General features: G+C 41.2%; 91 protein-coding genes, 6 tRNA genes, 2 rRNA genes, 1 pseudogene, 1 riboswitch and 2 other annotated features (2 of these 103 only partly in view). Of the genes and pseudogenes, 17 read left to right on the forward strand and 83 right to left on the reverse strand.

Going from position 1 to position 102,428, the window contains the following annotated elements; all coding sequences use genetic code 11:
• On the reverse strand, positions 1 to 112 hold the start of the coding sequence (locus OZX63_RS06000) for an acyltransferase domain-containing protein (protein ID WP_277142367.1). 797 nt of this gene lie to the left of the window's left edge; only the first 112 of its 909 coding nucleotides appear in the window; the start codon lies at positions 110 to 112; the stop codon falls past the left edge of the window.
• Between the two features lie 295 nt (positions 113 to 407).
• Between OZX63_RS06000 and OZX63_RS06005 the strand changes: the two genes are divergently transcribed.
• The gene (locus tag OZX63_RS06005) at positions 408 to 2,174 is read left to right on the forward strand and encodes an oligopeptide ABC transporter substrate-binding protein (protein ID WP_277142370.1); all 1,767 of its coding nucleotides are present in this window, start codon (positions 408 to 410) and stop codon (positions 2,172 to 2,174) included.
• Positions 2,175 to 2,255: 81 nt separating this feature from the next.
• Here the strand turns inward: OZX63_RS06005 and OZX63_RS06010 are convergent, their stop codons facing one another.
• Positions 2,256 to 3,218, reverse strand: coding sequence for a D-2-hydroxyacid dehydrogenase (locus OZX63_RS06010; RefSeq protein WP_277142372.1), 963 nt, complete (start codon positions 3,216 to 3,218; stop codon positions 2,256 to 2,258).
• Between the two features lie 983 nt (positions 3,219 to 4,201).
• Between OZX63_RS06010 and OZX63_RS06015 the strand changes: the two genes are divergently transcribed.
• The gene (locus OZX63_RS06015; RefSeq protein WP_277142374.1) at positions 4,202 to 4,570 is read left to right on the forward strand and encodes an arsenate reductase family protein; all 369 of its coding nucleotides are present in this window, start codon (positions 4,202 to 4,204) and stop codon (positions 4,568 to 4,570) included.
• 73 nt (positions 4,571 to 4,643) lie between these two features.
• Positions 4,644 to 7,043 (forward strand): Xaa-Pro dipeptidyl-peptidase, encoded by a 2,400-nt coding sequence (locus OZX63_RS06020; RefSeq protein ID WP_277142376.1) that lies wholly within the window; start codon positions 4,644 to 4,646, stop codon positions 7,041 to 7,043.
• Between the two features lie 44 nt (positions 7,044 to 7,087).
• On the opposite strand, the gene treC is transcribed toward OZX63_RS06020, so the two are convergent.
• Entirely contained in the window at positions 7,088 to 8,755 is a 1,668-nt protein-coding gene (treC, locus tag OZX63_RS06025) for an alpha,alpha-phosphotrehalase (protein ID WP_277142378.1), read from the reverse strand.
• A gap of 11 nt (positions 8,756 to 8,766) precedes the next feature.
• Positions 8,767 to 9,492 (reverse strand): trehalose operon repressor, encoded by a 726-nt coding sequence (gene treR, locus OZX63_RS06030; protein ID WP_277145105.1) that lies wholly within the window; start codon positions 9,490 to 9,492, stop codon positions 8,767 to 8,769.
• A gap of 185 nt (positions 9,493 to 9,677) precedes the next feature.
• On the opposite strand from treR, the gene OZX63_RS06035 reads away from it, so the two are divergent.
• A complete protein-coding gene (locus tag OZX63_RS06035) occupies positions 9,678 to 11,609 on the forward strand; it encodes a PTS glucose transporter subunit IIABC (protein ID WP_277142379.1) in 1,932 nt (643 codons plus the stop codon).
• 106 nt (positions 11,610 to 11,715) lie between these two features.
• On the opposite strand, the gene carB is transcribed toward OZX63_RS06035, so the two are convergent.
• The 7 genes from carB to OZX63_RS06070 form a co-directional block, all read right to left on the reverse strand.
• The gene (gene carB / locus OZX63_RS06040; protein ID WP_277142382.1) at positions 11,716 to 14,898 is read right to left on the reverse strand and encodes a carbamoyl-phosphate synthase large subunit; all 3,183 of its coding nucleotides are present in this window, start codon (positions 14,896 to 14,898) and stop codon (positions 11,716 to 11,718) included.
• Positions 14,891 to 15,976 (reverse strand): glutamine-hydrolyzing carbamoyl-phosphate synthase small subunit, encoded by a 1,086-nt coding sequence (gene carA, locus OZX63_RS06045; protein WP_277142384.1) that lies wholly within the window; start codon positions 15,974 to 15,976, stop codon positions 14,891 to 14,893. The genes carB and carA overlap by 8 nt, the downstream gene beginning before the upstream one ends.
• Positions 15,973 to 17,250 carry a dihydroorotase gene (locus OZX63_RS06050; RefSeq protein WP_277142386.1) on the reverse strand — a complete coding sequence of 426 codons (1,278 nt, stop codon included), beginning with the start codon at positions 17,248 to 17,250 and terminating at the stop codon, positions 15,973 to 15,975. Before OZX63_RS06050 ends, carA begins: the two co-directional genes overlap by 4 nt.
• Positions 17,250 to 18,206 (reverse strand): aspartate carbamoyltransferase catalytic subunit, encoded by a 957-nt coding sequence (locus OZX63_RS06055; RefSeq protein ID WP_277142388.1) that lies wholly within the window; start codon positions 18,204 to 18,206, stop codon positions 17,250 to 17,252. The genes OZX63_RS06050 and OZX63_RS06055 overlap by 1 nt, the downstream gene beginning before the upstream one ends.
• 160 nt (positions 18,207 to 18,366) lie before the next feature.
• The gene (gene pyrR, locus OZX63_RS06060; RefSeq protein WP_277142390.1) at positions 18,367 to 18,912 is read right to left on the reverse strand and encodes a bifunctional pyr operon transcriptional regulator/uracil phosphoribosyltransferase PyrR; all 546 of its coding nucleotides are present in this window, start codon (positions 18,910 to 18,912) and stop codon (positions 18,367 to 18,369) included.
• Between the two features lie 145 nt (positions 18,913 to 19,057).
• Entirely contained in the window at positions 19,058 to 19,981 is a 924-nt protein-coding gene (locus tag OZX63_RS06065; protein ID WP_277142391.1) for a dihydroorotate dehydrogenase, read from the reverse strand.
• Positions 19,982 to 20,088: 107 nt separating this feature from the next.
• Entirely contained in the window at positions 20,089 to 20,946 is an 858-nt protein-coding gene (locus OZX63_RS06070; protein ID WP_277142393.1) for a MetQ/NlpA family ABC transporter substrate-binding protein, read from the reverse strand.
• 251 nt (positions 20,947 to 21,197) lie between these two features.
• Between OZX63_RS06070 and pyrF the strand changes: the two genes are divergently transcribed.
• Together pyrF and pyrE are read left to right on the forward strand one after the other, a co-directional pair.
• Positions 21,198 to 21,905 (forward strand): orotidine-5'-phosphate decarboxylase, encoded by a 708-nt coding sequence (gene pyrF / locus OZX63_RS06075; protein ID WP_277142395.1) that lies wholly within the window; start codon positions 21,198 to 21,200, stop codon positions 21,903 to 21,905.
• A 1-nt stretch (position 21,906) separates the two neighbouring features.
• Positions 21,907 to 22,542, forward strand: a complete 636-nt coding sequence (pyrE, locus tag OZX63_RS06080) for an orotate phosphoribosyltransferase (RefSeq protein ID WP_277142397.1) — start codon at positions 21,907 to 21,909, stop codon at positions 22,540 to 22,542.
• Positions 22,543 to 22,615: 73 nt separating this feature from the next.
• Here the strand turns inward: pyrE and yjeM are convergent, their stop codons facing one another.
• The 11 genes from yjeM to OZX63_RS06135 all read right to left on the reverse strand — a co-directional run bounded on the left by yjeM (position 22,616) and on the right by OZX63_RS06135 (position 33,577).
• On the reverse strand, positions 22,616 to 24,112 hold the full coding sequence (yjeM, locus tag OZX63_RS06085; protein ID WP_277142399.1) for a glutamate/gamma-aminobutyrate family transporter YjeM: 1,497 nt from the start codon (positions 24,110 to 24,112) through the stop codon (positions 22,616 to 22,618).
• A gap of 153 nt (positions 24,113 to 24,265) precedes the next feature.
• Complete coding sequence (locus OZX63_RS06090) at positions 24,266 to 25,441, reverse strand: MFS transporter (RefSeq protein WP_277142401.1); 1,176 nt, start codon at positions 25,439 to 25,441, stop codon at positions 24,266 to 24,268.
• A gap of 149 nt (positions 25,442 to 25,590) precedes the next feature.
• The gene (gene glnA, locus OZX63_RS06095; RefSeq protein WP_277142403.1) at positions 25,591 to 26,928 is read right to left on the reverse strand and encodes a type I glutamate--ammonia ligase; all 1,338 of its coding nucleotides are present in this window, start codon (positions 26,926 to 26,928) and stop codon (positions 25,591 to 25,593) included.
• Between the two features lie 163 nt (positions 26,929 to 27,091).
• Positions 27,092 to 28,339, reverse strand: coding sequence for a methionine gamma-lyase family protein (locus OZX63_RS06100; RefSeq protein WP_277142406.1), 1,248 nt, complete (start codon positions 28,337 to 28,339; stop codon positions 27,092 to 27,094).
• The gene (gene miaA, locus OZX63_RS06105) at positions 28,332 to 29,252 is read right to left on the reverse strand and encodes a tRNA (adenosine(37)-N6)-dimethylallyltransferase MiaA (RefSeq protein ID WP_277142408.1); all 921 of its coding nucleotides are present in this window, start codon (positions 29,250 to 29,252) and stop codon (positions 28,332 to 28,334) included. The genes OZX63_RS06100 and miaA overlap by 8 nt, the downstream gene beginning before the upstream one ends.
• A 70-nt stretch (positions 29,253 to 29,322) precedes the next feature.
• Entirely contained in the window at positions 29,323 to 29,727 is a 405-nt protein-coding gene (locus tag OZX63_RS06110; protein WP_277142410.1) for a rhodanese-like domain-containing protein, read from the reverse strand.
• A 55-nt stretch (positions 29,728 to 29,782) separates the two neighbouring features.
• Complete coding sequence (locus OZX63_RS06115; RefSeq protein ID WP_277133494.1) at positions 29,783 to 30,001, reverse strand: YqgQ family protein; 219 nt, start codon at positions 29,999 to 30,001, stop codon at positions 29,783 to 29,785.
• Positions 30,001 to 30,678 (reverse strand): rhomboid family intramembrane serine protease, encoded by a 678-nt coding sequence (locus OZX63_RS06120; RefSeq protein ID WP_277142412.1) that lies wholly within the window; start codon positions 30,676 to 30,678, stop codon positions 30,001 to 30,003. Before OZX63_RS06120 ends, OZX63_RS06115 begins: the two co-directional genes overlap by 1 nt.
• A gap of 18 nt (positions 30,679 to 30,696) precedes the next feature.
• The gene (locus OZX63_RS06125) at positions 30,697 to 31,260 is read right to left on the reverse strand and encodes a 5-formyltetrahydrofolate cyclo-ligase (protein ID WP_277142414.1); all 564 of its coding nucleotides are present in this window, start codon (positions 31,258 to 31,260) and stop codon (positions 30,697 to 30,699) included.
• 55 nt (positions 31,261 to 31,315) lie between these two features.
• Entirely contained in the window at positions 31,316 to 31,465 is a 150-nt protein-coding gene (gene rpmG, locus OZX63_RS06130) for a 50S ribosomal protein L33 (RefSeq protein ID WP_172999151.1), read from the reverse strand.
• Positions 31,466 to 31,549: 84 nt separating this feature from the next.
• Positions 31,550 to 33,577 (reverse strand): penicillin-binding protein 2, encoded by a 2,028-nt coding sequence (locus OZX63_RS06135; protein WP_277145106.1) that lies wholly within the window; start codon positions 33,575 to 33,577, stop codon positions 31,550 to 31,552.
• A 293-nt stretch (positions 33,578 to 33,870) separates the two neighbouring features.
• Here OZX63_RS06135 and OZX63_RS06140 point away from each other — a divergent pair, with 293 nt between their 5' ends.
• Entirely contained in the window at positions 33,871 to 34,782 is a 912-nt protein-coding gene (locus OZX63_RS06140; RefSeq protein ID WP_277142416.1) for a BadF/BadG/BcrA/BcrD ATPase family protein, read from the forward strand.
• Positions 34,783 to 34,840: 58 nt separating this feature from the next.
• Here the strand turns inward: OZX63_RS06140 and greA are convergent, their stop codons facing one another.
• The 5 genes from greA to OZX63_RS06165 form a co-directional block, all read right to left on the reverse strand.
• On the reverse strand, positions 34,841 to 35,317 hold the full coding sequence (gene greA / locus OZX63_RS06145) for a transcription elongation factor GreA (RefSeq protein ID WP_277142417.1): 477 nt from the start codon (positions 35,315 to 35,317) through the stop codon (positions 34,841 to 34,843).
• A gap of 73 nt (positions 35,318 to 35,390) precedes the next feature.
• Positions 35,391 to 37,808, reverse strand: a complete 2,418-nt coding sequence (gene pheT / locus OZX63_RS06150) for a phenylalanine--tRNA ligase subunit beta (RefSeq protein WP_277142419.1) — start codon at positions 37,806 to 37,808, stop codon at positions 35,391 to 35,393.
• On the reverse strand, positions 37,808 to 38,857 hold the full coding sequence (pheS, locus tag OZX63_RS06155; RefSeq protein WP_277142421.1) for a phenylalanine--tRNA ligase subunit alpha: 1,050 nt from the start codon (positions 38,855 to 38,857) through the stop codon (positions 37,808 to 37,810). Before pheS ends, pheT begins: the two co-directional genes overlap by 1 nt.
• Positions 38,858 to 38,892: 35 nt before the next feature.
• Positions 38,893 to 39,098: a binding site (T-box leader), on the reverse strand.
• A gap of 48 nt (positions 39,099 to 39,146) precedes the next feature.
• Entirely contained in the window at positions 39,147 to 39,497 is a 351-nt protein-coding gene (locus tag OZX63_RS06160; RefSeq protein ID WP_277142423.1) for a helix-turn-helix domain-containing protein, read from the reverse strand.
• 84 nt (positions 39,498 to 39,581) lie between these two features.
• On the reverse strand, positions 39,582 to 40,349 hold the full coding sequence (locus OZX63_RS06165; RefSeq protein ID WP_277142425.1) for an RNA methyltransferase: 768 nt from the start codon (positions 40,347 to 40,349) through the stop codon (positions 39,582 to 39,584).
• Between the two features lie 94 nt (positions 40,350 to 40,443).
• On the opposite strand from OZX63_RS06165, the gene OZX63_RS06170 reads away from it, so the two are divergent.
• A complete protein-coding gene (locus tag OZX63_RS06170; protein ID WP_277142427.1) occupies positions 40,444 to 40,776 on the forward strand; it encodes an acylphosphatase in 333 nt (110 codons plus the stop codon).
• 33 nt (positions 40,777 to 40,809) lie between these two features.
• The gene (gene yidC / locus OZX63_RS06175) at positions 40,810 to 41,778 is read left to right on the forward strand and encodes a membrane protein insertase YidC (protein ID WP_277142429.1); all 969 of its coding nucleotides are present in this window, start codon (positions 40,810 to 40,812) and stop codon (positions 41,776 to 41,778) included.
• A gap of 61 nt (positions 41,779 to 41,839) precedes the next feature.
• On the opposite strand, the gene OZX63_RS06180 is transcribed toward yidC, so the two are convergent.
• From OZX63_RS06180 to OZX63_RS06330, 31 genes are all read right to left on the reverse strand, one after another.
• Positions 41,840 to 43,273 carry an aryl-sulfate sulfotransferase gene (locus OZX63_RS06180; protein WP_277142431.1) on the reverse strand — a complete coding sequence of 478 codons (1,434 nt, stop codon included), beginning with the start codon at positions 43,271 to 43,273 and terminating at the stop codon, positions 41,840 to 41,842.
• 13 nt (positions 43,274 to 43,286) lie between these two features.
• Positions 43,287 to 44,684 carry an APC family permease gene (locus OZX63_RS06185; RefSeq protein WP_277142433.1) on the reverse strand — a complete coding sequence of 466 codons (1,398 nt, stop codon included), beginning with the start codon at positions 44,682 to 44,684 and terminating at the stop codon, positions 43,287 to 43,289.
• A 361-nt stretch (positions 44,685 to 45,045) separates the two neighbouring features.
• Complete coding sequence (locus OZX63_RS06190) at positions 45,046 to 46,617, reverse strand: HAMP domain-containing histidine kinase (protein ID WP_277142436.1); 1,572 nt, start codon at positions 46,615 to 46,617, stop codon at positions 45,046 to 45,048.
• Positions 46,595 to 47,308 (reverse strand): response regulator transcription factor, encoded by a 714-nt coding sequence (locus OZX63_RS06195; protein WP_277133465.1) that lies wholly within the window; start codon positions 47,306 to 47,308, stop codon positions 46,595 to 46,597. Before OZX63_RS06195 ends, OZX63_RS06190 begins: the two co-directional genes overlap by 23 nt.
• Before the next feature lie 155 nt (positions 47,309 to 47,463).
• Positions 47,464 to 48,024, reverse strand: coding sequence for a DUF177 domain-containing protein (locus OZX63_RS06200; protein ID WP_277142438.1), 561 nt, complete (start codon positions 48,022 to 48,024; stop codon positions 47,464 to 47,466).
• 2 nt (positions 48,025 to 48,026) lie between these two features.
• Entirely contained in the window at positions 48,027 to 49,181 is a 1,155-nt protein-coding gene (locus tag OZX63_RS06205; protein ID WP_277142439.1) for a nucleotidyltransferase, read from the reverse strand.
• Between the two features lie 6 nt (positions 49,182 to 49,187).
• The gene (gene rsfS / locus OZX63_RS06210) at positions 49,188 to 49,535 is read right to left on the reverse strand and encodes a ribosome silencing factor (RefSeq protein WP_277142441.1); all 348 of its coding nucleotides are present in this window, start codon (positions 49,533 to 49,535) and stop codon (positions 49,188 to 49,190) included.
• Between the two features lie 10 nt (positions 49,536 to 49,545).
• Positions 49,546 to 50,145, reverse strand: a complete 600-nt coding sequence (gene yqeK, locus OZX63_RS06215; protein WP_277142443.1) for a bis(5'-nucleosyl)-tetraphosphatase (symmetrical) YqeK — start codon at positions 50,143 to 50,145, stop codon at positions 49,546 to 49,548.
• Positions 50,138 to 50,776, reverse strand: a complete 639-nt coding sequence (locus OZX63_RS06220) for a nicotinate-nucleotide adenylyltransferase (RefSeq protein WP_277142445.1) — start codon at positions 50,774 to 50,776, stop codon at positions 50,138 to 50,140. Before OZX63_RS06220 ends, yqeK begins: the two co-directional genes overlap by 8 nt.
• Before the next feature lie 9 nt (positions 50,777 to 50,785).
• Positions 50,786 to 51,898, reverse strand: a complete 1,113-nt coding sequence (yqeH, locus tag OZX63_RS06225) for a ribosome biogenesis GTPase YqeH (protein WP_277142446.1) — start codon at positions 51,896 to 51,898, stop codon at positions 50,786 to 50,788.
• Positions 51,891 to 52,415: a YqeG family HAD IIIA-type phosphatase gene (locus OZX63_RS06230; protein WP_277142448.1), complete on the reverse strand. Its 525-nt coding sequence runs from the start codon at positions 52,413 to 52,415 to the stop codon at positions 51,891 to 51,893. The genes yqeH and OZX63_RS06230 overlap by 8 nt, the downstream gene beginning before the upstream one ends.
• A gap of 105 nt (positions 52,416 to 52,520) precedes the next feature.
• Positions 52,521 to 52,877, reverse strand: a complete 357-nt coding sequence (rplT, locus tag OZX63_RS06235; RefSeq protein WP_277131488.1) for a 50S ribosomal protein L20 — start codon at positions 52,875 to 52,877, stop codon at positions 52,521 to 52,523.
• Between the two features lie 44 nt (positions 52,878 to 52,921).
• Complete coding sequence (gene rpmI, locus OZX63_RS06240) at positions 52,922 to 53,122, reverse strand: 50S ribosomal protein L35 (RefSeq protein ID WP_122018520.1); 201 nt, start codon at positions 53,120 to 53,122, stop codon at positions 52,922 to 52,924.
• Between the two features lie 28 nt (positions 53,123 to 53,150).
• On the reverse strand, positions 53,151 to 53,675 hold the full coding sequence (gene infC, locus OZX63_RS06245) for a translation initiation factor IF-3 (RefSeq protein WP_277133715.1): 525 nt from the start codon (positions 53,673 to 53,675) through the stop codon (positions 53,151 to 53,153).
• Positions 53,676 to 53,697: 22 nt separating this feature from the next.
• Positions 53,698 to 53,808, reverse strand: a sequence feature (ribosomal protein L20 leader region).
• 194 nt (positions 53,809 to 54,002) lie between these two features.
• Entirely contained in the window at positions 54,003 to 54,656 is a 654-nt protein-coding gene (locus tag OZX63_RS06250; RefSeq protein WP_277142450.1) for an amino acid ABC transporter permease, read from the reverse strand.
• Positions 54,657 to 54,670: 14 nt separating this feature from the next.
• Positions 54,671 to 55,309 carry an amino acid ABC transporter permease gene (locus tag OZX63_RS06255; RefSeq protein WP_277142452.1) on the reverse strand — a complete coding sequence of 213 codons (639 nt, stop codon included), beginning with the start codon at positions 55,307 to 55,309 and terminating at the stop codon, positions 54,671 to 54,673.
• Complete coding sequence (locus OZX63_RS06260) at positions 55,306 to 56,121, reverse strand: transporter substrate-binding domain-containing protein (RefSeq protein WP_277145107.1); 816 nt, start codon at positions 56,119 to 56,121, stop codon at positions 55,306 to 55,308. The genes OZX63_RS06255 and OZX63_RS06260 overlap by 4 nt, the downstream gene beginning before the upstream one ends.
• Positions 56,122 to 56,133: 12 nt before the next feature.
• Positions 56,134 to 56,871, reverse strand: coding sequence for an amino acid ABC transporter ATP-binding protein (locus tag OZX63_RS06265; RefSeq protein WP_277142454.1), 738 nt, complete (start codon positions 56,869 to 56,871; stop codon positions 56,134 to 56,136).
• A 175-nt stretch (positions 56,872 to 57,046) separates the two neighbouring features.
• A complete protein-coding gene (gene thrS / locus OZX63_RS06270) occupies positions 57,047 to 58,981 on the reverse strand; it encodes a threonine--tRNA ligase (protein ID WP_277142456.1) in 1,935 nt (644 codons plus the stop codon).
• A 295-nt stretch (positions 58,982 to 59,276) separates the two neighbouring features.
• On the reverse strand, positions 59,277 to 60,179 hold the full coding sequence (gene dnaI, locus OZX63_RS06275; RefSeq protein ID WP_277142458.1) for a primosomal protein DnaI: 903 nt from the start codon (positions 60,177 to 60,179) through the stop codon (positions 59,277 to 59,279).
• A gap of 8 nt (positions 60,180 to 60,187) precedes the next feature.
• Positions 60,188 to 61,537 carry a DnaD domain protein gene (locus OZX63_RS06280; RefSeq protein WP_277142460.1) on the reverse strand — a complete coding sequence of 450 codons (1,350 nt, stop codon included), beginning with the start codon at positions 61,535 to 61,537 and terminating at the stop codon, positions 60,188 to 60,190.
• On the reverse strand, positions 61,530 to 62,009 hold the full coding sequence (nrdR, locus tag OZX63_RS06285; RefSeq protein ID WP_277142462.1) for a transcriptional regulator NrdR: 480 nt from the start codon (positions 62,007 to 62,009) through the stop codon (positions 61,530 to 61,532). The genes OZX63_RS06280 and nrdR overlap by 8 nt, the downstream gene beginning before the upstream one ends.
• The gene (gene coaE / locus OZX63_RS06290) at positions 61,996 to 62,610 is read right to left on the reverse strand and encodes a dephospho-CoA kinase (protein WP_277142464.1); all 615 of its coding nucleotides are present in this window, start codon (positions 62,608 to 62,610) and stop codon (positions 61,996 to 61,998) included. Before coaE ends, nrdR begins: the two co-directional genes overlap by 14 nt.
• On the reverse strand, positions 62,607 to 63,437 hold the full coding sequence (gene mutM, locus OZX63_RS06295; RefSeq protein ID WP_277142466.1) for a bifunctional DNA-formamidopyrimidine glycosylase/DNA-(apurinic or apyrimidinic site) lyase: 831 nt from the start codon (positions 63,435 to 63,437) through the stop codon (positions 62,607 to 62,609). The genes coaE and mutM overlap by 4 nt, the downstream gene beginning before the upstream one ends.
• Before the next feature lie 12 nt (positions 63,438 to 63,449).
• The gene (gene polA, locus OZX63_RS06300; protein ID WP_277142468.1) at positions 63,450 to 66,119 is read right to left on the reverse strand and encodes a DNA polymerase I; all 2,670 of its coding nucleotides are present in this window, start codon (positions 66,117 to 66,119) and stop codon (positions 63,450 to 63,452) included.
• A gap of 131 nt (positions 66,120 to 66,250) precedes the next feature.
• The gene (murC, locus tag OZX63_RS06305) at positions 66,251 to 67,567 is read right to left on the reverse strand and encodes a UDP-N-acetylmuramate--L-alanine ligase (RefSeq protein ID WP_277142469.1); all 1,317 of its coding nucleotides are present in this window, start codon (positions 67,565 to 67,567) and stop codon (positions 66,251 to 66,253) included.
• Positions 67,568 to 67,702: 135 nt separating this feature from the next.
• On the reverse strand, positions 67,703 to 68,350 hold the full coding sequence (gene ytpR, locus OZX63_RS06310; RefSeq protein WP_277142471.1) for a YtpR family tRNA-binding protein: 648 nt from the start codon (positions 68,348 to 68,350) through the stop codon (positions 67,703 to 67,705).
• A gap of 16 nt (positions 68,351 to 68,366) precedes the next feature.
• Positions 68,367 to 68,687, reverse strand: coding sequence for a thioredoxin family protein (locus OZX63_RS06315; protein WP_277142473.1), 321 nt, complete (start codon positions 68,685 to 68,687; stop codon positions 68,367 to 68,369).
• Positions 68,688 to 68,722: 35 nt separating this feature from the next.
• Positions 68,723 to 69,382 (reverse strand): tRNA (guanosine(46)-N7)-methyltransferase TrmB, encoded by a 660-nt coding sequence (gene trmB / locus OZX63_RS06320; protein ID WP_277142474.1) that lies wholly within the window; start codon positions 69,380 to 69,382, stop codon positions 68,723 to 68,725.
• A gap of 3 nt (positions 69,383 to 69,385) precedes the next feature.
• On the reverse strand, positions 69,386 to 70,585 hold the full coding sequence (locus tag OZX63_RS06325) for an ABC transporter permease (protein ID WP_277142476.1): 1,200 nt from the start codon (positions 70,583 to 70,585) through the stop codon (positions 69,386 to 69,388).
• Positions 70,578 to 71,318 (reverse strand): ABC transporter ATP-binding protein, encoded by a 741-nt coding sequence (locus OZX63_RS06330; protein ID WP_277142478.1) that lies wholly within the window; start codon positions 71,316 to 71,318, stop codon positions 70,578 to 70,580. The genes OZX63_RS06325 and OZX63_RS06330 overlap by 8 nt, the downstream gene beginning before the upstream one ends.
• A 91-nt stretch (positions 71,319 to 71,409) precedes the next feature.
• Here OZX63_RS06330 and OZX63_RS06335 point away from each other — a divergent pair, with 91 nt between their 5' ends.
• The 3 genes from OZX63_RS06335 (at position 71,410) to OZX63_RS06345 (ending at position 73,192) form a co-directional block, all read left to right on the forward strand.
• On the forward strand, positions 71,410 to 71,841 hold the full coding sequence (locus OZX63_RS06335) for an HIT family protein (RefSeq protein WP_277142480.1): 432 nt from the start codon (positions 71,410 to 71,412) through the stop codon (positions 71,839 to 71,841).
• A 10-nt stretch (positions 71,842 to 71,851) separates the two neighbouring features.
• Positions 71,852 to 72,184, forward strand: a complete 333-nt coding sequence (locus tag OZX63_RS06340) for a hypothetical protein (protein WP_277142481.1) — start codon at positions 71,852 to 71,854, stop codon at positions 72,182 to 72,184.
• Between the two features lie 114 nt (positions 72,185 to 72,298).
• Positions 72,299 to 73,192, forward strand: a complete 894-nt coding sequence (locus OZX63_RS06345) for a peptidylprolyl isomerase PrsA (protein WP_277142483.1) — start codon at positions 72,299 to 72,301, stop codon at positions 73,190 to 73,192.
• 50 nt (positions 73,193 to 73,242) lie between these two features.
• Here OZX63_RS06345 and OZX63_RS06350 read toward each other — a convergent pair whose 3' ends face one another.
• From OZX63_RS06350 to OZX63_RS06370, 5 genes are read right to left on the reverse strand one after another with little or no spacing between them, the layout of a single operon-like run.
• Positions 73,243 to 74,220 (reverse strand): HD domain-containing protein, encoded by a 978-nt coding sequence (locus tag OZX63_RS06350; protein WP_277142485.1) that lies wholly within the window; start codon positions 74,218 to 74,220, stop codon positions 73,243 to 73,245.
• Entirely contained in the window at positions 74,213 to 76,711 is a 2,499-nt protein-coding gene (locus tag OZX63_RS06355) for an AAA family ATPase (RefSeq protein ID WP_277142487.1), read from the reverse strand. The genes OZX63_RS06350 and OZX63_RS06355 overlap by 8 nt, the downstream gene beginning before the upstream one ends.
• Positions 76,698 to 77,909, reverse strand: coding sequence for a DNA repair exonuclease (locus OZX63_RS06360; protein ID WP_277142489.1), 1,212 nt, complete (start codon positions 77,907 to 77,909; stop codon positions 76,698 to 76,700). The genes OZX63_RS06355 and OZX63_RS06360 overlap by 14 nt, the downstream gene beginning before the upstream one ends.
• An 8-nt stretch (positions 77,910 to 77,917) precedes the next feature.
• Positions 77,918 to 78,268, reverse strand: a complete 351-nt coding sequence (locus OZX63_RS06365) for a YlbF family regulator (protein ID WP_277142491.1) — start codon at positions 78,266 to 78,268, stop codon at positions 77,918 to 77,920.
• 18 nt (positions 78,269 to 78,286) lie between these two features.
• Positions 78,287 to 80,344 carry a PBP1A family penicillin-binding protein gene (locus tag OZX63_RS06370; protein WP_277142494.1) on the reverse strand — a complete coding sequence of 686 codons (2,058 nt, stop codon included), beginning with the start codon at positions 80,342 to 80,344 and terminating at the stop codon, positions 78,287 to 78,289.
• 86 nt (positions 80,345 to 80,430) lie between these two features.
• On the opposite strand from OZX63_RS06370, the gene OZX63_RS06375 reads away from it, so the two are divergent.
• Complete coding sequence (locus tag OZX63_RS06375; protein ID WP_277142496.1) at positions 80,431 to 81,288, forward strand: RluA family pseudouridine synthase; 858 nt, start codon at positions 80,431 to 80,433, stop codon at positions 81,286 to 81,288.
• 50 nt (positions 81,289 to 81,338) lie between these two features.
• Here the strand turns inward: OZX63_RS06375 and OZX63_RS06380 are convergent, their stop codons facing one another.
• The 8 genes from OZX63_RS06380 to OZX63_RS06415 all read right to left on the reverse strand — a co-directional run bounded on the left by OZX63_RS06380 (position 81,339) and on the right by OZX63_RS06415 (position 89,845).
• Entirely contained in the window at positions 81,339 to 82,094 is a 756-nt protein-coding gene (locus OZX63_RS06380) for a MerR family transcriptional regulator (protein ID WP_277142498.1), read from the reverse strand.
• A gap of 66 nt (positions 82,095 to 82,160) precedes the next feature.
• Positions 82,161 to 82,706, reverse strand: a complete 546-nt coding sequence (locus tag OZX63_RS06385; RefSeq protein ID WP_277142499.1) for a histidine phosphatase family protein — start codon at positions 82,704 to 82,706, stop codon at positions 82,161 to 82,163.
• A complete protein-coding gene (locus OZX63_RS06390) occupies positions 82,703 to 83,893 on the reverse strand; it encodes an MFS transporter (protein ID WP_277142501.1) in 1,191 nt (396 codons plus the stop codon). Before OZX63_RS06390 ends, OZX63_RS06385 begins: the two co-directional genes overlap by 4 nt.
• A 142-nt stretch (positions 83,894 to 84,035) precedes the next feature.
• Positions 84,036 to 84,950: a class II fructose-1,6-bisphosphate aldolase gene (fba, locus tag OZX63_RS06395; protein ID WP_277142504.1), complete on the reverse strand. Its 915-nt coding sequence runs from the start codon at positions 84,948 to 84,950 to the stop codon at positions 84,036 to 84,038.
• 107 nt (positions 84,951 to 85,057) lie between these two features.
• Positions 85,058 to 86,743, reverse strand: a complete 1,686-nt coding sequence (gene argS / locus OZX63_RS06400; protein WP_277142506.1) for an arginine--tRNA ligase — start codon at positions 86,741 to 86,743, stop codon at positions 85,058 to 85,060.
• A 258-nt stretch (positions 86,744 to 87,001) separates the two neighbouring features.
• Positions 87,002 to 87,646, reverse strand: a complete 645-nt coding sequence (locus OZX63_RS06405) for a L,D-transpeptidase (protein ID WP_277142508.1) — start codon at positions 87,644 to 87,646, stop codon at positions 87,002 to 87,004.
• Positions 87,647 to 87,709: 63 nt separating this feature from the next.
• Positions 87,710 to 88,552, reverse strand: coding sequence for an NAD(P)H-hydrate dehydratase (locus OZX63_RS06410; protein ID WP_277142510.1), 843 nt, complete (start codon positions 88,550 to 88,552; stop codon positions 87,710 to 87,712).
• A 3-nt stretch (positions 88,553 to 88,555) separates the two neighbouring features.
• The gene (locus tag OZX63_RS06415) at positions 88,556 to 89,845 is read right to left on the reverse strand and encodes a serine hydrolase (RefSeq protein ID WP_277142512.1); all 1,290 of its coding nucleotides are present in this window, start codon (positions 89,843 to 89,845) and stop codon (positions 88,556 to 88,558) included.
• A 100-nt stretch (positions 89,846 to 89,945) separates the two neighbouring features.
• Here OZX63_RS06415 and OZX63_RS06420 point away from each other — a divergent pair.
• A tRNA-Leu gene (locus OZX63_RS06420) sits at positions 89,946 to 90,029 on the forward strand.
• 67 nt (positions 90,030 to 90,096) lie between these two features.
• On the forward strand, positions 90,097 to 90,318 hold the full coding sequence (locus OZX63_RS06425; protein WP_277142514.1) for a PspC domain-containing protein: 222 nt from the start codon (positions 90,097 to 90,099) through the stop codon (positions 90,316 to 90,318).
• A 121-nt stretch (positions 90,319 to 90,439) separates the two neighbouring features.
• Here OZX63_RS06425 and OZX63_RS06430 read toward each other — a convergent pair whose 3' ends face one another.
• Together OZX63_RS06430 and leuS are read right to left on the reverse strand one after the other, a co-directional pair.
• Positions 90,440 to 92,083 (reverse strand): polysaccharide biosynthesis protein, encoded by a 1,644-nt coding sequence (locus tag OZX63_RS06430; RefSeq protein ID WP_277142516.1) that lies wholly within the window; start codon positions 92,081 to 92,083, stop codon positions 90,440 to 90,442.
• Between the two features lie 97 nt (positions 92,084 to 92,180).
• Complete coding sequence (gene leuS / locus OZX63_RS06435; RefSeq protein WP_277142519.1) at positions 92,181 to 94,595, reverse strand: leucine--tRNA ligase; 2,415 nt, start codon at positions 94,593 to 94,595, stop codon at positions 92,181 to 92,183.
• A 286-nt stretch (positions 94,596 to 94,881) separates the two neighbouring features.
• Here leuS and OZX63_RS06440 point away from each other — a divergent pair, with 286 nt between their 5' ends.
• On the forward strand, positions 94,882 to 95,520 hold the full coding sequence (locus OZX63_RS06440; RefSeq protein ID WP_277142520.1) for a phosphatase PAP2 family protein: 639 nt from the start codon (positions 94,882 to 94,884) through the stop codon (positions 95,518 to 95,520).
• A gap of 36 nt (positions 95,521 to 95,556) precedes the next feature.
• Here OZX63_RS06440 and OZX63_RS06445 read toward each other — a convergent pair whose 3' ends face one another.
• The 6 genes from OZX63_RS06445 to OZX63_RS06470 all read right to left on the reverse strand — a co-directional run bounded on the left by OZX63_RS06445 (position 95,557) and on the right by OZX63_RS06470 (position 99,520).
• Positions 95,557 to 96,213, reverse strand: coding sequence for a PAS domain-containing protein (locus OZX63_RS06445; protein ID WP_277142522.1), 657 nt, complete (start codon positions 96,211 to 96,213; stop codon positions 95,557 to 95,559).
• 126 nt (positions 96,214 to 96,339) lie between these two features.
• On the reverse strand, positions 96,340 to 97,791 hold the full coding sequence (locus OZX63_RS06450; protein ID WP_277142524.1) for an MDR family MFS transporter: 1,452 nt from the start codon (positions 97,789 to 97,791) through the stop codon (positions 96,340 to 96,342).
• 18 nt (positions 97,792 to 97,809) lie between these two features.
• On the reverse strand, positions 97,810 to 99,009 hold the full coding sequence (metK, locus tag OZX63_RS06455; protein ID WP_277142526.1) for a methionine adenosyltransferase: 1,200 nt from the start codon (positions 99,007 to 99,009) through the stop codon (positions 97,810 to 97,812).
• A riboswitch (SMK box riboswitch) is annotated at positions 99,007 to 99,094 on the reverse strand. (Overlaps the previous gene by 3 nt.)
• 67 nt (positions 99,095 to 99,161) lie before the next feature.
• Positions 99,162 to 99,234: transfer RNA gene (locus OZX63_RS06460), tRNA-Val, on the reverse strand.
• A 4-nt stretch (positions 99,235 to 99,238) separates the two neighbouring features.
• Positions 99,239 to 99,310, reverse strand: a tRNA-Glu gene (locus tag OZX63_RS06465).
• A 137-nt stretch (positions 99,311 to 99,447) separates the two neighbouring features.
• Positions 99,448 to 99,520, reverse strand: a tRNA-Val gene (locus tag OZX63_RS06470).
• A gap of 165 nt (positions 99,521 to 99,685) precedes the next feature.
• Between OZX63_RS06470 and OZX63_RS06475 the strand changes: the two are divergent.
• Positions 99,686 to 100,313 (forward strand): annotated as a pseudogene (locus OZX63_RS06475) (sugar O-acetyltransferase).
• Between the two features lie 281 nt (positions 100,314 to 100,594).
• Here the strand turns inward: OZX63_RS06475 and OZX63_RS06480 are convergent.
• The 4 genes from OZX63_RS06480 to OZX63_RS06495 all read right to left on the reverse strand — a co-directional run.
• Positions 100,595 to 100,686 (reverse strand) — tRNA-Ser (locus tag OZX63_RS06480).
• A 6-nt stretch (positions 100,687 to 100,692) separates the two neighbouring features.
• Positions 100,693 to 100,765, reverse strand: a tRNA-Asn gene (locus OZX63_RS06485).
• A gap of 11 nt (positions 100,766 to 100,776) precedes the next feature.
• Positions 100,777 to 100,893 (reverse strand): 5S ribosomal RNA (rrf, locus tag OZX63_RS06490).
• Positions 100,894 to 100,974: 81 nt separating this feature from the next.
• A 23S ribosomal RNA gene (locus OZX63_RS06495) occupies positions 100,975 to 102,428 on the reverse strand (it continues 1,456 nt past the right edge of the window).

A 102,428-nucleotide genomic window follows, 5' to 3' on the forward strand; every position in this document is an offset into this window, starting at 1 on the left:
CTAATTTTAGCCCCAACAATTGCTCAACGTGCTCTTTTAATTCAGGAGTGACGTGAGCCAGCATCCCAGCAAATTGACTACCCTGTCCTGGAAACAACCATAATGCCCGCAAAAGACCATCTTCTTTCTTTTATCAAATTACCTAAGCCAATTTTAAACTTTATTTTTAACAGAAAAAAGGGTTTTATCGCTTGCGATAGGTTAACTAGTTTACAATTAATTTTGCTTTTAGTATTAATATTTTAATATATTATGATTGCCATTAATCTTAATTTCATAAGTATACCAGCACTGGTTTAATTATTAAGAATCCATAAATATTAAAAATATTTAGCAATTATTAATTTAATATGCTAAAATTTATAACAAATTTATTAAAACTAAATTAAATATAGAGGAGCAAAACTATGCGAAAATTTAAAACATTAAGTTCCCTTGGAATTATAACCACAGCCGCACTCGTTTTGACTGCTTGTGGTAAGAGCAGTGACACCGCAAATGAAAGTAAATCAGTTAGTAAATTACCGGAATCTACCCCAGTTAAAGCCACTAAACAAGGCGGTACTTTGAAGTTAGCATTAGAAACTGACACCCCGTTTTCTGGTATTTTTTCTAATGAATTATCAACCAGTGATATTGATTCCGAGGTTGCCAGCCCCGGTGCAGAAACACTCTTTGATACCGATAATCATTACCGAATTACCGACAAAGGCCCAGCCACTTTAAAACTTAACCGCAAGAATAACACGGTTACGATTACAGTGAAAAAAGGCGTTAAATGGTCGGATGGTAAGCAAGTAACGGCCAAGGACTTGGAATATCCTTACGAAATTATTGCTAATAAGACTTCCAAATCTGAGCGTTATAACAAGAATTTGGAAAACATCTTGGGCTTGAAGGATTATCATGATGGCAAGGCCAGCAGCATTTCTGGGATTGAAATGCCTAATGGCGAGAACGGCCGAACCATTATCATTCATTTCTATGAATTAAAGCCCGGTATGTACAACAGTGGTAACCGCTACTTCTGGGAAACAGCCGAGCCTTACCATTACTTAAAGAATGTTCCGTTTAGCAAATTGGTATCTTCTGACCAAATTAGAAAAAAGCCCCTGTTCTTTGGTCCCTTCAAGGCTGCCAAAGTTACTCGCGGGCAATCAGTTACATGGACGCCTAATAAGTATTATTGGCGTGGTAAACCAAAGTTAAATAAAATCATTCTTCAAGTTGTTACCCCTAATTCAGCAACGCAGGCGATTAAGAGCCACAAGTTCGACGTCGCCGACATTATTCCAACGCAATGGATGCAAGTTAAAGATACCAAGAACGTCAACTTTATTGCGCAAATCCCGCTGGCTTACCATTATATTGGTTTCAAAGTCGGTAAATGGGACGCCAAGCAGAATAAGAACGTCATGAACAAAAACGCCAAAATGAATAACAAAGCGCTGCGGCAAGCCATCGGCTACGCAATGAATGTTGACCAGGTCGATAAGCATTACACTCATGGGATTAAGTTCCGCGTGCCAACGCTAATTCCGGCACAATACGGTGATTATTCGGACCAGACAAATCCGGGCTTTAACTTTAATTTGAAAAAGGCCAACAATATTTTAGATAAGGCGGGCTTCAAGAAAAAGGGCAAGTGGCGCACACAACCAAATGGTAAGCCGCTAACTATCACCTTCGCCGCAATGAGTGGTGATACCAACCAAGAGCCAATTGTTCAAAATTATTTGCAGCAATGGCACAAGATTGGTTTGAATGTTAAGTTGGCTGGTGGTCGCTTGACTGAATTTAATTCATTCTATGATAAAATTCAAAACGATGATCCGACAATTGACATGTATATGGCTGGCTGGGGACTGCCAAGTGAGCCTTCGCCGCAATCGTATTATAGTGAAACTTCAATCTTAAATTACATGCGTTATGTAACTCCTGAAAATAATAAGTTATTACGCGAAATCGATTCTCCTAAAGCATTTAACCACAAATACCGGGTACAAAAATTCCACGAATGGCAAAAGTACATGGCTGCCCAAGCTTGGGCAATTCCAATTGATAATGCCTATACAATTACTGCCGTTAACTCCGACATTACTGGCTATTCAAAAGAGCCAGCACAATCAAACAACAATCACCCACTTTGGTATAAAGTTGGTTTTGTTAAATAGTCATTTTTAAACCAAACTACTCCTTAATTTTGCATGAAAAAAGGTCAACTCTTCAAATCCGAAAAGTTGGCCTTTTGTCTTTTATTCAATAACGTTTAATTTTTCACCGTTTAGATATGCACGCAAGTTGGCAAACACAATTTGTAAAAGTCGGTCGCGTGTCTCCCGTGGAGCCCATGCAATATGTGGCGTAATGTAGCAATTCTTGGCTGTCAGCAACGGACTATCTGCCGGAATCGGTTCAGCTTGAGCAACATCGACACCAGCTGCAGCAACTTGACCATCATTCAAAGCAGCAGCAAGGTCGGCTTCATTGATTAAACCGCCGCGAGCCGTATTAATAATGACAACACCAGGCTTCATTTTTTTAATTGAAGCTGCACAAATCATATCGGTTGTTTCTGGAGTTTGCGGCACGTGCAGCGTGATAATATCCGCTTGCTTGTACAGCTCGTCAAGACTCACCTGCTTAACCCAAGGGCCAGGAACATCTTTAGGACGATGATTATAGAAAATAATGTTCATTCTAAAAGCATGAGCAATCTCAGCAACTCGTTTAGCAATGGCACCAAAGCCGACTAAACCAATCGTCTTGCCTTGCAGTTCAGATAATGGCTTAGCCCAGAAGGTGAAGTCGGGATTGCTCGTCCACTTACCTTCATGAACTAGCTTGTTATGCAAACCAACTTGATTATAAATTTCTAGCAGCAAGGCAAAGGTAAATTGGGCCACGGCATCTGAGCCATAACTTGGGACGTTGGTTACCGTGACACCAGCGTTTTTGGCTGCATCAAGGTCAATCACATTGTAGCCCGTGGCCGTCACGCCAATATATTTCAAGTTTGGCGCTGCATTAATCACATGCTCATTAAGTGGCGTCTTATTGGTTAACACGATTTCAGCGTCACCAATTCGCTTTAAAATTTCGGCATCATCATCAATCGGAGTCCGATCATAAAATTGACAATCGCCAAAATCCTTAAGTGGTGTCCAGTCAAGATCGCCAGGGTTCAAAGCATAACTATCCAAATTTACAATTTTCATGCTGTTTCCTCATTTCTATCCGTAAAGAGTTTTAATCAAGACTATTATAGCAATTAATTAGCCAAATTATTATTCAGTTGCTTGTTTTTAACACAATACTTAAATAGTTAAAATATTGGCGGCACTTTTATTTAAATTCTGCTAAAACTGCTTTGAAATTTAAAATAAGAAAACTTATAATTGTATTTCTTTATATTCATTTTTTAGATATAATATTTATTACAGAACAGCTAAAGCTGGTGGCTATTTCTTTCAAAAGAGGTGGTGCTTATGGTGTATTTACACCTAGCGCAAAATCCTAATGAAAGGAGGTTAGCCCTATACCTTTATGGGTATTGCACTTTTTATCTTGCGTTTAGCAATTATCTTTACAGTGGTAAGCTACTTGTTATCTTCTTTAACGAATGCGACAAAGTCCTTAACTACCTGGATTATTGCTTTAGCAAGATTGTTTCTTGTAATCAAACTATTTTTTACGAGAAACAAAAAGTAATCACTTTAGCTTGGGAGAGCTAGTGATTACTCCATAATTACTACTTGCCACCACTTTAGCTAGTGGCTTCTGTAAGGAGTTCTATCGTAAGTAGAACTCCGTTTCTTTTGTTATTGTAGCACACATATTTTGAGAATAAAACAAAAAGTAATCACTTTAGCTTTGGCGAGTTAATGATTACTTTGTAAACATATTCTTTGCCACCACTTTAGCTAGTGACTTCTGTAAGGAGTTCTATTCCAAGTAGAACTCCTTTTCTCTTGTTATTGTAACATATGTATTTTGATATTAGTATATATTTTTTAGGTATACTATAATCTGTTATTGTCATATTTTTCGCTTGTAGCTATCTATAAAGAATAGCATCTATCGACTTTAAGACATAATATTCTTAATACAAATTCTTTTTTAAAAATAATTGCTAACTCTACAGCCTTTCATCACTTATTGCTATAATTAATTATGATTACTATAAAAAGAAGGTACAAAAATGATTAAGTTTTATGGTTATAAACGTTGTTCAACCTCGCGCAGTGCCGAAAAGTGGCTGCATGAGCATGATGTTGACGTCGACTTTCAAGATTTAGTAGAGCAGCCACCTAAAAAAGAAGACCTAGTTAACTGGATGACCGCCCATCAGGACCGCGGATTGCGTTACTTCTTCAACACTCACGGCATGGACTACCGCAAACTGCACTTAAAGGACCAATTACCAGACATGACAATTGATAAAGCAGCCGAAATGATGTCCAAGAACGGCAAACTAATCAAACGGCCACTTGTTGTTGATGGCGACAAGCTAACCTGCGGCTTCAACGAAGATGTTTACAAAGATACTTGGCTATCAAAGCGAGCTTAATGCTCGTTTTTATTTTGCCTATTTTCTATGCCTGCAATAACCTTTATAATAGGAAATAAAAAAGGAGCACAGTATGAAATACAATCAATATGCATATGTCGAAACCGACTTTAAAACGCAAGTGCAAGAATTACTTAACATTCAATTTTTACCAAAAAATTATCAAGAACTAACTTTTAGCGGGTTACTAGCAGAATTGGTCGAAAACGCGCTGGCGGAGGTTAATCCTACCGCAGATTTTGCAAGACAAGCTAAGCTGAGTGAATTTGCCGTTTCAGAAACACAAACCTTGGCCGACTTTTTAACAGCAAATCCAGAAAGCATCACACTAGATCAATTTTATAACATTGCCTTGCAGCTTTTGGGCTACCACGTTCACTACGATTATCAGCTGGCTGACCCACTCGGCTTTATGACCAAGCAGGCCCTACCGATAGTTTCTAACATTAACAACAAGGATGAGCTAATTCATGCTTTTTACCGGTTGTTAAACACCCGCGCTAAAAACGGTCAACTATTAATTGATGTCATGGCTGGTAAAGGTTACTTTCACGAAAAACTCCTTGGTGACCCTGAGAGTATATTTATCTTATTTAACGGCAAAAGCTTGCCAGTATTTGATACCAGCAATGTTATTCGCGAAGTTGTCTATGTGGAAAGCGACCTCGATACTGATAGCGATGGTCAATCGGACTTATTACAAACGACTATTTTTCGCCCAGTGGAAAGCGAAATGATGAAGGTCCCAGCACTTTATACTGCTAGCCCTTACTTTGGCGGCGTTATTGATAACGTTAAACGCAATCACAGTGTCGATGAGAATTTGAGTGATGCAACTGAATGGACTAATCCGCAATATGAACCTACAGCTCGAGTAAAAGCCAAAAAGTCTGGCTCTGAAAATCATGCGGCAATGGAAGAAGCTGTCGGCAAATCATCTTACACATTTAACGAGTACATGCTTGCCCGCGGCTTCGCCAGTGTCTTTGCCGGCGGCATCGGAACTCGCGGCTCTGACGGCTTGCGCATTACAGGTTCTCCTGAAGAAACCGAAAGTGCCAAGGAAATTATCGAGTGGCTGCACGGCGATCGTATTGCTTATACTGATCGCAATCGAACTCATCAAGTTAAGGCTTCATGGTGCAACGGCAATATCGGCATGACCGGTCGCTCCTACTTGGGCACCCTGCAAATCGCCGTTGCCACAACTGGAGTTAAGGGGCTAAAAACCGTTGTTTCTGAAGCCGCTATCTCCTCATGGTACGACTATTACCGTGAACACGGCTTAGTGATCGCCCCCGAGGCCTGCCAAGGTGAAGACATGGACCTGCTTGCCGAGACCTGTCAGTCTAATCTTTGGGACGCAGGTTCTTATTTGAAGATCAAGCCGAAGTATGATGCCATGCAACAGCGGCTTTTAACTAAAGAAGACCGCACAACAGGACAGTATTCGGACTTTTGGGAAGCACGCAACTATCGCCACCATACAGACAATATTAAATGCTCTTGGATCAGTGTTCACGGGCTCAATGATTGGAATGTTAAGCCGAAGAATGCTTACAAAATTTGGCAAAAAATCAAAAACTTGCCGCTGCCAATTAAGCCGCACTTGTTCCTACATCAAGGGCCGCATTACAACATGAATAACCTGGTTTCAATTGACTTTACCGACCTGATGAACCTCTGGCTTGTTCATGAGTTGCTCGAAGTTGATAATGGTGCTGAAAAGCAGTGGCCAACCGTCATGATTCAAGATAATTTAGAAGCTGACATTTGGCATCAAGAAGCTGATTGGAGTGATGAGTTAGGTCAAGAAATGACTTATTACCCAACTGATGATGGTGAGCTGCAAAAAGATGGCAATGGCAAAAAGCAACTAGCATTTGTTGATGTTGGCGGGCAAAAATTTAAACAAGCCCATATTTCTGAGAGTGACTGGCAATATCAATTTATCTGCGGCAAAGAGCCGTGGGCATCATCAAGCCTGCGCTTTACCACCGATGAATTTATTCATCCCGTGACGATTGTGGGTCGACCCGAAGTTACAGTTCATGTTTCTTCCAGTTTGAACAAGGGTCAACTCTCAGTTGCCCTAGTTGAGTTAGGTGATCGCAAGCGCCTGACAGCCACGCCTAAATTCCTAATGCCTGGCGGACAAGAACTCGGCTATCGCTTTGGCACTGATACCCTGCAAGAGTTCATGCCGGACAAGCTAACCCATGCTAAATTAATTACCAAAGCACACATGAACTTGCAGAATTACGCTGATATGAAAAAGCCTGCTGCGATTGAAGCTGGACAGTTTTATGACCTGACCTTTAAATTGCAGCCAACTTATTATCGGCTTCCTGTCGGCAGTCGCCTGTGCCTAATCATCTATTCCACTGACCAAGGCATGACTAAGCGCCCACTTGAAGAAGCAACTTATACAGTTGATCTGGCAAAGACAGCAATTAAATTTAGTCAAAAATAATCAAAAAATCGTTAGAACTTAATAGTTCCAACGATTTTTTAATTTTAAGCAACAATTTTTATTGCCAGTGCTTCATATGGTCTTAGATGCAAAGAGTGATTAATTTCAACTTCATCTTCTTGATAATTACTAATTAAAACCTGGTAAGTCCGATTGCAGTACTCCTCTGGCACACTGACCACATGCTCTTGACCATAAAAATTATTAAAGACTAATATTTTTGGTGAATCATCATCCAAATAGCGTTCATAGGCCAGCACACTCTGATCAGATTTCAAGAACATTTTAATATGGCCATCTGAAATTAAATCTTCATGCTTACGTAACTTAATCAGCTGTTGATAATAATTGAAGATTTCACCCTTCGTCAGTTCTTTTTTGACATTAATCTGCGCCTGATTTTTCGGCATTAGCCACGGCTTGACCTTACTAAAGCCAGCATATTTTTGATTATCCCAGTGCATTGGCGTACGCGAATTATCGCGAGATTTGGCATGGACAATGGCGAAGGCCTCTTGATCTGACATGCCTTGCTTTTTCAAATTATTAAAGGCATTTTTGCTTTCAATATCAACATAACTATTGATTGAAGAATAATCAGGATCGGTCATTCCGATTTCTTCCCCCATATAAATGTACGGCGTGCCCCGCATCAGATGAATTGCAGTAGCCAGCATCTCGGCAGACTTTGCCCTGTACTTTCCGGGGTCGCCAAATCGGCTCAAGGCCATTGGTTGATCATGATTATTCCAAAACAGAGCATTCCAGCCGCCACCTTGATCCATCTCTTCCTGCCATTGAGTTAACAAACTTTTCAGTTTCATAAAATCAAACGGCATCTTGGTCCACTTTTCACCATTTTTGTAATCAACCTTTAAGTGATGAAAGTTAAACACCATTGATAATTCATGCTCACTAGGCTTGGAATACGCAATCGAATTTTTAATGGTTGTTGAAGACATTTCGCCAACTGTAATGCTATCAGGATCCTTGCCAAAACTGGCCGCATTCATTTCTTTTAAATACTTATGAACTACTGGCGTATCAGTGTAGAGACTCTTTTCTTCTACAGGGTCAGTTGAATCAACTAACTTAGCTGCCTTTCCAGTAACATTGATTACGTCAAACCTGAAGCCCTTTACTCCCTTAGAACGCCAAAAGTTGATTACCTTGTAGACTTCCTGTCTTACTTCAGGATTGTGCCAATCAAGGTCAGCCTGGCTTGGATCATAGAGATGTAAATAATAATAATCGCTATCGCCGAACTTAGCCCAAGCAGGACCGCCGAATTTACTCTGCCAATTGGTCGGCAAACTGCCATCTTTTTTAGCTTTACGTAAATAGAAAAACTTCTGGTACTTTTCATCGCCTGCCAGAGCCTTTTGAAACCAGATATTGCTAGTCGAACAATGATTAAAGACCATGTCCAGCATCACATCAACATTAATTTCTTTTAGCTTAGCAACCAGCTCATCAAAGTCCGCCATCGTGCCAAAGAGCGGGTCGATCTGATAATAATTCGCAATATCATAGCCATTATCGCGCTGCGGCGAAACAAAAAAGGGATTAAACCAGACCATATCAACATTTAACTTTTTGATATAAGGAATTTTTTGAATGATTCCACGAATATCGCCAACACCATCACCATTAGCATCATAGAAAGATTTGGGATAAATCTGATAGATTATCTTTTTACCTAAATTAACCATATAATTTCTCCTTAAAATCTAATTCTTTGTCTGCGCGCAAAATCAACAAATTTAAATTTACTTGGATCATGATAAGACAGTGTCAACTGGAACAAGGTTGCATCACTCAAATAATTATGACTAGCAACCAGTACAGCGGTTTTGTCCTTCAAGCTTAGCTTTCTTTGCAATTCATCGTCGACCTTCTCAACCGTAATTGCCTTGGTCGCATACGAAACTTCCAACCCTTTTTCATTTTCTAGGTAGTTATAAATTGAGGTCTGAGCCGCATCTAGTGGCAACTCGTTAATCGGTGGTGAAAAGAGAAAATCACAATCAAGAATTTCTGCATTGCCATTAATTTTTCGTAATCGCTCAACATAAAACCCAGTTTGTTGCTTTTCATTAGGAAACTTTTTCTTAAAAAGTTCAGGTAAAGTATGCATCTTCTCTAAAGTTAAAACCTCAGTTTGTGCATCCATGCCTAAAGACTTACTTAATTCCGCAAAACTCGAAATACCAGAAATTGGAAAAGAATACTGCTCCAAATTCAAAACAAGAGATCCCTTACCACGTATCTTTTGAATTAAGCCTAACGAATTTAACCCCTGCAATGCCTTACGCACCGTCTCTCTCGAGGTCCCGTATAACTTAGTTAACTCACTTTCGCTTGGTAAAAAAGAATTAGCTTTAAATTGCTCGTGTTTAATTTTGGCTGCAATATCTTGCGCAATAATATCTGATTTCGACTGCATTATGGTTTTCCTTTCACTTAATCAGATTAATTATATCTGCTTATGTACATACAAGTAAATAAACTTTGCGAGTTTTGTTACAAATATTATTAAATATTCTATTGCATCTTGTCTAGACAAGTATGATAATAATCATAAATCATTTATTAATAAATGCAAATTTATTTAGTTAGAAAGAAGGAAAACTAATGGCAATTAACAAAGAAACTGCTCTATTAGCTCCTGCAAACGGAAAAGTTGTCGCTCTCAGCAGCATTGATGATCCTGTTTTTAGCAAAGGAACAATGGGACAGGGATTTGGTTTAATACCAACTGATGGTGAAGTTGTTGCACCAGTTTCCGGAAAGGTTGTGACGGTTGCAGAAACCAAGCATGCAATTGGTTTCAAAACTCCTGATGGCCTTGAAGTGCTGGTTCACATGGGGATTGACACTGTAACGCTTAAGGGCCAGCCATTTACAATTAATATTCAAAATGGTACTGAAGTTAAAGCTGGACAAGTAATTGCCCAAATGGATCTTAAAGCCATTAAAACTGCCAAGTTAGACCCGACAATCATTACAGTTATTACCAATACAAATGATGCAATTGATGGGCTAGATATTACGGAAGGTGACACATCTAGTGGCGCTAAAGTAGCAACAGCTTACCTTAAAAGTGACACTCAACCCGCATCTAATAAAAAGCTATCGTATGATGAACTAGCTACTTTCATTATAAAAAATGTCGGCGGTCCAGAGAATATTAACAACGTCATTCACTGTATTACTCGGTTACGGTTCTATCTTAAAGATGAAGCTCAAGCTAATGATGATGTGCTTAAAAATCAACGCGGCATTCTTGACGTCATGCACGCATCCGGTCAATATCAAGTCGTTATCGGCGATGGCGTTGCCAACCTCTACGATGCCTTAGTCAAGCAGTTACCAGAATTAGATGATTCAGCTGCACCGACAGCTACGCAAAATGATGGTAAAAATCCGTTCTCTCGGGCAATCAATAACCTAATCGGCTTTATTACGGGCTCAATGAGTCCTGTCATTGGAGTTATTGCCGCATCTGGTATTATCAAAGGGATTCTTGCACTGCTAACACTGCCACAACTTGGTTCTCTACTTAACGTTAACAGCGTGCCTTACATTACCATCAGTGCAATGGCCGATTCAGCCTTTTACTTCCTACCAATCTGGGTTGGTTTTAGTGCTGCCAAACGGCTGGGCAGTGATCCGATTATCGCCGCGGTAATCGGTGGTGTGATCACGATGCCGCAATTAGTCACTTGGGGCAAAGCAGGAAAGGTCATGTTCAATCTTGCGGGATTAAACTTCCAATTTTTGAATTATACCTACTCCATCTTCCCGATGATTTTGGCCGCATGGCTAGCTTACAAGTTGGAAAAATGGCTTAAAAAAGTCCTACCAACTTATTTGCAAATGATTTTCGTGCCTTTAATCACTGTCCTAATTGTTGCCACAATTACCTTGGTTATCACCGGTCCAATCATTCAAGGAATTGCCAATGGGATTGCTGTCTTCATTAACTGGTTGGTTTCTGTATCCGGCTGGTTCGGCGGCTTCATTATTGGCGGCTTTTACCAAGTGCTTGTTATCTTTGGCTTCCACTGGGGTGTTGTGCCGCTGGTTGCCCAACAAATTGCAAGTACTGGCCAAAGTGCGATTAACGCAATTATCTGTTCAACCATGATTTCTCAAGGTGCTGCAGTTTTGGCAGTTGCGATTAAATCGAAGAAGGCTGACATCAAGGAATTGGGTTTTGCAGCAATGATTAGTGCCTTCTGTGGTGTTACTGAACCTGCTATTTACGGTATTAACCTTAGATATAAGAAGGTCTTCATCTCTGGTTCAATTGGTGCCGCATTTGGTGGTCTAGTTACCGGATTAATGCACGGGACCATGTTTGGCTTCACTGGTGGATTGATTGGCTTTTCAAGTTTCTTCAATCCGAAAAATCCTGGTGATTTGAGCAGCTTTTACGCATTCTTGCTTGCTAGTGCTGTTGCCATCGTTGTTGCCTTTGTTATCACTTGGTTCTGGGGTTATGACGATAAAATGGTCATGGGCAAAAAAGTTGCTAAGGCAAAACGCCCAGGGACAATTTAATTCGCTAAAAAGTTAACTATTTTTAATAACATAAAACGGTCAAGAATTTCTTTTGAAGAACTTGACCGTTTTTTATTGTTCAAAATTTTACTGGCTGCTTAATTTTTTATTTTAGACTAGTTGTTAAAAATGACCGGTTAGCAAGTGCCGTCAACAATGCGCGTGCCGTATCCAAGCTGGTGATTAGTGGCACATTTTGCTGAATTGCCATCTGCCTGATGATAAAGCCATCGGAGTTTTTTGCTAAGTCGTGCCCCATCGTATTGATTACCAAGTCAATCTTGCCGCTGCGCAATTCGGTTAACAAATTGTTGTCTGCTTGGTCATGAATTTTGCTAAGCAGCGTCACATGAAGATTGTGCTTTTGCAAAAATGCCGCAGTGCCACTGGTTGCAAATATCCGGTAACCAATCTGGACAAACTTTTGTGCTAAAGGCAAAATCGCTTCTTTATCGCGATCCTCAATGGTCAATAACACATTACCGCTGTCTGGAATCCGCATCCCCGCACCAGCAAAGGCTTTGTAAAGAGCTTTTGGAAAGCTTAAATCACTTCCCATTACCTCACCAGTCGACTTCATTTCAGGTCCTAAATAACTGTCAACATCTGCTAGCTTACTGAAAGAAAAGACAGGCGCTTTCACACTGATCAGCTTCGGCTCCGATGCTAAGCCATCGGCGTAACCTTGCTCGCGCAAACTCTGCCCCATAATTACTCGAGTTGCGACCTGAGCCATTTCAATGCCGGTAATTTTACTTAAAAATGGCACTGTGCGACTAGCTCGTGGATTAACTTCAATGATATAAATTTCATTGTTGCGCTCAATCAGCTGCAGGTTCATAATCCCGCGGCAATTTAGCTTTAAAGCCAATTGCTTGGTAATTGTCGCAATTTTTTGCTTAATTTCAGGAGTAAAGGTTTGGGCTGGATAAACAGCCATTGAATCGCCGGAGTGCACACCGGCATGCTCAATATGCTCCATAATGCCGGGAATGAGCACCCGTTCACCATCACAAATAGCATCAACATCGCATTCGCGCCCATCTAAGTAATCATCGACTAGAATTGGGTGGCTGCTGGCAATATCGACATGGTCGCGTAAATAATCTTCTAGTTCGTCTTGGCTGTATACAATTGCCATTGCCTTACCACCAAGAACGTAACTCGGCCGCACCAAAACTGGATAGCCTAGTTTGGTCGCCGCTTGAATAACGCCAGCATGAGTTGTTGCCGTAATTCCCTGCGGCTGCTTCAGATGCAATTCCTTAACCACTTGGTCAAATAATTCACGATCTTCAGCGCGATTTAAGTCCTTGACGCTTGTTCCCAGAACCTTGATACCATGTTCTTCCAGGCCAGCCGCAAGATTAATCGACGTTTGCCCGCCGAATTGAATAATGACGCCAACAGGCTGCTCCAAGTCACAAATGTTAAGCACATCCTCCAGCGTTAGCGGCTCAAAGTATAACTTATCGGAAATCGAAAAGTCGGTTGACACCGTTTCGGGATTCGAATTAACAACAATCGCTTCATAGCCCATCTTTTGCAAGGCCTTAACAGAGTGCACGGTTGCGTAATCGAACTCAACCCCCTGACCGATTCTAATTGGGCCGGAACCGATAACCAGTACCGACTTTTTATGATCAGGTTGACTCTCATTTTCTGCATCATAAGTTGAATAAAAGTATGGCGTTTGCGAAGCAAATTCTGCTGCGCAGGTGTCAACCATTTTATAAACCGGAACAAGCCCCTGCTTTTTACGTAATTGTCTGACCTGCTCGGCTGTTTGCTGCCATAAACTAGCAATTGTTTGGTCACTGAAGCCATATTTCTTTGCCGTTTTAAGCACTGCTAAATCACTTGGATGCGACTTAATCGTCTTTTCCAAATCAACAATGTGGCGCACAATATCCAAAAAGTAGAAATTGATTTTGGTTAATTCGTGAACATCCTGTATCGAATAGCCGCGACGAAAAGCCTCAGCCAGATAAAACAGGCGGTCATCTTGGGCCTTAACCAGCTTTTGTTCCAAATCTTCATCGCTTGTCTTGTGTGCTATTTCTGAATAAAAATCCTTCTGATCAATTTCTAGTGATCGGACAGCTTTTTGAAAGGCTTCTTCAGCCGTGCGCCCAATTGCCATTACTTCACCGGTTGCCTTCATCTGGGTGCTCAACTCGCGATTAGCCTTCGGAAACTTGTCAAACGGCCAACGCGGAATTTTACAGACAACGTAATCAAGGGCTGGCTCAAACTCCGCAAAGGTTGTCCCTGTTACCGGATTTTTAATTTCATCTAAAGTCAAACCAACCGCGATTTTGGCTGCCATTTTGGCAATCGGATAACCCGTGGCCTTCGAAGCCAAAGCCGAAGACCGCGATACCCGCGGATTAACCTCAATCACATCATAATTGAAGCTGTTCGGGTCAAGCGCCAACTGGACGTTGCAGCCACCCTCAATCTTCAATGCTCGAATTAAGCGCAATGAACAATCACGCAGCAGTTGATATTCCTTGTCTGATAGCGTTTGCGATGGTGAAAAGACAATCGAATCACCAGTATGAATGCCAACAGGATCAAAATTTTCCATGCAGCAAACAATCATCGCATTATCGGCGTGATCCCGCATTACTTCAAATTCAATTTCCTTATAACCAGCAATCGAACGCTCTACCAAGCATTCAGTAACCGGTGATAGTTCCAAGCCATTTTTGGCAACCCGGGCAAGTTCATCATGGTCATTGCAAATCCCGCCGCCAGTGCCGCCCATAGTAAAGGCAGGACGCACAATGATTGGGTAGCCAATTTCATCCCCAAAAGCCAATGCTTCTGCGACCGTTTTGACACTTTTTGACGGTGGTACCGGCTCACCCAACTGTTGACACAGCTGCTTAAACTTTTCCCGGTCTTCGGCTTGCTCAATCGACTCTAATTTGGTGCCTAATAGTTCAATCCCTAGTTCTTTTAAAATGCCACTTTTGGCTAAAGCCAAGGCCATGTTTAAACCAACTTGACCGCCCAACGTTGGCAAAATAGCATCGGGATATTCTTGGCGAATAATCCGCGAAACCGCGTCAACGGTCAGCGGCTCAAGATAAACCTTGTCAGCAATTGCGGTATCGGTCATAATCGTTGCCGGATTGGAGTTAACCAGCACAACTTCATAACCTTCTTCACGCAAAGCCAGACACGCTTGAGTCCCCGAATAATCAAACTCCGCTGCTTGCCCAATAATTATCGGGCCAGAGCCGATTACCATAATTTTATGAATATCTTGTCTTTTAGGCATGCTGATTGGCTTCCTTTCCTTGATCAATCATTTGCATAAAGTAATCAAAAATTCCTTGCTGATCATGTGGGCCAGGAGTTGCATCCGGATGAAATTGCACCGAAAATGCTGGGTACTTCTTGTGCCGCAAGCCCTCAATCGTGCCGTCATTAACTTCAACATGGGTCACCATCAGGTCAGTTGCAGCAATCGATTCTGCCTTAACCGCGTAACCGTGATTTTGCGAAGTAAAACCAATGTTTCCCGTAGCGATTTCACGAACCGGATGATTAAATCCGCGGTGGCCAAACTTCATTTTGAATGTTTCGGCACCATTAGCTAGGGCAAAAATCTGGTGTCCCATGCAAATCCCCATCAATGGTAAATGCTGTTCAACTTCCCGCACCATTTTTGCCGCGTCGATCATTTCACTTGGATTACCGGGACCATTAGAAAGCAGTACGCCATCTGGATGCAGACTCAAAATGCGCTCAGCTGTGGTCGTATATGGCACCACAATACAGTTACAATCGCGCTGTGCCAGTTCGCGCAAGATACTATTTTTAATACCAAAATCGACGACGACAATGTTGCGCTTAGAACCAGGAACAGGATAGGAACGGGTTGTCGAAACGCGACCAATTGCTCCTTTGGTTAAATCTTCTTGCTTTAAGTCTTGCGCAATCTGGGCAGCTTCAGCAGTCGAATTGGCAATTTGACCCCGCATCGTCCCGTGCGAGCGCAACTTTTTAACTAACGCCCGTGTATCAATTCCTTGAATACCGGGAATACTTAGCTTTTTAAGAAAATCCGGCAAAGTCGTCTGCATGCGCCAATTATCAGGATGATGAGCAACTTGGTGACAAATCACACCCTTAATGCCGGGCTCAAGTGACTCATAATCTGCTAGGGTAATGCCGTAATTGCCAATCAGTGGGTTAGTAAACACCAAAATCTGGTCGGCATATGACTGGTCAGTGATGGCTTCCTGATAGCCGGTCATTCCCGTGGTGAACACAACTTCACCCTTTGTCTCACTTGCTGCACCGAAGCCTTCACCTTGATAAACACTGCCATCTTCTAAAATTAGATACTTCATTGTTGCTCCTTTGCTTGGTAAACTACTTGGCCGGCAACCATCGTCAACACCGTTGAGCCGTAAACATTATCTCCAGTGAACGGTGTATTAGAACTTTTTGAGAAATAATTCTGCGTCTGCAGTCTTGTCTTCGCTTGCAAGTCAAAAATGGCAAGGTCCGCTGGTTCACCAATTGCAATTTTGCCTGCATGTTGCAAGCCGAAAACCATCGCCGGCTTAATTGTTAGCCAAGCTAATAATTGCGTCAAACTACAATAACCAGTTTTTACCAGCTGCGTGTATAACTCACTAAAAGCTGTTTCACTTCCGGTGATTCCAAAGGCGGATTTGGCAAAGCCGCCCGCCTTATTCTCCCGCGTATGTGGCGCATGATCAGTGGCAATCATATCGATTGTCCCATCAAGAAGCCCCGCAATTAACGCTTGGCGATCTTCCTCTGTTCTCAGTGGCGGATTCATTTTAAAATTGCTGTCATTCTGGTCAATATCATCTTCTGTTAAGAGCAGGTGATGCGGCGCTGCCTCACACGTAACGTGCACGCCGCGCTTTTTGGCAATTCTGATTAAATCAACACTAGTTTTAGTTGAAACATGACAAACGTGATAATGCACGCCTGTTTTTGCAGCCAGCAACAAATCGCGGGCAATCTGCGTGGTTTCCGCAAGTTCAGTAATTGGCCGTAAAGCAAATTCCGTTGCTCTTGAGCCAGCGTTAATCACACCCGAATTAAAAAGTGTATCGTCTTGCGCGTGCTCGGCGATAATTAGCTGGTTATCTTTTGCCTGCCGCATTGCGCGGAGCATCGTTTGCGCATTCTGGACGCCTTTGCCATCATTACTTAAAGCAATTGCGCCCGCACTTTTAAGTCCAGCGTAATCAGGTAATGCCTCGCCAACTTCGTCAACCGTAATTGGCCCGTATTGTAAAACATGGACGACGCCATTTTGTTGGTTATTCGCCACCATCTTTTGCATTAAAGCTGGCGTATTAGGAACCGGCGTTACGTTAGGCATTGCTGCGGTAGTTGTAAAACCGCCACGCGCTGCTGCCAGCGTTCCCGTATGCACGTCTTCTTTTGCAGTCTGTCCGGGGTCACGATAATGCACATGCATGTCGACCAAGCCGGGACTGACCAATTTTCCCGCGGCATCGATGACGTGCTCGGCATTCAAATTCTGACCAATGGCACTAATGCAGCCATTTTCAATTAATAAATCACACGGCGTAATTGTGCCGCCAAAGTAAACCTGACCATTTTTAATGACTGTTGCCATTATTCTAGCCCTCCTAACTGACGGCCGCGCATTACGGCTTCAATCATTGCCATACGCATAAAGACACCGTTTTGCATTTGGCGAACAAACATACTCTTGGGGGCCTCAACCAATTTACCAGCCAATTCCACATCGTGATTAATTGGACCTGGATGCATGATAATCGCATCCTTTTTCAATTCTTGATAGCGACGCTCATTAATACCAAATTGCTCGTGATACTTCACCGCATCAAACTTGCTTTCATTTGGGTCGCCCGCATGGCGCTCATGCTGCACCCGCAATAGCATCATCACGTCAACCTGACTAACCAAATCGTCAAGCGCCGCAAACTGACCATACTTGTCAAATTGCTTGTCGTACCAATATTCCGGACCAGAAAAGTAAACTTGCGCGCCAAGTCTTGTTAACAATTCCATATCACTTTTGGCGACGCGCGAATTAGTAATATCACCAACGATTGCTACTTTTAAATTTTTAAAATGGCCAAAATGCTCATGAATTGTCATCATATCAAGCAGGCATTGTGATGGGTGCTGACCACTGCCGTCACCGGCGTTAATGACACCAATTTGCAAGTGCTGGTCATCCTGTGGGTGAATTAGTTTGTCGTAATATTCATTTTCTGAATGGCGGATAACCTCAAGATCTATCCCCAAAGCAGCCATAATCAGCGAGGTATCGTACAGCGTCTCGCCCTTTTTAACCGAGCTATGAGCAGGGTCAAAGGGAATGACAGTCAGGCCCAACTTACGTTCAGCCATTTCAAAGCTAGTATGGGTTCTGCTCGAATTTTCAAAAAACATGTTGGTCACATAAACTGGCTGGGTTAATTCTGGCCTAGCACCGCCACGCTTAAAATACTCGGCACGGTCAATTAACGCCTGCACTTCGTCTGTTTTTAAATTTTCAACGCTAACAAAATGCGGCAAACTAACAAAATTTTTACTTTTCATGGTCTAAACCCTTTCTTTAAGATACAAAAAACCTGAAGCATTTACTTGCTCCAGGTTAATCAAAAGGGATTTTTGGCTTATTTTTAAATATTCCAAAAGAACTCAAACCCTTCTGACCCTCTCTGGAGTCAATTAAATGGTTGAATTAACTAAATTTATACTATTTTTCTGGTAACGGCTTGAGCGCTACACTATCTTGGCCGTCAACTTCTTCAACATTAACAGCAACTTGTTCTTTCGATGATGTCGGGATATTCTTGCCAACAAAATCTGCCCGAATTGGCAACTCACGGTGTCCGCGGTCAACTAACACAGCAACGGCGATTGAACTCGGTCGGCCAATATCCATTAGGGCATCCATTGCTGCCCGAATCGTGCGACCGGTGTAAATAACATCGTCAACAAGCACAACGTGTTGATTGACAATCTCCACGCCAACCTTATTCGAATTCACAACTGGATCCTGCTTAAGAGTTGCATCATGGCGGTCATCACGATAAAGGGTAATATCAAGTTCGCCCAAAGGGACATCCACACCTTCTAACTTTTTAATCCGGTCATGAATGCGTTTAGCCAAATAAACACCACGCGTTTTAATACCGACAAGCACCAAATTTTCAGTGCCCTTATTGCGTTCAATAATTTCATAAGTAATTCGCGTTAGTGCCCGCTTCATTGCGAGTGCATCCCAAATTTCTTTTGCCATCTTGTTCTTCTTTCCATCCCAAAATAAAAGCGCTTAGTCACTGAGACCAGGCGCTAACTCGATTGCCTTGCTAGCCTCTCTGGACTAATTAAAGGGATATTAAGTTAAATATACGAACAAATTACATAATTGTCAAATAAAATTCTTAATTAAATTGGACTTGACCGACCAAGTCGTTAATATCACTAACGCCCAGCTTAGTTAACATGCTTGGCAATTTTTGAATAATATGCGGACAAGCAAGCTCATCGTGAAAATGCGCACTACCGACAGCCACGGCACTAACTCCTGCCAGCATAAATTCAACTACATCTTCTGCAGTAGTAATGCCGCCCATCCCGATAATTGGCAGGCGCGTTACTTTGAATACCTGATGGACCTGATACAATGCCAGCGGCTTGATACCACTACCTGAAAGGCCACCAACGTTGTTGCCTAAGAGCGGCTTCCGTGTTTCAAGGTCGATGCGCAATCCCATCACCGTATTAATCAGTGACAAACCATCTGCACCACCACTCTCTGCAGCACGTGCAATCTCAGTAATATCGGTCACGTTCGGCGTTAATTTGACATAAATTGGCACCTCAACCGCTTGTTTAATCGCAGCTGTCAGCTGCTCAACCAATTCTGGATGAACACCAAAAGTCATGCCGCCGCGCGCAACATTAGGACAAGAAAAATTAAGCTCTAGTGCATTAACCATCCCTGACTCCGCCAATTCTTCAGCTACCTGCACGTAGTCAGCCTCACTGCTGCCACCAACACTAGCAATAATTGGCAAGTCAGGATATTGCTGGTGTAAGTGCGGCAACTTTTCACTGACAACGCTGGCAACACCTGGGTTAGTTAACCCTACCGAATTTAAAACGCCGTCTTTTAAGACCGCAATTTGCGGCTGCGGATTACCACGCCGCGAATGTGGCGTCGTTGTTTTCAACACCAGTGCTCCTAACTCGTTTAAATCAAACTTGTTAGCAGCAGCAACATCGCCAAAACCAAAGGTACCGCTTGCCGGCATCACCGGATTTTTCAAGTTAAGACCGGGTAATTTTACACTAAGATTAGTCATTTTTCCCTCCAAAAATGAATGCTCACAGACATTACAATTATTTTCGCAGTTTATTTTACACGTTTTTAATTATTTGCCAAGATTTAATTAAAAATCACACATATAACTTATTTCAATTTGACATCCCAAGCAGTTTTCTGCATCTCACCATAGAACTTGTGGTACAGCTTCTTAGTTTCCTTCGTTTGGTAACATTTGACAACATGTCGGTAGTCAGGATCGTCCTTTTTGGCCTCTGTCGCACAAATATTATTAATGGCTCCAGCTGACTCCTTATTAATCGGTTCCACAAAGATTGTCTCTTTGGGGCCAAGGCCAGCTGGCACGGCAAAGTCATTATTCACAATCACCGCATCAACGGAATTGATAATGCGCGCACACTGTTCATCACTGACTTCCTTAATCTTGATATGCTTTGGGTTAGCAGTAACATCTGCAATCGTCTTCAACTTTTGCCCACTAGTTAAACTAATTAATCCAGCATTCTTTAAAACATGAAGTGCCCGTGACTCGGTTGCGGCATCATTAGGAATTGCAATCGTAGCTCCTTGCGGTAATTGGCTCAACTTATGATACTTCTTGGAATACAAACGGATCGGTGCAATAATGGTTTTCCCAATTGAAACAATCTTGGCATGATTTGCCTTTGACCAAACATGCATAAAAGTTGTCGTTTGCGTGGCACTAAGGTCAATATCGCCGTCCCGCAAAGCCTTATTAGGTTGATTGTAATCAGTAAAAACCTTCAGTTTAAGAATAAGGCCATAATCGCGCTTAGCCTTTTGGGCAATATGCTGCCAGATCACTTGCTGAGAATTACTTTCACCAACGACCCCAATCGTGATTACCCGCCCTTTTGATGCATGATTAGAAATTCCGGGGCCAAAACTAAACCAGCCGGCAACTAGCAGCACCAGAGCAATAATTGACCAAGTAATAATATGTTTCCTTCGCTTCTTACTCATTTTTTAATTCCTTTTCGTAATTCTGCTAAATATATTAAATTTATATTAATTATACCAAACTAAATTAAGAAGATTGCCATTGCTTAAATTTTTTAACAAAAATTAGTTGTCTTTTAGTCAAGATGATGCTACACTGACTAGCAATGAACTTTAAACGGTACAGAGAGACCGCAAGTTAAACATGACTAAATACCGAAAAAGTCTATTTTGACGCGCTCTGTGCCGGAATAGACTTTTTTTTGGAGGTTGCAATGGAAAAAGCAGTTTTTGTCGCCCTGGACTATGCTAACGAGCAGGATGTTGCACAGCTTTTGCCTAAACTTGGCGCTGCACAAGAAACTTACTTAAAAATTGGTATGGAACTTTTTTATCATTCTGGGAGTACTTTGGTTAAACGACTAAGTAGCGCTGGTTACCACATCTTCTTAGATTTGAAATTGCATGACATTCCCAATACGGTTTACAACGCTGCCAAACAACTGGCTCAGCTCAATGTCTTTTGTATTACCATCCACGCGCTCGGCGGTAGCAGCATGATTAAAGCAGCCAAGGATGGTTTAATTGCTGGTACGCTGGCTGGACAAAGCGTGCCTAAACTGCTAGCTGTTACGGAACTGACTTCAATTTCCGACAAAATTTTAAAAGATGAGCAAAATTGCCGCTTACCAATGAATGAACAAGTCATTAGTCTTGCACAAACAGCACGAAAAGCTGGCGCCGATGGTGTCATTTGTTCACCTCTAGAAGTTGAAAGTTTGCGAGCAGAAATTGGTCCCGACTTTCTTTACGTAACGCCGGGAATTAGACCGGCACACAGCAATAACGGTGACCAAAAGCGGGTCGCCACTCCAGCCCAAGCAAAGAAATATGGCGCTAGTGCAATCGTTGTCGGCCGACCAATTACCCAAGCTGCTGACCCAGAAGCAGCCTATCAAACAATTAAAAAGGAGTTTAACTAAGATGCATCAAGAACAAATCATTGCTAAATTAATCGCAGAAAAAATCATCACAGTTTCGCCAGACAAGCCTTTTACTTATGCAAGTGGCATGCTCTCACCAATCTACACCGATTTACGCCTCACGGTTTCTTACCCTGACTTGCGCGACTGGATTGCCAGCGACTTAGCTGACTTAATCAAGACTAAGTACCCAGAAGTAACCATTATCGGTGGTGTTGCAACCGCTGGAATTCCCCATGCTGCATGGGTGGCTGCTAAACTTGGACTACCAATGATTTATGTTCGTCCTAAACCTAAGGATCACGGCAAGGGCCGCCAAATTGAAGGCCGCTTTACTGACCAGGACAAGATTGTCTTGATCGATGATCTAATTACCACCGGTGGTTCTGTCTTAAACGCAGTTAAAGCAACGCAAAATGAAGGCGGCAATGTTATTGGTGTCAGCTCAATTTTCACTTATTATTTGCCAGATGCTAAGCAAAACTTTGCCGCAGCTAACATCGCCTTCAATCCCCTTCTTTCCTATCCTGAATTACTCAAAAAGGAAAAAGAATTAAATTACATTAGCGCAACTGAATATGACGCGCTCAAAACTTGGCACGAGGACCCGTGGCAATGGGGTAAAAAATTTAACTAAAACAATTTAACTAAAACAAAAAATGCTTGTTACAGATCACAGTAACAGGCATTTTTACTTTTAAAATTAAAATTTAAGCCATTTTTGCATCATGGTGTTCACGATAAGTGTAATAAATATAAGCAACAACACCAAAGGCAACTGGTCCAATTGCTGTCCAAAACGACGTCATGTAGTCGCCTTCCAGCATTGGTTCAATACAAGTAAAGATAATTCCGATAGCAACAACCAGCCAGACAACAATCGTTACTGCCCAGACTTTACCTTTACCTTTGATAAAGACAAACGGCCGGTCAATGTCCTTCTTCATCTTAAAGAATGGGAAGACCCCAATCAAGAACAAATACGGTACAGATGACGAAACATTCATCATATCCATTAAAATCGTGTAAAATTGGCCCGCAGCGTTACCACCAAAGGAAATAAACAGGATAATGACACTAATCAGTGCTGCTTGTGCCCACATTGCACGTTCTGGCATATTATGCTTGTTCAATTTGACTAATTTTTTAGGTAACAGACGCGCATCACAACCCTCAATGAAGGACTTAATTGGTGAGTAAACCATCAAGAAGGCAGCAGAAATTCCGGATAAAACATCAGCTAACCCAGCAAGTCGTGAAAAAATTGTGCCGAGAGTCAACGTTGCAGATTGCGACAAGCCCATACTGTGGCCCATTACAATTCCTAAGTTGTTGACTAACACATATTCCATATTGGCAATGTTAACGTTTTTGGCACCCAAAACAGCAGCCCAGTTGGTCGAAATCCCACACATGAGAATGTTAATTACATAGAGCCCAGTCATCAATGCCATTGCACCCATCATTGCCTTAGGGAAGGTCTTCTCAGGCTTATCAACTGAGTCAATAACACCAGCCGAAGTTTCAAGACCGCCGTAAGCAAACAAGGCATAAACAATAAACGACAAAACAGCAACGGGCGTTTGGAACGCCGGGTTAGGTGACTTAGTAAAGTTCATCGCTGTAACTGGTTCTGCAAAATGACCATGACTAAAGGCAAAGACTAACATTGATGCTAACATGAACCCAAGCGCAATCAGAATTGCAAAGGCCCCACCAACCTTGTCGACAGCTGTAATTTTATCAATTCCCTTAGCAGCAAAGAACGTAACAATAATCATGAAGGCTACTTCAAGCACACCTAAAAGTTGGGTCGATGACAAAAAGCCCAGATGCCATGTTTGCGTCATGTCTTCACCTGAAATTAATGTTGACAGAGCAACAAGGAAGAATTGTGTGGACGAAACTAGCCACACAACCCAGGCAGCAAGCCAAATGAAGGTACCAACAAATGCAACCTTTTCGTTAGATGACTCTTCAAGCCAAGAAAAAATACCACCCTTGACACCCTTAAAAGATGCGCCATATTCTGCAAAAATTAATGCAGACGGTAGAAAGAACAGAATTGCCGCAATCACATACCAAATGATACTTGCATAACCCATTTGGTAATACGCAGTCAGCGAATTACTGAACCCAAAAATGGACGAGAAGATCATTAAAATTAACGTGCCGAGTGTAATTTTTTTCGGCTGTTTATTATCCATAAATAGTAACTCCTTTTCAAATAGACCTTACTATTATGGACCTTTTTGGGCAATTATTCAAAATATCTTATTTTACTGTAATTATTTTTTAATTAGGTTTTACGATAACGCTACCAAAAAAGACAAGGCATCAGCATACCTTGTCTTTAAATATTAATGATTATCAATCGCACTATTCAAGCGTTTCCGATAACATAAATAAACAATAATCATGAACGGAATCAGCAGCAGTTGAACAGGATAGAAATATTTAATCGGCAGCAGGTCATTTACAAACCCCATAATGATTGGGCCAAATGACATCCCGATATCCAGTCCCAAATAAAAGGTGCTGCTTGCCAGCCCCTGCTCGTTAATCGGTGCGAGCAACAATGCTGTTGACTGCAAAACGGAATAAATAACGCCGTAGCCAATTGCCATGCCACAAGCAGCTAATCCCATTTCCCAGTTATTCTTCATCACTGCAAGTAGTACCAAATAAATTGCTGTTGCGGCGGTGCTCAGCCAAAACCAGACACCAAAGCGAACCGTATCAAATAAATTCTTTAAGCCAATTCTAATAACCAATAATACAACGGCATAAATCAAAAAGTACGAGCCAACCGCCACATTCAAATGCCGTTCTTCAGCGTAAGTTACCAAGTCTGCTTGAGTAGCAAAATACGGAAAGGCAAATAACGTAGTTAGTAACGCAATCGGCAAATCCTTAACTTCAATAATCTTAAAGTGCTTGGCTTTACTTTCTTCTGTCTTTTTCTTAGGCTTAGCATGATTGCCAACAAATTGAATCGTAATGATCATCAAAAAAGAAGATACCGCGGAAGCAATTATTGCCAGTCGGTAACCTGTTTTCTGATAAACATTAATCGCTAGAGCTGGCGCTACGGCCATTGCCAGTGCATTCATCAAGCCGTAAAAGCCCATGGCCTCACCGACATGCTCGCGTGGGACTAAGAATGCCAGCCAAGTGGTCATGCAAACTGTATCTAACACGTACCCAGCACCATTAATTAGCCGAAACAGTAGCAGCCAGCCACTTTTTGGTGCAAGAACATAGCCAGTTACGCCAATAAAAATTAGCACACCCCCAATTAATGATAGGCGAAACTTCGAAAACTTATCCGTCAGATTACCCGCAATTGGCCGCAAAAACATTGCCGCGATGCTCATAATCCCAACAATAATTCCCGCAAACGCACTGCTAGCGCCGAGACTCTTAGCGTAGCCATTAATTAGCGGGTTAACAAACATCGTGCTAAACATGAAGAAGAACGATGCTGCCATTACCAATATTACATCTTTAGTATAAATCGATTTATGCTGTGTCACTTTTTACCTCACAAAATTAATCAATACTACAATTTTACCACTTACAACAAATTAAATTAATGGTTCTATTCTTTTATTTTTTAATTAATAAAAAAACAGAACTTCTTGAAATTAATCAAGCAGTTCTGTTTAATAAATTAATCTTTTAATTAGTAGCCCATATACTTATTTCTTTCCCAGTCAGAAACAGTTTGCGTATATTGTGACCATTCCAATTCTTTAGAAGAAATAAAACTGTGTGCCAGGTGCTCACCCAAGGCATCCTGAATTAACTTGTCAGCCTTGAATGCCTTGATGGCACTGTGCAAAGTTGCTGGCAATGGTTTAATTCCCAATTCTTCGCGTTTTTCTTCGCTCATTTCAAATACGTTAGAAGTAATTGGCGCCATTGGCATTTCTGCCTTCTTAATCCCATCAAGTCCAGCTGCTAGACAAGCTGCAAGCAGAAGATATGGGTTGGCAGTTGGATCAGCGGAACGCATTTCCAAACGCGTATTAATTTCTTCAGCTGAAGGAATCCGCACCATTGGTGAACGGTTCTTTGAAGCCCAGGAAATATAAACTGGTGCTTCAAAGCCAGGAATCAACCGCTTGTATGAGTTAACAGTCGGGTTGCCAACTGCGGTAATTGCGCGAGCATGTGTCAAGATACCATTTAAGAAGTAAAGTGCGGTATCTGACAGGTGGAATTTATTGTTCTTGTCGTAAAAGGCGTTCTTACCATCTTTGAACAAGGACATATTAGTGTGCATCCCGTTACCAGCTTGACCTTGAAGCGGCTTAGCCATAAATGTTGCAAACAAATTGTGCTTTTTAGCAACTTCACGAACAACCATCTTAAAGGTTTGAACACGGTCAGCAGTTGTTAATGCGTCATCGAATCTGAAGTCGATTTCTTGTTGGCCATCACCAACTTCATGGTGAGCAGCTTCAACTTCAAAGCCAATGCTTTCGAGAGTTTCAACAATATCACGACGGCAACTAGCACTTTCATCATTTGAAGTCATATCAAAGTATGAAGCGTGGTCTGGCACTTGCGTGGTCCAATCGCCATGTTCATCTAACTTCAATAAGTGGAATTCAGCTTCAAAACCAATATCAAAATCAGAAAAGCCCATCGTCCGCATTTGCTCAACAACACGCTTTAAGTTGTTCCGTGGATCACCAGGAAATGGCTTACCATCTGTTGTATGAACTGAACAAATCAACCGACCAATCTTACCACCTTGGCGGTCAGTCCACGGCAATACTGCCCAAGTTGAGAAATCTGGGTACAAAACCATGTCGCTTTCTTCCAAGCGAACAAACCCATCGATTGAAGAACCATCAAAACGAATGTCATTACTCAAAACTTTTTCAAGTTGGCTATTTGGCACCTCAACGGCCTTCAAAGTACCGTTGATGTCCGTAAATGCTAATCGTAAAAAGCGAACGTCATTATCAGCAACGCTCTGTCTAATATCATCTGCTGTAATTGTTTTTGCCATTTTTTCACCTAATAAAAAATCATACAGTAATTGGTCTGGTCCTAGCAAGATTTCCTCGTTCTGCTCTAAACCTGACTAACACAATAGCAAACTCTTGTCTGAAAGTCAAAGCGGTCTAGTAGTTTTGGGCCAACCTTTAACGTTTTTTTAATTATTTTAAGAATTATTCGTGAAAAAACAATTCGTTGACCGCATTGGTGATTGCAATTTTGACGTGAGCGTATGTCAAACCACCTTGCATGTAAATGGCATAAGGTGGCCGAATCGGACCATCACCAGAAAATTCAATACTTGCACCCTCAATAAAGGACCCATCAGCCATGATCACTTTATCTTCATAACCCGTATCATTACTTGGAATTGGATCGACAAAGGAATTAACCGGTGAGTTCTCTTGCAGAGCTTTGGCAAAGCGGATCATTTTATCTTGGTCGTGGAAAATCACGGTTTGAATCAAGTCAGTTCGATCTTCGTTCCATTTTGGCGTTACTTCCTCACCCATTTTTTCCAAAATCGCTGAAGAATAAATTGCACCCTTAATTGCATTACCCGTTGTGTTCGGCGCAATAAAGAGACCTTCGAAGTAATCCATGTTGTTATTTAAACTGGCACCTTCCTCGCGGCCAATACCACCAGCAGTCAAACGTGCCGCGGTATTTTCGATTAGTTCGTGCTTACCAACAACATAACCACCAATTTTGGCTAAGCCACCACCAGCATTTTTAATTAATGAGCCAGCCATCAAGTCGGCACCGTATTCGGTAGGTTCATGCTTTTCGGAAAATTCGCCATAGCAATTGTCAATCATAATGATACTCTTGGGACTAACCTCGCGAATCATTGCAATCATCGGCTTAATCTTGGCTACGGTGAAACTTTGCCGCGTGTCGTAGCCGCGTGAGCGTTGAATAACAACCATCTTTGGTTGGTGCTCGCTCAGCAATTTGCGCGCAGCGTCGTAATCAACTTCGCCATCCTTTAGATCAACGTGCGAGAATTTAACGCCGTATGCTTTTAAACTACCACGCCCATCGCCAGCAACACCAATTACTTGTTGCAGGGTGTCATATGGCATTCCCGTTAAGTAGGTTAATTCATCGCCTGGCAGCAGATTACCCGCCATTGCCGTGGCAATCGTATGTGTACCCGACACAAATTGTGAACGCACCAGCGCATCTTCAGTATGGAAAATCTGCGCGTAAATGCGGTCTAACTTATCACGGCCCGAATCATCTGAACCATAACCAGTGGTCCCAAGCAAATCGGCTTCTGCTACTGCCTTATCCTTAAATGCCTGCAGCACTTTGTTCTGATTATACAAAACATTATCATCAATTTTAGCAAGCTGTGGCGCAATTTGAGCGTCAACTTCCTTAACAATTTCTTGTAATTTTTCCGGCCAATTATTCATGAAGCCATTCCTCAACTTTCTCTTCTATTTCTGTAATACAATTTTGGTCATTTAACGGGTCAAACCAATGACATGGCAATTGATGACGAAAATACGTTAATTGCCGCTTCGCATACCGCCGCGAAGCTGTCTTTAGCTGCTCAACACAATCGGGCAGACTTTGTTCATCCTTAAAGTATGGGAAAAACTCTTTATAGCCGATTGCCTGCAAAATTTGGTGTTCACGATCGCGATTTTGGTAAACAAACTCGGCTTCCTCAAGCATCCCTTGGCTCATCATCTGGTCGACTCGCAAATTAATCCGGCGATAAATTTCCTGTCGCTCGGAATTTAAACCAATAATTAAATAATCATACCGTGGTTCAATTTTAGATTGCTGCTGGGAAAATTTTTGCCCTGTCCGCTCAATTACAGTCAGCGCCCGTAAGGTGCGCCGAGAATTGGCCACGGGAATTTTGCGAGCAGCATCTGTATCGCGCTTATTCAGCTCTTGCCACAAAGACTCTGGCCCATTTTGATCTAAAAAATCTTGCCACTTAGCAGCAATTGCTGTCTCATGCTCATCTTTTTCACCAAGCTGCATCTGGTTAAGCAAGGCATTAACATAAAAGCCGGTCCCACCAACTAGTAGCGGTAACTTACCCTTAGCCGCAATTGCATTAATTGCTGATTGGGCCTGTGTGACAAAATCCTTTACTGAATAAGGTTCAAAGACCGATTGCGTGTCAACCAAATAATGCTTAACTTGAGCTTGCTCCTCATGTGTTGCCTTTGCCGTTCCAATTGCTACTTCGCGATAGACCTGCATCGAATCACCAGAAACAATTTCACCATTCAACTTCTGGGCTAATTTGATAGCTAAACTAGTCTTCCCAATCGCTGTCGGTCCGACAATTGCTAGTACTTTTTGCATCTCGAATATCCTTTTTCGTTATAAAAGCAAAAAACACGTTTGCGCAAATGCTCCAAACATGTTCTCCTAATTAATATTTAGATGTTTTTGTGCGACCATTCCACTCATCAAAACCATTTTTGAGCCATTTAATCGAAGTAAAGTGCTTCTTTTGCAAAAATCTAGCGGCTCTTAAAGTTACGGTTAATGAGTCAGAGTACAAATACACCGGTAAATCGGATCTAAGCTCACCGTATTGGTATTTCAGGGTAGTATAAGGCAAATTGCGCGCACCGTCGATATGCTTTCTCTTGAATGGTGCTTTTTCACGTAAATCAACGATTTGCGCCTTTCTCATGCCCTGATTAAATTCTTCGTTAGTTAAATCACCGCTACCAAGACGCTTAGTCTGGAACTTATTCCACAACCAAACTGCAACAAAAGCCAGAATGATAGCTACTAATACAACATCCAAAATAATTAAAAAAGTTGACATCGGTTAAACTCTTTTCTAAATAAACTTATAAGAATAATTCTACTACTAAATTATTCTAGCTTCTATGCTTTTCTTTTTCTTTGCGTTCTTCATACTCATGTTCACGCCGCAAAATCATCTTTGCAACCAAATAATCATGCTTGTCAATTAAGCGCGAACGGTTAATATTATCAAGTTCAAGGGCCATCAGCTCAATGTCCCAAATGCGCTTACCAACGTGCACCAAGACACCATATTTTTCAAGGAGCTGCTGAACATCATACAAGGTCTTCATTAGAATCTGATAACCATACCCATTCTAACAGTAGCAACTAGATAAACAATTAGAACGCATAAAGCAACTATCCGCCACTTGGTAGAATATTTTTGCAAAGCGCGGTCACCTAAAATAATTGCTAACAAAAGTCCTGTGATTAAGCCACCAATATGGCCCTGAATGTCAATATTAGTGTCAAACAGGTCAAGAACAATATTAATTACGGCAAGCCAGAGTGCCTGTTTGCCCAAATAAACAAGAACTGGATTATCGCGATTACGCAAACCAATTGCCGTCATTGCACCCATTAGGCCAAAAAGTGCGGTCGAAGCACCAGCGCTAATTGCTTGGTCGCTGCCAAGAGCTAAACTCAGCAAGTTGCCGCCAATCCCCGATAACAAATAAACCGCTAAAAAGCGCCAATGACCTAAAATCTGTTCCATGTAAACACCGAGATAATAAATCATCACGGCGTTTGAAACAATATGCATAATTCCCATATGCAAGAATTGCGCCGTAAACAGGCGCCACCATTGACCACCTGCGACCACAGCATAGTTGCTCATCGCGCCCATTTTTATTAAAACAGCGGTATTCTGTGAGCCACCCAAGGCAGTTTCCATTAAAAAGACCACAAACAAAACAATTAAAATGATCCACGTCATGTAACTATCTTTAAAACTTTGCTTTTGCATAATTGCCTCACTAATTTATCAGACTAAATCGGGAGTAATCAGCGTTTGGATTGGAATATCCGTCTGCTCAACATCCCACTCAGTCGTATTAAAAATCATTTGTGAATTTGCTAGAGCAACAGTCTTAGCCTGCTCGTGCTTTGCTAAGAAGCGATCATAATAGCCACCACCAAAGCCCAGTCGCTGGTGCGTATCTTCAGCAAATGCAAGTCCAGGAACAATAATTAAATCCAAATCATTGTTGATCTTGGCATTTGGATCATTAACTTCCATCACGCCAAACTTAGATGCAGTCAGCTTGGTCATATAGCTATAATACAGAAAATCTTGTGAATGTTCCGGATTATTATTGGCTTTGGCTAAGTAGACATCTTTGCCTTGATCCCAGAGTAAAGCAATTAAGCGCGAGGTATCAACTTCATAAGCTAATGAGGAAGTCACACCAATGGTTTGACTATTTTTAAGTCCATCCCAAGCCATTATTTTTTCTAACAGCTGGTGGTCCTCCTGCTCTTTTTGTTCAGTTGCCGCAAAATCCTGCAAACGACTTATTTGTTTCTGCCGTAAATCTTTTTTGTTCATAGATTTCTTTCACTACAAAAAATAGCAGGAACACATGCCCCTGCCATATTGTTTATTACTTAGTTTCACGATGAAGAGTTGCGTGTCTTTCAACAGGACAATACTTCTTCAAACTTAAACGTTCCGGATGCTTACGCTTGTTTTTCTTAGATAAGTAACTTCTATCGCCACATTCGGTGCATTCCAAAATGATGTTATCTGCCATTTCTTTCACCACCTACAATTTATTATTCTGACTGAATTATGATAGCATTTTTTAAAGACTTTTACCAGAGTTATCCTCAAATTTCTAATTTTTATGCAATTTAAAGTAATCTTGGACCATTGCCTTAGCCATTTGCAAGGTGTAAGAACCCTCCAAATCTGGGTCTAATCCCGGAAAGACAACCGCAACTGCTAATTTAGGATTATTCGACGGTGCGTAGCCAACAAAGGTCGCATTAATCAACTCCGGCGGATTCTTCTGGTTTGGATGATCGGGATCATAGTAGAACGTTTGGGCCGTCCCAGATTTACCTGAAATTGACGGCTTGACGTTCTTCAGCTTGTGAGCAGTTCCCCACGCATTAGTCCCATGAACAACGCGCCAGAATCCTTGATGGATGACGTTTAGCTCATCAGTCGTCCACGGAATCCGCAGCTGCACATTAGGCTTCTTGTTATAGTCAATATAGACTTTTTTACCATTACTTGCTGTGCGACCAACTGATTGCACAACATAGGGCTGCAGGCGGTAGCCGCCATTAGCAATTGTTGAAACATACTGCGCCAACTGAATCGGCGTGTATGCGTCGTAGTTACCATACGCCAAGTCAAGGACAGACCCAGATAGAATTTGCCCCTGAGTGTTAAACGACTTACCTTGAATCCCCGCGGATTCACCGGGTAAATCAACGCCGGTCTTTTGGCCCAAGCCAAACATGTTAAAATTGCGCCGCAACGTGCTAAAAGCAGTATCAGGCATACTAATGAATTGCTTAGGCACATATTTAGCATGAACCCAATTCATTGCTAAGTGCATCATGTAAATGTTACTTGATACTTCCAGAGCTGTTTGCGCGTCAAGCGCACCAAAGGTTCCGACTGGATAAACTGATTTCTTAATCGGAGAACCTGGCAAGTAAATTGGCGTATCAGGCAAAGTGTTATTGGTAGGCGTAATTACCTTATTCATCAGGCCGCCGCCGACCATTGCCCCTTTGACAACAGACCCCATAACGTAAGTCTGGTTGATTACACCTAAGGCATTATCAACCGTCTTATTTTTATTAGGATCACGGCTAATCCCCGCAACAGCGAGCAAAGCGCCAGTCTGCGGATTCATTGCCACAGCGTACGCACCGTTAGAATAGTGCGCTGCCCCTGAACCAATCGCTGCTGCGTAAGTCTGCTTAAGTGCGTTCTGCACTTCTTTTTGGTATTTAGCATCAAGAGTCAATACCAAACTAGCCCCGGCCTGACCTGAATAAACGGACTTAGTCTGCTCAATATTGCCATCGGACTTAGTCCACACCTTGCTAGTTGACTTAGTTCCCCTTAACAGTGGCTCGTATTCTTCTTCTAGATATGATGTCCCTACTCGGTCATTGCGCGAATAACCATTAGTTAAATAATATTGTAAATTATCGCTCGGCAAGCCGGCCTTTTCAGTTGAAACCGAACCAATGATACTTTGAATGGACGACCCGTTAGGATATGAACGTTGCCAGTCAGTCCCGATGCCAACTCCCGGTAAACTAGACAGGTGTTCACCAACTTCCGCAATTTCCTTGTCAGTTAAGCCCTGATTTTTAATATAAATCGTTGACAGCGTATACGCACCCGATATTTTGTTATAAATCAAAGCCGCGGTCTTTTCACGTGTCGTCAACTTAACATGCTCTTTGCGTACCTGATTATTAATCGCATTATTAATTAATTCTTCGTCTTCGGTATTGCGCACCGCTTTAGGTACCTTGGCGGTTTCCTTAGCGCTGTTAGTCTTATTACCAAGATAATAATCAATTACCTGCTGCTCTGTCGGCTTTTCATCATTAAGTCGAATGTAATAACTTAAAGCATTGGCAATGGAATAAACCTGATCGGCAGTAGTTGAAGCACTTTTGGTATAAGTAATAGCGTTTTGGGCCTTATTGCCGACTAAGACGCGGCCCTTGCTATCATACATAACCCCGCGCGGCACCTGACTTGATACCACAGCAGAATTAGACTTCTGCACTTCGGCCTTAAAGCGTGAGCCGTAACCTAACTGCAAATATGCTAATTGCCCAATCAACGTCGCAAACAGAACAAAAATAATTCCCAAGATAATTTTCATTCTGAGTGGTGTCGATGATTGATTCTTCGCATTAGCAGCTCTGCGATGTTTTTTAGAATATTTCACTTAATTCAAACCTCTCTAAACTAGAGTTATTTTAACAAAAAGCAGACGCCAATTCTATCACTAGACCATAGCTTTGGCAAAATTTTAAAAGATTAACCATGAAATTATCGTCTACTTACCTTCAGTAATTTAGTTACCGCTAACATAATTTTATAATTTGCTTCTGTCTTGTTAATCTTTGTAATAAAATTAAGATTATAAACCAGTCTAAAAAAGGAGAAAATTTTATGACACTTACATATCAAATCGGCGTTGATGCCGGTGGCACACATACCACAGCGATTGCATACGACATGCACGGGCAAGAACTTGAACGTGCTGAAGCTGGAGCCGGCCAAGTTAATACTGACTACGATAACGCCATTATTAATATTAGCAAGGCGATTAATCAGTTACTTAATCAAATCGATGGCGATTGCCAGCGAATTTTGTGCGGCATGGCAGGGTTATCAGTCATCGGTAACGCACCGCAAGTTGCTGCCGCAATTTCTAGTAAAGTTGGTAATTTGCCGACCCGCGCAATTACCGACTCCCTCCTTGCCCTGTACAACGGTCTTGAAGGTGCAGACGGCGGCCTTGTAATTGCAGGAACTGGCTCCGTCTTTAACGGCTTGCAAAACGGGCATATCATCACCACCGGTGGTTATGGCGCAACACTAGGTGATGAGGGATCAGGTTATGCAATTGCCTTATCTGCCTTAAAAGCAGCCTTGCTCAGTTGGGACAAACGCGAAGATAATGCCTTGATTACTATGTTTAACCGCATCTTCGAAGTTGATAACATCGTTGACGGAACCGCTAAGTTTTACCAAATGACTAATCCAGAAGTTGCCTCAATGGCTGTCGAAGTTGCCAAACTTGCCGATGAAGGCAATGCTAATGCAATCGCGGTTATTAAAGAGCAGGCTGAATTACTGGCCCGCGATATTATTATTGGCATGGATCGCTATGAAGCTCCTAAACCAATGAAGGTAGCTTTAACCGGCTCCGTTTTAGCTAATAATGCAATGCTGCGGGGCTTTTTAGAAGACAAGGTGCATTCAAAATATCCACAAGCTGAATTTTCAATTTCAAATGGTGAAAATGCTCGCGGCGTTGTCTTTGACAAGAGTAATGATTACCGTCACTTTACAAATTAGACAAATAAATTTTACTCAACAAAAAAAGCAGTTCTTACGAACTGCTTTTTAAGTGCAATTATTCTTCTACCTTGTTAATGACAATCTCAAACTTGCCACCAGGGGTTGAAATAGTTACTTGGTCACCCTTCTTCTTGCCTAAAATGGCTTGAGCGATTGGTGAATCGTTAGAAATCTTACCGTTTAGCGGGTCGGATTCATCACTACCAACGATAGTGTATGTTTCTGGATCGTCCTCACCGACTTCGGTATAAGTAACTGTCTTACCAACAGCTACTTCGTCGGGATTGGTAGCATTAGCATCAACAACGTGAGCATACTTCAGCATTTCTTCAACAACGCTAATCCGGTCTTCAAGGTGACTCTGCTCATCCTTAGCAGCATCATACTCAGAGTTTTCAGATAAGTCACCGTATGAACGGGCAACCTTAATTCGCTCGATTACTTCTGGACGCTTAACAACTTTTAAATTTTTAAGTTCTGCTTCAAGTTTTTCTTTTCCTTCAGCAGTCATTGGATATGATTTTTCAGGCATAAAATGTACTCCTTAAAGTTAAATTTTCTTTGCAATGGTCTATGATATTAATTTCCCAGCACAAAGTCAACCTCTAACGAATTTTTGCGCTAAGTTTATCTTCCAAATCAGCCATAATCGCATCCATTGCCTTAGTGACAATTTCATCGGTCAAAGTATCTTTTTCGTTCAAGAATGTTAAGTTGTAAGCCAAGCTCTTCTTATCCTTATCAATATGAGTACCTTGGTAAACGTCAATTACGCGTAAACTGCGCAAGTACTTACCACCATTAGCTTTAATGCTGTCCTCAATTTGTTGGTTAGTAACGTCTTCGCCAACCAAGATTGACAAATCACGCTCAATTGCAGGGAATTTTGGTGCTGGTGTTGAAACTGTCTTCGGTTCAATAATCATTGGAATAATTTCATCCAGATTTAATTCGTAACCATAAATTTCTGCACCATTAAGCGCCTTATCAGCCATAGTAATCGTGTGAGCAATCATCCCGATTAAACCAACATACTTACCTTTAATGTAAATTCCGGCAGTTCTAGTTGGGTGCAAGCCCACTACGACTTCTGCCTTGTATTCAACTTCGCTTAAGTCAATGCCAATTGCCAATAGTAAGTTAGTTAATTGTCCCTTAACGTAATAGAAGTCAATCTTTTCATCTTCATGTTGCCAGTTAGCAAAGTAAGTATTGCCACTGTAAAGTGCTGCTAAGTGTTCGTGTTCATTGTAAGTACCACCATCATGGTCATAAACACGACCTTGCTCGTAGAGTGCCAATTGATTTTGTTTGCGCGCCATATTGTAGCTAGCAGCATCAACTAACCCAGTCAACAAGTTTTGTCTTAAAGTTGAACGACTTGAGTTCAATGGCATTTGCACTTCAACAACTTCTTTAGGTTCCTTAGTAAAGGCAAGTGCCTTAACTGGTGAGGTCAAAGAATATGAAATTGCTTCGATCAGGCCTTGACCTTGAGCGACCTTTTTAATCCGTCTTAAAACTGTCTCTTCTTTAGAGTAGCCACCGTGGGTTTCTGCCAAAACAGGTTGGGTAGACTTGATATTATCATAGCCGTATAACCGACCAACTTCTTCAACCAAGTCTGCAGGAATAGCAATGTCCCAACGTCTTGCTGGTACATCAACAGTCAAATTATCACCATCAAGTTCGGCTTTGAAGTTTAACCGGGCAAAAATATGTAAAATTTCATCACCGGAAATTTCAGTACCTAAAGTCTTGTTAATGTATGAAGCAGTTGTCTTAATTACAACCGGTTCACGTGACTCATCGCTAGCTTTAATCACACCTTCAGCAATTGTTGCTTGGGCATTATTTCTAAGTAGCAATGCTGCCATATCAAGAGAACGCATGGTAGCATCCCAGTTAACGCCTTTTTCATATCTACTTGAGGCTTCGGTTCTGTTAGCATGACGCAAGGCTGCTTTTCTAATTAAAGTTGGGTCAAAAATAGCTGATTCCAAGATAACATCGGTAGTATCATCTTCAATTTCTGAATTAAGACCACCCATTACCCCAGCCATCATAACAACTCGATCGCCATCGGTAATTACAATATCGTTTGGATCAAGGTCAACATCCTTGTTGTTAAGTAGGACTAGCTTTTCGCCCTTGGTAGCCTTGCGCACAACTAATTTGCCACTCTTAAAGGCCCGAGCATCATAAGTATGCATTGGTTGACCAGTCAGTAGCATCATGTAGTTAGTCACGTCAACAACATTATTAATTGGCCGAATACCAGCATTCCATAACCGCTTTTGCATCCATAAAGGACTGTCGGCGATTTTAACGCCAGTTACTTTACGCAAGTAAAATTTAGGTGCTAGTTGAGGATCGACTTCAACAGTGAAGTCATTTGTCCAATCTGGACCATCAGCCTTCAAAGTTACATCTTCAACGTTAACGGGTTCATCAACAATGGCGCCGACTTCATATGCGGAACCTTCCATTGATAAGGTGTCTGCTCGGTTAGGAGTAATGTCAAAGTCAAAAATGTAATCATCCATTCCCAATGGTTCATAGGCATCTTGACCTGGCTTAATGTCGGCATCTTCAGGAAAGACGTAAATACCATCCGTGTATTTTTCAGGAACTAAATTGTCAGCAAAGCCAATCTCTTGTAAACCACAAATCATACCGTTGGATTCATAGCCGCGCATCTTGCCTTTTTTAATCTTAACGTTGTCAGCAATCCGAGCACCTGGTAAGGCAACAACAACATCTTCGCCGGCAGCAACATTTGGTGCACCACAGACAATTTGATGAGGTTCATCTTCACCAACATCAACGTGAGTTACATTAAGGTGGGTACCTTCAATTGGTTCGCAGTCAATAATGTGACCAATAACCAACTTTTTCAATCCTTCTTCTGGGTGCTTAACTTCAGCAACTTCAACACCTGTGCGCGTGATTTTTTCGCCTAATTGTTTAGGATCTTGATCTAATTTTAGAAAATCTTGTAGCCAATTATATGAAACTAGCATTATCTTTCCTCCTTACGGAATTGCTCTAAGAAACGTACGTCATTTGTGTAAAAGTCGCGAATATCATCAATCCCATATTTCAAAATTGCGAACCGATCTAAACCGACACCAAAGGCAAAACCACCATAGACACTTGAGTCAACGCCGGCATTTTCCAAAACATTCGGGTGCACCATTCCGGCACCCAAGACTTCAATCCAGCCAGTGTATTTACAAATTGCACAGCCCTTACCATCACAGTTGAAGCAGGAAACATCCATTTCAACTGATGGCTCAGTAAATGGGAAGTAACTTGGACGCAGACGCGTCTCACGGTCTTCGCCAAAGATATGTCTAGTTAGCAGTTCCAAGGTGCCCTTTAAGTCACCCATCGTCACGTTCTTGTCGATAACTAACCCTTCCATTTGCATGAATTGGTGTGAGTGAGTCGCATCATCGTCATCACGACGGTAAACTTTACCAGGTCCAACCATCTTTAATGGTCCCTTAGAAAAGTCATGCTTTTCTAGAACACGAGCTTGGTCACCGGAAGTTTGTGAACGCAGTAAATCTTCAGGATCAACATAGAATGTTGCCTGCATATCACGAGCTGGGTGATCTTTAGGTAAATTCATCATTTCAAAACAGTAATGGTCTGTTTCGATTTCTGGGCCCTGAACTACTTGGTAGCCCATGCCAATGAAGTACTTTTCAAGGTCATCTAAAATAATATTAATTGGGTGTTCTGAACCAATGTGATTTTCCCGACCCGGCAAAGTCACATCAATCTTTTCTTTTTCAAGACGTTCTTCAACAAGTGCCTTGACAATCTCACTCTTGGCATCGTCCAACTTGTCATTGAACAAATCACGTAATTTGTTTACTCGTTGACCAATTTCACGTCTATTTTCAGGCGCTACATCCTTCATCGAGTGCAAAATTTCGGTCAGTTCACCTTTACGGCCGACTAATTTTACCCGAACATCATTTAACTTTTCTTCGCTTTCTGCCTTGTCAATTTCAGCGAGGCCTTTATCGCGGAGTTCTTTTAACCGATCAAATAAGTCCATAAACTTGTCCTTTCAAATAAAAAAGCTCCGTCCCCAAAAGGGACGAAGCTACGCGGTACCACCCTAGTTTGGACTATAAAAAGTCCACACTCAAGTTTTCGATAACGGTGAATACCGGAATTGATTAGATTCTACTGGCAAGATGAAATTCACAGTTCCATTTAGACCTTTCTTTCAGCTCAATAAAAAGGTCTCTCTGACTAAACGATTGCTGTTACTAGTCTTGCTCATTAGTAATTAACTATTAGAATAATTCTTTTGTCTACAAGTTGCAAGTAAAATTTTACTTTTAAACCCAGTTATCGGCCCATTCGTGAATTTGGTCAAAGACTGGCTGCAACTCCGCGCCCTTTTTCGTTAAGCCGTAAGAAATAATTTTGGTTTTTTCATCAACTGAACGTTTAACAATTTTCTCTTTTTCTAATTCTTTTAGTCGTTCGACTAAAACTCGGTCGGAGCAAGCAGAAACACAGTTTGCTAGGTCTTTGAAACGCATATAATTCGTATCGCACAAGGAACTGATAATCAGGCCATTCCACTTCTTACCAATGATCTGAAATGCACTAATAAAATGTGGGCAGGTTTCATAAGTTAAAGCCTGACAACCATTGGTTTGTTTAAATTTTCCTTTGTGACTCATAGCAATTCCTCCGTTATCGATTTCTGTTCTCGACAACTATTATAATTAATTCACTTACTAAAAACAAGTACCTGCTCTTAGTCTCTAAGCAAAATGGTAAATCATAATTCCTGCTGCAATCGCCGCATTCAACGATTCAGCTTGGCCCTTAATCGGAATGTACAATTTTTCGTCACTAGCTTGTGCCACTGCTGAACTGACACCATGAGCTTCATTGCCAATCACAAGGCCTAATTGCGGTACTGGGGCAAAATCTGGCAGCTGTTTAGCCGCACGGTCTAGCATACTGGCATAAACAGGAATGCCGTTATTTCTTAGCGAAGCAATTGCTGCTGGCAAGTCTGTCACAATTAAATTAATGTGGAATTGACTACCCTGCATTGCGCGCTGCGTTTTTGGATTGTATAAGTCAACGCTATTTGGTGACAAAATTACACCGTCAAAGCCGGCGGCATCAGCGGTTCTGATAATTGTGCCGACATTACCTGGATCAGCCAACTGGTCGAGCAAAACCCACTTACCATAATTAAACGGGTAATCTTTCGGCTGGGCAATCTTCAAAACCATAAAAATATTTTGGGAATTTTTAGTACTCGACAAGTGCCGCACAATTGCCGAGTTAATCAAAATAACATTTTTGGCTGTTAAATCGACTTCATCTTCGGCCTCGACTGTATCTAAGGCTTCCTGTGTTCCTAATAGATAGACGTACTTGCGGCTTGCCTTAATTGCTTCCTCAACTAAGTGAAAGCCTTCGATTAAATATAATCCAGTTTCCTCACGATATTTTTTCTGCTTTAATTTAGCTAAATCCTTAATTAACTTATTATTTACCGAACTAATTTGTTCCATTGCTAAAACCTCTTTCTCTGACTCTATTTTAATGTAAACTATTCAATTTTAAAAATGGTAAAATCAAGTATATAACTTGTAGAAAGGACTAATTATGGGCTTTTTTAACAGAAATAACCACCCTAAACATCATAATCCCGCCGATTCTAATCAGGAAACCTGGGCACTTACCGTTTCCGGCATTGTGCAAGGTGTCGGCTTTCGCTGGAGCGTCCAAGTCTTGGCTGACAAAATGCAGCTGACTGGGTCTGTTCATAATAATTTAGACCAAACAGTAACTATTGTACTGCAAACCGACCTCAATCATGTTAACCAATTTTGCCAAGAATTGCCCCACAGTATTTCACAATTTGCTAAAATAACTAAAATTAAAAAAGAAAAACTGACAAATGCGGGCAAAATGCACGGTTTTCATGTATTATATTAGATGTTGACAAAAAATAATAATGTGGTGAATTGAATGAAAAAATATCGTAAATATCTTGGTTTGGCTGCTTTAACACTAGCAGTCATGTTAATTGTGACTGGTTGTGCGCAAAATGGCAATGCCTTAAATACGCCGCCGTCAAGCGGCATCTACGGCTGGATTTATAGTTTTATTGGTAAGCCCCTGCAGAACATCATGTTGCGCTGCTACGCCATCATCGGCGGGGCAAACGGCGCTGGCTGGGCCATTATTTTAATGACTCTAGTCGTGCGGATGATTTTATTGCCATTAATGCTAAACCAGCAAAAGAAATCAACAACCCAACAAGAAAAAATGGCGCGGTTGCAGCCCCAGATGAAGTTAATCCAAGACGCAATGAAGAAGAAGGATTTAACTCAAGACCAGCAAATGACTTTGGCCAACTGGCAGCGGCAATTGTATTCGCAAAATAACTTGTCATTAACAGGCGGCATGGGCTGTTTACCACTGATTATCCAGTTCCCAATCATGATCGGGATTTACCAAGCGGTAATGTATTCCAAGACACTGGCAAATTCGACTTTCTTCACAATTTCGCTTAGTGATAAATCCATGCTGATGGCGATTATCGGTACTGTCTTTGCATTTATCCAAGGTTACATTTCATTAATTGGGATTCCTAAGGAACAAAAGAAGCAAATGCAGTCAATGATGCTGCTTAACCCAATTATGACCCTCTTTATTTCCATGTCGGTTTCCGGTTCAGTTGCGCTATATTGGGCTGCGGGTAACTTCTTTACCATTATCCAGCAAGTAATCGTCACATTTATCATTATGCCTCGCGTTAAAAAGAATGTTGACGAGGAATTAAAGCGTGAACCAATGAAAGAAATTGTGACACCTGCTAAAGTTGCCGAGCTTCTAGACCAGACAACTGCAGCGCCTGCAGCAAATAAGCAAGTCAAAGAAATGCACGAAAATTTGCGCAACCGTAATAAAGGTAAGCAAAATCATAAGCATTAAAACAAATAGTTTTTACCAAAATAAGCATCAGATTAACTTAATCTGGTGCTTATTAATTTGGCTAAATTTCATCATTAAACTTAGCTGGAGTTGTGTTATATCCTGCTGCCTGTGCTACAGTAACGGCACTGTCTTTTGTCAGAGTTGGGTCGGCTGCCCCAGGAAGATGGAAATTAGCATTATCTGGAGGAATAACTGCTTGCAGAGGATCTTCCCTAGTTAGCTGTGGAATCCAGTCGTAAGGAATCCGATAAGCACGAAAAATCAACCCGTCACCTAAGTTAGGATAAACATATTCCCAGACGATTTCCTTATCCTGCGTTACTTCTAAAAAGCGCCCCTCTGTTCCCTCATCAATTAGCGTATTACCGTTGGGTAAACGTTGGGCGCTGCTGACAAGTGGCGAATAGAAATGATGCCGGTGAAAAGGAGTATGACTAGCCGCAATATCAGTTGCGCCAAATGACCAAACGACTGCCAAAGTTACCGGGTTGAATTCAATTACCTGTGAGGTGTCAATGCGACTAGTTTTCGTCCCTGTACTTGAAGTCTGATCGGGAGCACCATAACCGGCCCAGCCACCGTTATTGAAAACCAAAATATTACCGGCTCCAGGCAAGCCCTGCGGAATCATGTGCGTGTGATGCATCCCGATTAATGGCCCTAATTTTTGTAAAGCTGGACTTATCGTATAGTCTGGTCCAATCTGCCAAACAATTTTGCCGGTTTCATGGTCAATAATCCACATAATGTTGGCTTCACGGGAATCCATTATAATATTATCCGGCTTAAAACGAACATCGCCTTCCTCGAACCAATGATTTGGTCCTAAATAACTAGCACAATTAACGTGGAACAGGTCACCTTCACCCTCCCCATTAAAGCTGTCCTCATGAGTATTGGGGTCCCGAAAAATAGCATTCTTTTGCAAATTAGATAAATGAAATTCATTAAAGTGGTCTGTTATGTGCCATGACCAGAGTTTTTTCCCGTTACGGTCAACCTCCAATAAAACTTCTTCAAGTAAGGGCTGTGGGGAAATTTTGGGCTTTTTAACATTGTTATGCGTCAACAATAATACTTTGTTGAAATCATCGTTAACAGTTTGACCTGGAACAAAATAGCCAACTGGATTACCTTCAATTTGGTAGTCATGGTGTTGCCTAGCAACCCAAGTTTTGCCGCAGTCCTGATCCGTTACTTCTTGGTTATGATTAAAACTCCAAACAACATTACCATTCCAATCAACCTCGGTTACATCAGCATAATCTTGATAGGCATCCAAGCGATTGCGGCACCTGAGTGAACCGAAGATTTTACCACCCGGAATCATTTTGTTAGGAAAGCCCTGTAACCCGCGCCACTGATGGACTACCTTTCCGGACATATCAATTAACACAGCACCAATACCGCCAGCATTAAACAAAGTATAGCCATTCCATGCCTTAGCAGGATCGAACATAACCGTTCCTGTTGGAAAAATATTTCTACCCATTGAAAAACCCTCCTTATGCTTGTTTATTTTCCAATTTATTTAATAGTGCCATTGCAAGAGGTAACAGCAAAAAGCCTACAACCATCATGGCAATTGCGTACCAATTAATGCCAACAACTTGGCCGTTGACGATTACGCCAAACTGGACTTTCCAGTTGTATTCAACTAATAAAAAGACAACGAGCAAGATTGAAATAATAGGGATAATAATATCTGTCCAAACGTTTTTAGGAGCATTTAGGACCTGTTCCTTGTTAGTTCCCCGGTAAAAACGCATAACAGAAAGTGGAACCACAATAAATTCGACGAAACTGACCATTGCAGTCAGTGTAATCAGATTTGTCATGTTAAATTGAAAAGCCATTGGAATTAAAATAACTAAAATTATTGAAATGAAGTAACTTCTGATCGGAAAATTGTTTGCTGTTCTTTTGGTTAATTTTTTAGATAACTGCCCTTCTTTAGCCATTGCTTCTAAAACTCGCGGAATACTGAAACTTTCAGCAATATTAACACCTAGCATTGAAATTAGAGCACCAATTAGGATTAGGTCACGAAGAATTTCGTTCTTGAAAATTGCACTAATTGCGACAACTTGCTTGGTTGTCATTAAAGCCTGTGGAGCTAGTTTTAGGGCAACTGCGATAATCCCCATGTAGATGAAAGCAATGATAAAAATCGACAGTGGAATTGCGCGCGGCAAGTTCTTTTCCGGATGCTCCATATCTTCTGCACCAGAAGCCACTGACTCAAAGCCCATGAAAGAATAAAAAGCAGAAACCACAGCCATTGCAAGACCGCTAGTAGTTAATGTGGGAACGATCTTATGACCGTTTTGTGTAATTTGGTCAACTTCTGCAAGGTGATGAGTTGCTCCAGTGGTCAGCATCAAAGCGACTGCAGCTATAATAATTAAAATAAGTGCTGCAAGCTTACCAATGGTTGCCATATTCATAACGTATTTGACAACTTTTTGACCGAAAAGATTAATTATAGTAATCAAAACGACCAAGAGTAATAGTCCAATGGTTAATGACATATTATTATTGGGATTGCCACCAAAGATGGAAATGGTCGATTTGACAACGCCAGTTGCCATTACTGACCAAGTAACACTGGCGGCAAAGTAGCGCAGAATACCCATGTAAAAGCCTAACTTGTCGCCAAAAGCCGCCTTCGAATATGCATATGAAGCACCAGACTTAATAACATATTTAGCAGCTGATGCTGATGAAATCCCAAAGGCAGCTGCACAAATAGCGGCAATTAAGTAAACCCATAACGACATGCTTCCAGCTTGATTGACAACACTAGCTGGTGTTAAGAAAATCCCCGAGCCAATTGTGGTATTAATTGCCAAAAAGACAATAGACCAAAAGTCCAATTTATCTCCAATATTTTTGTTTTTCATTGATGTTTCCTCTTAATTTGATAATAAAAAAATGAGCATGTTAGATTAAAAACCTAACATGCCCACTTTGGCACTTGATATTTAGAACATAATCATGCTAATGCTCACTTGCTAGGTAATTAATCTAGCAGGTTACAATATGCGAGCTAGACACGGCTTTATTTTGTCCGTATCTAATACAACGGACGTTATTTAACCATAATAGGTATAAAAAACGCCTGCATAATATCGCTGAATTGCTTGTAGTGATTGTTGCATGAGATTAGTCCTTTCTTAAATGATAGTGTTTATTAAAACATAAAAGTTCAATGTATACAATAGTATAATTGCAAAAATATTAAATTAAAATTAATTAATGGTATTACTTACTTTCAGATTCTGCACGCTTGCGCAGCTTAGCAGCCTGCTGCTTAGTTAGCGCTGGAAAGACAATCTTGAACTGACTGCCTTGCCCCTCAACAGAATCAACGCTAATCTGGCCGTGATAGCTGTTAACCAATTTTTGTGCAATCGACAAGCCAAGGCCATTACCGCCCTTTTCACGTGTACGAGCCTTATCAACGCGATAAAAGCGATTAAAAATCTTGTCCTGATCGACCTTAGAAATTCCTTCACCAAAGTCTTGGACAATAATATTGACTTCATCTTGTAAAAGGCCAGCTGAGACATTCATTTGCTTACGGTCGGTTGAATATTTAATACCATTATCGATCAAAATTACGAGTAATTGCTCTAGGTGGCCCTGATAAATCTGGACTTCCGTGTCTTGCGGCAAATCATCCATGTCAAGACTAATCTTAAAATCTTGATGAACCAGCGACATGTCGCTAACCACGCGCTTTAAAACCTCTGAGATCTTAGTCACGGCATTCGGATACTGAACATTAATCTGCTCGGCACGCGTCAAATCGAGCATTTCTTGAATCAAATGCTGCATCCGTTTTGCTTCTTGCAGTGATGCATTAATTGATTCATCCAAGATTTCAGGATCATCCTTGCCCCACCGCTGAAGCATATTTAAATGGCCTTCAATTACCGCCACGGGAGTACGCAACTCGTGCGAAACATCCCCGACAAACTCTTTCTGCTGGTCAATATAGCGCTGCATTCGGTCCAGCATTTGGTTAAAAGATACCGCCAACTCTTGTAATTCGTCATTGCGATGAAAGTCAGCAATCCGCGCCGTGCTATTAGGATCATCGTTAACCTCACGCGCCACCTTCGACATTTCCTTAATTGGCTTGACAATGTCTTGCACAATAATAAAGGCAATCAACGTAAACAATACAATTGCAATGATCGATATGCGCACCATCCACTTAAGCAAGTTTTTCATCAGACCGTTGTAATACGTCATGCGGTTAACAACCACAATGTAGCCGGTCAATTTGCCAGTCCTGATTGAACGGACTTTTTGGTACGTAATTAATTCCTGACGATTGTCTTGAAAAGTCTGTTCCTGCTTGTATTCACCCTTAAAGGGTTTAAACGCCGGAATTTCATTTTCGCTACCATTATCAAAGACATCTTCTTGCTGTAAATTATAAACAACTACATTTAAGTCAGGATTGGTCAATGAGGCTAGTAAATTATCATTAAAGGCGCTACTTGCTCTGTCATCGCGACTAATCACAGGATCGCCCTGCAAAACTTTTTTAGCAGAGGGTGTTAGTGCCGGAACAACATTAGCAATTTGTAATTCACCCGAAATAGAACTGAGATTTTCATTCAGCTGGACGACCATTTGGTTAGAAGTTTCCTTCTGCTGACCAATTGATTGCTGACCAACAAACGTGTAAATAACTACTGAAAATACAATAAAGGAGACCATAATCGTCAAACTGACGATACTGACCCACCGTACAATTAACGATGAGCGTTTGGTCCCCTTTTTACTTTGTTCGTGCTTTTTAGTTCTTTTCATCATCTTCATCTCTTACCATATATCCAGTACCGCGAACGGTCTTGATATAAGATGGTTGGCCGGGAACGTCAATTTTATTGCGAAGGTAACGAACATAAACTTCTACAACATTAGTTTCAATGTTTGAACCTGGTCCCCAAATTTTAGAAAGCAATTGATCACGGCTAACAACATTGTTCTTGTTCTTAATCAATGTCATGAGCAAGTTATATTCCCGCTTCGTCAAGTCGACAGTCTTACCATCGCCGCGACGAACAATCCGGTTAGCCGTTTCAATTGTCATGTCCTTAAACTTAATGACTTTCTTTTCAATGGTGTCGTCAGAAGCTTCTTTTTCAATTTTAACCCGGCGTAAAACAGCGCGTAACCGAGCAAGTAACTCCTCAATTGCAAATGGCTTAACAATGTAATCGTCGGCACCATGGTCAAGACCAGAAACCCGATCAATCACGGAATCACGCGCTGTCATCATAATAATTGGTGTTGTCTTAACTTGACGAACCCGCCGAGCAATTTCTAAACCATTTAAGTCTGGCAACATTAAGTCAAGCAAAATCGCATCAAAATCTTCGTTCAATGCAGTTTCTAGTCCCTTACGACCGTTTGCTTCAACAACTGTTTCATATTTTTCGTGTTTTAATTCTAGCTCGACAAACCGCGCCAAATTCTTTTCATCTTCAATAATTAGTATCTTTGCCATTTTATCCATCCCTTTTAAAATTATTGTTCACACCAAAAACTAAAATATTTTTAAACTTAATTTAATAACTAAAGGATACTTTAAAAAAGCAAGCAAAACAAGCTTAAGCTTCCAAGTTACCTTAACTTTAATTATCTTAAAAATATTTAATTTATTCAATCTTTATCTTGCTGGTTATCCTTTTGGTCTAGCAATTCTTTTAGTTTGGCAAACGCCGGATTAACCTGATTCTTTTTGCCTTCGTCAAATTCTGCTTCTGAAATAACAGCCCAGCCATTACCTTCCGGATAAATATCCTGGTCTTCTTCTTCAGGCGTTAATATCGTTGTCGGAATATGCAAGAGCAGGTTATCTTCAATTGCTGTTTGCAAATCAATTTGATCATCCTCAACCTGCACAATCGGCGTTTCACTAGCTTCTAATTCTTCTTTAGAAACTGCATCCTCAGAATAATTTTCACTAAAGCGAAAATCCTCATGATAAGTCACCGGCTCTAAGCTCCGACTTGACGGGACAACTAGATCAGCTGTGACGTGCAAATCACAAGTAACGTATGGCTCATTATAAAAAGCATCTCCGTCTAAACGAACATTTTCAACTTTGTATAACAGCTTTTGACTGCGCTCCAAAAATTCTGGTCGCATTGCAACTTCGCGCTCAATGTGCGTCAGCGGTGCCTTGCTGCTTTCTACTTGTGAAAAACTAATCGTAAACATCCTTAAACCTCCAATGGTCTGCGACCAAAGTTTTGGTCAACTTGCAAAATTTGCTCAACCAGCCGATCCACGCGCAATTGTAAGTGCATTGAGCCCGAACGCGTATTCTTCTGGTCAACCTTTGAAATAACGTTAGCAGTTGTCTCTTTTCTGATTTTCTTCAGATAACGACGGCCTAATTTGCTATAACCAAGCAAGAATAATGCCTCGTTGTTGAAACTGTCCAGCATGTCATCTTGGGTCACGTTTAATAAAGTATACAAACTTAATCGGCGCAAGCGTGAATAAGTATAACGCTTAGACTTGATATAGCGCAAGAATTCCGTAAAATTACGTGCACGGTGAATTTCCTGCTTCATTTTGTATTCAAGTCCCTCACTCATTTGGTAGATTTGCCGTAATTCTTCAACCGAAGAAGACTCAAGGCGATACTTCAGAAACGGGAACAACAAGTTCCAGTTAGGATAAGCAGACTGTTGATACAATTGTGCTACTTCAGTTTTAGGCAGCCATTGTTCCAGTTCTGCGCCTGTTTTTTCGTGCAAAATAATATTGCGAATAGCACTAGCACTCTGCACAACACCTTCACGCTGCAGCAAATCATCATGGCCAGCGCCAATTCGATTAACTGGATGCAAAGTAAGCGGCGTCCACAAATTATGGTTGGCAACCGCATAAGCTAGTCCCAAAATTGCATTCGGCTGGTTGACTTCATAGCCCACTTCACGCGCAACCATCTCATTATATTGAGTTGAATAGGTCTGACTATAATCGTTAAAATTCATGTGATTAGGCGGAATTTCAGCAATCTTGCTGCCAAGATAGGCAAAGTTAAGCGTAGCATCTTCCACACCAAATACTAAATCGCTGACACCTAATTTAGCTAACTGATTAATGCTCCCTAATGAAAAAAGGTCCGCAGGCTCAACCGAAGTGGAAAAAGGCATCTCAAAAACAAGGTCAGCGCCACTGTTTAGCGCAGCCTGTGCTCGTGACCACTTATCCATGATTGCCATTTCACCACGCTGAACATAATTTCCCGACATCAAAACCACGATTGGGTCTTTACTGCCAGCCAGCAGCCTTGCCTGATTTAACAAAAATTCGTGGCCACTGTGCAAGGGATTAAATTCGGCAATGATTCCCACTACACTCATTGTCAGCTAGTCTTCCTTTATTTCTAATTGCTTACCTTCTGACCACAATTTTTCAACGTTATAAAAATCGCGCGCCTCTTCGGTAAAGACATTGACAACAACGTCGCCCAAGTCAAGCAGCAGCCAGTTAGACTCACTTGACCCTTCAATGCGATAGTCATAGTAGTCAGCCTGATGTGCTTCATCAACAATTGCATTGGCAATTGCGTGCAGCTGCCGATTAGAACCGGCACTGGTTGCTACGTAATAATCAGCTAAGATACTAATTCCTTGCATGTCATAAGCAATAGTATCTTCACCGTGGCGGTCGCTGATGGCTTTTAATACAAAAGTCAAAATTTCTTTACTAGTCAAATTTTTCTCCTTAATTATTTTTAATACTCCACACATTATATGCTTTAAATGTGCGAGGATAAATCTTATCTCTTTTTTCAGCTAAAAAGCTGAGGCTATGTGCTAACTGGTAGCCTACACCAGCGTCTAAATTGGCAAATGTTACTTCGCGCGCTTCTTCAACTCCAGGAAAATCGCGGCCGGGCTCAATGAAATCAGCCATGAAAACTATTTTATCTAAGGTCGTCATTTCAATATCACCAGTTGTGTGCCGGTCAACAGCCGTTAGAATCTCACTATCGGTAATTTGCAAATCACGCTTAATAAAGTACGTGCCAACAATCCCGTGCCAAATTGCGCGATTCCAATTTAAGAGTTCCTGATCAAAGCCCTGCGACTTAATCACTTCTCGATATTCTGCAACTGGAACCTGTTTAGCATAATCATGAACAAAACCAGCTAATGCCGCCTTATCTTCATCATAATGATTAAGCTGGGCCAGTTTTTGCGCGGTTTGGCTCACGCGCACGCAATGCGCAAACCTAGATGCATCCATGTTGGCTTTTTCTTTAGCAATAATTTCCTTGCTTGATAAAGGTGAATAAGTGTTTGCAAAAAATAAATCAGTCATAATAAAGTCCCTTTCGATGAATATAATCGCTTACCGGTTTTGGAACTAAATATCTAATTGAGCCGCCCATTGCAATCGTCTGCCTAATTGAGCTTGAGCTCAAGTCAATTGCTGGAACATCAACCCAAATAATTGGCAGTTGCGCCTTTTGTTCATAACCCGGACGCCTAATGCCAACTAAGGTTGCCAATTGAGCCAATTTAAGTGGTTCTTTCCATTCACTTAAATTATTAACCTGATCGCTACCCATAATCAAATAATAATGATTTTGTGGTGCTTTTTCATGCAAATAAGTCAGCGTATCAACGGTGTATGAAACACCACCGCGAAACAGTTCAAATAATTTTACATGAAAATGCGGATTATCTTGCGTTGCCAATTCCAGCATATTCGCCCGGTCTTCTGCAGCTACTGTCGGCTTGTCTTTTAAAGGCGGAATATTTGTTGGAATAAACCAGATTTCATCCAGATGCAGCTTAGTTAAGACTTGGTCGGCGACGACCAAGTGAGCTAAATGAACGGGATTAAAAGTGCCGCCCATTATCCCAATTTGCAATCCTTGAGACTGCGGAATTTTTTCTTCCTTAACTTGAACTACCGGCTTTTTTTCAATACTTTTTGCAAACGTCATTCTTCGCCTCTAAATTAACGCGCGTCTAATTCCTAAACCAATCTTATCAGGCGTGTATATTTTGACTAAACAATCGGCGGGCACCGTGATAAAGCCAATGCCGCCAAATAATAGATCGCTCTTATAAGTCGTATGCATTTCTTGATCCTTGAGTGCAGGCAAGTCTTCACCCTCTGATGGCGGGGTCAATAGGTCACCTACATGCTTTTGGTAAAATTCATCCGCATTCTCTGTCTTTGTCCGGTGAACATATAAATCTCGCGCAACATAGACCGTAAAGCTAGTTGGCTCACCCTTCAAATAATCTATCCGGCCCAATCCTGCCAAAAAGAGCGTGTTACCAGGCTTTAATTGGTAAGTTGCTGGTTTAAGTGGCTTTTGCGGTGAAATTGCCGCCAAATCTTGCGGATTAAGGTGCGTTGCCAATTGATTTTCGGACATAATTCCTGGTGTATCAACCAAAAAGTGACCATTTTCTAGCGGAATTTCAATTCGGTCAAGTGTTGTCCCTGGAAAACGCGACGTCGTAATCAAGTTCTTGACGTCACCCATCTTGTCAATGATTGCATTAAGCAGCGTTGATTTACCAACATTAGTCATTCCGACAAAATACACATCTTCCGTGCGAGACTTTTTATCCAGATAGGCAATTAAATTAGTCAAATTTTTCTTTTTAGCCGCACTAACTAAGAAAATCTTCTTGGGGAAAAGCCCAACACGGTTTGCTTCCTGCCGCATCCAATCCTTAATTTTGCTTTCGCGTGAATTAAGTGGGAAAAGGTCGAACTTGTTGCCGACTAAAATCAACTCATTGTCACCAACAAACCGTTTCATTGACGATAACAGAGAATTGGTGAAATCAAACAAATCAACGACATTGACCACCAATGCCTTCTTTTCGGTTAACGAATTGAGCAAGGCCAAGAAATCATCGTTATCAACATCAACCGGCATGATTTCATTATAGTGCCGCAACCGAAAACAACGCTGGCAATAAATATCATTGCCCTCATCTTCACTCTCAAGTGCCTTCTTAAGCCGTGAAGCTGGTAAATAACCTGCTTCCTTGGGATTGTCGGATTGCAGCTGCGCGCCACAACCGATACAAATAATATCATCCATTTTTTAATGTCTCCTTAAAACTTACGCGGTGAGAAATTGCTAAAAAGAAAAAGATAATTTTTTCCAAGAAACGGTTAATCCGAGTATTCCACTTATCTGTTTCAATTAATGGCTTAACCAATACTGACTCGACGCCAGCTAGGTTACCCGCTTGAATATCAGTGATTAACTGGTCACCCACCATCATTACCTGCTTCTTAGTTAAGCCCATTTCCTCACGTTTTTTTGTAATTGCAAATGGCAATGGCTTCTTGGCTTTAGCGACAAACTCGATATGATACGGATTAAGTACTTTGCCCACTCTGAGCGCATTATTGTTTGAAATAACAACAAGTGTCACACCAGCAGCTGCTAGCCGCCGATTAAGCTGGTCCATCTTCTTAGCCGTTTCAAACTCATTCCATGCAAGCAATGTATTGTCTAAATCCGAGAACACTGCCTTAATTCCCATCTGGTGCAGTACATCAGTATCTAAATGATAGATTGTATCAATTGTGTAACGTGGCCTGAATATCATCTAGCTCCCCTTTTCTGCCATCTTCTTAGTCTAATATATCAAAAAATGACGTCAAGGTCATAAATTTTGACATAAAAAAACGGCGCCATAAGCGCCATTTTTGAATTAATTTAAAGCTTTCTTAGCAGTTTCTGCTAATTGTGCAAAAGTCTTTGAATCGTTATAAGCAATGTCAGCTAACATCTTACGGTTAATGTCAACACCAGCTACTTTCAAGCCGTGCATTAACTTAGAATATGAAATATCATTTTGTCTTGCTGCAGCATTGATTCTAGCAATCCATAACTTTCTGAATTCGCTCTTACGTCTTCTACGGTCACGGAATGCATATCTGTAAGATACAAATAATTGTGTACTTGCAGCCTTAAATTGCATATGCTTTGCGCCACGGTAACCCTTGGCAAGCTTCATAACCTTCTTACGACGTTTACGTGTTACTGTTCCACCTTTAACTCTTGGCATCTGAAATTCCTCCTAAATATCGTTGTTCTCGTCTAACTTGATAATTAACGCATTTGAGAGAGCATCTGTTTGATGCGCTTCAAGTCGCTGCGTGAAACTAATGCAGCCTTTCTCAAATGACGACGTTGCTTCTTGGTCTTACCGTGGAAACGGTGGCCAGTAAATGCGTGATGACGCTTTAATTCGCCAGAAGCAGTTCTCTTAAAACGCTTTGCAGAAGCGCGGTGGGTTTTCATTTTAGGCATTTTTCAATTCCTCCAAATTAACTAGTTTTTACTTTTTGTCACTCTTAGGAGCGAGTATCAAGAACATTGAACGACCTTCCATCTTCGGCTTGCTAATCACAGTAGCAATATCCGAAGTGGCTTCAGCCATCTTCTCCAGCACTTCACGTCCTAATTCCTTGTGGGTGATTGCACGACCTCTGAACCGAATCGAAACACGAACTTTAGCGCCCTCTTTAGTGAGGAACTTTTGTGCGTGCTTTAACTTAGTGTTAAAGTCGTTACCTTCAATGGTTGGACTTAAACGGATTTCTTTAACGCTGACTGATTTGGACTTCTTACGAGACTCTTTGAGTTTCTTCTGTTGTTCAAAACGGTACTTACCATAGTCCATGATGCGAGCAACTGGTGGCTTGGCATTAGGCGAAATCAGAACTAAATCTAAATTCGCAACACTTGCTTGCCGTAATGCTTCAGTCTTAGTTACTACACCAACTTGATCACCATCTGCATTAATTAAACGAACTTCGCGTGAACGAATTTGGTCGTTTAATATTAAATTCCTTGGTATAATTCTTCACCTCCGTGTTAATTTGAGGACAAGAAAAGAGCGGGTATTAAGTACCCGCTCATAATCAACAGAAAATATCGATTAGCCCAGAGGTCAACTTAACTTAGGCGAGAAGCGGGAGCTTCTTCTTGTTCTCAACTAATAAGTAATTATAGTACCAACTACATACTTTTGTCAATAACAATCATTCATTTATCTGATTTGGCTTTAATTAACCCTTAAATTTATATTAAGACAACTTATTTTATCAAATTATTTTTAACTGGCAAAATAAAATGCTCCCAGTAACTAGTCCTTGGACCAATTATCTGGAAGCATCCTTATTCAAATTTAATTCAGCTGTTTACCAACTACGCTGCCGACCAATGACAAGGCAAAGCAAACTACAAAATAAAGTAGTGCCAAAGCCACAAACATCGGCAATGTAAAGTTAGCGTTTTGACCATAAACAATCTGTGCTTGCTGGGTCATTTCGGGAACAACAATAATAGTTGCTAGTGACGTATCTTTGATTAACGACACCAACTGGCTAACAAGTGTTGGAACCATGTGCTTATAAGCTTGCGGCAACACAACGTGCCACATTGCCTGTGCAAAATTCATCCCCGTTGAACGGGCGCCCTCCATTTGTCCAGTTGCGACCGACTGAATCCCCGAGCGCACGATTTCTGCAATCATCCCAGACTCAAAAACCGTCATCGCAATAATTGCAGCTGGAATCACATCAGGTCTAAAGCCAAAGTTTGGCAGGCCAAAATAAGTAAAGAAAATAATTAATAATAATGGTAAGTTGCGAACAACATCAACAATAAAGCCAACAGTTACTGAAACATATTTAATTTTAGCGAACCGCAAAATCCCCATTAGTGAGCCAATCACAAAGCTCAAAACCATTACAATTACGGAAATACCAAGTGTAACCTTTAATCCCAGTAGTAAAAATCTGATATTAATCCAGGAAAAGGCGTTAATCCAAGTTTGCATCGTTTTGCGCCCCCCTAACTCAATTTTTTCTCTAAATAATGCATGTAGTAACTTAGCGGCATTGTTAAGAGCAAGTATAAAATGCCAACCACCAGGTAACTATTGATTGTATCAAAGGTTGTCGATGCAATCGCATTGGCTTGATAAAGCAAATCAAAGCCGGCCACAAAGGCCAAAATAGAGGAATCTTTAATCAAATTGACAAATTGATTGCCAAGGGACGGAATAACGATTTTAAATGCTTGGGGCAAAACAACATAACGCATTGCCTGCCAGTAGGTCATCCCAGTTGAGCGCGAGCCTTCTAATTGTCCAGCTTCCACCGATTGAATTCCCGAGCGGATAATTTCTGCAATAAAGGCTGATGTATAGAGTGTCAACCCAATCGTTCCCGCGGTAAAACCGTTAATCTTGAAGAAGTACAGCGGGATAATCAGATAGAAGAACATCACAATTACTAGCAAGGGAATATTACGAAAAACTTCAATATAAACTCGGCACAAAAAGTGAACTAGTTTACTTGGCAACATTTGCAATAGCGCAAGTGATGTACCAATTATTAAGCTGAAAACTAGGGTAATCAAACTGCATAATAACGTCCAACCCAGACCAACTAAAAGCTGATTACCAAAATGCGTAAAAATGTTAATCATCGTTGATACATCTCCTTGTAGTTAAATCCGGGAACTTTACCAAACCATTTTTTAATTAAATGATTGTATTCCCCACTATGCTGTAACTGGACAATTGCACGGTTGACAGCTCGCTCAAAGGGCTTTTGCTGCTTATTAATCGCAATGCCATAGGGCTCTTTAGTAAAAGTGCCACCAGTTACAACAAGACTAGGATTTTCGACGGCCAAGCCGTAAAGCACCCCATTATCTGAAACCAAGGCATCACCTTGGTGCGACTTCAGAGCACTAACTGCTTGACCATAATTCTGCATCCCAATTACCTTTGCCTTGGGTGCAAACTTCTTAACTACTTCAGAAGAATTATCACCAACAATTCCAATAACAGTTTTACCATTCAAATCATGCACGTTTTTAACACGAGAATGAACTGGTACGAGCAGCGACTCGCCCGCATTGAAATATGAATTAGAAAATGCAATTACTTTTTTACGCTCAGGCGTGATTGACATTGTCGCAATTACCGCGTCCACATTACCGTTTTTTAGTAGTGGAATACGCGATTGTGCGGTTGCTGTTACGAACTTGGCATGACCACTTGGCCCTAAAATTTGCTTGGTAATTGCTTTAGCAAGGTCAATTTCAAAACCCTTATGGACATTATCATGCACATCAATCAGACTAAACAGCTTCATATCTGCTTCTACGCCCCAAGTAATCGTCTTAGAACTCTGCGCGTTTTTCAAAACTGCTTGGTCTGCCACCTTTTGACCACAACCTGATAAAAGCAACATACAAAACAGCAGCGGGATTAACCAAAATTTCTTTTTCATCATGGTCACCCCTTAATGCGCAATGATTTTGCTTAAAAACTGTTGCGCACGTTCAGTCTGAGGTTGGTTAAAGAAAGCTTGACTGTCATCATCCTCAACGATATGGCCTTGATCCATAAAAATTACGCGATTGGCAACTTCCTTGGCAAAACCCATCTCATGCGTCACGATTAATGACGTCATCTCACTAGCCGCCGTCACCTTCTTAATAACCTGCAAAACTTCATCAATCATTTCGGGGTCAAGTGCTGAAGTTGGCTCATCAAATAGCAATAACTTCGGACGCATAGCTAACGACCGGGCAATTGCCACCCGCTGCTTTTGCCCACCAGAGAGCTGGCGTGGCACGTTTTCTGCCTTATCGGCTAGACCAACCATCTCCAGTAAGTTCATCGCGCGTTGTTTGTTCTCAGCTTCTGGCACATGACTGACAATTCTTGGCGCCAGCATGATATTCTCCAGCACATTTTTATTAGCATAAAGATTAAAGTGCTGAAAGACCATCCCGACATCCCGCCGCAAGATATTTGCATCTGTCTTGGAATCCGATAAATCATGATTGTTAACGATTAACTGGCCACCTTCAATTGACTCTAGTTGATTAATCGTGCGAATTAACGTACTTTTACCAGAACCAGAAGGCCCAATGAGAACAACAGTCTCGCCCTTATCAATTTTTAAATTAATATCGTGTAAAGCATGAAACTTACCATAAAATTTCTGCACATTGTTGAATTCGATCATCGACATAAATTTCTCCTTATTAGTAGAAAATTTAAGTATCAAATTGAACACTCAGCTAGCTAAAATCCAATAAAGCCAATCGTCTACACCACTTTTGTAACTCGACGGACAATATTTCCAGATTTTTAAAATTTAAAGTGCCGAAATTATTAATACGTTTTCTAATTCTTATTATTGCTGATTATTTTTCACGTGAATATGACTTAACGTCAGCGTCAATTTCTTTAATAAATTCGTCTAAACTCTTGGCAATCTCCTTGTCAGTACCGTAAGGACGAACATTAACGCTGTTATCTGCCATTTCCTTATCACCCAAAACAAGAGTGTAAGGAACCTTTTGGGTTTGAGCTTCACGAATCTTGTAACCCAATTTTTCATTTCTAAAGTCAACTTCTGCTTTGAAGCCGCGCTTGTTGAGTTCGTCGCGAACCTTCTTAGCGTAATCGCCATGAGCATCAAGGTTAACTGGAATAATTTCTGCTTGAACTGGTGCAAGCCAAGTTGGAAAGGCACCCTTGTAAATTTCGATTAAGTAGGCGATAAATCTTTCCATCGTACCAACAATTCCACGGTGAATCATAACTGGACGATGTTCTTCACCATCTTGACCAACGTAAGTTAAATCAAATTGTTCTGGCAACATGAAGTCAAGTTGAATCGTTGACATGGTTTCGTCACTACCCAAAGCAGTCTTAGTTTGAATATCAAGCTTAGGACCATAGAAAGCAGCTTCACCTTCAGCTTCAACGTAGTCAAGACCCATGTCATCCATGGCACCCTTAAGCATTGATTGACTTCTTTCCCACATTTCATCGTTTGCGAAGTATTTCTTAGTGTTCTTCGGGTCACGGTATGAAAGACGGAAGTAGTAATCAGTAATGTCAAAGTCCTTGTAGACATCCATGATTAATTGCAAAGTTCTAGCAAATTCGTCTTTGACTTGGTCTAAGGTAACAAAAGTGTGACCATCGTTCAAAGTCATTTCCCGAACCCGTTGCAAGCCTGACAAAGCACCGGATTTTTCATATCTGTGCATCATCCCAAGTTCAGCAATTCGAACTGGCAATTCACGGTATGAACGGATATGGTGCTTGTAAATTTGGATATGTGATGGGCAGTTCATTGGTCTTAATTCGAGCATTTCGCCGTCGCCCATGTCCATTGGTGGGAACATGTCATCACGGTAGTGTGCCCAGTGACCTGAAGTCTTGTAAGCATCCAAGTTCATCAATACTGGAGTGTAAACGTGTTGGTACCCGCGAGCAACTTCTTTATCAATGATGTAGCGTTCAATTACGCGACGAATAGTTGCACCCTTTGGCATCCAGTAAGGAAGACCAGCACCAACCTTAGGGTCAACGAAGAACAGGTCAAGGTCACGGCCGATTGTCCGGTGGTCGCGTTCCTTAATTTCTTCGCGGCGCTTGATGTCGGCATCAAGGTCAGCCTTCTTGAAAAAGGCAGTTCCTGAAATTCTTTGCAACATTGGGTTAGAAGATTGTCCTTGCCAATAAGCACCGGCAACGCTGAGCAATTTAAACTGCTTAATCTTACCAGTATTTGGCAAAAGTGCATCAAAGCCAAAGTCAACAAAGTCGCCTAATTTATATGCTGCAACAGCGTCACTTGGTTCAGATTGCAATAATTCCAACTTGAACTTGTCATCTTTGAAGATGTCTTCTAATTCGCTCTTAGGCATCTCTACTTGTTCAATCTTAGCGCCGCTCTTAACGGCCTTTTGGATAGCCTTTTCTAATTGTGGTAATTCACTAATTTTGATTTGGTTTGCCTTATCAGTATCAACGAAAAAGCCATCGTTATCTGCAGCATGTTCACCTAAGCGCAATTCTGGATAAGCCTTTTTAGCAACTGCTTCAAAGACAAAGGCAACAGTTGCACGTAAAACGTTCAAACCATCTTCATCTTTATCAGTAATAATTGCTACTTCTGCATCGTCATTTAATTCGTAATCAACTGACTTCAATTCGCCGTTAACTTTTCCGGCCATTGCAGCCTTCCCAAGTGAAGTTGAAATATCATGTGCCAAATCAGCAATTGAAATAGCGTGGTTATAGTCACGTTTTGATCCGTCAGGCAAAGTAATTGAAAAACTCATGTTTACCTCCATAAACAAAAAAAGTCCCAGTGCAATTAAGCACTGGGACGTATATTAGCGCGGTTCCACCCAAATAGATTAGAGTATCTCTAACCCTCTCTTAAGATCGATAATGGAATCCAGCCTTTGTTAAAACCTTTATTAGTAGAATGAGTGGGGTCTTGCTCATGAAAGACTTCCAGAAAAGCGTCCTTCTCTCTGAGGTAAGCAACATCATGTTCATTCATTGCACTTAATTATACGCAAACGACGTTTAAATGCAAGAACTTTTTAATAGAATTTGATTAAAAATAAATTAATGCCGGCGATTAGGTCCCGACACGACTACTTCTTTAGCCAGTGTCCGCACCCGTTCCATCAGGCGTTTGGCCTTAATTGGATCGAGCGCATTCTTAGTTTCTTTAAAATGGTCTTCCAAGTCAGCCATCGCAAAATTCGACGAGAAAAATGTCGGCAGAACATTATCCATCCGCGCCTGCAGAATTACACCTAGGACATCATCACGCGACCATTGGCTCAGAGTTTCGGCACCAATATCATCTAACAGTAATACATCAGCCTGACTCACGCGGTCAATTTCTTTTTGCAAGCTATTATCTTCAAAATGACTGGATAAACCAGCGATAAATGTTGGCACGTGTAAAAAGACCACCTGCTTGCCCATCGCTGCAACCGAATTGGCTACTCCAGCTAGTAAGTATGTCTTACCAACGCCGAAACTTCCTGATAAATACAGCCCTTGTTGGTGGGGATTTTGGGAATAGCCAGCCAAAAACTTACCAATAGCTGCTAACGCTGGTCCACGTCCCGCAGCTGTATCATCCACTTGACTAAGACGCACATCATGCAACGTTTCCGGCAAATTAATCAAATGCAAATGCTTCTTGGTATTAGCACGCAAGTTTTGTTCAATTTTGCTTTCATCGGGTACATAACGCAAATCAATTGCATGATGATTTAAGAACAATTCTGGTCGATAACCCGCTGTTACGGGGTCTTGCTTGTGCTGTGCCAAGTAATATTCGTATAAATTCGACCAGCTCTTCTTAATCATTTCGGACGTAATTTGATCTTTGTGCTGGTTCAAAAACTGCTGCACATTTCTATCCGCCAAAACCTGCTGGTAAATTTGCGCCAAATTATGCTTTTTAGCAATTTCTGGATTTAAATTATTAATAATATCACCGATTGATTGCATAATCTCACCTACTTCATGCCATTTTTATCTTCTAAGTCCTTAAAGAACTTCTTCAAGTCAGCGGAAGAAACATCAGTACTTTGTGTTGCTGTCTTTTTACTCCAGTCAGTCCCCTTTTCGACCCGTTTAGGTTTTGTCGAATAACGAGGGTAATAACTCTTCTTTTGCTGGCGTTTCTCCATATATTCCAAAGCTTGACTACCAGTCTTAACGCCATGCTGCAGCCAATCATGCAAAATCGTATTGGCCAAGCGGTAAGACACAGATGGCCCACTATTCAAGCAGGCATACGTCAAAATATTAAGCAATTCCGCTGGAATATCCTTTTGATTATACAAATTATCCAGCACCTTATACTCACTGGCATCAACGTAATCATGCTTATCGGTTTTTAGGCGATACAAAAATTGGGCCGGCGACTTAGTCTGTGCCAACTGCAAAATTCGTTGGTCACGCAAACTCAAACTGGAATTATCCTGAATTGTCGCTTGTGGATCCTGCGTTTGCTGCAGGTTTTTCCGCGTGCCCTCTGCGTGAATATTTTCTGCAATGGTGCGCTTAATTAACGGCATATCAAGCTGATAACTGTCATGCAAACACGGCAAAGTTTCATCCACAAATTCCTGCTCTGACAAGCCATAAGTACGCATTATTCCCCGGATAGCTGGACGATTTTTATCAATTTCACTAGCCGCAATCTGGTAAATTTCAAACTGTTCTTTCATAAACTGCCAGTCAATTTGATCCTGCTCGTTGACACTCGCTGTCGCAGCCTGCTTAACTTGATTTTCCTGTGCAGCTTGTTGAACATCAAACGACGGACTAATCGCTTCCTCATCTGGCAAGCGAAAAACATCCATAAACGAGGCAGAAACATCCTTAGCGGTTTGCACACCGTTAATCTGGTTCTCACTGCGCTTATTTTCTTGCGCAAATAAATGGCTTAATCGCTGAAAAGTTGTCACACCAACTTTTTCTTTTAACAAGCTCGCAAGTAACGCGGTCGCGAAAAACTCACTACTGCCAGGTACGCGGTTTAAAGAAAACAGCAGCACTTGCCCCATGATTTCATTCTTGATAATGCGGGTCTTAACCAATCCTACTGCCTCTAGCTTATGCAGCGCCTGAAACAATTCTTTCAAACTGCAATCAAGTTGCTCCTGCAGATGGTAGATGCCCTTGCTATCTGACAAAATTGCCGCAGCATCGTAGTCTGCCATTAGCGTTAAATAAAGAGCAACCCCACTAGCACCAATTAGCGGCTGGTAAAGTTTAATCAAAACTTGCAAATCCTGCGGAAAAACCGTCACCCGATTAATGATAAAAAAGGGCTGTTTGGGATTAGAGGTCTCAAACATCAGTAGTTCCCTTCTCCTCACGTTTAGCAATCATGTCTTCCATGGTCTTCATAAAGCTGGACATATCTTTAAATTCCCGGTAAATGGAAGCAAAACGAATGTAAGCAACATCGTCAATATCGGCCAGCTCATCCATCACAATTTGACCGATTTTCTTTGAGGAAATCTCACTAACGCCCTGTTTTCTCACCTTATTTTCAACATGATCAACCAGCTGCTCAAATTGCGCGCTAGTAATCGGGCGCTTTTGACCAGCAGCCATCACACCATGCAAAATCTTTTTGCGACTGAATGGCTCTCTTGTACCATCATTTTTAATAACTAACAACGGGGTCGTTTCAACACGTTCAAAAGTTGTAAAACGAAAGCCACAATTTTCACATTCACGTCTACGTCTAATCGCCCGGTTTTCATCGCTGGGCCGAGAATCAATGACACGTGAGGCATTTTGCCGACAATTAGGACATTCCATTCTTCTCTCCTTTTAACTTAAGTAACAACTCAGCCAATTTGGCTTCTAGTTCTTCTATTGTACCAGTATTTGTAACTACATAATCGGCCAACTTGATTTTTTGTGCAAGTGGCATCTGACTTTTAATCCGATTTAGTGCCGCCTGGCGTGTTAATTGATCACGCTGCATTAGCCGCTCAATCTGCATTTCTTCGGGAATTGCAATTAGCAAAGTTTGATCGCAGTATTTTTGACCGCCTGATTCAAATAAGACCGGAGCATCAACAATGATTAATTGCTTGCCAGCTTGCTTATTTTGCGTAATTTTAGCCTGAATTGTTTGAAAAATCAATGGATGAGTAATTTTATTCAGGATTTTCAGCTGCTCAGGATTACTAAACACCACTTTGCCAAGCTGATGCCGATTAATTGTCTGATCTGGATTTAAAAACTTTTTGCCAAAATGTTGCACAACTTGCAGATAGCCATCTTCGCCAACATTTAAAATTTGATGAGCAATTAAGTCGCTATCGATAATTGGCAGCCCCTGTTTTCTAAAAAAGGCATCTGCCGTGCTCTTACCACTAGCAATACCACCAGTTAGGCCCAACACTAATGTCATTTGTAGACCACCTGGCACTTAGGACAAAAAGTAGTACCGCGACCATTAACCTTGATTTTTTCGAGCGGACTGCCGCAACGCGCACATGGCTCACCCTGATGACCGTAAACTCGCAGCATTTTTTGAAAGCCGCCGGTTTCGCCATTGGCATCAAGATAAGTATGTACAGTAGTACCCCGTTTTGTAATCGCTAAGGCAATCAATTTGTTAATGTTATCATGCAGCTCGGCCACTTTCTTTTTAGGAATTTTACTAGCAATACTTAACGGGTGAATTTTGGTTTCCCATAAAACTTCATCGACATAAATATTGCCTAAACCCGCCACAATGGTCTGATCAAGCAAGGTGCTTTTAATATTTTTCTTCTTACGGCCAAGACCTGCTGCTAAAAATTCCGTCGTAAAGGCGGCAGAATTCGGCTCAAAGCCTAACTTGCTAATTCCAGTAACTACCTGCTCGGTTCCAGTTGCTACTAACTGCATCCGCCCAAATTTGCGCACGTCATTATAGCGTAGCGCCGTATCATCAGTGAAGGCAAACTGCACGTGATCATGTTTATCCTTGGATGCAGCAACCGTTGTCAGTCGATATTTACCTTCCATGCGCAAATGCGACACAATCGTCAAATCGCCGCTTAAGCGAATTAATAAATATTTGGCATAGCGATCAATCGTTAAAACCTGCTGCCCTGCAACTTGTTTAACAAATTCAGCGGGATCACTAGCGATAATTTTGGGATACCACAGTGTTACCTGTTTAATTGTTTTTCCTTTAATTAAGGGGAGCAAGGTGCGGCGCACTGTCTCAACTTCTGGCATCTCTGGCATTAATCTATCTCCTTACTTTGCATCATACCAATTATGGCCCCAACCTGAGTCAGCAATCAGCGGAATATCAAGTCGAACTGCTGACTGCATCACTTCCGGGACAATCTTCTTAATTGTTTCTAATTCATCCTTAGGAACATCAAAAATCAATTCATCGTGCACCTGCACCACCATCTTGGTCTTAAGGTGCAACTCATCTAACTTTTGTTGCATGTTAATCATGGCAATCTTAATAATATCGGCAGCTGACCCCTGAATTGGCGAATTAATCGCGGTTCTTTCCGCAAATGACCGCACATTGAAGTTCTTGGCATGAATGTCAGGCAAATAACGGCGGCGGTGCATGATTGTTTCGGCGTAGCCTTTTTCACGCGCTTCTTGGACGGCCTTGTCCATATAATCGCGAATTTGCGGATATTGCTCAAAGTAATTATCAATAAACTCTTTGGCTTGCTTGCGGCTAATGTTCAAATTCTTGGACAAACCGTAATCGGAAATGCCATAAACAATCCCAAAGTTAACGGCCTTAGCCCGGCGACGCATCAATGGTGTAACTTCATCCGGAGAATCCAAATGGAAAATCTTCATCGCGGTGTGTGAGTGAATATCATACCCAGTCTTGAATGCTTCTTGCATGTGCTCATCACCAGAAACCTGCGCCAATACCCGTAATTCAATTTGCGAATAATCGCAAGAGAAAATGTAGCCGTCAGGAGTACTTGGCACAAACGCCTTGCGAATCTGCTTACCTTCTTCGGTTCTCGTCGGGATATTTTGCAAGTTAGGATCAACTGAAGACAGCCGACCTGTTGCCGTTAACGTTTGTAAGTAACGTGTATGAACGCGGCCATCTTTTTGAATCACATCCAGCAATCCTTTGACGTAAGTTGACTGAATTTTGGCAATTTGCCGGTAAGTCAAAATCTCGTCAATAATCGGGCTCTGCTCTTTTAACTGATTTAAAACATCAACCGAAGTGGAATAACCAGTTTTAGTCTTTTTAATTGGCGGCAAACCCATCTTTTCAAACAAAATGTGCCCTAATTGCTTAGGCGAGTTGAGGTTGAAACGTTCTCCAGCTTCTTGGTAAATTTTGTTCTCCAGTTCCTGCAATTCCACCGCAAACTCATTTTGCAATTGAATTAAAGTACCAGCTTGCACCTTAATGCCGTTCATTTCCATCACCGCTAAAACGCGCGCTACCGGAATTTCAATGCTAGCATACAGGTCATCTTGCTCATGATCCTTAAGGCGCTTGAGCAATTCATCCTTCAACCTAACAATCGACTGCGCCTTGCTGGCCAAGTGACTGAATAAAATCTGGTCGTCGTCAGGAATGTGTTCCTTTTTGCCCTTACCATAAACTTCAAAGTCACTCTTAACAGAATAGTCACCATACAAATGGCAAACTTCACCCATGTCATTGGAGTTGTTTTCATTATTTACCAAATACGATGCTAGAAGCATGTCGTAATCAATCCCGTGAACATGAATATCTAGCCGATTAAGGCCAACCATTGTCCGTTTAAGGTCAAAGACATCCTTCTTAATTTGAGCATTTTCCAAAAGTTGCTTTAACGGCTGAGTTTGCAGAAGCTCAATATCACGACTGACATAAGTTTGCTCACCGATTTTAAGAGCAAAACCGACAAAGTCAGCCAAGTGATAATTAGCACCTAGCATCCCCAAATAAAAGCTAACAGGCGACTGCTCGTCAACCTTAATTTGTTCTAATTGCTCCTTAGTCAGTTCAACATAGTCAATCTTGATTTCTTCTTTAGTGGCATCATCATCGCCAGTAGCAGCGGCATCTAGTTGACTTAAAAATTTGCGAAAATTCATCTTCTCGTAAAATTGCCGCAACTTATCCTGATCAACCTTTTGCCACTTAACATCTGCCAGATTAATGGTTACTGGACTATCACGGTCAATTGTCGCCAACTTTTTAGCTAAAAATGCCTTGTCCTGATCATTAATCAGATTTTCCTTTAACTTGGACTTCTTCATGTCGGCGACATGCTCATAAAGTCCTTCAACCGAACCATATTGTTGGATTAAGCGTGAAGCCGTCTTTGGTCCAACCTTGGTTACCCCAGGATAATTATCGGAATTATCACCCATCAATGCCTTCATATCAATGAACTCAGTTGGTGTAACACCATTAACTTCCTTCATATGTTCAGGAGTGTAGGCTTCGAGGTCTGAAACTCCAGACTTAGTTACCATGACTGTCGTCTTTTCTGAAGCTAGCTGAGTCAAATCCTTGTCCCCAGTAACAATCGTCACCGTCATGTTTTGTTCTTCACCAAGACGCGCAAAAGTACCGATAATATCATCGGCTTCATAATCTTTCAATTCGTAGGTGGCAATTCCCAAATCATGCAGTAGTTCCTGAATATATGGCAGCTGCTCCAATAATTCTGGTGGCGTCTTTTGCCGACCACCCTTGTAGTCGCCATACATTTTATTTCTAAAAGTTGTCTTGCCGGCATCAAAGGCAACCAAAACATAATCTGGCTTAACGTCTTTTAACAAAACATCCAGCATATTTTTAAAAGCATAAATGGCATTAGTGTGCAGACCTTCAGCGTTTTTGAAGTTTTCGAGCTGCCGATAAAGTGCATAAAACGCACGAAAGGCAACAGAGTTACCATCAATTAAAAGTAATTTTTGATCAGCCATAGTTCTCCTCATTATTAAATCGTCAGTTAATTCACATACCATTCTAACAGTTTTAGCGGCTTCTAGCAGGTTACTGACTTAATTATGGTTTAAAAAAACTAGTCGCGTTGCAACTAGTTTCTTAGTTAATTTTATTTTTGCAATAATTTAGCGAAGGCATCCTCGTATTTTGGAATGTCACCAGCACCCATGAAGATAATCACGCTGTCATGATTTTGGGTTAAATCAGCGATATTTGCTAAATCAATTACCTCAGAACCCGGAATTTGTGCGGTCAAGTCTTCACTGGAAATATCACCGGCACTTTCACGAGCTGAAGCATAAATTGGAGTTACGTAAGCCTTGTCGACACCACGCAAGATTTCTTCAAAATCCTTAGCGTATTTTTTAGTCCGAGAAAATGTGTGCGGTTGAAAGACAACAACTAGACGTTTACCCGGGAACTTTTGGCGCGCTGCTTGAATGGTAGCCCGCATCTCGGTTGGGTGGTGGGCGTAATCATCAATCACATTAATGTCGCCGTAATCAGTTTCGGTAAAGCGGCGCTTAGCACCATGATAAGTTAATAAGCCTTCTTGAATATCTTTTAACGGAATATTTTCAGTATGCGCAACCGCAACAACTGCCGTTGTATTCAAAATGTTATGGTCACCAAACAAATGAACAGTGAAGCGACCGATGTTTTCACCATGAGCCAACACATCAAAGGTTGAACCAGTAGTTGACCGTTCAATGTTCACAGCTTGGAAGTCATCACGATCATCAAAACCATAAGTGTACTTAGGAATACTGGTCTTCAATGCTTGCAGACGACTGTTGCCACCCCAGACAAAGAGCCCCTTCTTAGTTTGATCGGCTGCCGTTTGGAAGGCAGAGGTGTAATCATCTTGGTCTTTAAAATAATCAGGATGATCAAAGTCGATGTTAGTCATAATTTGATAATCTGGATGGTATGCCAAGAAGTGGCGGCGGTATTCATCGGCCTCATAAACAAAGAAGCGTGAATCCTGAACTCCCTTGCCCTCGCCATCACCAATTAAATAAGATGTCGGTGCAGCTTCACCAAGCACATGAGCTAATAATCCAGTAGTTGAAGTTTTTCCGTGCGTTCCAGAAATACCGATACTGGTATGCATAGCAACAATTTCCTCAACTGTGTCCGGGTAACTCTGCCAAGCAATCCCTTGGTCCTCACATGCTTTCACTTCCACATTATCATTTTTAAAAGCATTACCCTTAACAATCACTTGACCACTAGGCTTAATATTAGCTGCCGCAAAATCAGCAACTTCAATCCCAGCCTTTTCCAGCGGTACTTGAGTAAAGGTGTACTTCGTGATGTCACTGCCGGCCACATTGTAGCCCAAGTCGTGCAGCAATAATGCTAAGGAAGCCATTCCTGTACCCTTAATTCCAATAAACCAAATTTGTTTGTTCTTATCTAACATTTCATTTGCTCCAAATTTTATTCAATAATCGTTTATTATTTTACCATTATTGAAGACAAAAGAGCAGGGCTACAAGCAAGCTAAAGAAATTTTTTAAAAGAAAAAAAGACCTTTACGAAAAAGGTCTTTTGCAGATTATAACTTAATCTTGCCGCTAGCTAGCAATTCATCGCATTTTTCTGGTTCAAAAGCAGCACCAACTGTAAAGTCATCAGGGACAACCATAATCCCGCGCTTTTGTTCTGCATGCTCTAAGCCTAGTTCGCGAGCTGAACAAATCATGCCGTATGAAGCAACACCGCGTAAGTCGCCAGGCCAGATTTGTTGGCCATTAGGCATTAAAGTACCAGGAAGGGCAACAACAACTTTTTGCCCTTGAGCAATATTAGGGGCACCACAAACGATTTGGTGTTCCTCGCCATCGCCAACTTCAATTGTTGTGACGTGCAAATGGTCGGAATCTGGGTGCTTATCACAAGTTTTAACAAAGCCGTAAACAAGTGTTGGCTTGCCGTAAGCTAATTCAGTGTCAAAGCCTGCTTCTGCCAATTTTTTATTCAAAGCAGTTAAGTCATCAGCAGTTAACTTAACTTGGCCATCTGGCAATTGGTCGTAGTCAATTACTTGGTCAACATTAAAAAAGTTATAACCAGTAACGTTGCCCTTTTCATCAATAACTTGGGTAATGTCACCCTTTTGGACGTATTCACTCTTACCGTTATCTTGACCCAAAATCACGATTAAGGTGTTAGGGTAACTGCGTTTATTAATACTAGTAATCATTAAATTATCTCCTTCATTAGTCGAGTGACCGCAAAAAGTCCTCAACTTCGTCTTTAGTCTTGCGATCCTTATTTACTAGTCTACCAATTTCTGCGCCATCTTGGTAGACAACAAATGAAGGAATTCCCATAATATTTAATTCTTTAGCCAAATCAATTGAACCATCGCGGTCAATTTGATAAAACTTGCTATCGGCAAAATCTTGCTCAATCGCAGGCATAAATGGGTCTAAGAAGCGGCAGTCTGGGCACCAATCAGCAGAAAATTCCAAGACAGTCCGACCATTTTTGGTAATTTCAGTTAATTTTTCTTGAGTTAATTCTTTAATTTGTTCCATCAGTAAAACCTCTTTTATTGTTATTCAATACTTAACTATTTTACTCCAAAATCGGCATGAAGAGCATAAATTGGATTACCTTTAGCAGCAAATTTATGTTCATATTCTGTTTCCACATTTTGCGCCACAATTTCTTCAGCCTCATGGTGTAAATCAACGGACACAAAGTCAAAGTGCATCCCGTAATTATTCATACTCTGCAATGAGTACGCAAATAACCCAGCATTATCCGTTTTGAACTCAATCTGGCCTGCGTCAGTCAAGACCTTTTCATATTTACTTAAAAATGATTGGTATGTCAAGCGGCGTTTTTCGTGACGCGTCTTTGGCCACGGGTCGCTAAAGTTAAGGTAAATGACATCTGTTGAGTTTGGAGCAAAAAACGCATCAATTGCTGCCGCATCGGCACACAAAATTTGCAAATTATCTAATTGCTTATCAAGCTTTGTGCGCAAGATAATGCCAGCAGCCGTAATTTGCAATTCAACTGCCACAAAATTTTTCTCTGGGTGCATCTCGGCTAAAGTGGTAATAAAATGGCCTTTCCCTGAGCCTACTTCAATTTCTAAAGGTTGTTCAGGCTTAGGGAACCGCTTTGCCCAGTCAATCTTTACTTCTGGGTCTGGCCGATCAAGAACACTCTCTGGATGGTTCTTCACTAACTCTACAGCCCACGGCTTATTTCGTAATCTCATTTATTAAATCTTCCTCTTCTTAATCTTATATGGTAGATACAGCTGCACAATCAAACCACTAAAGCAAATTAGTAAAGCAATTGCCTCCAGCAACTGTAAGTTAAATGGCAATAATAGCAGCCATGACGCGCTAATCAACAACCATTGTAATAACATTGGCAACCTTAAGGCAACAATTAAGTCGTGGCCTCGATTTTGGCGCAGAATTGGTGCCACGCGATACATAATATTATTATCAAACTCGTCAGCCATGGGTAACAATTGATAAGCCGTTAAAAAGATTACTAGGCATGATAATCCAAGCGCCCACGCCCAATTTTGGACAAGCCATGAGATAAGAATTGCAAAAGCGGTCATTCGCACCAATAAATTTAAATTTTCCGGATTGCGCAATAGCGACCGCCGATATAAAAAGCGGTTAGGATTTTCGCTTTTAAGTGACCGCGGCAACAAAAAGTCCAGGTACTTGCGCCGCTTGATAGTAACCTGCTTTTCTTTGACATCAGTAAACATGCTAAAGGCTGTATAGACCCGATTTTTGCGTTTTTCTTCTAGAGCTACAGCATAACGCCAATCAAATAATGTTTTCCGTTCCAAGAAAAAATGCATTGCAATAACGCCAGCCACTAATAAAACCAGCAATAGCCTAATTAACACAGGTTGCATTATTGCTAAGCACAGAACAATTAATAATGCCAAGTTAACTAGAACTAATGAAATTTTCCGGCCAAAATAAAGATTTTGCTGGGTGATTTTTAATTGTAAAATCTTACCAAGCCACACAACAATTGCAAATTCCCAATAACTTACTGGCGCTAGGCCCGCCTTAATTGTTGCAAACGGAAATAAAATGCCTGCCAGCAACGCAATTAATAATGTTGGCAGTACCATACTGTACTTGACTAAAGGACTTAAATACAAGTTCATCTGCTCATCTTGCGGCAATAAGAATTGTAAATCTGCATGCTGCAGGAGTGTAACTAGGTTGCCGGTTAATAACGGCAGCCATAATAAAACCGCAACTAGTGGCCGGTAAAACCATAATCCTTGCGGAATTGTCTTCATGCTTTGTGCATACCAATACATCAAGGCACCAAAGAGAAAAATTAACGCTAAGATAAAAAAGTCATTGAAAACTAACATTAAATATTTGAGCGACTGCCGTAAATTATGCTGAAGTCGAATTTGAGCCAATCTACGCATGGTGCTGCTCCTGATTCAAAACTTGATAAAGTTTATCAAAAGCATCGCTTGGCTTCAAACCATAATGTGCCCGAATTTTATCAAGGCTGCCGATAACCTCAATTGTGCCGTTATTTAAAACCGCATAGTTGGAGATTGCCTGTTCTGCGTCTGCCAAAACGTGGGTCGTCATCAAGACCATCTTGTCGTCAGCAATTGCCTCTTTAATTAAGTCGATCAAATTGGCAACGGCTAACGGGTCAAGCCCAGTGAACGGCTCATCAATCACCAATAAGCTGGTATCAGCTAAAAAGGCCGTCACAATCATTACTTTTTGTTTCATTCCTTTTGAAAAGTGAATCGGCAACCAATCCAGCTTGTCATCTAAGCGGAATAATTTTAATAATTCCTCTGCTCGCTCCCAAGCCGTTTGCGGAATCAGCTGGTAGGAGAGCATCGTCAATTCCAAATGCTCCGCCAAAGTTAATTCTGGATATAAAACTGGCGTCTCTGGAATATACGCAACCTCTTGCTTAAACTGTGTCGGCTGCTTAGTTAGTTCCACACCATTAAGACTGATTGTCCCCTTTTGCGGTCTTAATAAACCCAACAAATGCTTGATTGTTGTGGACTTTCCCGCACCATTTAGCCCGATTAATCCCAAAGCCTCGCCCGGCTTAATCTCCAAGTTAATATCTTTAATTACTGGCACGCCCGTGTAGCCGCCAGTTAAGTGCTCAATTTTCAGAACCATATTTCCTGTCTTTCTTTTAATGAATTTACTCATTTTATATGATAGCATGATATTAAAAGAAACTAAATTTTGAAATAAAAGAGGTATGAAAATGAATGAATTAGATGAAGACTGTTTATTTTGTAAAATTATCCGTGGTGACGTTCCTAGTTACACTGTTTTTGAAAATGATGACGTCAAGGCTTTCCTTGACCTATCACAAGTAAACCCTGGTCACACCTTGATGGTTCCCAAAAAGCACATTACCAACTTTTTTGATTACACATCAGAAGATGCGCGGCGCTTTTTGCAATATATCCCAGAAATTGCCAATGCAATCAAAAAGTTTGACCCTAAAATTACTGGCATGAACATTAACACCAATAATGGTAGTAGCGCCAACCAAGTTGTGATGCACTCACACATCCACTTTGTTCCCCGGTTCGAAGGCGACGGTCTTAAGCTTGCCACACGCAACAATGCGGACCAGTATACAGAGGCTGATTACCAAAAGATTGCTGACGAAATTAAAGCCCAATTTTAAGGAGTAAATTATGAAACATTTTAGTTTAGGTATTGCTGCTGGTGCAGCCATTGGCATGATCTTATCAATATTGACCGACGATGAAGGCACTAGGTACGGCGCACCAATTAAGCGTGAAGTTGATGGTACTGTAGAAGACACCAATAGTCTCGTTTCGTCTGTCGCTAATTTAAAGGAAGCTAAAAAAAGACTAACTGAGGTTATTCCCGAGACGCAACAGGCAATTATCTCCTTGCAAAATGATATTGAATATTATCAAGCAAAATTGGTCCGCCTAGTCGAGGATTTAAAGGGCCAAAGTGACGAGTTAACTGACGATTTGAACACTAAAGCAAAAAAATAGTAAAGAAAGTTTGAATTTTCTGTGAAAATAGAAAAATTAAAAACGCTGCCAGCTAATTTATGTTATATTAGTTGTCGATGACTTAATTTATTAAGGATGTGGAGAATCTATTTTATGAAAAAATATTTGAAAAAGGCAGCCGCAGTAATCGCTGTAGCTGGAATTGCATTATCAACTGCTGCTTGTTCTAATGGCGGTAAAACTGTTGCTTCATATAAGGGTGGTAAGATTACTCAAAATGATTACTACAACGAAATGAAGAAGTCCCAAGCTGGTCAATCAGCTTTGGCTAACATGATTATCAACCATGTTTTGGATCAACAATACGGCAGTAAAGTTTCAAAGAGCCAAGTTAACAAGCAATTTGACAACTACAAGAAGCAATACGGTTCTCAATTTAGCGCTGTTTTACAACAACAAGGCATGACGGAATCAAGCTTTAAGGATAATTTGAAGACTACTTTGCTTTCCGAAGCAGCTTTGAAAGACATCAAGAAGATTTCAAAGAGTCAAGAAGACAAGGCTTGGAAGTCATATCAACCTAAAGTTACTGTTCAACATATCTTAGTTGCTAAGAAGTCAACTGCTGAAGACATTATCAGCCAATTAAAAGCCGGTAAGAGTTTCAAGGCTTTGGCTAAGAAGTACTCAACAGATACTGGTACTAAAGCAAACGCTGGTAAGTTGCCTGCCTTTGATTCAACCGACACAAGTTTAGATGCTGGCTTCAAGAAGGCAGCATTCCAATTGAAGACTGGTGAAATCACTAAGACTCCGGTTAAATCACAATATGGTTACCATATTATCAAGATGATTAACCACCCAGCTAAGGGTTCATTTGCTTCACACAAGAAGGAAATTGACAACCAAATTTACCAATCAATGTCACAAGACCAAGAAACAATGCGCGATGTTATCGCAACTGTTTTGAAGAAGGCTGATGTTTCTATCAAGGATAATGACTTGAAGAACGTTTTGGCATCATACGTTTCTACTTCAAAGAATTAATTTGAAATTAGCAATAAAAAAAGAAGTTCGCTTGCGAACTTCTTTTTTGTTTATTCTAACTTATGCGACTTACTTAATGGCTCATCAACCTTAGGACGATAAAACTTGCGTCCACCTTGACTCATGATATTGTCAGTAAAGCTGCCGGGCCGTGTATGTTGTAAGGCATTAGTAATGGCATAAACTGCCGCATCCATGTCATCAATCCGGTGCAGTAATTCTGCTTCAAGCAAGGCTGGCAATTTTGGCGAACCATACTCAAACTTACCGTGGTGCGACAAGACCATGTGCCGCAGCAACAATAAGTCTTCTGACTCAGTGTCAATCTTCATGTCTTGTGCGGCCATCATAATTTGCTCATCAATCAACACCAAGTGACCAATAAGATTGCCTTCTGTTGTGTATTGCGTAGCAGCAGGCCCAGTTAATTCCAAGACCTTGCCCATATCATGCAAAATGCAGCCAGCGTATAACAGCGACCGATTAACCTGCTGGTAATTATCTGCAATTCCCTTTGCATCCCGCAGCATCGACACCGTATGAAAGGCTAAGCCGCCACGAACAGCATGGTGGTTGCTCTTACCCGCTGGATAATCAAAGAACCGCTGATCCCACTTTTTCAGTAAATAGCGCACAATACGGTTCCAAGTTGGATTTAAGATTTCAAACACATATTGGTTGATTTCTTCCTTCATGTCCGCAATCTTTTCGGGGGCTGACTTGATAAATTCTTTCAAATCATAGCCCTCCTCTGGCCCAACCACTCGTAAACTATAAATTTTAATCTGCGGCTGATCTTGATATTCTTCGCGTCTACCATTGAGCTCAACAAGTGTGCCAGCACTAAAGGTTGCCGCATCCTGATTATTGGCATCCCAAAAATTACCACGAATTTCTCCAGAGCTATCACCAAAGGACATTGCTAAATATAGCTTGCCCTTTTTGGTGTGGCGCAACTGGGAATTTTTAATTAAAACTACTAACTCTAATTCTTCACCATCATTGTAATCCAATAGGCGTCTAAACATTTTCGGTTCCTTTCGTAAAAGTCAGCGGTTGCAGCTTTAATTGCTCAACTAATTTCGTTTGTGCCGTAAAAATCAAAACTTGCGTAGTTTGTGCAATTTGCTTTAAAAGCTGTTCAATTTGGCCCGTTCTTTGATCGTCAAAATTAACAAATGAATCATCGATTAGGATTGGCAAATTAATTTGGTCCTTAACCTGCTGAACAAACGCCAGCTTTAAGGCAAAGTAAAGTTGTTCCTGCGTACCGCGCGAGAGGTATTTCACCTTGATAGTCTTACCATCAGCTCGTGTGACAGATAATTTTTTATCAATTTTAATATCATTATACCGGTTATTTGTTAACAGTCGCAAATATTCTTTTGCATCGGTTAACATTTTTGGAAAACGTTCATTGGAGGCAAGGTCTAACGCGCGGCTAATCCACTTGCTGGCAAATAAATTAGCTAAATATTCAGCACTTTGGTTGCGAAATAGCGTCTGCGTGTTGGCCAGTTCTTGTTTAGCCGTAAAGACAGCCGTCGAGCTTGCGAGATTAGCCATCTTAACGTTAGTTTCGGCTACCTGACCTTGAAGTGCATGATTTTGCTCTTCAGCTGCAGCGATTTTCTGCCGCAAAGCAGTTTCCTTTGCCTGTACTTTTGGTCCATCTTGTAAAAATTGGGCCAGTTGTGGTAAATCATCTTGCAAATTTGCCGTTAATGCAGCAATCTGCGTTTTAATTGTTTCCTGTTGCTGCTTGACAATCTGCAGTTGCTCATAATCAGCTAAAGTTTTAACCCCAGCTTCGGCCAACGCAGCTTTCAGTTTTAAATTGACCTGCTGCAACTCGGCATTATTTTCTGCCAAGTTACTTTCCACTGTTGCCTTAGCTTCTTCTTGATGCTGCTTCTGCTGTTCTTGTTCAGCCAGTGCATCAAGTGCGGCAATCACCCCAGCAAAATCTGTCGGCACATTGTGGTTCAAAACCATGCTCAATTCGCGTGCTAATTGGTCAACTTGCTCTTGCAAATCAGCTAGCTGCTCGCGATTGGCCTGCTCATTTTGCTTCTGCAGTTGATATTGCCGCCACTGATTGAGCAAATTAGGCAAGTCCAAGGTTTCCGGATTAAGGTGATACTTTTGGCTAAAAGCAGTTTGCAGTTGCTTAACTTTAGCTTGCTTTGCATGCACAGCTGCTTGCCTATTCTCCTGCACTTTTTGCTGCTTAACAGCCCAGCCAGCACCAATAATTCCAAGAACTAACAGAAGACCGCCAACAAGTTGTGGACCAGTAACTAATAAAATCACACCAATGAGTGCCAAAACACCAGCTGCCACCAGCCAAATTCGATTATTTGGATTATCACTTTGAACTACCGGCTGCTTGGATGGTAATGCTTGATAATCTTGCTGCAACTTAATAATTACCTCTTGATCGAACCCAATAATCTGTTGTAAATCTGGGGTTAACGCCAATAATTGCTGCTCAGCCTGCATAATCTGTTGTGCTTTTTGCACACATGAAGCATATTCTGCTTTCCACTGCAGTAATTCTGGCTTTTTCTGGACCAATTTGGCTGCTCTAGCGTTTTCGGCAATATCCGTAAACTGCGTGAGTCGCTTTCTTAAGCCAGAAATTGTCTGTTGTAAATTCTGCTGCTGGACGGCCAATTTTTGTGCAAGTTGATACTGCTCAGGATCAAACTTAACCTCTTTTAACTGCTGCTTCAATTCCTGCAGCTTTTGATAATTCGGTAGCTGCTTACGCAACTGCTCAATCTGATTCAATTCACTTTGCAGCTTATGTAATTCAGCTTCACTATTTTTTTGTGAATTTTTCTGCTCAAGCGCGCTAGACTCCAAGACTTGATAATCAGTAAATTCACCCTCGGTTTCGTCTAGCTGTGTTCTTTGCTCCTGCATCTTCGTCAACAACTTATTTACCGGCGGCAGTGAACCTCGACTCTTAAATAATTTATCCGCTGCTTTGGCAAACTTGTCTCGCAAGTCGATGAGCTGATCGCTGCTAGCGGCACCCAAATAATAAATCCGCTCTAAGAGATCAGTCTGGCTAATGTCAATTACTTTAGCCAACATATCTTGATTAAAAATAAAACTTGCGGCATAAAAGTCGCCGTCAATATTTTTAATTTGATCAAAAAAGACACTTTCGGGAACAACTTGCCCGTCACACTTAACGGTCAGTGTTCCCAATTTTGATCCCTTGCCGCTGGCATACAACCGCTCTACTTCAAACTGCTGGCCATTTTCCGCGGTAAAAAATAGCGAGCCACCCATCGGACTGACACGCGCCAATGGTTTGTAATCTTCAAAAAAATCGCTGGTGCGTTTACCCAAATGAAAGCCAAACAAAATCTGCTTAATAAAGGCCACAACTGTGCTCTTGCCCGCTTCATTGGCCCCAAAAAAGACATTCAGATTTTCATCCGCTAAATCAAAGGCAAAATTTGAAAACTGGCCAAAATTAATAATTTTTATCTTAATCAGTTTCATCGTTGATCCCCTTTAAATTATTGTTCAGCTTAACTGCAGCTAAATCCTTCACCTCTTGTAAAAATTGCGGATCTTGTGCTAATTCAGCAGCCAATTCATCCTTTTTAATCCAGTCTTGACCTAACTTAGAAAATGTTTCCGGCTCAAACAGCTCTTCTTCTGCTTGCGTAAAATAAGCTTGGTCGTTAGCAGCAATTTCTAAGCGACTGTTAGTAGTGAAGCGCACATCCACTAATTGCGACTCAAAAGCTAATTCTCGCGAAATCCCCTGCCAATAATTGGTATCCTGCACCAATTCCCGCTCTTGATCATTCAAATATTCGGCACCAATAATTTGCAAGCTATAATAAGTCGTTGCTTCTGGTTTAAGACTTGCTAAAATATGCATCTGTAAATCATTAGGCGTAATTTCAGCAGTTAAAGCCAAAGTGGCTTTTGCCCAAACAATTGGACTAGTTGGCATGAATTTAATTTGCGTCTTCTTTGTCTGCTCGTTAATTATTCCTAGATAACAGCCTTTAACGCCTAATTCGTTAATGTGGCGGCCCTGAATATTACCGGGGTAAACAATTAATGGTGTTTCTGACAAAATTTGCCGCAAGTGAATATGACCAAGAGCAAAATAATCATAATTAAGATTTTTTAATTCGCTCAAATTAAACGGTGCGTAAACATTTTGACTGGCTTGCCCCGCCTTTTCTTGAGCATGCATCATTCCAAAGGTATAATGCGCAGTTTTAGCAGGAAAATCCGGCACGAGATCAGAAGTAATGTGATTATTAAGATAAGAAAAGCCACTAACATCGTAGTCAAAGCCGCTTCTAGTTTGGCAAGACACAGTTTCAACCTGCTCACCATCGCCCAGCAATTTAAAGTACGGACTATCTGGCACTAATAAATCTGCTGCCTGCATGTGATCATGGTTACCAAAAATCATCACTACCTGAATTTGAGCATCTGTCAGGCGCTTAATTTGGTCAGCCAAAAACAATTGACTGCCGGGATTAGGCCGGCTGCTATCAAAGGTATCGCCAGCAATTAACACGAGGTCAACCTGTTCTGCTAAGGCGAGATCAACAATCTTACTTAAAGACTGATTGGGTGCTTGTTGAATTTGAGAAAATCGCTTAGATGGCAAAAAAGATAGCCCCAAAAATGGACTATCTAAATGTGCATCCGCAAAGTGGATAAATTTCATAATTTTTTCTAGTTTCTAAGACCTTCATAAAGATCATTAATCGGCTTAGTAATTGCCTTTTGAACATCATCAATTGTCTTATACAAACCTTGTTCTGCTTGCAAAAGTTTTAAAATCTGTGGATCCTTTTGTACTTTTTCGTTCAATTGCTTATATTCGTCTTGAATATCTTTGCCAATATCCTGACCTTGAGCTTGGGCTTGCATAATTTGCGCTTGCATCTTGTCCATTTCCTTAAACAAGGCTGAACTGTCAGCGTTCTTCTTAACGCCGTCAATTGCTTCTTCTAAAGCCTTGTATTCGTCGATTTTCTGCAAGTCAGAAGCTAATTGATTAGCTGAGTCGTAGATGTTTACCATATAAAAAGTCCTCCTAAATTAATGGCCAATTAGGCCCTTAACATCATTATACCATTCATTGAGCTTTTGACTCGCCGAACCAAAACCTTTTTCAATTTTATCGCCAAGACCACTGGTCCAATCTGAACCAGCACCATTTTGCTTAATAATTTGGTTAGGTGCCTTCTCAGTAAACTGATTTTGCGCGGTATACGGTAAAATACCTTCCATTTCGGCCTTATAAAGCCGCGTAATGCCAGTTTCCGAAACGCCATGCATGTAATGCTCCCTGTTGGTCTTATCAAAACCAACCCAGGTTGCCACGACAACATCTGGTGTGTAGCCAACAATCCACTGGTCCTTGGTACCAAAGCCATACGAGTTCGGTACTTCTGTTGAACCCGTCTTTCCGGCAACGCGGTAGCCATTTGGCTGCGCCGAAGTTGCTGTCCCGCCACTGAAAACGCCTAGTAGCATTGTCGTCATTTCTTTAGCAGTATTAGTTGAAATCACGCGGTGAGTACCCGGATTATGATTCTCAGCCAAGACATTGCCACTGGCATCAGTTATCTTCGTAATAAAGTACGAGCTATTTGGCAGATTCCCCTTATTGGCAAAGGCAGAGTAAGCTCTAGCCATTTGCAATGGTGACACACCACCAGATAAACCGCCAAGGGCCAAAGCTAAGTTCTGGTCGGACTTAGGCACCTTGAGGCCAAAGTTACTAGCCGACTGCACACCCTTGGCAACGCCAATTTTGTCGAGTAGCCAAACCGCAGGCACATTCTTACTCTGAGCTACAGCCGTGTACATCGGGATTTTGTCAGAATAGCCATTATCAACATTATGAGGCTCATAACCATTCTTACCAAAGCGTTGCAGCTTATTTGAAAGTTGGGAGTCGTAATGATAGCCCTCTTGCAGTGCTGGCGCATACGTAACCAGCGGCTTAATCGATGACCCTGGCTGCCGCTTCATTTGCGTTGCTCGATTATAACCACGAAAGACGTGCTTGCCGCGGCCACCAATAACTGCCCGCACAGCACCAGTTGCTGGGTCCATCACAACACTGGCACCCTGCGTTTGGGCACCATCTGCCGCATTTTGTGGAAAGAGCCAGTCCTGACTAAATTTATCCTGCAATTGCCCCTGATAATTTTGGTTCAATGTCGTATAAATTTTCAGACCCTTGTTCATCACGTCTTCTTCTTTTAAGCCATAACGGTTAATCGCCTCATCAACTACCGCATCAAAAAAGTACGGATAACGGTAACCATCTTGATTATGGTAAGCATCGACCAGCGTTAAGCCCTGCTTTTGAGCAATCTTAGCCTCTGATTGAGAGAGCTTTTTATTTTCAACCATTAGCTTTAAAATTAAATTTCGCCGCGAAAGTGCGTAAGACATGTGGTCAATCGGATTATATTGGCTAGGATTACGTAAAATCCCGGCCAAAGTGGCACCCTCACTGGCAGTCAGCTGACTAGCATCCTTGCCAAAGTACTTTTTACTAGCATCCTGCACGCCCCAAACGCCATTGCCAAAATAAGCATTATTAAGATACATTGTTAAAATATCTTTTTTAGAATAAACGTGCGTAATCTCAATAGCAAAAAACAGTTCCTCTAATTTACGCGAAAATGTTTGCCGCTGCGTTAACAGCGCGTTCTTGGCGAGTTGCTGGGTAATTGTTGACCCCCCACCAGAAATTTGCCCATGATGAATAACAATGCCTAAACCAGCCCGAGCCATCCCCTTGATACTAAAGCCGGGATTAGTCCAAAATGTCCGGTCTTCAGTCGAAATGACGGCATTCTTGACATTTGGCGAAATTTTATTATATTCGACAAAGGAACCTTTTTGTGAATACAGCGACCCTGCCTTTTGACCTTTATAATCATAAATGGCAGTCGTTGTTGACAAAGAGGCCTTTAAATTAGATATATTCGAAGTTTTTACTTTAACGGTATAATACGTACAAACCAAAAGGATCACGCTAAGCAGGATTAAAATAATCCAGCGACCGATATAAAAACGGTTATCAAAGCGACGCCACGCCCCACTCAAACCGTTTTTCTTTGGTTCATTATTGTCCATAAATTCTGCTCCTTTTAGAAACACCTAAAATTGTATCATATTAGAAGAGGATTAGTTTTATTTACAAAAAGACTTAATAAATATTTATGAGCTATTATTTTACACTTAATTATCCCAAAAATCTCAAACCATGTTCTGTTGGTGACTTGTTACGCCAGCTGTTAGTGCCGCGCAAGTGGCGTCATTTCTTACGAATTGAGCAAAAAATCCGCGTCAATGGCCATTATCGATATTTTAACCAATTGGTTTACCCAAATGACAAAATCGAATTAGAACTGGACTGCGTTGAATCTGAGCAAGGTACTTATCCAGCTAGTGGCAATCTGCCCGACGTTATTTATGAAGATCATGATGTGCTTGTGATTAATAAGCCTGCTGGGCAAAAGACACATCCCAACTTAGCCGAAACCGATACGGCACTAAATGATTGCGCCACCTACTTAGGCTTCAGTCCCTTTGTCGTCCACCGCCTAGATATGTTAACCAGTGGCTTATTGCTAGTCGCTAAAAATCCGGCGGTTGTGCCAATTCTTAACCGCGAGTTGACTACCAAAATTTTTCATCGTGAGTACATGGCAGTCGTTAATCACCCGGAAAAATTGCAGGCAAGTAGCACAATCACTCTGCCGATTGGTCAGGATCCAAGTGACCAACGCAAGAGAATGGTCAGTGCAGACGGTCTGGCGTCAATTACCCATTATCAAGTTTTAAGCCAAACATCTAACGAGGCTCTAATTAAATTGCAGCTTGAAACCGGCCGAACACACCAAATTCGTGTTCACCTAGCTGCCATTGGCTGCCCAATTGTCGGCGACCCACTCTATAATCCAGATTGCAGCCCAGACGAATTCTTGCACCTAACTGCCTACCAGATGTCGTTCACTAAGCCGTTTTCCTTTGATCAAGTTCAGATTAAACTGCCACAAGAAAAACTTAAATTTTAAGATGCGCAAACTAAAAAGACTCCTTTTCCATTTTAGAAAAGGAGATTTTTTTATGATAAAAATGATCGGCAAATCTTCACTAGTAAGTCAGTTGCACCTGCACCAGCTCGCTTATCATAATACGCACTAAAACGGCTGTCGCATTGGTAGAGCTGAATAATTCCTAAATGAATTTTAGTCGAATATTGCGGCAATAATTGTTTAAGCCAAGCCTGATGTTCTGCAAAAATACTTTCTTTCAGTTCTGCTTCTTTTTCTGGATTAAGCAGCACAGTATGTAAGTTTTGGATTAATTTTGTTTCATTATTAACTAAACCGCGATATGAACTCTCTGAGATTTTGGTGAATTTTTCTTGAGCTGCTTCATAAGTATGCTCACCATATTTTTGCCTAAGCTCGTCACCATAATTTGCTTCATTTTCTTGCAATAATGTTTCTTTTAGTCCGGCAAATTTTTCTGTATCTGTCATTGTGATTTCTCCTTTTCTTGCCTGAATAGTTTGTTTAACATTATTGATTACTTGCTCCAATTCTTGCTTTTGCTTATTCAGCATTTTCATTTGCAATTCTAGCGCCGCATCAAGATTAAATTCTGGATTTTGTAAAATATCCTTAATGACACTCAATTTAAAGCCCATTTTTTTGAAAATAAGGATTTGCTGTAAAGTAGTCACATCATTTTCTTGATATACCCGATAATTCGACGCAGCATCCCGCTCGGGCTTAATCAGTCCAAGCTGTTCGTAATAGCGCAAAGTACGTGCAGATAGACCCGTTAGTTCCTGAATTTTTTTGCTAGTAATCAATATTGGTACCTCCTATTCACAACTATAGAGGTTGACGCAAGGTCAGAGTCAAGAGAATTATCGTAATTAAATAAAATCTGCTGCAATCAGATGCTTCTTTGTCACTTTCAAGCGCAAAATCGCCGCATACGGTAAATTTTGCCAAGCACTGAAGCCTTGGCCGTGATGTAAAGAATCATAGACTACACTCATTACTGTTCCGTGAGTACCAATTGCAACAGTCCCCGATTCAGGTATTTTCTTTAAAAAAGCAAGATATCTTGTCTGTGCTTCTGCTAAAGATTCGCCGCCTTTTGCAGTATAAGTAAAATCCTGCCACTGTCTTTGAATGTATTCACGAAAAGCTTTTGCATTACTGAACCACTCTGGCATTCTGCGCTCAATTAGTGAATTGCTAGTTTGGATTGCTAAATTTTGTTGCCGCGATAGCGGTGTTACTGTCGCTACCGCTCTGGTAAACGGACTTGAATAAATAGCAGTAAATGTTACGTTTTCAAATTTGCCAGCAACTTCTATTGCTTGTTGCTGTCCCAGCTTGGTTAACGGTCTTGTCCAGTCATCATGCACGCTTGTGTCAGGTTCACCATGCCTGATTAAATAAATTGTGGTCATTTTACCCCCTCGCTTTTTTGCAATAATGGTACGGCTAATAAAATTAAGGCAAAGTAAGCAGCTGAAACCCAGTACATAACGGTTAAATTATTGTTTGCTACGATAATTTGGTCATCAATAATTAGCGACAAGCTGACAATAATTTCCACCAAGAACGAAACGACAGATAACATCAACGACTTATTATTTTCACCATAAATTGCCCGATTGCTAAGAGCAGAAATTTGCCCAGATATTAGGCCCATCAACAATTCAACAAGCAAGAAAATAGCTAAAAGTATGTACCGATTGCTGAAAGCAGAATTACTGCATAGCAGCAACATCATACACAATGTACTGGCAATGGTTAATTTCGTAAAATTTTGTCCAGACATTTGCTGAAATACCCATGCTCCACCAATCGTCGCACACATAAAGGCCGTATAGACTATTGATAAGTTAAACCCAAACTGTTTAACATAAATAATCGACCAGTAAATCATTAAAAATTGAGTCCCGCAATCGTAGCCAATATTAACCAAAAACAGAATCCAAAATGATTTTTTCCTAATGATTGCTGCTATTGCTTTAAGAAAATTAATGTGCTTAGCAGAAGCCTGTGCCCGATTATCATGAAAGCCCATGACTTTAATAAAAATTAAGACAAACAATGGATACACAGCCAGACCAAGTAGGCCGAACCAGACAGGAGCCGTTATTTTAAAACCAAACAGCCACGTTCCAATATTGCCACCAATTAGCGTAGCAATATTCAAAAGCGCTGCTTGCTGACCCATCAATCTACTACTAGGTTTAATTTGATTTATTTCTTGTAAATCTGTAATGTACGCTAGCAAAGTTCCAGAATTAAATGCTAAGCCAATGCCATACAAAAATTCCGCTAGAGAAAATATGATAAAACAAGGATTTATTATCAATAAAAAGAAACTAAAACTAATTATTAATGCAGACAGGTTTAGTACCTTAAGTCGACCAATTTTATCTGCTAAGAATCCTGATGGCAGCATCCCCACTAAAATTCCCACACTTTGCCAAGATTTAATTGCCGAAATTTGAGCATCAGGAATACCGCTATTTGCATAAAATAAAGAAAATATCCCAGCCATTGAAGAACGGAACAAAGTGAAAAACACGGTAAATGTTAAAAAGGTTATCGCAATTTTACCAGCAATAGTTCTAACTTTCATTTTATTAATCACCTCTTTTTAATATTTTATTAATATAGCACAAGGAAAAATCATTTTCAAAATTAGCTAGATATGTTTTATATCAAAAAAAGCCCTACTTGACTTCAATTAGTCAAATAGGACTTTTATTGGTTATTAAAAATTATTCTTCGTTCAATGAGCTTCTGTCAAAAGCAGCATTTTTAAGCTCTTCGTCGATTGAAGGAGTTCCAAGCCAGCCAATCATTTCTTTCATGGCATCAGTAATGGCTTCAGTACCTGGCAATAACAACTTACGTGGGTCGTAACCCTTGTTAGCTTTATCTTCATCCTTGTGAGCTTCGAAGTACTTACGAGTAGCACCTTGGAAGGCCAATTGGAATTCAGTATTGATGTTAACCTTGGAAATACCAAGTGAGATAGCTTTCTTAACTTGATCTTCAGGAATACCTGAACCACCGTGCAAAACAAGTGGTACAGGAACAGCGTCAGCAATTTCCTTCAAACGGTCAAAGTTCAAGCCCTTCCAGCCTTCTGGGTAAACGCCGTGGATATTACCAATACCACAAGCAAGCTTGTCAACACCAGCAGCAACGAATGTCTTAGCGTCTTCTACAGATGCTAATTCACCACCATCGGCACCTTGGTTTTCACCAATTTTACCAATTTCAGCTTCAACAGAAATGCCACGTTCATGAGCTAACTTAACGATTTCCTTAGTCTTAGCTAAGTTCTCGTCAGTTGGAAGTGCGTGACCATCAAACATAACTGAGGAGTATCCAAGTGCGATACATTCCTTAGCTGATTCGAAGTCACCGTGGTCCAAGTTCAAGACAACTGGAACAGAAATGTTCATTGCGTCCATTGTGTCTTCAACAATGTCCTTAACAATCTTGTAGCCACCCATGTACTTAGCAGCACCAGTTGAAACTTGAATTAAAACTGGAGTTCTAGTTTCTTCAGCAGCACGCAAAATTGCACGAGTCCATTCCAAGTTGTTAGTGTTATATGCACCTACTGCATAATGGTTTTTACGAGCGTCTTTAAAGATCTGATTACCATTATCTAAATAAGCCATTAAAAATACCTCCTATATAAACTTACATTGATATTGTACCGTAATAATTAATCATTGAACAATCTTTTATTTCATGTAAGCGCTTGTTTTAGAAAAATATTTTTCAATTACATTTCCTTTGGTGCGTTAACTCCTAGAAGGCGAAGGGATTCTGTTAACACAATTGACGTTGCTTCAACTAGCGCAAGGCGAGAAGCAATTTGCTCATCAGTGGTCAAAATCTTGACATTGGCATAATACTTGTTGAATTTTTTAGCTAAATCTAGTGCATACTTGGCAATAACTGATGGTTCAAATTTTTCACTGCTGCGGGCAACAATTCTAGGGAAATCAGCTAAGGCTTTAGCCACACTAAAGGACCAGTCATCTGCCAAAGTCATGTTAGCCAAATCTGGCTTTTGATCCATCTTTGCGGCTTTACGCAATACACTCTGGGCACGGGCATTTGTGTATTGAACATAAGGACCAGTATCCCCTTCAAAACGGACAACTTCTTCTAAGTCGAAGTCAAAGTTATCTGTCCGGTCATTCTTTAAATCATGGAAGATGACAGCCCCAACACCAACATCATGCGCAACTTGCTTTTGCTCTGCTAAGTCTGGATTCTTCTGCTCAATTTGCTTCTGCGCAAGTGCTACAGCATCTTGTAAGACCTTGTCTAAGAAAACAACGTTACCCTTACGCGTTGACAGCTTCTTGCCGTTTTGCGTAATTAAACCAAATGGCACGTGGTGAATTTCATCAGCCCAGTCATAGCCCATCTTCTTCAAGACAGTCTTCAGTTCCACAAAGTGTTGTGACTGCTCATTACCAACAACGTACAACATTTTGACAAAGTTGTAGGTCTTCATCCGGTAAATGGCAGCTGCTAAGTCCCGTGTCAAATAAATACTGGTTCCATCTGACTTCACAATCAAGGCTGGATTTTCACCTTCACCCATGTCAACGACTTGAGCACCCTGAGACTCATGCAACAAACCCTTTTGCTTCAACTCATCAATTACTGGTTGCATCTTATCATTGAAGAAAGCTTCGCCCTTATATGAATCAAACTCAACGCCTAATTCCTTGTAAATGCGCTTAAAGTCAACAAGTGAAACTTCACGGAACCATTGCCACAACTCAACTGCTTCTGGGTCACCATCTTCTAGCTTTTTAAACCAAGCACGGCCCTCATCATCAAGTTCTGGATGCTTCTCAGCTTCCTGATGGAACTTAACGTAATACTTAAACAAGTTCATGATTGGGTCTTTTTTAACATCTTCTTCAACGCCCCAATGCTTATATGCCGCAATCAATTTACCAAATTGCGTGCCATAGTCACCTAAATAGTTAATCTTAATTGGGGTGTACCCAACCTTTTGCAGCGTTTTAGCAATTGAATTACCAATCACTGTTGACCGCAAATGGCCCATTGACATTGGCTTAGCAATGTTCGGGCTGGACATATCTATTGGAACGTTGCCCGTACCAAGTTCTTGGTCACCGTAGTGTTCTTTTTGCGTTAAAACATCACTTAATGTTTGGACAATCAGCTTTTCATGATTGATGGCAAAGTTAACATATGGGCCAACTGCTTGAATGCTGGCAAAATTCGGGCTGGACAATTGCGCTGCAATTTCCTTAGCAATTTCAGCCGGATTTTTGTGCATTACTTTAGCTAACGCAAATGCTGGGAAGGCATAATCGCCCATTTTTTCATTTTTTGGCCGCTCAATTAAGGCCGCAATTTTTTCTTTTGGTAAGTCAACTTGCGGTGCTAATAGCGCAACTACTTCATTTTTAAAATCCATTTTTACCTCACTTTACGAAAAAAGTCCCTTCCTGCCCATGCAGAAAGAGACGAGTTTTTACCCGCGGTACCACTCTATTTGATACAAAGTATCCGCTTATTAAATTTACTAAATTATCGGTTAGACACGCCTTCATCCAATTTCTCCAGCCTGCCTTCCACCACATACAGACTCGCTAATTAGGAAATTGCTTACTACTTCTAACTTCTCCAAAACACGATTATAGCAGGAAAAAGAGTCCTCGCCAACTCTTTTCACCTAATTATTCTTAATAATCACCTTGGTGCCTGTCCTGATATTGGTCATTATCCACGCCGAGTCCGGCACGCTCAAACGAACGCAGCCGTGTGAACCAGATTGTTTACCCAACTTTTTGGCTTCTTTTAAATTATATTTACCGTTGTCTTTAGTTGGCACTGAATGGAACAGATAGACATCTTTTTTATCCCAGCTCGTCCAATTATTGGCACCTTCATTTAAATTCGGGTTGTAAAAAGATTCACCGCGATTATCCTGAATGCGAAACGTACCTGTCGGGGTTAGCGACTTACCGTTTTTGAAGACACCGCCACTGGCTAGCATCGTATAAATACGCCGATTATTACGCAAAATGTAAACCCGGTTACCTTTAAGTGAAACCCGAATTGTAATGTCATTTTCTAGCGGTTTAATCTTAGGATACGGCTTACGTTCACTCGACTTACGCCAATTATATGGCTGGCGCAAATCGCTAGGATCTTGATAAGGACGAAAAGAAGCGGCTGTCTTTTTAACTACAGTTTCTTTTGTGGTAGGCCTACTTGCTTTTTCGTGTGTTTGTGGCATTGAAATTCGCGCCAAGCTGATGACACAGATTAAAATGACAAAACAAAAAGTAAGCGGCTTTAATAGACTTTTTTTCATTCTCATCCTTTCTTTCTAGCACGTAGCCTTATTCTACAACAAAACTTAATTGATATAACTATTTTAACCTGCGTATTCTCTCATCAATTGCGGCAATAATGCGCTGACTTTAGTTGGCCGAACCACGTAATCCTTTTGGGCAATTCGATCACCAGCAAGCGAATGAAGATAAACAGCAGCTAAGACCGTAGCAATTTCATTACCAAACTGCGCGCAAAAGCCGCCAATTATCCCAGCAAGTGTATCGCCCATCCCGCCCGTCGCCATTCCAGGATTGCCTAACGGATTGACGTAAACACTGCCGTCGGCGCAATAAACATGCGTATGATTCGATTTCAAAACCAAAATTGCGTTCTGCTGCGGAAAAAGTTCATTTAATGCCGTTAAATTAGCACTGTCGGTTTGAAAGGCAATCTTTATTTGGCTCAAGCGTTGCCACTCCATTTGGTGCGGTGTCAAAATGATTTGACCGACATGCTGCGGAATTAAATTGTGCTGCTTGGCAATTAAATCAAGACCGCTGGCATCTAAAACTAACGTCTGCTTCTCAGTTAAATTAGCGCACAAGACCTGCATTAATTCTTGAGCAAAATTGCTGAGCCCCAGTCCCGGACCACAGACAATAACATCCATCTTTTTAATTAGCGCGGATAAATCATGATCGCGCCAATCGATGTACATCACTTCGGGATCACGCGCGTGCAAGGCTGACAGATTAAGCGAATGTGTCGCCACTGCTACAAGCCCCGCGCCGCTGTTTAAAACGCCTTCGGCGCTCATAATTATTGCACCGCCATAATTTTCACAGCCGCCGATTAATAATACGCGTCCGTAATTGCCTTTATGGGTATCGCTGCGTCTTTTTTTGATTACTTTAGTTAAAATATCTGCTGAAATTGCTGTCACTTTTTAACCTCCAAAAAGCCAACGCCAGAAGCGAACTAAAAAGTTAACCCTCGTCGTCCCCTGAAATGCCTTGGCTGGCAGGCGAACACCACTAGGATTAGTCAGCGAAATTAACGGGGTCCTGCCCGCTTTAAACAGATAATTTGTTGCTATCTGTCCGATTTTTACAGGTGCCTCAACCTGGTCATCGGCTAATTCAATGTGCAGCTTTGCACCGTTAATCGGTGCCCAGACCTCGCTATTTTCTTTCATGCCAATATTAATTTGCCGCGCCTTGCCGTTATGAACTTTCATCCTGGTTAGACCCGTGATTACTTCGTTTTTGGTAAAAATAATCGGCCGATAAGTACGGTAAAGATAGCTTAATAGCTCTTTAGTCTGAACAAAACGCGACGGGTCGCTGCCATCACGGTGCGCGGCACCCATTACAACGGTAATAATTCGGGCACCGTTATGCTTGGCCGTTGCGATAAAGCAGGCGCCAGCTGCATCAGTTGTCCCAGTCTTTAAACCGTCAACTTTTAACTGAGGATTATATTGCGCTAAGCCCTTAAGCATCCAGTTAAAGTTCACCATTGCCGTTCGCGCATTCTGATCTATAAAGTCCAACCGAGCAATCTTGGCCGTCTTAATAACTTGCGGAAAATCCGTGAGTAAATGCTGGCCAACAATTGCCATGTCCTTAGCTGAGAGTTCATTTTCAGCCTGGCTGGCGGCACCCGGATAAGCATCGGCACCCACATCTTTATTCGGCAGGCCACAACTAGTATAAATTTGCGCATCATTAATCTGCCATTTAATCAGTTGCTGCCGCATCTTTTTGACAAACGGCTCCTGGGCGCCGCTGACAGCTTGCCCTAATAGCATCGCGGCACCATTAGCTGACTCAATCAAAGTCGCCTGATATAGCTGCTTAATGCTGTATTCGTGGCCCACATGCAGGGGCACGTTGGAAAAATCCTTGTTGTTGGCCACCCGGATAATCGCATCAGTTGGCTTTACCTTACTTTGCCACGTTAATTTTCCCTCTTTAATTGCCGTTAAAGTCAAATAAACCGTAATCAGCTTGGTCATCGAAGCAATCGGCAGCGGCTGATTAATATTCTTGCCGTACAATAACTGACCGGTCTTGCTATCAATCGCAATCGCCGACTTAACATTTAAATTCAACTGGTTAGTATGATAATCATTTGGCACCTGAGTTGCCGCAGAAACCGGCGCTACCGGCAACATCAGTAACACAACTGCTGCCAAAGCAACAATAATTCTGTTAAATTTATGCTTAAAAGTCATAAATCCTCCTTAATCAGAAAAAAATTTTAGATATTTTCTGTTTTATGCTTACATTTTACCAAATTTTTGGTATTATTATTACTGTGCTAAAAATATTTAAGCCCCGATGGCGGAATTGGCAGACGCGCAGCGTTCAGGTCGCTGTTTAGGCAACTAAGTGAAAGTTCGAATCTTTTTCGGGGCATTTTTAAAAGCTAATCTGTAAGGATTGGCTTTTTTTATAACCTAAATCATGGTAAAGGAGCAGAATAATGCAAAAACATTTAACAAAATCGCGCGACAAAATTTTGACTGGTGTCTTAGGTGGCATCGCTGAATATTTCGATTGGGACAAGGCTTGGACAAGAATTGCCGGCGGTGCCCTGATTTGCTTTACTGGTTGGGGTCTAATACTTTATATTATTGCTGCCTTTGCAATTCCAGAGCATAACCGCCCCGATAATATCCCTAATGGTGAATATCATAAGCATTGAGTTATTAGCTATCTAAGTATTATGGTACAATAGAATTCCTTGGCAGGGGCGTACAAAGCAGCTTTGATGCTATTTTGTAACCAAAAAAGACGCTATCACAATTACGTGATAACGTCTTTTTTTATGCTCGAATATGTAATTTTCTTAAAATCGGAACAATCTTGTCACCTAAAATCTTTTGCGCTAAGTCAGACTTAATTGCCGCAAAGACATAGAAGATGCCACCAACAAGAACGGAAACAGCAACAATCAATAGTGCTTGCAAACGAACTGCGGGATTTAATACAAGTTCCATAGCCTTTTCAACTACTATCACAAGTAGAAACATAATTACAGAAAATGAAGTAATGCCGATAAACCGCCGGCTGGTCCGACTGCTATTAAAGTCATAACTCACTTGCAAATGCTTCAGGGCCAAGAAAATAATAACTAGCATCCCCAAATTAGTGGCTACTAACGGGCCATAAATTTTAAAAACATACACCATTGGGTACTGCGCGATAATTTTAATTATCAGCCCGAGCACAAGATATTTTATTGCCAGACCATTTTCTGATAATCCTTGCAAGATAGCCATTAAAACGGTAAATAGCCCCAGCGAAATCGCTGTAAAGGATGACAAATATAAAACATCTGCGCCCAACTTGTCATAACCATAAAAAATGGTGTAAATCGGTGTCGCTATTGCTGCCATCCCAAATGCTGCTGGGATCATCACGAACAAAAATAGGTCTAGCGTGTTACCAATTTGCTTTGAAATACCGTGAAAATCGTGCTTGGCATGGGCTGCTGACAGTAGTGGAATTGCTGTAACTGCCATTGCACTAGCTAGGGAGACAATAATCATGATTAACTTATTCGCATTAAGCGCGAACAACGCATACCAAGTTTCAATTGTGTTGTAACGAGCCTGCACCAAGCCTGCAATCATTGGGTGGAAAGTATACTGGTCAACTAAATAGAATAGCTGAATTCCCGCATCAATAATAATGAACGGAATTGCCTGAGCGATGATTTCACCAAACAGTCCCATTGTTGAAACTTCAACTTCATTGTTTGAGTTAGCAACAAGGTCATTCAACTTGTGCCGCCGCGTAAACAAAAACCAGACTAGAATTGCGATACCAAAAACTGCCCCAATGGCCGCTGCCAAGTTTGACTGGACAACCGCATTAACAAAAGAACCGTGTTGTACTTGCATGATAATGTATGCAGTTAATAGCATCCACACGACACGAGCAAGCTGTTCCACAAATTGGGAAACAGCCGACGGCATCATATCCGCATACCCTTGAAAATATCCCCGCATGATACTCAAAATCGGGATAATCAAGATGGCGTAAGACAGACTGCGCATTACCGCCACTTGTCGCGGATCGCTACGTGACCCATTTGAAGCTAAGAGTGGCGAGGCAAAATACATCACAGCTGCCGAAACAATGCCTAAGACCACCATCAAAATTAGACCTTTACGAAATAATTTGCGACCAACGCCATATTCGTTAAGGGCATTATACTTGGCGACCTGTTTAGCAACTGCTCCGGGAATTCCCGCTGTTGAAATCAAGATAAAAATACTATAAATGTTGTAACTTCTAGCCGTTAGCGCGTTAGCAATATTGCCATACGGCTGCATCCAGATAAACCACGGAATGATGTACAACGCACCCAAAATCCGTGATGTAATCGAGCCAAAAGTCATCCACGCACTACCCTTAATGAAGGTATCCTGCGTGTTTTGCTCTTTTAAATTATTTTCTTTCATTAATTTTCCCTAAATCTAGTGTACTAACTATCCTATTTTGCAAGCAAAGCTAATAATTCTCAATCACATAGCTATTCATTTTAGGAAAAATTAAATTTTATTTGGCAACAATGTTAACAATCTTATTCGGTACAACGATAACCTTTTTAACATCTTTACCAGCTAAGAATTTTTGCACATGTGGCAATGCCAAAGCTTGCTCTTGCAATTCATCTTTAGCTGTATCTTTAGCAGCATTGAAATTGCCACGCAACTTGCCGTTTACTTGAACCATAATCTCTACGGTTGATTCAACTAACTTAGCTGGATCATAAGTTGGCCACTTAGCAAAGGTGACTGATTGGTCATGACCCATGATTTGCCAGATTTCTTCCATCATGTGAGGTGCAACTGGTGCCATCAGAGTAATGAGGCCTTCTGCGTATTCCCGTGGAATTGTCTTAGCCTTTTGAGCCGCATTAACAAAGACCATCATTTGTGAAATTGCGGTGTTAAAGTGCAAAGCCTCAAAGTCTTCGGTTACCTTCTTAACAGTTTCTGCGTATACCTTGTCCAGAGTACCGTCATTTTCGGCAACGATGTTTTCTTGTGGGATTGCCTTCAAGTCCAAATCGTTTACAAATAGGCGCCAAACGCGATCCAAGAACTTCTTAGTTGAAGCAGGACCATTGTCATCCCAGTCAATTGAGGCATCTAATGGACCCATGAACATTTCGTAAGTTCTCAGGCTGTCTGCGCCGTATTCATCAATCACATCGTCTGGATTAACAACGTTGCCTTTAGACTTAGACATCTTCTCGTGGTTCTTTAAAATCAAACCTTGATTGTATAGACGCTGGAACGGTTCTTCATTTGGTACAACACCCAAGTCGTAGAGAACCATGTTCCAAAAACGTGCATAGAGCAAGTGCCGTACTGCGTGTTCTGCCCCACCAATGTACAAGTCAACTGGTAACCACTTCTTAAGCAAGTCGTAGTCAGCGAGCTTTTGGTCATTATGTGGATCAACGTAACGGATAAAGTACCATGATGAACCAGCCCAGTTAGGCATCGTATTGGTCTCTCGTTTACCCTTGCGGCCATTTTCATCAACAACGTTAACCCAATCAGTCAAGTTAACAAGCGGACTTTCAGGAGTTCCTGAAGGCTTAATATCAGTTGCATGTGGCAAGACTAATGGTAATTGGTCTTCTGGAACTAACGTAGTTTCGCCATCTTCCCAATGAATAACAGGAATTGGTTCACCCCAGTAACGTTGGCGACTGAATTCCCAGTCACGCAACTTGTAGTTGACCTTCTTTTCACCAACATTGTGTTCTTCAAGCCAAGCTACGATTTTCTTCTTCGCATCTTCGACCTTTAAGCCGTTTAAAAATTCGGAATCAAAGTGGACACCATCGCCAGTGTAAGCTTCCTTAGTGATGTCGCCACCCTTAATAACTGGCTTAATTGGCAAGTCAAACTTCTTAGCGAATTCATAATCACGGTCATCATGTGCTGGAACGGCCATTACTGCACCAGTACCATAAGTTGCCAAAACGTAATCTGAAATCCAAATTGGAATTTCTTCATCGTTAACCGGATTAATTGCGTATGCACCAGTGAAGACACCAGTCTTATTCTTGTTCAAGTCAGTTCTTTCCAAATCAGACTTGGATTCGATGTCCTTAACGTATGCTTCAACATCTGCCTTGTGGTCAGCTGTGGTGATTTTTTCAACCAATTTGTTCTCTGGTGCTAAAACCGCATAGCTAGCACCAAATAAGGTATCAGGACGAGTGGTAAAAATGTCAAAGGTCTGATCAGAATTCTTAATTTTGAACGTAACTTGGGCACCAACTGAACGACCAATCCAGTTACGTTGCATTTCCTTAACGTTTTCCGGCCAATCAAGCTTGTCAAGACCAGCAAGTAAACGGTCAGCGTAAGCCGTAATCTTCAGCATCCATTGCTTCATATTACGACGATAAATTGGAAAGCCGCCCCGTTCTGTCTTACCGTCAACAATGTCTTCATTCGCAACAACTGTCCCTAAATCCGGTGACCAGTTAACCGGTACTTCAGCTTCATAAGCCAGACCATGCTTGTACATTTGTTCAAATGTCCATTGCGTCCACTTATAATATTTTGGATCACAAGTTGCAAGTTCACGATCCCAATCGTAAGAAAAGCCAAGCTTGTGCAGCTGCTTTTTGAAAGTAGCGATATTTTCCTTAGTAACAACAGCCGGATCTTTACCCGTCTTTAACGCATATTGTTCTGTTGGCAAACCAAAGGCATCCCAACCCATTGGATAAAGAACGTTATAGCCCTGTGCCCGCTTCATTCTGGCAGTAATATCAGTTGCTGTATAACCTTCTGGATGACCAACGTGCAATCCCTTACCAGATGGAAATGGAAACATGTCCATGACATAATAATTTTTCTTCTTCGGATCGCTGCCCGTTTTGAAAGTTTTATTTTTGGCCCAATAATCTTGCCATTTTTTTTCGACAACTTTGTGATTGTACATCTGCTTCACCTCATAAAAAAAGTCCTATGAAACTAATCATAGGACGAATAATCGCGGTACCACCTAAGTTTCATGCCGCAGCATGACCCTCTATCGCTCCTTAACGCGGCAGCACAACGAAAGGTTTTTTCTCAGGCTCAGTTCACAATTAGTTTTTTTAGTCTTGCACCAACCGACTTTTCTCTAAGGAAAAACATCATTGCTACTAGTTCCTGACCTTTATTTTTTTATCAATAATGATTATAATTTACCACAAATGCTAAAAAAAACAAGGGGAGAAAAACATTTGAGTAATACAACACACGCTAAAAGAGACACAATTGTGCCCGCAACAATCTTTTTGGTCATTTATGCAGTCTGGGCCATCCTAGTTTCTTCAAGCAATCAAATTATTCATCAATTTGACAATGCGATAATTGGAATTATCTGTAATACGAACCCAGCCAATGTTAAATTCGCAACGACTTTCACCAATTTAGGTAATACGAGTGTCATTGTGGTTGAGACGCTTATCTTATTCATTATTCTGCTGGTTTTTAAAAAATACGCCTATGCCTTTTTCACGGCGGGAACCATGATTGCAGCCAATGGCTATAACTGGATTATCAAACACGCAATTGCCCGCCACCGACCATATGTACACCACTTGGTTGCCGCTCACGGCTATAGTTTCCCATCTGGCCATTCTGTCGGAAGTGCTACTTTATTCGGGATTTTAATCGTCCTAACTATTTTATTAATCAAGAACAAGGCTGCTAAAACAGTTCTGTGCATTATCTGGGCTTGTTTTCCATTATTAATTGGCTACACCAGAATTTTCACGCATGTTCATTATCCGTCAGATGTTCTCGGTGGCTTCTTAGAAGGAATTACCTTTGTCTTAATCGGTTATTCCTTCTTGTATCATTACTACCTAAAAGAATAAACCGCTAACAAAAAAGTCGACTAACGTCGGCTTTTTTTATTTAGGTGATGCTTCAGAAATTGCATCAATAATGTCATCTTTAGATTTTTGTGACGTTGCCCCAGTATATGTATCAACTTTAGCATCAGGATCCTTAATGATTTTCTGGCCTGTCTTTTTAAGGTACCAATCAACTAGGGGCTTCATATCAAAGACCTGTTCGTTAACTCCCCGATACTCGCCATCGCTGTTGTACACGCCGCAATAGTAATGAACAAAGTATTCGTCAGGATTACTGGTTGGCATCGGAATTTTAGCAATTTTCTTTTTGCCGGATTTTAACAGATCAACGACCGCAGCAACATTTTTCTGTACCTTTTCTGGGTGACAAACGCCTAGAGGGTTACCCAGCTGCGCTTTCTTTGGTTTGCGATTAGCTAAAGACGGCATTGTTGCGTCATTGAAATATAAAAACTGATTATTTTCATCAACAAATGCCATCTCGGAAATGACTGCGTTCAAAAAATCCTCTAATTGATTAACCGTTAATAAACCGGTTTTTAATTTAACATAAGTATCTCCAGAAACCGCGTTTACCTTTTCGGCAGCTTTATCTAGCCAATCATCATCGGTCATTGCTACATCATTCACCGTATTATTGGTTGGATTTTGACCCGCTAATTTTTCAATAGCCTGTTTTGTGTTTTTATCCATATAATTATCTCCTTACTAAATTGGCAATAATTATAAGTGCAATTTATTCCTAAAGCAATACCAAATTTAAGCAAAAAAAGGCCAACAACTTTTAATTAAATTGTTGGCCCTTTTAAATAAACCTATTTAATTTTCTTTTTGCTTTTTATAACTGGCGTTAATCAAAATTGAAATCACAATGGCAATCATTGAAACAACGTAGACACCCTTTAGGGCGCTAAACAATACCTGCCGCAATTGTGGCACCAAGTTAGCAGCCAATTCCTTGGCTTTAACTGATGACACAATTTTGTTCATCATTGCCTGGGTCAAGGCCGGATGCTTTGCAATTTGTCCAGCAACAATCGTATTAAATGTAATGCCGTAAATTGAAACTAACATCGTCTGTCCCAAATAACGCATTAGCGTATTAAATGACGTAGCAACCCCCACGTTTTCAGGCTCAACTAGGACTTGTGAACGGACTTGAGACGCAGTGATAATTGCACCGAAAGCTAAACCATTCATTGTGGCAATGACACAAAATACCCAGAACGGTGTTTGCATGGGCACAATCAGCAATAGCAGGTCTGCAATTACTAGTAATCCAAGCATGCCGAAGAAAGTTTTGCGAACGCCAAAGCGACCAAGCAAGCCACCAATTAAGAATGAACCAACAACCCACATTACAGAACTTGGCGTAACGGCAAAGCCCGCAATTGTAGCACTTGTCCCCTTGATTCCCTGCATCCAAGTCGGAATATAAAATTCAAAACCAATTACAACTCCTGAAATAAACATGGTAATCAGGTTTAATGCGAGGAACTCTCTGCCTTTAAGCATTGAGAGTGGCATTATTGGGTCATCTGCCTTCTTTTCAACGTGATAAAAGGCAACTGCACTAATAATAATTAAAATCACTAGAGCGGCTGTTATTAGCCAATTAAGCGAACCTAATTCTTGCAATACATACATCAAGGTTAACAATAGAACAGTTAACCAACACGTACCTTTAACGTCCAGCTTAACTGCTACCTTCTCCTTTGGTTCATGTAAAAAGAACACAACTAGCAAGAAGGCGATTAAACCAATCGGCACATTGATGTAAAAGACCCAGTGCCAAGACAGGCTTTGAACAATAAAGCCACCCAGAAGTGGTGCGATAACAGACGCAACTCCCCAGAAGCCGGAATTAAGTCCAAGCATCTTGGTGCGCTTTTTTAAAGTATACAAGTCCGCAATAATTGTCATTGCCACAGGCTGAACTGCACCAGAGCCAAGGCCCTGCACAACCCGAAACAAGATTAACTCCATCATATTGTGTGCTTGACCGCAAAGAGCTGACCCAACGACAAACAACGCAATGCCAAACAAAAAAACTGGCTTGCGACCAATGCTGTCTGCCAGTTTTCCGTATAAAGGAGTCGATACAGCTGTCATAAATAAGAAAATTGAAACAACCCAGTTCATAATTTCCAACCCATTCAGGTCAGAAACAATGGTTGGCATTGCAGTTGATACAATCGTTCCTTCAATCGCAGCCATAAAAGTTGTCATAAAAATCGCAAGCGTAACAACAGGTACGTTTGTTTTTTTCATAATTGCTCCTCCTTAAAATTATTTATTTTTCTTTACAAAATCCAAGATTGCCTGAACCTTATCGGTCTTTTCCCATGGCAAATCAATATCAGTGCGACCAAAATGACCGTAAGCTGCTGTTTGCTCGTATATTGGCCGGCGCAAGTCAAGCATCTTGATAATCCCAGCTGGCCGTAAATCAAAGATTTCCCGAACTGCCTTCGTCAAGAGCTCATCGCTAACCTTTCCAGTACCAGCAGTATCAATCATTACTGATACTGGATGAGCTACACCAATTGCATAAGCTAACTGCACTTCGCAGCGGTATGCGAGACCTGCAGCTACGATGTTTTTGGCAACATAACGTGCCGCATAACTAGCGCTGCGGTCAACCTTTGTCGGATCTTTACCGGAAAAGGCGCCACCACCATGACGAGCATAACCACCGTAAGTATCAACGATGATCTTGCGGCCAGTTAAACCAGAATCACCTTTAGGTCCCCCGATTACAAAGCGACCAGAAGGGTTAATCAGGTATTTTGTTTGCTCATCTAGGTACTTAGCTGGAATGACCTTATTAATGACTAAATCAATCATTGCTTGACGGATTTCTTCATTAGTAACTTGATCATCAGTTTGCGTTGAAATGACAACCGTATCAACCCGCTTAGGCTTACCGGTTTCATCATATTCAACGGTAACTTGTGCTTTAGAATCTGGACGTAACCATGTTAAAGTCCTATCTTTACGCAATTGCGCAACTTGACGCATTAACCGGTGCGCAAGTGAAATTGGCAGCGGCATTAACTCTGGCGTTTCCTTAATTGCAAAGCCAAACATTAAACCTTGATCACCCGCACCAATTTGATCCAAATTATCTTCGTCAGACTGATTTTCACGAGTTTCTAGCGAATGATCAACACCATCAGCAATATCAGGTGATTGCTCATCGATATCAACTAATACAGCGCAATTATTGCCATCAAAGCCAAGTTCTGGCTTATCATAACCTATCCGTAAAACTGTCTTACGAACAATTGACTGAATATCAACATAAGCACTAGTCGATATTTCACCAAACACATACACAATTCCCGTGGTAACAATAGTTTCACAGGCGACGTGTGCATCTGAATCTTGAGCAATAATCGCATCTAAAATCGCATCAGAAATTTGGTCTGCAATCTTATCTGGATGTCCTTCAGAAACAGATTCCGAAGTAAATAAACGTTTTTCCACAATAGTCCCCCTATATAGACAACAGCTATTCGGTTACAAGGCATCTCCACTTACTTAGCGGATCCTCTCAGGACTTGAACCGATAAATATTAAATTGTTTCGTTCTTTTTGTATAAAAAAAGACTACCGTAGATTCGGTAGTCTTAGAACGATGGAGGATACAGGGCTCGAACCTGTGACCTCCTGCTTGTAAGGCAGATGCTCTCCCAGCTGAGCTAATCCTCCAAAGTGACCCGTACGGGATTTGAACCCATGTTACCGCCGTGAAAGGGCGATGTCTTAACCACTTGACCAACGGGTCATAGCCTGAATCAAAGCACTTTAACCAGTATACTAGATACTTTGAAAAATGCAAGAATTCTTTCTCAATTCTGAAAAATAATATTTAATTATTTCCATAAATAATGGCGGTGCAAATCTTTCACACCACCATTATTATGGAGGATACAGGGCTCGAACCTGTGACCTCCTGCTTGTAAGGCAGATGCTCTCCCAGCTGAGCTAATCCTCCGAGGTCGTTGTCATCTCATGACTACTCTTAATACTATAGCAAAAGGTCGCGGTCTTGTCTATCTTTTTTTTGCTTTTTTTGCAAAATTCGTAATTTTTTACTGAACTATAATTAAAAATCTAGTAAAATAAAATTAATTTATAAAGATTTTTAGGGAGTACGATTATGACCGAAGATTTTTATTATCACCAGATGTTAAAAGGAAAATTATATCAAGCCGCAAATATTAAACCAGAAAATAACTCAATTCATGGTAAAATAATTGCGCAAAAAATTAGCCAAGAAAAAATCACTGATAAAGAAAAAATAATAGCTCTGGAAAGGCAACTTTTTGCTAACTTGGGCAAAAATAGTTACGTAGTTCCCCCCTCTTTATGTCGATTACGGACGTCATACAAAAATAGGCAATAATTTTTACGCCAACATGGACTGTATTTTTTTGGATGTTAATCAAATTATCATTGGTGATAATGTTTTAGTTAGTCCACGTGTCAGCTTTTATACCGCTGGTCATCCTACTGATGCCCAAATTCGTCAAACTGGGCTTGAATTTGGAAAAAGAATTGTTGTCAGCAACAATGTTTGGATTGTGGTAACGCGGTAATCCCGCTAGGAGTTACTATTAACGAGAATGCAATTATTGCTGCTGGAGCAGTGGTAACTAAAGATGTAGCTGCTAATACCCTAGTCGGTGGTAATACCGCTCATTTGATTAAACAGCTTGGTAACCGAACATGATTTTTGGCTAAATGAGGAAAGAAACTACTTTCAAGCTAGAGATGAAATGAAATAATTTGAAATCATTTTATTCAGTCAAAAATTAGTCCATACGTTTGAGTAAGATCAAGGTTAATCCTAAGGCATGTTTAAACTCTCATTGATCTATTTGCTTATTTATTTAATCTGTTTCTGTATCGTAAGCAAAATAAAGCCTGCTAAACATTAGTTTAACAGGCTTTTCACTATTCTATTACAAGGCATAGGCTTTCTTTAATTTTTTTGTATCAATTAGTCATGTCGAATCAAATATAAAGAAAAGAAGCCTTGATAAATCAAGACTTCTTAACGTACATACGGAGCGTGAGAGATTTGAACTCTCGATACAGGATTAAAACCCGTATACATGATTTCCAATCATGCTCCTTAAGCCACTCGGACAACGCTCCAATATACTCCGGCTGTCAGACTCGAACTGACGACATCTTGATTAACAGTCAAGCGCTCTACCAACTGAGCTAAGCCGGAATATTAAAAAAGCACGGCAGCGTCCTACCCTCGCAGGCAGTCTCCTACCAACTACTCTCGGCGTGAAGAAGCTTAACTACTGTGTTCGACATGGTTACAGGTGTTTCCTTCTTGCTATTGCCACCGTACTTTTTCTTTTGAGTTCTTACACTCAAAACTAAATATAATCTCTTGAAAATCCTTACTCACAATCCCAGATTGCTCAAGCTCTGGTCAAGTCCTCGACTGATTAGTACTAGTCCGCTCCAAGTCTCACGACTCTTCCACTCCTAGCCTATCTACCTCTTAGTCTTAGAGGTGTCTTACTACTTTCGTATGGGAAATCTCATCTTGAGGGGGGCTTCGCACTTAGATGCTTTCAGCGCTTATCCCTGCCATACTTAGCTACCCAGCTATGCCTTTGGCAAGACAACTGGTACACCAGCGGTATGTCCATCCCGGTCCTCTCGTACTAAGGACAGCTCCTCTCAAATTTCCAACGCCCACGACGGATAGGGACCGAACTGTCTCACGACGTTCTGAACCCAGCTCGCGTGCCGCTTTAATGGGCGAACAGCCCAACCCTTGGGACCAACTTCAGCCCCAGGATGCGACGAGCCGACATCGAGGTGCCAAACCTCCCCGTCGATGTGAACTCTTGGGGGAGATAAGCCTGTTATCCCCAGGGTAGCTTTTATCCGTTGAGTGATGGCCCTTCCATGCGGTACCACCAGATCACTAAGCCCGACTTTCGTCCCTGCTCGAGTTGTCTCTCTCGCAGTCAAGCTCCCTTATACCTTTACACTCTGTGAATGATTTCCAACCATTCTGAGGGAACCTTTGGGCGCCTCCGTTACTCTTTAGGAGGCGACCGCCCCAGTCAAACTGCCCATCTGACACTGTCCTATATCTCGCTTAGAGATACTAGTTAGAGTAGCCATCAAACAAGGGTAGTATCCCAACATTGCCTCCAATAAGACTAGCGTCCTATCTTCTCTGGCTCCTACCTATCCTGTACATGTTTAACAGCTACCCAATATCAAATTGCAGTAAAGCTCCATGGGGTCTTTCCGTCCTGTCGCGGGTAACCCGCATCTTCACGGGTATTATAATTTCACCGAGTCTCTCGTTGAGACAGTGCCCAAATCATTACACCTTTCGTGCAGGTCGGAACTTACCCGACAAGGAATTTCGCTACCTTAGGACCGTTATAGTTACGGCCGCCGTTTACTGGGGCTTCAGTTCGAACCTTCGTCTTACGACTAAGCTCTCTCCTTAACCTTCCAGCACCGGGCAGGTGTCAGCACCTATACGTCGTCTTACGACTTTGCAGATACCTGTGTTTTTGATAAACAGTTGTTTGGGCCTATTCACTGCGGCTGGCTGTTACACCAGCACCCCTTCTTCCGAAGTTACGGGGCGATTTTGCCGAGTTCCTTAACGAGAGTTCTCTCGCTCACCTTAGTGTTCTCCACTCGACTACCTGTGTCGGTTTGCGGTACGGGTACGTTATCTCTCACTAGAAGCTTTTCTTGGCAGTGTGACTACAGAACCTTCGCTACTTTATTTCGCTCCTCATCACGACTTGTGATTATCGAAAGCAAGCATTTGACTCACTCTCTCACTTATCGCTTGAACATGGCTTCCAGCGCCATGCGTTCCTTGCCTCCTGCGTCCCTCCTTC

The sequence above is a fragment of the Lactobacillus sp. ESL0700 genome, assembly GCF_029392095.1.
Lineage (GTDB): Bacteria > Bacillota > Bacilli > Lactobacillales > Lactobacillaceae > Lactobacillus.

What these genes read in the sequence shown, in the direction of transcription:
- OZX63_RS06005 (WP_277142370.1), top strand. Translation starts at nt 408, where the DNA reads ATGCGAAAATTTAAAACATTAAGTTCCCTTGGAATTATAACCACAGCC.
- OZX63_RS06010 (WP_277142372.1), bottom strand. Translation starts at nt 3,218, where the DNA reads ATGAAAATTGTAAATTTGGATAGTTATGCTTTGAACCCTGGCGATCTT.
- OZX63_RS06015 (WP_277142374.1), top strand. Translation starts at nt 4,202, where the DNA reads ATGATTAAGTTTTATGGTTATAAACGTTGTTCAACCTCGCGCAGTGCC.
- OZX63_RS06020 (WP_277142376.1), top strand. Translation starts at nt 4,644, where the DNA reads ATGAAATACAATCAATATGCATATGTCGAAACCGACTTTAAAACGCAA.
- treC (WP_277142378.1), bottom strand. Translation starts at nt 8,755, where the DNA reads ATGGTTAATTTAGGTAAAAAGATAATCTATCAGATTTATCCCAAATCT.
- OZX63_RS06035 (WP_277142379.1), top strand. Translation starts at nt 9,678, where the DNA reads ATGGCAATTAACAAAGAAACTGCTCTATTAGCTCCTGCAAACGGAAAA.
- carB (WP_277142382.1), bottom strand. Translation starts at nt 14,898, where the DNA reads ATGCCTAAAAGACAAGATATTCATAAAATTATGGTAATCGGCTCTGGC.
- carA (WP_277142384.1), bottom strand. Translation starts at nt 15,976, where the DNA reads ATGAAGTATCTAATTTTAGAAGATGGCAGTGTTTATCAAGGTGAAGGC.
- OZX63_RS06050 (WP_277142386.1), bottom strand. Translation starts at nt 17,250, where the DNA reads ATGGCAACAGTCATTAAAAATGGTCAGGTTTACTTTGGCGGCACAATT.
- OZX63_RS06055 (WP_277142388.1), bottom strand. Translation starts at nt 18,206, where the DNA reads ATGAAAAGTAAAAATTTTGTTAGTTTGCCGCATTTTGTTAGCGTTGAA.
- pyrR (WP_277142390.1), bottom strand. Translation starts at nt 18,912, where the DNA reads ATGGCAAAAGAAATTTGGGATGCACTCGCAATGAAGCGGGCACTAACG.
- OZX63_RS06065 (WP_277142391.1), bottom strand. Translation starts at nt 19,981, where the DNA reads ATGACTAATCTTAGTGTAAAATTACCCGGTCTTAACTTGAAAAATCCG.
- OZX63_RS06070 (WP_277142393.1), bottom strand. Translation starts at nt 20,946, where the DNA reads ATGAGTAAGAAGCGAAGGAAACATATTATTACTTGGTCAATTATTGCT.
- pyrF (WP_277142395.1), top strand. Translation starts at nt 21,198, where the DNA reads ATGGAAAAAGCAGTTTTTGTCGCCCTGGACTATGCTAACGAGCAGGAT.
- pyrE (WP_277142397.1), top strand. Translation starts at nt 21,907, where the DNA reads ATGCATCAAGAACAAATCATTGCTAAATTAATCGCAGAAAAAATCATC.
- yjeM (WP_277142399.1), bottom strand. Translation starts at nt 24,112, where the DNA reads ATGGATAATAAACAGCCGAAAAAAATTACACTCGGCACGTTAATTTTA.
- glnA (WP_277142403.1), bottom strand. Translation starts at nt 26,928, where the DNA reads ATGGCAAAAACAATTACAGCAGATGATATTAGACAGAGCGTTGCTGAT.
- OZX63_RS06100 (WP_277142406.1), bottom strand. Translation starts at nt 28,339, where the DNA reads ATGAATAATTGGCCGGAAAAATTACAAGAAATTGTTAAGGAAGTTGAC.
- miaA (WP_277142408.1), bottom strand. Translation starts at nt 29,252, where the DNA reads ATGCAAAAAGTACTAGCAATTGTCGGACCGACAGCGATTGGGAAGACT.
- OZX63_RS06110 (WP_277142410.1), bottom strand. Translation starts at nt 29,727, where the DNA reads ATGTCAACTTTTTTAATTATTTTGGATGTTGTATTAGTAGCTATCATT.
- OZX63_RS06115 (WP_277133494.1), bottom strand. Translation starts at nt 30,001, where the DNA reads ATGAAGACCTTGTATGATGTTCAGCAGCTCCTTGAAAAATATGGTGTC.
- OZX63_RS06120 (WP_277142412.1), bottom strand. Translation starts at nt 30,678, where the DNA reads ATGCAAAAGCAAAGTTTTAAAGATAGTTACATGACGTGGATCATTTTA.
- OZX63_RS06125 (WP_277142414.1), bottom strand. Translation starts at nt 31,260, where the DNA reads ATGAACAAAAAAGATTTACGGCAGAAACAAATAAGTCGTTTGCAGGAT.
- rpmG (WP_172999151.1), bottom strand. Translation starts at nt 31,465, where the DNA reads ATGGCAGATAACATCATTTTGGAATGCACCGAATGTGGCGATAGAAGT.
- OZX63_RS06135 (WP_277145106.1), bottom strand. Translation starts at nt 33,577, where the DNA reads ATGAAAATTATCTTGGGAATTATTTTTGTTCTGTTTGCGACGTTGATT.
- OZX63_RS06140 (WP_277142416.1), top strand. Translation starts at nt 33,871, where the DNA reads ATGACACTTACATATCAAATCGGCGTTGATGCCGGTGGCACACATACC.
- greA (WP_277142417.1), bottom strand. Translation starts at nt 35,317, where the DNA reads ATGCCTGAAAAATCATATCCAATGACTGCTGAAGGAAAAGAAAAACTT.
- pheT (WP_277142419.1), bottom strand. Translation starts at nt 37,808, where the DNA reads ATGCTAGTTTCATATAATTGGCTACAAGATTTTCTAAAATTAGATCAA.
- pheS (WP_277142421.1), bottom strand. Translation starts at nt 38,857, where the DNA reads ATGGACTTATTTGATCGGTTAAAAGAACTCCGCGATAAAGGCCTCGCT.
- OZX63_RS06160 (WP_277142423.1), bottom strand. Translation starts at nt 39,497, where the DNA reads ATGAGTCACAAAGGAAAATTTAAACAAACCAATGGTTGTCAGGCTTTA.
- OZX63_RS06165 (WP_277142425.1), bottom strand. Translation starts at nt 40,349, where the DNA reads ATGGAACAAATTAGTTCGGTAAATAATAAGTTAATTAAGGATTTAGCT.
- OZX63_RS06170 (WP_277142427.1), top strand. Translation starts at nt 40,444, where the DNA reads ATGGGCTTTTTTAACAGAAATAACCACCCTAAACATCATAATCCCGCC.
- yidC (WP_277142429.1), top strand. Translation starts at nt 40,810, where the DNA reads ATGAAAAAATATCGTAAATATCTTGGTTTGGCTGCTTTAACACTAGCA.
- OZX63_RS06180 (WP_277142431.1), bottom strand. Translation starts at nt 43,273, where the DNA reads ATGGGTAGAAATATTTTTCCAACAGGAACGGTTATGTTCGATCCTGCT.
- OZX63_RS06185 (WP_277142433.1), bottom strand. Translation starts at nt 44,684, where the DNA reads ATGAAAAACAAAAATATTGGAGATAAATTGGACTTTTGGTCTATTGTC.
- OZX63_RS06190 (WP_277142436.1), bottom strand. Translation starts at nt 46,617, where the DNA reads ATGAAGATGATGAAAAGAACTAAAAAGCACGAACAAAGTAAAAAGGGG.
- OZX63_RS06195 (WP_277133465.1), bottom strand. Translation starts at nt 47,308, where the DNA reads ATGGCAAAGATACTAATTATTGAAGATGAAAAGAATTTGGCGCGGTTT.
- OZX63_RS06200 (WP_277142438.1), bottom strand. Translation starts at nt 48,024, where the DNA reads ATGTTTACGATTAGTTTTTCACAAGTAGAAAGCAGCAAGGCACCGCTG.
- OZX63_RS06205 (WP_277142439.1), bottom strand. Translation starts at nt 49,181, where the DNA reads ATGAGTGTAGTGGGAATCATTGCCGAATTTAATCCCTTGCACAGTGGC.
- yqeK (WP_277142443.1), bottom strand. Translation starts at nt 50,145, where the DNA reads ATGACTGATTTATTTTTTGCAAACACTTATTCACCTTTATCAAGCAAG.
- OZX63_RS06220 (WP_277142445.1), bottom strand. Translation starts at nt 50,776, where the DNA reads ATGACGTTTGCAAAAAGTATTGAAAAAAAGCCGGTAGTTCAAGTTAAG.
- yqeH (WP_277142446.1), bottom strand. Translation starts at nt 51,898, where the DNA reads ATGGATGATATTATTTGTATCGGTTGTGGCGCGCAGCTGCAATCCGAC.
- OZX63_RS06230 (WP_277142448.1), bottom strand. Translation starts at nt 52,415, where the DNA reads ATGATATTCAGGCCACGTTACACAATTGATACAATCTATCATTTAGAT.
- rplT (WP_277131488.1), bottom strand. Translation starts at nt 52,877, where the DNA reads ATGCCAAGAGTTAAAGGTGGAACAGTAACACGTAAACGTCGTAAGAAG.
- rpmI (WP_122018520.1), bottom strand. Translation starts at nt 53,122, where the DNA reads ATGCCTAAAATGAAAACCCACCGCGCTTCTGCAAAGCGTTTTAAGAGA.
- OZX63_RS06250 (WP_277142450.1), bottom strand. Translation starts at nt 54,656, where the DNA reads ATGCAAACTTGGATTAACGCCTTTTCCTGGATTAATATCAGATTTTTA.
- OZX63_RS06255 (WP_277142452.1), bottom strand. Translation starts at nt 55,309, where the DNA reads ATGATTAACATTTTTACGCATTTTGGTAATCAGCTTTTAGTTGGTCTG.
- OZX63_RS06260 (WP_277145107.1), bottom strand. Translation starts at nt 56,121, where the DNA reads ATGAAAAAGAAATTTTGGTTAATCCCGCTGCTGTTTTGTATGTTGCTT.
- OZX63_RS06265 (WP_277142454.1), bottom strand. Translation starts at nt 56,871, where the DNA reads ATGTCGATGATCGAATTCAACAATGTGCAGAAATTTTATGGTAAGTTT.
- thrS (WP_277142456.1), bottom strand. Translation starts at nt 58,981, where the DNA reads ATGAGTTTTTCAATTACTTTGCCTGACGGATCAAAACGTGACTATAAC.
- dnaI (WP_277142458.1), bottom strand. Translation starts at nt 60,179, where the DNA reads ATGCAATCAATCGGTGATATTATTAATAATTTAAATCCAGAAATTGCT.
- OZX63_RS06280 (WP_277142460.1), bottom strand. Translation starts at nt 61,537, where the DNA reads ATGTTTGAGACCTCTAATCCCAAACAGCCCTTTTTTATCATTAATCGG.
- nrdR (WP_277142462.1), bottom strand. Translation starts at nt 62,009, where the DNA reads ATGGAATGTCCTAATTGTCGGCAAAATGCCTCACGTGTCATTGATTCT.
- coaE (WP_277142464.1), bottom strand. Translation starts at nt 62,610, where the DNA reads ATGACATTAGTGTTGGGCCTAACTGGTGGTATTGCTAGTGGTAAGAGC.
- mutM (WP_277142466.1), bottom strand. Translation starts at nt 63,437, where the DNA reads ATGCCAGAGATGCCAGAAGTTGAGACAGTGCGCCGCACCTTGCTCCCC.
- polA (WP_277142468.1), bottom strand. Translation starts at nt 66,119, where the DNA reads ATGGCTGATCAAAAATTACTTTTAATTGATGGTAACTCTGTTGCCTTT.
- murC (WP_277142469.1), bottom strand. Translation starts at nt 67,567, where the DNA reads ATGTTAGATAAGAACAAACAAATTTGGTTTATTGGAATTAAGGGTACA.
- ytpR (WP_277142471.1), bottom strand. Translation starts at nt 68,350, where the DNA reads ATGATTACTAGTATTAATAAACGCAGTTACCCTAACACCTTAATCGTG.
- OZX63_RS06315 (WP_277142473.1), bottom strand. Translation starts at nt 68,687, where the DNA reads ATGGAACAAATTAAAGAATTAACTCAAGAAAAATTAACTGAAATTACC.
- trmB (WP_277142474.1), bottom strand. Translation starts at nt 69,382, where the DNA reads ATGAGATTACGAAATAAGCCGTGGGCTGTAGAGTTAGTGAAGAACCAT.
- OZX63_RS06325 (WP_277142476.1), bottom strand. Translation starts at nt 70,585, where the DNA reads ATGCGTAGATTGGCTCAAATTCGACTTCAGCATAATTTACGGCAGTCG.
- OZX63_RS06330 (WP_277142478.1), bottom strand. Translation starts at nt 71,318, where the DNA reads ATGGTTCTGAAAATTGAGCACTTAACTGGCGGCTACACGGGCGTGCCA.
- OZX63_RS06335 (WP_277142480.1), top strand. Translation starts at nt 71,410, where the DNA reads ATGAATGAATTAGATGAAGACTGTTTATTTTGTAAAATTATCCGTGGT.
- OZX63_RS06340 (WP_277142481.1), top strand. Translation starts at nt 71,852, where the DNA reads ATGAAACATTTTAGTTTAGGTATTGCTGCTGGTGCAGCCATTGGCATG.
- OZX63_RS06345 (WP_277142483.1), top strand. Translation starts at nt 72,299, where the DNA reads ATGAAAAAATATTTGAAAAAGGCAGCCGCAGTAATCGCTGTAGCTGGA.
- OZX63_RS06350 (WP_277142485.1), bottom strand. Translation starts at nt 74,220, where the DNA reads ATGTTTAGACGCCTATTGGATTACAATGATGGTGAAGAATTAGAGTTA.
- OZX63_RS06355 (WP_277142487.1), bottom strand. Translation starts at nt 76,711, where the DNA reads ATGAAACTGATTAAGATAAAAATTATTAATTTTGGCCAGTTTTCAAAT.
- OZX63_RS06360 (WP_277142489.1), bottom strand. Translation starts at nt 77,909, where the DNA reads ATGAAATTTATCCACTTTGCGGATGCACATTTAGATAGTCCATTTTTG.
- OZX63_RS06365 (WP_277142491.1), bottom strand. Translation starts at nt 78,268, where the DNA reads ATGGTAAACATCTACGACTCAGCTAATCAATTAGCTTCTGACTTGCAG.
- OZX63_RS06370 (WP_277142494.1), bottom strand. Translation starts at nt 80,344, where the DNA reads ATGGACAATAATGAACCAAAGAAAAACGGTTTGAGTGGGGCGTGGCGT.
- OZX63_RS06375 (WP_277142496.1), top strand. Translation starts at nt 80,431, where the DNA reads ATGAGCTATTATTTTACACTTAATTATCCCAAAAATCTCAAACCATGT.
- OZX63_RS06385 (WP_277142499.1), bottom strand. Translation starts at nt 82,706, where the DNA reads ATGACCACAATTTATTTAATCAGGCATGGTGAACCTGACACAAGCGTG.
- OZX63_RS06390 (WP_277142501.1), bottom strand. Translation starts at nt 83,893, where the DNA reads ATGAAAGTTAGAACTATTGCTGGTAAAATTGCGATAACCTTTTTAACA.
- fba (WP_277142504.1), bottom strand. Translation starts at nt 84,950, where the DNA reads ATGGCTTATTTAGATAATGGTAATCAGATCTTTAAAGACGCTCGTAAA.
- argS (WP_277142506.1), bottom strand. Translation starts at nt 86,743, where the DNA reads ATGGATTTTAAAAATGAAGTAGTTGCGCTATTAGCACCGCAAGTTGAC.
- OZX63_RS06405 (WP_277142508.1), bottom strand. Translation starts at nt 87,646, where the DNA reads ATGAAAAAAAGTCTATTAAAGCCGCTTACTTTTTGTTTTGTCATTTTA.
- OZX63_RS06415 (WP_277142512.1), bottom strand. Translation starts at nt 89,845, where the DNA reads ATGACTTTTAAGCATAAATTTAACAGAATTATTGTTGCTTTGGCAGCA.
- OZX63_RS06425 (WP_277142514.1), top strand. Translation starts at nt 90,097, where the DNA reads ATGCAAAAACATTTAACAAAATCGCGCGACAAAATTTTGACTGGTGTC.
- OZX63_RS06430 (WP_277142516.1), bottom strand. Translation starts at nt 92,083, where the DNA reads ATGAAAGAAAATAATTTAAAAGAGCAAAACACGCAGGATACCTTCATT.
- leuS (WP_277142519.1), bottom strand. Translation starts at nt 94,595, where the DNA reads ATGTACAATCACAAAGTTGTCGAAAAAAAATGGCAAGATTATTGGGCC.
- OZX63_RS06445 (WP_277142522.1), bottom strand. Translation starts at nt 96,213, where the DNA reads ATGGATAAAAACACAAAACAGGCTATTGAAAAATTAGCGGGTCAAAAT.
- OZX63_RS06450 (WP_277142524.1), bottom strand. Translation starts at nt 97,791, where the DNA reads ATGAAAAAAACAAACGTACCTGTTGTTACGCTTGCGATTTTTATGACA.